This is a genomic window from Streptomyces sp. NPDC093089, assembly GCF_044754405.1.
GTDB lineage: Bacteria > Actinomycetota > Actinomycetes > Streptomycetales > Streptomycetaceae > Streptomyces.
On sequence record NZ_JBIVPA010000009.1, the window covers coordinates 227,606 to 340,590 of the forward strand.

100 protein-coding genes, 4 pseudogenes and 1 riboswitch (2 of these 105 running past the window's edge) are annotated in these 112,985 nt (G+C 72.1%); of the genes and pseudogenes, 63 read left to right on the plus strand and 41 right to left on the minus strand.

The window, feature by feature from the left end; genetic code table 11:
• The 6 genes from ACIQFX_RS22465 to ACIQFX_RS22490 all read left to right on the plus strand — a co-directional run.
• Positions 1-812 carry the 3' portion of a MurT ligase domain-containing protein gene (locus ACIQFX_RS22465; protein WP_402466110.1) on the plus strand. It extends 436 nt beyond the left edge of the window, so the window shows 812 of its 1,248 coding nt (coding positions 437-1,248); the start codon falls outside the window, past its left edge; it ends in the stop codon at positions 810-812.
• A 19-nt stretch (positions 813-831) separates the two neighbouring features.
• On the plus strand, positions 832-1,560 hold the full coding sequence (locus ACIQFX_RS22470) for a type 1 glutamine amidotransferase (RefSeq protein ID WP_402466113.1): 729 nt from the start codon (positions 832-834) through the stop codon (positions 1,558-1,560).
• A 181-nt stretch (positions 1,561-1,741) separates the two neighbouring features.
• Entirely contained in the window at positions 1,742-2,230 is a 489-nt protein-coding gene (locus ACIQFX_RS22475) for a DUF6882 domain-containing protein (protein ID WP_402466115.1), read from the plus strand.
• 229 nt (positions 2,231-2,459) lie between these two features.
• Positions 2,460-3,485: a 6-phosphofructokinase gene (locus ACIQFX_RS22480; RefSeq protein ID WP_376488169.1), complete on the plus strand. Its 1,026-nt coding sequence runs from the start codon at positions 2,460-2,462 to the stop codon at positions 3,483-3,485.
• A gap of 102 nt (positions 3,486-3,587) precedes the next feature.
• A complete protein-coding gene (locus ACIQFX_RS22485; RefSeq protein WP_402466118.1) occupies positions 3,588-4,532 on the plus strand; it encodes a cytochrome c oxidase assembly protein in 945 nt (314 codons plus the stop codon).
• A gap of 174 nt (positions 4,533-4,706) precedes the next feature.
• Positions 4,707-4,925 (plus strand): hypothetical protein, encoded by a 219-nt coding sequence (locus tag ACIQFX_RS22490; RefSeq protein ID WP_402466559.1) that lies wholly within the window; start codon positions 4,707-4,709, stop codon positions 4,923-4,925.
• Positions 4,926-4,960: 35 nt separating this feature from the next.
• On the opposite strand, the gene ACIQFX_RS22495 is transcribed toward ACIQFX_RS22490, so the two are convergent.
• Entirely contained in the window at positions 4,961-5,992 is a 1,032-nt protein-coding gene (locus ACIQFX_RS22495) for a DUF3048 domain-containing protein (RefSeq protein ID WP_402466120.1), read from the minus strand.
• Between the two features lie 79 nt (positions 5,993-6,071).
• On the opposite strand from ACIQFX_RS22495, the gene ACIQFX_RS22500 reads away from it, so the two are divergent.
• Both ACIQFX_RS22500 and ACIQFX_RS22505 read left to right on the plus strand, forming a co-directional pair.
• Positions 6,072-6,791 (plus strand): lysophospholipid acyltransferase family protein, encoded by a 720-nt coding sequence (locus ACIQFX_RS22500; protein ID WP_402466547.1) that lies wholly within the window; start codon positions 6,072-6,074, stop codon positions 6,789-6,791.
• A gap of 64 nt (positions 6,792-6,855) precedes the next feature.
• Complete coding sequence (locus ACIQFX_RS22505; RefSeq protein ID WP_402466123.1) at positions 6,856-7,893, plus strand: NAD-dependent epimerase/dehydratase family protein; 1,038 nt, start codon at positions 6,856-6,858, stop codon at positions 7,891-7,893.
• A 68-nt stretch (positions 7,894-7,961) separates the two neighbouring features.
• Here ACIQFX_RS22505 and ACIQFX_RS22510 read toward each other — a convergent pair whose 3' ends face one another.
• The 8 genes from ACIQFX_RS22510 to ACIQFX_RS22545 all read right to left on the minus strand — a co-directional run bounded on the left by ACIQFX_RS22510 (position 7,962) and on the right by ACIQFX_RS22545 (position 15,072).
• Positions 7,962-9,539, minus strand: coding sequence for an alpha/beta hydrolase (locus tag ACIQFX_RS22510; protein WP_402466125.1), 1,578 nt, complete (start codon positions 9,537-9,539; stop codon positions 7,962-7,964).
• A gap of 168 nt (positions 9,540-9,707) precedes the next feature.
• The gene (locus ACIQFX_RS22515) at positions 9,708-10,451 is read right to left on the minus strand and encodes an urease accessory protein UreD (RefSeq protein ID WP_402466550.1); all 744 of its coding nucleotides are present in this window, start codon (positions 10,449-10,451) and stop codon (positions 9,708-9,710) included.
• The gene (ureG, locus tag ACIQFX_RS22520; protein ID WP_402466128.1) at positions 10,448-11,125 is read right to left on the minus strand and encodes an urease accessory protein UreG; all 678 of its coding nucleotides are present in this window, start codon (positions 11,123-11,125) and stop codon (positions 10,448-10,450) included. Before ureG ends, ACIQFX_RS22515 begins: the two co-directional genes overlap by 4 nt.
• Positions 11,126-11,151: 26 nt before the next feature.
• A complete protein-coding gene (locus tag ACIQFX_RS22525; protein WP_402466131.1) occupies positions 11,152-11,817 on the minus strand; it encodes an urease accessory protein UreF in 666 nt (221 codons plus the stop codon).
• A 9-nt stretch (positions 11,818-11,826) separates the two neighbouring features.
• Positions 11,827-13,548: an urease subunit alpha gene (locus ACIQFX_RS22530; RefSeq protein WP_402466134.1), complete on the minus strand. Its 1,722-nt coding sequence runs from the start codon at positions 13,546-13,548 to the stop codon at positions 11,827-11,829.
• A complete protein-coding gene (locus ACIQFX_RS22535; RefSeq protein ID WP_402466137.1) occupies positions 13,541-13,882 on the minus strand; it encodes an urease subunit beta in 342 nt (113 codons plus the stop codon). The genes ACIQFX_RS22530 and ACIQFX_RS22535 overlap by 8 nt, the downstream gene beginning before the upstream one ends.
• 13 nt (positions 13,883-13,895) lie before the next feature.
• Positions 13,896-14,198: an urease subunit gamma gene (locus tag ACIQFX_RS22540; RefSeq protein WP_352022339.1), complete on the minus strand. Its 303-nt coding sequence runs from the start codon at positions 14,196-14,198 to the stop codon at positions 13,896-13,898.
• Between the two features lie 163 nt (positions 14,199-14,361).
• On the minus strand, positions 14,362-15,072 hold the full coding sequence (locus ACIQFX_RS22545; RefSeq protein WP_402466142.1) for a TetR/AcrR family transcriptional regulator: 711 nt from the start codon (positions 15,070-15,072) through the stop codon (positions 14,362-14,364).
• A 103-nt stretch (positions 15,073-15,175) separates the two neighbouring features.
• On the opposite strand from ACIQFX_RS22545, the gene ACIQFX_RS22550 reads away from it, so the two are divergent.
• Positions 15,176-16,177 (plus strand): ABC transporter permease, encoded by a 1,002-nt coding sequence (locus ACIQFX_RS22550; protein WP_402466145.1) that lies wholly within the window; start codon positions 15,176-15,178, stop codon positions 16,175-16,177.
• 101 nt (positions 16,178-16,278) lie between these two features.
• Here ACIQFX_RS22550 and ACIQFX_RS22555 read toward each other — a convergent pair whose 3' ends face one another.
• Positions 16,279-16,557: a type II toxin-antitoxin system Phd/YefM family antitoxin gene (locus tag ACIQFX_RS22555; RefSeq protein WP_367821744.1), complete on the minus strand. Its 279-nt coding sequence runs from the start codon at positions 16,555-16,557 to the stop codon at positions 16,279-16,281.
• A 43-nt stretch (positions 16,558-16,600) separates the two neighbouring features.
• Between ACIQFX_RS22555 and ACIQFX_RS22560 the strand changes: the two genes are divergently transcribed.
• The 3 genes from ACIQFX_RS22560 to ACIQFX_RS22570 all read left to right on the plus strand — a co-directional run bounded on the left by ACIQFX_RS22560 (position 16,601) and on the right by ACIQFX_RS22570 (position 18,553).
• Positions 16,601-17,239 carry a ClpP family protease gene (locus ACIQFX_RS22560; RefSeq protein ID WP_402466149.1) on the plus strand — a complete coding sequence of 213 codons (639 nt, stop codon included), beginning with the start codon at positions 16,601-16,603 and terminating at the stop codon, positions 17,237-17,239.
• Between the two features lie 7 nt (positions 17,240-17,246).
• Positions 17,247-17,552, plus strand: a complete 306-nt coding sequence (locus ACIQFX_RS22565) for a hypothetical protein (protein WP_402466151.1) — start codon at positions 17,247-17,249, stop codon at positions 17,550-17,552.
• Positions 17,553-17,866: 314 nt separating this feature from the next.
• A riboswitch (cyclic di-AMP (ydaO/yuaA leader) is annotated at positions 17,867-18,073 on the plus strand.
• 3 nt (positions 18,074-18,076) lie between these two features.
• Positions 18,077-18,553, plus strand: a complete 477-nt coding sequence (locus ACIQFX_RS22570) for a C40 family peptidase (RefSeq protein ID WP_402466153.1) — start codon at positions 18,077-18,079, stop codon at positions 18,551-18,553.
• 81 nt (positions 18,554-18,634) lie between these two features.
• Here the strand turns inward: ACIQFX_RS22570 and ACIQFX_RS22575 are convergent, their stop codons facing one another.
• Positions 18,635-19,069 (minus strand): ATP-binding protein, encoded by a 435-nt coding sequence (locus ACIQFX_RS22575; protein ID WP_402466156.1) that lies wholly within the window; start codon positions 19,067-19,069, stop codon positions 18,635-18,637.
• A 244-nt stretch (positions 19,070-19,313) separates the two neighbouring features.
• Positions 19,314-20,492: an 8-amino-7-oxononanoate synthase gene (locus ACIQFX_RS22580; RefSeq protein ID WP_402466159.1), complete on the minus strand. Its 1,179-nt coding sequence runs from the start codon at positions 20,490-20,492 to the stop codon at positions 19,314-19,316.
• A gap of 143 nt (positions 20,493-20,635) precedes the next feature.
• Here ACIQFX_RS22580 and bioB point away from each other — a divergent pair, with 143 nt between their 5' ends.
• From bioB to ACIQFX_RS22610, 6 genes are all read left to right on the plus strand, one after another.
• Positions 20,636-21,904: a biotin synthase BioB gene (bioB, locus tag ACIQFX_RS22585; RefSeq protein ID WP_402466161.1), complete on the plus strand. Its 1,269-nt coding sequence runs from the start codon at positions 20,636-20,638 to the stop codon at positions 21,902-21,904.
• Entirely contained in the window at positions 21,897-23,177 is a 1,281-nt protein-coding gene (locus ACIQFX_RS22590) for an adenosylmethionine--8-amino-7-oxononanoate transaminase (RefSeq protein WP_402466163.1), read from the plus strand. The genes bioB and ACIQFX_RS22590 overlap by 8 nt, the downstream gene beginning before the upstream one ends.
• A gap of 89 nt (positions 23,178-23,266) precedes the next feature.
• Positions 23,267-23,983: a dethiobiotin synthase gene (gene bioD, locus ACIQFX_RS22595; RefSeq protein WP_402466166.1), complete on the plus strand. Its 717-nt coding sequence runs from the start codon at positions 23,267-23,269 to the stop codon at positions 23,981-23,983.
• Positions 23,984-24,016: 33 nt separating this feature from the next.
• Positions 24,017-24,361, plus strand: coding sequence for a VOC family protein (locus ACIQFX_RS22600; protein WP_402466168.1), 345 nt, complete (start codon positions 24,017-24,019; stop codon positions 24,359-24,361).
• 10 nt (positions 24,362-24,371) lie between these two features.
• Complete coding sequence (locus ACIQFX_RS22605; RefSeq protein WP_402466171.1) at positions 24,372-25,046, plus strand: class I SAM-dependent methyltransferase; 675 nt, start codon at positions 24,372-24,374, stop codon at positions 25,044-25,046.
• A gap of 102 nt (positions 25,047-25,148) precedes the next feature.
• Positions 25,149-25,688: a GNAT family N-acetyltransferase gene (locus tag ACIQFX_RS22610; RefSeq protein ID WP_402466174.1), complete on the plus strand. Its 540-nt coding sequence runs from the start codon at positions 25,149-25,151 to the stop codon at positions 25,686-25,688.
• Between the two features lie 113 nt (positions 25,689-25,801).
• Here the strand turns inward: ACIQFX_RS22610 and ACIQFX_RS22615 are convergent, their stop codons facing one another.
• A complete protein-coding gene (locus ACIQFX_RS22615) occupies positions 25,802-26,452 on the minus strand; it encodes a response regulator (protein ID WP_402466177.1) in 651 nt (216 codons plus the stop codon).
• A 4-nt stretch (positions 26,453-26,456) separates the two neighbouring features.
• Positions 26,457-27,644 carry a sensor histidine kinase gene (locus ACIQFX_RS22620; protein ID WP_402466180.1) on the minus strand — a complete coding sequence of 396 codons (1,188 nt, stop codon included), beginning with the start codon at positions 27,642-27,644 and terminating at the stop codon, positions 26,457-26,459.
• A gap of 107 nt (positions 27,645-27,751) precedes the next feature.
• On the opposite strand from ACIQFX_RS22620, the gene ACIQFX_RS22625 reads away from it, so the two are divergent.
• The 5 genes from ACIQFX_RS22625 (at position 27,752) to ACIQFX_RS22645 (ending at position 32,516) form a co-directional block, all read left to right on the plus strand.
• Positions 27,752-28,663 carry an ABC transporter ATP-binding protein gene (locus tag ACIQFX_RS22625; RefSeq protein ID WP_402466182.1) on the plus strand — a complete coding sequence of 304 codons (912 nt, stop codon included), beginning with the start codon at positions 27,752-27,754 and terminating at the stop codon, positions 28,661-28,663.
• Between the two features lie 25 nt (positions 28,664-28,688).
• Positions 28,689-29,438, plus strand: a complete 750-nt coding sequence (locus ACIQFX_RS22630) for an ABC transporter permease (protein ID WP_402466185.1) — start codon at positions 28,689-28,691, stop codon at positions 29,436-29,438.
• Positions 29,439-29,498: 60 nt separating this feature from the next.
• On the plus strand, positions 29,499-29,924 hold the full coding sequence (locus ACIQFX_RS22635; protein WP_402466188.1) for a GNAT family N-acetyltransferase: 426 nt from the start codon (positions 29,499-29,501) through the stop codon (positions 29,922-29,924).
• Positions 29,925-30,147: 223 nt separating this feature from the next.
• Positions 30,148-31,500: a hemolysin family protein gene (locus ACIQFX_RS22640; protein WP_402466191.1), complete on the plus strand. Its 1,353-nt coding sequence runs from the start codon at positions 30,148-30,150 to the stop codon at positions 31,498-31,500.
• Positions 31,497-32,516: a hemolysin family protein gene (locus tag ACIQFX_RS22645; protein ID WP_402466193.1), complete on the plus strand. Its 1,020-nt coding sequence runs from the start codon at positions 31,497-31,499 to the stop codon at positions 32,514-32,516. The genes ACIQFX_RS22640 and ACIQFX_RS22645 overlap by 4 nt, the downstream gene beginning before the upstream one ends.
• Before the next feature lie 51 nt (positions 32,517-32,567).
• Here ACIQFX_RS22645 and ACIQFX_RS22650 read toward each other — a convergent pair whose 3' ends face one another.
• Positions 32,568-33,830, minus strand: a complete 1,263-nt coding sequence (locus ACIQFX_RS22650; protein WP_402466196.1) for a maleylpyruvate isomerase N-terminal domain-containing protein — start codon at positions 33,828-33,830, stop codon at positions 32,568-32,570.
• A gap of 64 nt (positions 33,831-33,894) precedes the next feature.
• Here ACIQFX_RS22650 and ACIQFX_RS22655 point away from each other — a divergent pair, with 64 nt between their 5' ends.
• Positions 33,895-34,731, plus strand: a complete 837-nt coding sequence (locus tag ACIQFX_RS22655) for an SGNH/GDSL hydrolase family protein (RefSeq protein WP_402466198.1) — start codon at positions 33,895-33,897, stop codon at positions 34,729-34,731.
• Positions 34,732-34,915: 184 nt separating this feature from the next.
• On the opposite strand, the gene ACIQFX_RS22660 is transcribed toward ACIQFX_RS22655, so the two are convergent.
• Positions 34,916-35,437 (minus strand): hypothetical protein, encoded by a 522-nt coding sequence (locus tag ACIQFX_RS22660; RefSeq protein ID WP_402466201.1) that lies wholly within the window; start codon positions 35,435-35,437, stop codon positions 34,916-34,918.
• Positions 35,438-35,678: 241 nt separating this feature from the next.
• Between ACIQFX_RS22660 and ACIQFX_RS22665 the strand changes: the two genes are divergently transcribed.
• From ACIQFX_RS22665 to ACIQFX_RS22680, 4 genes are all read left to right on the plus strand, one after another.
• Positions 35,679-36,859, plus strand: a protein-coding gene (locus tag ACIQFX_RS22665) for an IS3 family transposase (RefSeq protein ID WP_402466204.1) whose coding sequence is annotated in 2 segments (ribosomal slippage) — positions 35,679-35,963 and positions 35,966-36,859 — 1,179 coding nt in all. Because the reading frame shifts where the segments join, the coding sequence is not laid out codon by codon here.
• Between the two features lie 226 nt (positions 36,860-37,085).
• Complete coding sequence (locus ACIQFX_RS22670; protein WP_402466207.1) at positions 37,086-39,212, plus strand: hypothetical protein; 2,127 nt, start codon at positions 37,086-37,088, stop codon at positions 39,210-39,212.
• Positions 39,209-40,156 carry a hypothetical protein gene (locus ACIQFX_RS22675; RefSeq protein WP_402466209.1) on the plus strand — a complete coding sequence of 316 codons (948 nt, stop codon included), beginning with the start codon at positions 39,209-39,211 and terminating at the stop codon, positions 40,154-40,156. The genes ACIQFX_RS22670 and ACIQFX_RS22675 overlap by 4 nt, the downstream gene beginning before the upstream one ends.
• Positions 40,149-45,737 carry a DEAD/DEAH box helicase gene (locus ACIQFX_RS22680; protein WP_402466212.1) on the plus strand — a complete coding sequence of 1,863 codons (5,589 nt, stop codon included), beginning with the start codon at positions 40,149-40,151 and terminating at the stop codon, positions 45,735-45,737. The genes ACIQFX_RS22675 and ACIQFX_RS22680 overlap by 8 nt, the downstream gene beginning before the upstream one ends.
• Before the next feature lie 229 nt (positions 45,738-45,966).
• On the opposite strand, the gene ACIQFX_RS22685 is transcribed toward ACIQFX_RS22680, so the two are convergent.
• The gene (locus ACIQFX_RS22685) at positions 45,967-47,325 is read right to left on the minus strand and encodes a DNA cytosine methyltransferase (protein ID WP_402466214.1); all 1,359 of its coding nucleotides are present in this window, start codon (positions 47,323-47,325) and stop codon (positions 45,967-45,969) included.
• A gap of 235 nt (positions 47,326-47,560) precedes the next feature.
• Positions 47,561-48,298, minus strand: coding sequence for a hypothetical protein (locus tag ACIQFX_RS22690; RefSeq protein ID WP_402466217.1), 738 nt, complete (start codon positions 48,296-48,298; stop codon positions 47,561-47,563).
• A gap of 75 nt (positions 48,299-48,373) precedes the next feature.
• Here ACIQFX_RS22690 and ACIQFX_RS22695 point away from each other — a divergent pair, with 75 nt between their 5' ends.
• The 3 genes from ACIQFX_RS22695 to ACIQFX_RS22705 are packed head-to-tail and all read left to right on the plus strand — an operon-like array spanning position 48,374 to position 52,450.
• Entirely contained in the window at positions 48,374-49,786 is a 1,413-nt protein-coding gene (locus ACIQFX_RS22695) for a transcriptional regulator (protein ID WP_402466219.1), read from the plus strand.
• Entirely contained in the window at positions 49,786-51,612 is a 1,827-nt protein-coding gene (locus ACIQFX_RS22700) for a DEAD/DEAH box helicase (RefSeq protein WP_402466222.1), read from the plus strand. Before ACIQFX_RS22695 ends, ACIQFX_RS22700 begins: the two co-directional genes overlap by 1 nt.
• A gap of 19 nt (positions 51,613-51,631) precedes the next feature.
• A complete protein-coding gene (locus ACIQFX_RS22705) occupies positions 51,632-52,450 on the plus strand; it encodes a protein NO VEIN domain-containing protein (RefSeq protein WP_402466225.1) in 819 nt (272 codons plus the stop codon).
• 51 nt (positions 52,451-52,501) lie between these two features.
• On the opposite strand, the gene ACIQFX_RS22710 is transcribed toward ACIQFX_RS22705, so the two are convergent.
• Together ACIQFX_RS22710 and ACIQFX_RS22715 are read right to left on the minus strand one after the other, a co-directional pair.
• Complete coding sequence (locus ACIQFX_RS22710) at positions 52,502-54,526, minus strand: DUF262 domain-containing protein (RefSeq protein ID WP_402466227.1); 2,025 nt, start codon at positions 54,524-54,526, stop codon at positions 52,502-52,504.
• A gap of 137 nt (positions 54,527-54,663) precedes the next feature.
• Positions 54,664-55,164 (minus strand): very short patch repair endonuclease, encoded by a 501-nt coding sequence (locus ACIQFX_RS22715; RefSeq protein WP_402466230.1) that lies wholly within the window; start codon positions 55,162-55,164, stop codon positions 54,664-54,666.
• Positions 55,165-55,290: 126 nt separating this feature from the next.
• On the opposite strand from ACIQFX_RS22715, the gene ACIQFX_RS22720 reads away from it, so the two are divergent.
• Together ACIQFX_RS22720 and ACIQFX_RS22725 are read left to right on the plus strand one after the other, a co-directional pair.
• Positions 55,291-55,482: a hypothetical protein gene (locus ACIQFX_RS22720; protein WP_375886393.1), complete on the plus strand. Its 192-nt coding sequence runs from the start codon at positions 55,291-55,293 to the stop codon at positions 55,480-55,482.
• A gap of 57 nt (positions 55,483-55,539) precedes the next feature.
• Positions 55,540-55,812, plus strand: a pseudogene (locus ACIQFX_RS22725) (transposase family protein); the annotation flags it as partial.
• A 94-nt stretch (positions 55,813-55,906) separates the two neighbouring features.
• Here the strand turns inward: ACIQFX_RS22725 and ACIQFX_RS22730 are convergent.
• Positions 55,907-57,526 (minus strand): recombinase family protein, encoded by a 1,620-nt coding sequence (locus tag ACIQFX_RS22730; protein WP_402466234.1) that lies wholly within the window; start codon positions 57,524-57,526, stop codon positions 55,907-55,909.
• Between the two features lie 256 nt (positions 57,527-57,782).
• Here ACIQFX_RS22730 and purB point away from each other — a divergent pair, with 256 nt between their 5' ends.
• The 3 genes from purB (at position 57,783) to ACIQFX_RS22745 (ending at position 60,328) form a co-directional block, all read left to right on the plus strand.
• Entirely contained in the window at positions 57,783-59,225 is a 1,443-nt protein-coding gene (gene purB / locus ACIQFX_RS22735; protein WP_402466236.1) for an adenylosuccinate lyase, read from the plus strand.
• Between the two features lie 62 nt (positions 59,226-59,287).
• Entirely contained in the window at positions 59,288-59,785 is a 498-nt protein-coding gene (mug, locus tag ACIQFX_RS22740; protein WP_402466239.1) for a G/U mismatch-specific DNA glycosylase, read from the plus strand.
• A 12-nt stretch (positions 59,786-59,797) separates the two neighbouring features.
• The gene (locus tag ACIQFX_RS22745) at positions 59,798-60,328 is read left to right on the plus strand and encodes a hypothetical protein (protein WP_402466241.1); all 531 of its coding nucleotides are present in this window, start codon (positions 59,798-59,800) and stop codon (positions 60,326-60,328) included.
• Here the strand turns inward: ACIQFX_RS22745 and ACIQFX_RS22750 are convergent.
• A complete protein-coding gene (locus ACIQFX_RS22750; RefSeq protein WP_402466244.1) occupies positions 60,319-60,762 on the minus strand; it encodes a hypothetical protein in 444 nt (147 codons plus the stop codon). The two genes, ACIQFX_RS22745 and ACIQFX_RS22750, sit on opposite strands and share 10 nt — an antisense overlap.
• Positions 60,763-60,901: 139 nt before the next feature.
• Between ACIQFX_RS22750 and ACIQFX_RS22755 the strand changes: the two genes are divergently transcribed.
• Positions 60,902-62,059: an ROK family transcriptional regulator gene (locus ACIQFX_RS22755; protein ID WP_402466246.1), complete on the plus strand. Its 1,158-nt coding sequence runs from the start codon at positions 60,902-60,904 to the stop codon at positions 62,057-62,059.
• Positions 62,060-62,127: 68 nt separating this feature from the next.
• Here the strand turns inward: ACIQFX_RS22755 and ACIQFX_RS22760 are convergent, their stop codons facing one another.
• Complete coding sequence (locus tag ACIQFX_RS22760) at positions 62,128-62,868, minus strand: GntR family transcriptional regulator (protein ID WP_402466249.1); 741 nt, start codon at positions 62,866-62,868, stop codon at positions 62,128-62,130.
• 244 nt (positions 62,869-63,112) lie between these two features.
• Positions 63,113-64,009, minus strand: coding sequence for an RNA polymerase sigma-70 factor (locus ACIQFX_RS22765; RefSeq protein ID WP_402466252.1), 897 nt, complete (start codon positions 64,007-64,009; stop codon positions 63,113-63,115).
• 139 nt (positions 64,010-64,148) lie between these two features.
• Between ACIQFX_RS22765 and ACIQFX_RS22770 the strand changes: the two genes are divergently transcribed.
• A complete protein-coding gene (locus ACIQFX_RS22770; RefSeq protein ID WP_402466254.1) occupies positions 64,149-64,979 on the plus strand; it encodes an alpha/beta fold hydrolase in 831 nt (276 codons plus the stop codon).
• Positions 64,980-65,075: 96 nt separating this feature from the next.
• Here ACIQFX_RS22770 and ACIQFX_RS22775 read toward each other — a convergent pair.
• A pseudogene (locus ACIQFX_RS22775) lies at positions 65,076-65,921 on the minus strand (EamA family transporter); the annotation flags it as partial.
• Positions 65,922-65,961: 40 nt separating this feature from the next.
• Positions 65,962-66,347 (minus strand): annotated as a pseudogene (locus ACIQFX_RS22780) (PucR family transcriptional regulator); the annotation flags it as partial.
• Between the two features lie 105 nt (positions 66,348-66,452).
• Between ACIQFX_RS22780 and ACIQFX_RS22785 the strand changes: the two are divergent.
• The 5 genes from ACIQFX_RS22785 to ACIQFX_RS22805 all read left to right on the plus strand — a co-directional run bounded on the left by ACIQFX_RS22785 (position 66,453) and on the right by ACIQFX_RS22805 (position 75,676).
• A complete protein-coding gene (locus ACIQFX_RS22785) occupies positions 66,453-67,892 on the plus strand; it encodes a PLP-dependent aminotransferase family protein (RefSeq protein ID WP_402466257.1) in 1,440 nt (479 codons plus the stop codon).
• A 198-nt stretch (positions 67,893-68,090) separates the two neighbouring features.
• Entirely contained in the window at positions 68,091-69,680 is a 1,590-nt protein-coding gene (locus ACIQFX_RS22790) for an alkaline phosphatase D family protein (RefSeq protein WP_402466260.1), read from the plus strand.
• Positions 69,681-69,760: 80 nt separating this feature from the next.
• Complete coding sequence (locus ACIQFX_RS22795; RefSeq protein WP_402466263.1) at positions 69,761-71,155, plus strand: SWIM zinc finger family protein; 1,395 nt, start codon at positions 69,761-69,763, stop codon at positions 71,153-71,155.
• A gap of 275 nt (positions 71,156-71,430) precedes the next feature.
• The gene (locus ACIQFX_RS22800; protein ID WP_402466266.1) at positions 71,431-74,112 is read left to right on the plus strand and encodes a DUF6493 family protein; all 2,682 of its coding nucleotides are present in this window, start codon (positions 71,431-71,433) and stop codon (positions 74,110-74,112) included.
• Between the two features lie 88 nt (positions 74,113-74,200).
• A complete protein-coding gene (locus ACIQFX_RS22805) occupies positions 74,201-75,676 on the plus strand; it encodes a GNAT family N-acetyltransferase (protein WP_402466269.1) in 1,476 nt (491 codons plus the stop codon).
• Here the strand turns inward: ACIQFX_RS22805 and ACIQFX_RS22810 are convergent.
• The gene (locus ACIQFX_RS22810; RefSeq protein WP_402466273.1) at positions 75,594-76,820 is read right to left on the minus strand and encodes a trans-sulfuration enzyme family protein; all 1,227 of its coding nucleotides are present in this window, start codon (positions 76,818-76,820) and stop codon (positions 75,594-75,596) included. The genes ACIQFX_RS22805 and ACIQFX_RS22810 overlap by 83 nt on opposite strands.
• Before the next feature lie 59 nt (positions 76,821-76,879).
• Here ACIQFX_RS22810 and ACIQFX_RS22815 point away from each other — a divergent pair, with 59 nt between their 5' ends.
• From ACIQFX_RS22815 to ACIQFX_RS22825, 3 genes are all read left to right on the plus strand, one after another.
• Positions 76,880-77,377 (plus strand): Lrp/AsnC family transcriptional regulator, encoded by a 498-nt coding sequence (locus ACIQFX_RS22815; RefSeq protein ID WP_376486709.1) that lies wholly within the window; start codon positions 76,880-76,882, stop codon positions 77,375-77,377.
• Between the two features lie 49 nt (positions 77,378-77,426).
• Entirely contained in the window at positions 77,427-79,130 is a 1,704-nt protein-coding gene (locus ACIQFX_RS22820) for a DUF885 domain-containing protein (protein ID WP_402466276.1), read from the plus strand.
• 123 nt (positions 79,131-79,253) lie between these two features.
• Complete coding sequence (locus tag ACIQFX_RS22825) at positions 79,254-79,703, plus strand: Lrp/AsnC family transcriptional regulator (RefSeq protein WP_402466279.1); 450 nt, start codon at positions 79,254-79,256, stop codon at positions 79,701-79,703.
• Here ACIQFX_RS22825 and ACIQFX_RS22830 read toward each other — a convergent pair.
• From ACIQFX_RS22830 to ACIQFX_RS22840, 3 genes are all read right to left on the minus strand, one after another.
• Positions 79,693-82,776, minus strand: coding sequence for an AAA family ATPase (locus ACIQFX_RS22830; protein ID WP_402466281.1), 3,084 nt, complete (start codon positions 82,774-82,776; stop codon positions 79,693-79,695). The genes ACIQFX_RS22825 and ACIQFX_RS22830 overlap by 11 nt on opposite strands.
• Positions 82,773-83,942 (minus strand): exonuclease SbcCD subunit D, encoded by a 1,170-nt coding sequence (locus ACIQFX_RS22835; RefSeq protein ID WP_402466283.1) that lies wholly within the window; start codon positions 83,940-83,942, stop codon positions 82,773-82,775. Before ACIQFX_RS22835 ends, ACIQFX_RS22830 begins: the two co-directional genes overlap by 4 nt.
• A gap of 375 nt (positions 83,943-84,317) precedes the next feature.
• Complete coding sequence (locus ACIQFX_RS22840) at positions 84,318-85,166, minus strand: caspase family protein (RefSeq protein WP_402466286.1); 849 nt, start codon at positions 85,164-85,166, stop codon at positions 84,318-84,320.
• A 240-nt stretch (positions 85,167-85,406) separates the two neighbouring features.
• On the opposite strand from ACIQFX_RS22840, the gene ACIQFX_RS22845 reads away from it, so the two are divergent.
• The 3 genes and pseudogenes from ACIQFX_RS22845 (at position 85,407) to ACIQFX_RS22855 (ending at position 88,414) form a co-directional block, all read left to right on the plus strand.
• A complete protein-coding gene (locus ACIQFX_RS22845) occupies positions 85,407-86,270 on the plus strand; it encodes a DNA/RNA non-specific endonuclease (protein WP_402466289.1) in 864 nt (287 codons plus the stop codon).
• Positions 86,271-86,703: 433 nt separating this feature from the next.
• Positions 86,704-87,479, plus strand: a pseudogene (locus ACIQFX_RS22850) (transposase family protein).
• Entirely contained in the window at positions 87,476-88,414 is a 939-nt protein-coding gene (locus ACIQFX_RS22855) for a trypsin-like peptidase domain-containing protein (protein ID WP_402466292.1), read from the plus strand. Before ACIQFX_RS22850 ends, ACIQFX_RS22855 begins: the two are co-directional and overlap by 4 nt.
• Positions 88,415-88,502: 88 nt before the next feature.
• Here ACIQFX_RS22855 and ACIQFX_RS22860 read toward each other — a convergent pair whose 3' ends face one another.
• Together ACIQFX_RS22860 and ACIQFX_RS22865 are read right to left on the minus strand one after the other, a co-directional pair.
• Positions 88,503-89,129 carry a YigZ family protein gene (locus ACIQFX_RS22860; RefSeq protein ID WP_402466295.1) on the minus strand — a complete coding sequence of 209 codons (627 nt, stop codon included), beginning with the start codon at positions 89,127-89,129 and terminating at the stop codon, positions 88,503-88,505.
• A 9-nt stretch (positions 89,130-89,138) separates the two neighbouring features.
• The gene (locus ACIQFX_RS22865; RefSeq protein ID WP_402466298.1) at positions 89,139-90,494 is read right to left on the minus strand and encodes a PucR family transcriptional regulator; all 1,356 of its coding nucleotides are present in this window, start codon (positions 90,492-90,494) and stop codon (positions 89,139-89,141) included.
• 224 nt (positions 90,495-90,718) lie between these two features.
• Here ACIQFX_RS22865 and ACIQFX_RS22870 point away from each other — a divergent pair, with 224 nt between their 5' ends.
• The 3 genes from ACIQFX_RS22870 (at position 90,719) to ACIQFX_RS22880 (ending at position 94,298) form a co-directional block, all read left to right on the plus strand.
• Positions 90,719-92,290, plus strand: a complete 1,572-nt coding sequence (locus tag ACIQFX_RS22870) for a long-chain fatty acid--CoA ligase (protein ID WP_402466300.1) — start codon at positions 90,719-90,721, stop codon at positions 92,288-92,290.
• A gap of 15 nt (positions 92,291-92,305) precedes the next feature.
• A complete protein-coding gene (locus ACIQFX_RS22875) occupies positions 92,306-93,778 on the plus strand; it encodes a carboxylesterase/lipase family protein (RefSeq protein ID WP_402466303.1) in 1,473 nt (490 codons plus the stop codon).
• Between the two features lie 79 nt (positions 93,779-93,857).
• Positions 93,858-94,298, plus strand: a complete 441-nt coding sequence (locus tag ACIQFX_RS22880; RefSeq protein ID WP_402466306.1) for a CoA-binding protein — start codon at positions 93,858-93,860, stop codon at positions 94,296-94,298.
• A 93-nt stretch (positions 94,299-94,391) separates the two neighbouring features.
• On the opposite strand, the gene ACIQFX_RS22885 is transcribed toward ACIQFX_RS22880, so the two are convergent.
• A complete protein-coding gene (locus ACIQFX_RS22885) occupies positions 94,392-94,955 on the minus strand; it encodes a YbaK/EbsC family protein (RefSeq protein WP_402466308.1) in 564 nt (187 codons plus the stop codon).
• Positions 94,956-94,998: 43 nt separating this feature from the next.
• Positions 94,999-95,571 carry a helix-turn-helix domain-containing protein gene (locus ACIQFX_RS22890; RefSeq protein WP_402466310.1) on the minus strand — a complete coding sequence of 191 codons (573 nt, stop codon included), beginning with the start codon at positions 95,569-95,571 and terminating at the stop codon, positions 94,999-95,001.
• 112 nt (positions 95,572-95,683) lie between these two features.
• Here ACIQFX_RS22890 and ACIQFX_RS22895 point away from each other — a divergent pair, with 112 nt between their 5' ends.
• The 4 genes from ACIQFX_RS22895 to ACIQFX_RS22910 all read left to right on the plus strand — a co-directional run bounded on the left by ACIQFX_RS22895 (position 95,684) and on the right by ACIQFX_RS22910 (position 100,652).
• Positions 95,684-96,547 carry a DMT family transporter gene (locus ACIQFX_RS22895; RefSeq protein WP_402466313.1) on the plus strand — a complete coding sequence of 288 codons (864 nt, stop codon included), beginning with the start codon at positions 95,684-95,686 and terminating at the stop codon, positions 96,545-96,547.
• A 442-nt stretch (positions 96,548-96,989) separates the two neighbouring features.
• A complete protein-coding gene (locus ACIQFX_RS22900) occupies positions 96,990-99,464 on the plus strand; it encodes a glycoside hydrolase domain-containing protein (protein ID WP_402466316.1) in 2,475 nt (824 codons plus the stop codon).
• 82 nt (positions 99,465-99,546) lie between these two features.
• Complete coding sequence (locus tag ACIQFX_RS22905; protein WP_402466318.1) at positions 99,547-99,969, plus strand: hypothetical protein; 423 nt, start codon at positions 99,547-99,549, stop codon at positions 99,967-99,969.
• On the plus strand, positions 99,966-100,652 hold the full coding sequence (locus ACIQFX_RS22910) for a hypothetical protein (RefSeq protein ID WP_402466321.1): 687 nt from the start codon (positions 99,966-99,968) through the stop codon (positions 100,650-100,652). The genes ACIQFX_RS22905 and ACIQFX_RS22910 overlap by 4 nt, the downstream gene beginning before the upstream one ends.
• A gap of 16 nt (positions 100,653-100,668) precedes the next feature.
• On the opposite strand, the gene ACIQFX_RS22915 is transcribed toward ACIQFX_RS22910, so the two are convergent.
• Complete coding sequence (locus ACIQFX_RS22915) at positions 100,669-101,430, minus strand: acyltransferase (RefSeq protein WP_402466324.1); 762 nt, start codon at positions 101,428-101,430, stop codon at positions 100,669-100,671.
• Positions 101,431-101,561: 131 nt separating this feature from the next.
• Between ACIQFX_RS22915 and ACIQFX_RS22920 the strand changes: the two genes are divergently transcribed.
• Entirely contained in the window at positions 101,562-102,089 is a 528-nt protein-coding gene (locus ACIQFX_RS22920) for a gamma carbonic anhydrase family protein (protein ID WP_402466326.1), read from the plus strand.
• A 64-nt stretch (positions 102,090-102,153) separates the two neighbouring features.
• On the opposite strand, the gene ACIQFX_RS22925 is transcribed toward ACIQFX_RS22920, so the two are convergent.
• Entirely contained in the window at positions 102,154-102,807 is a 654-nt protein-coding gene (locus ACIQFX_RS22925) for a DedA family protein (RefSeq protein WP_402466328.1), read from the minus strand.
• Between the two features lie 243 nt (positions 102,808-103,050).
• On the minus strand, positions 103,051-103,488 hold the full coding sequence (locus tag ACIQFX_RS22930) for a DUF4442 domain-containing protein (protein ID WP_030214413.1): 438 nt from the start codon (positions 103,486-103,488) through the stop codon (positions 103,051-103,053).
• 98 nt (positions 103,489-103,586) lie between these two features.
• Here ACIQFX_RS22930 and ACIQFX_RS22935 point away from each other — a divergent pair, with 98 nt between their 5' ends.
• Positions 103,587-104,693, plus strand: a complete 1,107-nt coding sequence (locus ACIQFX_RS22935) for a hypothetical protein (RefSeq protein ID WP_402466330.1) — start codon at positions 103,587-103,589, stop codon at positions 104,691-104,693.
• Positions 104,694-104,813: 120 nt separating this feature from the next.
• The gene (locus ACIQFX_RS22940) at positions 104,814-106,166 is read left to right on the plus strand and encodes an MFS transporter (protein ID WP_402466332.1); all 1,353 of its coding nucleotides are present in this window, start codon (positions 104,814-104,816) and stop codon (positions 106,164-106,166) included.
• Positions 106,167-106,320: 154 nt separating this feature from the next.
• On the opposite strand, the gene ACIQFX_RS22945 is transcribed toward ACIQFX_RS22940, so the two are convergent.
• Positions 106,321-107,166 carry a spermidine synthase gene (locus ACIQFX_RS22945; RefSeq protein ID WP_402466334.1) on the minus strand — a complete coding sequence of 282 codons (846 nt, stop codon included), beginning with the start codon at positions 107,164-107,166 and terminating at the stop codon, positions 106,321-106,323.
• 62 nt (positions 107,167-107,228) lie between these two features.
• Positions 107,229-107,984: a DNA alkylation repair protein gene (locus ACIQFX_RS22950; RefSeq protein WP_402466337.1), complete on the minus strand. Its 756-nt coding sequence runs from the start codon at positions 107,982-107,984 to the stop codon at positions 107,229-107,231.
• A 97-nt stretch (positions 107,985-108,081) separates the two neighbouring features.
• Here ACIQFX_RS22950 and ACIQFX_RS22955 point away from each other — a divergent pair, with 97 nt between their 5' ends.
• The gene (locus tag ACIQFX_RS22955) at positions 108,082-108,843 is read left to right on the plus strand and encodes a TVP38/TMEM64 family protein (RefSeq protein ID WP_402466340.1); all 762 of its coding nucleotides are present in this window, start codon (positions 108,082-108,084) and stop codon (positions 108,841-108,843) included.
• A 143-nt stretch (positions 108,844-108,986) separates the two neighbouring features.
• Positions 108,987-109,859: an undecaprenyl-diphosphate phosphatase gene (locus tag ACIQFX_RS22960; protein ID WP_402466342.1), complete on the plus strand. Its 873-nt coding sequence runs from the start codon at positions 108,987-108,989 to the stop codon at positions 109,857-109,859.
• 14 nt (positions 109,860-109,873) lie between these two features.
• Here ACIQFX_RS22960 and ACIQFX_RS22965 read toward each other — a convergent pair whose 3' ends face one another.
• Positions 109,874-110,467 carry a flavin reductase family protein gene (locus ACIQFX_RS22965; protein ID WP_033201839.1) on the minus strand — a complete coding sequence of 198 codons (594 nt, stop codon included), beginning with the start codon at positions 110,465-110,467 and terminating at the stop codon, positions 109,874-109,876.
• A gap of 81 nt (positions 110,468-110,548) precedes the next feature.
• Here ACIQFX_RS22965 and ACIQFX_RS22970 point away from each other — a divergent pair, with 81 nt between their 5' ends.
• Entirely contained in the window at positions 110,549-110,995 is a 447-nt protein-coding gene (locus tag ACIQFX_RS22970) for a nuclear transport factor 2 family protein (RefSeq protein WP_402466345.1), read from the plus strand.
• 119 nt (positions 110,996-111,114) lie between these two features.
• On the plus strand, positions 111,115-112,749 hold the full coding sequence (gene lnt / locus ACIQFX_RS22975) for an apolipoprotein N-acyltransferase (RefSeq protein ID WP_402466347.1): 1,635 nt from the start codon (positions 111,115-111,117) through the stop codon (positions 112,747-112,749).
• On the opposite strand, the gene ACIQFX_RS22980 is transcribed toward lnt, so the two are convergent.
• Positions 112,721-112,985 carry the 3' portion of a Gfo/Idh/MocA family protein gene (locus ACIQFX_RS22980; protein WP_402466350.1) on the minus strand. 641 nt of this gene lie beyond the right edge of the window, so the window shows 265 of its 906 coding nt (coding positions 642-906); its start codon lies beyond the right edge, outside the window — the gene reads right to left on this strand; its stop codon occupies positions 112,721-112,723. The two genes, lnt and ACIQFX_RS22980, sit on opposite strands and share 29 nt — an antisense overlap.

Below are 112,985 nucleotides of genomic sequence, written 5' to 3' on the forward strand. Positions count from 1 at the left end.
ACCGCGCCGCCGAGACCCGGATGCTCGCCGAGAAGTGGCGCGAGGGCCTCAACGGCACCAAGGCCGTGGTCGTCGCCAACGCCGACGACCCGCTGATCGTGTGGGCCGCCTCCTCCTCCCCCAACGTGGTGTGGGTCGCCGCCGGCCAGGAGTGGAAGGACGACGCCTGGTCGTGCCCCGCCTGCGGCGGTGTGATGCAGCGCCCGGGCGACGACTGGTTCTGCGGCGAGTGCGGCTTCCGCCGCCCCGCGCCGAGCTGGGCGCTCAGCGGCGACCACGTGCTCGACCCGCACGGTTCGGCCTGGCCGATCCGCCTCCAGCTGCCCGGCCGCGCCAACAAGGCGAACGCCACCACCTCGGCCGCCGTCGCCGCCGTCTTCGGCGTGCCGCCGCAGGTCGCCCTGGAGCGGATGTACCAGGTGCAGGCCGTCGCCGGACGCTACGACGTGGTCTCCTTCCAGGGCCGCGACCTGCGTCTGCTGCTCGCGAAGAACCCGGCGGGCTGGCTCGAAACGTTTTCCCTCATCGACGGGCCGCCCGCCCCGGTGATCCTCTCCGTCAACGCGCGCGGCGCCGACGGCACGGACACCTCGTGGCTGTGGGACGTGGACTACGGCCGGCTCGCCGGCCACCCGATCATGGTGATCGGCGACCGCCGGCTCGACCTGGCGGTCCGGCTGGAGGTCGCGGGCGTCGACTTCCGCGTCTGCGACACGCTGGACGAGGCCGTCACGATGGCCCCGCCCGGGCAGATCGAGCTGATCGCCAACTACACCGCGTTCCAGGACGTCCGCCGCCGCGTCGGCAACTGACCCGAAGAGGACTTGCAGCATGAGTGACAGCAGCCTGCGCCTGGTCTGGGTCTACCCGGACCTGCTCAGCACCTACGGCGACCAGGGCAACGTGCTCGTCGTCCAGCGCCGCGCCGAGCAGCGCGGCCTCAGCGTCGAGCGCGTCGACGTCCGCAGCGACCAGCCCGTCCCGACCTCCGGCGACATCTACCTGATCGGCGGCGGCGAGGACCGTCCGCAGCGGCTCGCGGCCGAGCGGCTGCTCCGGGACGGCGGCCTGTCCCGGGCCGCCTCCAACGGCGCGATCATCTTCTCGGTCTGCGCCGGCTACCAGATCCTGGGGCACGAGTTCATCAACGACGTCGGCGAGCGCCAGCCGGGCCTCGGCCTGCTCGACGTCACCACGACCCGCGGCGAGGGCGCCCGCTGCGTCGGCGACGTCCTGGCGGACATCGACCCGCGCCTCGGCCTCCCCCAGCTGACCGGTTTCGAGAACCACCAGGGCATCACCCATCTCGGCCCGACGGCCCGGCCGTTCGCCCGGACCGTCTTCGGCAACGGCAACGGCACCGGCGACGGCACCGAGGGCGCGTACAGCGACACCGTCTTCGGTACGTACATGCACGGCCCCGTCATGGCGCGGAACCCGCAGATCGCGGACCTGCTCCTGAAGCTGGCCCTCGACGTGAACGCGCTGCCGCCGACGGACGACCGGTGGTACGAGGCGCTGCGCGCCGAGCGCATCGCGTCGGCCTCCCAGCCCGCCTGAGTCACCCCGGGGGCCTCCCCCGGCCCGTGCGGTCGCCCTTGACCTCGCACGCCGACGGCAGACGCCGGAAGAGCTCAGGACCAGGACGGTCCTGAGCTCTCGGCACGAGGATCGCCCCCTGCAACGCTCGGCCCGAAGGGGATGGGACGATCTTGCCGACGGTTCTACGCGAGGAGGCAAGGTGGGGGACGGCTCGCCGCACGACCATTCCGACTGGGACGAGGTCGTGCTCGCCGCTCGTGAGCGGGCCCGCTCGCGGCAGGCGCTCATGGTCGAGCGCCACGGCCTGTCGGGCGATGTCCAGTACCACTGGTCGCTCGACGACGCGCGGATCACGTGGTCCCGCGGCGGGCGGGTGTTCCTCACGGGACGACTCACGATGATCGGCAGCGTGAGCCTGCCCCAGCAGACCTGGCTGTGGGCCTGGGCCAATGGATCACTGCCGTCCGCAGCCCTGGGCGGCATCGAGCAGGTGCGCCGTTTCGGAGAGGCGAACGGCTTTCCGGTGCTGCCGTGGCCGGGCTTCGAGTACGACCCCGAACTCGTCGCCGAAGCACGAATGGTCGCGGCCTCCGTGCTCGACGCGGAGGGCCTGTGGGCGGATTCCACGGACGACACGCAGCTGCACTTCGCGATCCACGACCTGAAGCAGGTCACGGAAGCGCCGTGACGGCGGTCCCGACGCGACGACCGCCTCCTGATCGCACGTGGGCGGTCCCGGCTGCGGCGGGCCGGAAGGGGACGCAACCGCACGGGCCTCCCGGCCCCTCGTACGAAGGTACGTTGTCCACTGTGCGGACATCCGGTTCGGTCCCGCCACCCCGCGGCGATAGGGTGGCGGGGATCCAGCCGGACGACGGGGTCCGGGAGTCGGCCCACGTTGCAAAGGTTTTTGGGCTATGCGCATTGGCGTGCTCACCTCCGGCGGAGACTGCCCCGGTCTGAACGCTGTCATCCGTTCCGTCGTGCACCGCGCCGTCGTCGACCACGGCGACGAGGTCATCGGCTTCCACGACGGGTGGAGGGGCCTCCTGGAGTGCGACTACCGGAAGCTCGACCTCGACGCGGTCGGCGGCATCCTGGCCCGGGGCGGCACCATCCTCGGTTCCTCGCGGGTCCAGCCCGCGCACCTGGTCGGCGGTGTCGAGCGGGCCAAGGGCCACGTCGCCGACCTGGGGCTCGACGCGATCATCCCGATCGGCGGCGAGGGCACGCTGAAGGCGGCGAACCTGCTCTCCGAGGCCGGTCTCCCGATCGTCGGCGTCCCGAAGACGATCGACAACGACATCGCCTCCACCGACGTCACGTTCGGCTTCGACACCGCCGTCACCGTGGCCACCGAGGCCCTCGACCGGCTGAAGACCACCGCCGAGTCGCACCAGCGGGTCCTCGTCGTCGAGGTCATGGGCCGTCACACCGGCTGGATAGCGCTGCACTCCGGCATGGCCGCCGGTGCGCACGCCGTGGTCGTCCCGGAGCGCCCCTTCGACATCGACGAGCTGACCGCCCGCGTCGGCGAGCGCTTCGAGGCCGGCAAGCGGTTCGCGATCGTGGTCGTCGCCGAGGGCGCGAAGCCGGCCGAGGGCTCGATGGACTTCAAGACCGCCGGCACCGACATCTACGGCCACGAGCGCTTCACCGGCATCGCCAACCAGCTCTCCGTGGAGCTGGAGCGGCGCCTCGGCAAGGAGGCCCGGCCGGTCATCCTGGGCCACGTCCAGCGCGGCGGCACCCCCACCGCGTACGACCGCGTCCTCGCGACCCGCTTCGGCTGGCACGCGGTCGAGGCGGCGCACCGCGGCGAGTTCGGCATGCTGACCGCGCTGCGCGGCACCGAGATCACGATGGTCCCGCTGGCGCAGGCCGTGGAGACCCTCAAGACGGTCCCGGCCGACCGCTACGCCGAGGCGGAGTGCGTGCTCTGACGGCTCCCGTGCGTGACATCCGCCCCCGGTCGAGGTCCCGACCGGGGGCGGTTCTAGTCTGGTGCGGACAACAAGCGCGAATCGGGCTCCAGGAGTGTACGGATGGATCACAGCGGGCACGGCATGACCACGGATCTGCCGCCGTTCACGCTGGGCCGGGGACTGGAGTTCTCTCCCGACCTCTTCTTCCTGATCGGCTGCCTCACGGCACTCGGTCTGTACGGGTGGGGCGTGGTGCGGCTGCGGCGGCGCGGGGACGCCTGGCCGGTGAGCCGGACGGTGTTCTTCACCGTCGGCGTGCTGTCCGTCGCCCTGATGATGTGCACCAAGCTCAACGACTACGGCATGGTCATGTTCAGCGTGCACATGGTGCAGCACATGGTGATCTCCATGCTGTCGCCGATCCTGCTGCTGCTCGGCGCGCCGGTGACGCTCGCGCTGCGGGCGCTCCCGGTGGCCGGCCGGGGCTCGCTCGGGCCGCGCGAGCTGCTCCTGAAGCTGCTGCACAGCCGGTACATGAAGGTGATCACGCACCCGGCGTTCACGATCTCGATGTTCATCGCGAGCCTCTACGGGCTGTACTTCTCGCCGCTCTTCGACTTCCTGATGGGCTCGAAGGCGGGGCACATCGGGATGATGGTGCACTTCCTGATGGTGGGCCTGGTGTTCTTCTGGCCGATCATGGGCGTCGACCCGGGCCCGCACCGGCCGGGGTACGTGATGCGGATGCTGGAGCTGTTCGCGGGCATGCCGTTCCACGCCTTCTTCGGCATCGCGATGATGATGGCGAGCCAGCCGCTGGTGGACGCGTACCGGAACCCGCCGGCCTCGCTCGGGATCGACGCGCTCGCCGACCAGAACGCGGCGGGCGGCATCGCCTGGGCGTTCAGCGAGATCCCGTCGGTGATCGTCCTGATCGCGCTGGTCTACCAGTGGTACCACTCCGAGCAGCGGCAGGCGATCCGCAAGGACCGGGCCGCCGACCGCGACGGGGACAAGGAGCTGGAGGCGTACAACGCGTACCTGGCCTCGCTCCGGAGTCGCTGACCGCTTCGCCGCCTCCCCGCGGACCGTTTCCGGGTCCGGTGCCGTCCACGGCGCCGGACCCGTTTCGCATACCGGCGCACGCCGGAGCGTCCGGGGAGTAGCGCGCGCCCCTCTCCCGGGGTCACGATGGCAGGAACGGCTTCCACGGCCCCTGGTCGGGAGGAGGGCGGACGCGTGTCCGGTCCCACGAAGACGATGACGGTGCTCACCTGCGCCGCGCTGGTGCTCACGACGGCCTACACGGTGGCGCTCGGCAGCAGCGGCTGGCTCTGGTTCGGCCTGGTGCTGCTGATCGTGGCCACGATCGGCATGGCCGCGGCGGACAGTTCGGAACCTCCCGCCCCCGCGCCGCGCCCCCGCCCACCGGGGCGCCCCGGCCCGACGCGGCCCTGAACGCCGCCGGGCGGCTCCGACCCGCCGGACGGGCCTCAGGCGCGCGGTGCGAGGACCACCCAGACCTGGCCGGGGGCGAAGGCGAGCGGCGCTCCGGCCGGGGTCGTGAAGGTGGTGCCGGAGGAGGCCGCGGGGCGGGACCAGCGGGCCTCGTGGGCGCGGCCGTCGCGCAGGACGAGCGCGGTGCCGCTGCCGACGGTCTCGCTGTACGGGGAGACCGAGCCGAACCGGTCGTGGAACCGGGACGGCCGGATGGTGACGCGCTGGACGACCACCGTGGCGGGCCCGAGGGGTCCCGTGTCGGTGGCGCGGGCCTCGCGGCCGTCCATGGCCACCCGCCAGGCGCGGTCGGCGGCGGACCAGGTGAAGGTGTAGCGCGCCGCCGGGAAGCGGACGGTCGAGGTCTCGACCGGGGTGCCGCCGACCGGCGCGGGCCCGAAGCGGAAGCCGATGTCCCGGGCGTCGTCGGCGCCGGGCGCGGTGGCGAGCGCGCGGGCGGGGCGCAGGTAGAGGTTGTGCGGGGCGGGCCGGTCGGGCGAGCGCCGGAAGGCCCTCGGCGCGGTGGTCTCCGTGACGAGGTCGAGGGGCGCGGCCCGCAGCAGGGGGGTCAGGGCGGACTGCGCGCCGGAGTAGGCGAGGACGGGCCGCCCGAAGTCGCCGAGCAGCGCGATGTCGGACTCGCGGGCGCTGCGGACCGGCCCGGTGAGCTCGGGGAGGTGGGAGGAGTAGACGGCCAGGAGGCGGGTGACCCCGCCCTCGACCTGTTCGACGTAGACGAGGTCGGCCTCGCCGAGCCCGGTGTGGGGGCGGGCCGCGGGCACGTTGTCGAGCTTCACGGCCAGGACGGGGGCGGGGCGCGCGGGCAGCCCGGTGAACGGCGACCGGCCGGTGGACGCCGGTGGCGGGGTGGTGGGCGCCGCGGACGTGGTGGCGGGCGCGGGCGTCGGCACGGGGCTCGGCTCCGGCGGGCCCGAGTCGGAGCAGCCGTACAGCCCGGCCGCCGTCACCGCGCACAACAGCGCCGTGAGGACGCGGCCGGGGCGCCTGGCTCCGCGCTCGCCCGTCATGTGACGCTCCCCCACCAGTGGACCACGGGGCCGCGCACGGATACAACGGGGCGTGACGGACGACGAACGGGGGTCGCGGGTGTTCTACCACCTGATGAAGCACGTACTGCTCGGACCGCTCCTGAGGCTGCTGTTCAGGCCGCGGATCGAGGGGCTCGAACACGTCCCGGAGGAGGGCGCGGCGATCGTCGCGGGCAACCACCTCTCCTTCTCCGACCACTTCCTGATGCCGGCGGTGCTCGACCGCCGGATCACCTTCCTCGCCAAGCAGGAGTACTTCACCGGTCCCGGTCTCAAGGGGCGGCTGACGGCCGCGTTCTTCCGGGCCGCCGGGCAGATCCCGGTGGACCGCTCCGGGAAGGAGGCCGGGCAGGCGGCGATCCGCGAGGGGCTCGGCGTGCTGGCGAAGGGCGAGCTGCTCGGCATCTACCCGGAGGGGACCCGCTCGCACGACGGGCGCCTCTACAAGGGCAAGGTGGGGGTGGCCGTGATGGCGCTGACCGCGGGGGTGCCGGTGGTGCCGTGCGCGATGGTCGGCACGTTCGAGATCCAGCCGCCGGGGAAGGTCGTGCCGAGGATCCGCCGCGTCACCATCCGGTTCGGCGCGCCGCTGGACTTCTCCCGGTTCGCGGGTTCGGCGGACGAGCGGGCCGTGGTGCGCGCGGTGACCGACGAGATCATGTACGAGATCCTGCGGCTGTCCGGGCAGGAGTACGTCGACGACTACGCGGCGGTGGTCAAGGCCGCGGAGGCGGCGGACGGCGGAGCCCCGCGGAAGTTCCCGCGCCGGGAACGCTGAGGGCGGATCCGCGCACGGCGCAATCGCCCGGTCCGCCCGTCCCGGCTCCTCTAGCGTCGCGGTCATGACCAAGGGAAACGCGTTCGTGCTGGGTGCGTCGGGGCAGGTGGGGCGGGCGGCCGTACGGGCCCTCGCCGCGGACGGCTGGGAGGTGACGGCCGCCTCGCGGGGCGGCGGCAGGGACGGGCGGTGGCCCGACGGGGTCCGTACGGTGCGGCTCGACCGCACCGAGGAGGGGGCGCTCGCGGCGGCGCTCGGCGACGGCTGCGACGTGCTCGTCGACATCGTCGCCTACGACGGCGCGCACGGGCGGCAGTTGACCGGGCTCGCCGACCGGATCGGTTCGGCGGTCGTGGTGTCGAGCGGCGCGGTCTACGAGGACGGCGAGGGCCGCAGCTTCGACACCCAGGACCGGCCGGACGGCTTCCCCGCCTTCCCGGTGCCGGTCGCGGAGGACTGGCGGACGGTCGCGCCCGGCGACTCCACGTACAGCACGCGGAAGGTGGCGCTGGAGCGGGAGCTGCTCGCGGCGGGCGACGCGCTGCCGACGACGCTGCTGCGGGCCGGTGCGATCCACGGGCCGTACTGCCCCGGTCCGCGCGAGCTGTGGTTCGTGAAGCGGGCGCTCGACGGGCGTCCGGTCCGTCCGCTCGCGTACGGCGGTGCGTCGCGGTTCCACCCGGCGCACGTGGACAACCTCGCGGAGCTCGTCCGGCTCTCGGCGGCGCGGCCGGGCAGCCGGGTCCTGAACGGCGCCGACCCCGAGGCGCCGACGGTGGCGGAGATCGGGGCCGCGATCGACGCGGTCCTGGGGGTGGAGAGCGAGACGGTGCCGATCGAGGGGCCGCCGGAGGGGGTCGTGGGGCTCACCCCGTGGACGGCGGAGCACCCGGTCGTCTACGACATGGCGGCGGCCGGACGGGAGTTGGGGTACCGGCCGGTGGTGTCGTACGCGGCGTCGCTGCCGGAGACGGTGGCGTGGCTCACCGGGCACCTGGCGGACCGTGACTGGCGGGAGGCGTTCCCCGGCCTCGCGAAGTACGGGGTGGACTTCTTCGACTACGCGGCGGAGGACGCCTGGATGGCCTCCTCGGCGCGGTAGCCGGGACGACGGCAGGAGGGGCGGGCCGTCGGACGGCCCGCCCCTCCCTCAGGTCGCTGTGCCGGGTGCTACGGCTGCGGAGTGGCGTGCGGGGCGCACGTCTGGTCCGTGGCGTCGAGCTTGCCGGTCAGCAGGTAGTCCTCGACCTTGGGGTTGAGGCACGGGTTCACGAGGCTGGTGATGCCGTGCGAGCCGGCGTCCTTCTCCGTGATCAGGCGCGAGCCCTTGAAGCGCTTGTGCAGCTCGACGGCGCCCTCGTACGGGGTGGCGGCGTCACGCTCGGACTGGGTGATGAGCACGGGCGGCAGGCCCTTGTTGGTCTTCACCACGACCGGGCGCCGGCTCGGGACGGACCAGGTCGCGCAGGGCAGGTTCATCCACGCGTTGGACCAGGTCATGAAGGGGTACTGCTCGTGGAGGCGGGAGTTGTCCCGGTCCCACTTCTTCCAGCTGGTCGGCCAGGGGGCGTCGGCGCACTCGACCGCGGTGTAGACGGCGTTGCCGTTCTCCGCGGAGATGTTGCCGGCGGTGTCCGTGAGGTCCGCGGCGGCGTTGTCGATCAGCGGCTGCGGGTCGCCCGCGGCGTACGCGCTCCAGGCCTCGGCCACGGGGGCCCACATGGAGTCGTAGTACGGGGCGTTCTGGAAGAAGCCGATGAGCTCGGCCGGGCCGACCTTGCCGCCGAGGGGCGCCTTCTTGGCGTCGGCGCGCAGGGTGTTCCACTGCGCGCGGACCTCTTCGAGGGTGTCTCCGAGGTGGTAGGTGGCGTCGTGCTGGGCGACCCAGGTCATCCAGTCGGTGAGCCGGCCCTCGAAGGCGATGTCCTGGCCGAGGTTGGCCTCGTACCAGATGGAACGGGTCGAGGGGTTCACGACGCTGTCCAGGACCATGCGGCGGACGTGCGTCGGGAACAGGGTGCCGTAGACCGCGCCGAGGTAGGTGCCGTACGAGACGCCGACGAAGTTCAGCTTCTTCTCGCCGAGCGCGGCGCGGACGACGTCGAGGTCGCGGGCCGTGTTGGGCGTGGTCATGAAGGGCAGCATGTCGCCGCTCTTCTCGGCGCAGCCCTTGGCGTACTCGGCGGCGAGCTTGCGCTGCGCCTGCTTGTCGGCCTCGCTGTCCGGGACCGGGTCGGGCTTGGGGCCCTTGACGAACTCGGTCGGGTCGACGCAGGAGATGGGGGCCGAGTGGCCGACGCCGCGCGGGTCGAAGCCCACGAAGTCGTAGGCCTTGGCGGCGCCCGCCCAGATCTTGTTCTTGGTGGTGACCCGGCGCGGGAAGCGCATGCCGGAGCCGCCGGGGCCGCCCGGGTTGTAGAGCAGGGCGCCCTGGCGCTCGGCGGGGGTGCCGGTGGCGTTGATGCGGTCGACCGCGATCTTGATCTTCTTGCCGTTGGGCTTGGCGTAGTCGACCGGGACGGTGACCCAGCCGCACTGGATCGGCTTCTCCAGGCCCCAGTCGGCGGGGCAGTCCTGCCAGTCGATGCCCGCCTGGGCGGCGCGCGCGGCGGCGACGGCGACGCCGATCGACTCCGCGTCACGCAGGTGCCGGCTGTCGGCGTTCGCCACCGGCGCGGCGATGGCGCCGGCGACCAGCGTGCCGGCTATCAGCGTGCCGGCCGAGCCGAGCATGGCTGTACGTCTCAATGGTCCTCCCCCAGGGTGGGCGCCGCCCCCGTGGCGGCGCCGCGTATCGGGTTGTCCGGGGGATCCTTTCGTCCCTGGGGCACACGATGAAAGAGCGAACGTGTGTTTCTTTGCCGAACCAATAACCGGAGAGGTGTGTACCGCTGAGCGGTGACCTGTCGGAGCCGGTCAGAAGGGGGCGAGCTCGGCCAGGGCCGCGTCGAGGACCCCGCGGAGCGCGAGGGCGTCCGGGGCGACGGCCGTCACGAGGGCGGCGGGCCCGGAGAGCGGGGCGACGACGGCGTGTTCCCCGATCGACCGGGACTCCACCGGCTTCGCGGTGAACGCGGGCTCGACGACGAGTAGTTGGCCGACGGCCCGGTGGCCGCCGAGGACCGCGCCGCCGTCCCAGCCGCCGGGCGCGCCCGGGCCGAAGGCCAGCTCCTGGTCGAGCAGCGGGCGGCCGGCCCGGCGGACGGTGAGCCGGGTGACGAGGGTGCCGGGCGGTTCGCCGTGCCGGCCGAGGATCTGCTCCTCGCGCAGCACGAGCCGGGCCGTGGGGGCGAGTTCGACCGTGGTCCGCATCCGCAGATCCGAGCCGTGCACGGAGACCAGCTGCTCGGGCAGCCAGCGCAGCACACCCTCCTCGCCGACGGAGATCCGGACGTCGTACGCGGCCGGCTCGCTGCTCCGGCCCGGCAGGGCGAGGGTGGCGGCGGCCGCGTCGACCAGGAGCCGGGCCCCGTCGCGCACTTCGGTCTCGATCGCGAGCCGGTCGCCGCCGAGCGGAGCGCTCATCGCCCCGACGACGGTGACCCGGGTGTACGGTCCCGCCGCCCGGGTGCGGCGCAGGGCGAGGGGCCCGTCGCTCACCAGGAGCGGCAGCCCTCCGTCGGCGGTGGCGGCGATCCGCGCGGTGGCGCTCAGGCTCACGCGGTCCATGCCCCGAGTCGGGCCCGGACCCAGTCGGCGACGGGGCCGACGCCGTTCTCGGCGCGCAGCGAGGTGAAGGCGACGGGCAGTTCGCCGCGCTGCTCCTCGGCGTCACGGGCCATCCGCGCCAGGTCGGAACCGACATGAGGGGCGAGGTCGGTCTTGTTGATCACGAGGAGGTCGGCGGTGGTGACGCCGGGACCGCCCTTGCGCGGGATGTCGTCGCCGCCGGCCACGTCGATGACGAAGATCTGGGCGTCGACGAGCCCCTTGGAGAAGGTGGCGGTGAGGTTGTCGCCTCCGGACTCGACGAGGATCAGGTCGAGCGGGCCGACGGCGTCCTCCAGCTCCTCGACGGCTTCGAGGTTGGCGGAGATGTCGTCGCGGATCGCCGTGTGCGGGCAGGCGCCGGTCTCCACCGCCCGGATCCGCTCGGGCGGCAGGACGGCGTTGCGGAGCAGGAACTCGGCGTCCTCGCGGGTGTAGATGTCGTTGGTGACGACGGCGAGGGAGAACGTGTCGCGCAGCACCCGGCAGAGCGCGGCGACGGTCGCGGTCTTGCCGGAGCCGACGGGTCCGCCGAGCCCGATGCGCAGGGCGCGGCGGGTGCCGTCGGGGCGGTGGGCGTCGGCGGAGACGGCGCCGTGGTGGGTGTGGCCGTGGTCGAGGTGCATGGAGCGGCTCCGTGGGGTCGGGCTGGTCAGGACGCGAAGAGGCGGACGGGCCAGGCCGCGTGCTGTTCGGCGGTGAGGTCGAGGAGGGGCGCGGAGGCGGCGGGCAGCGCGTCGACGCCCTGCCGGGCCGCGGCGACCGCGCGCCCGGCGACCTCGTCCATCTCGGGCGCGAGGCGGGCCAGGACGGCGGTGGCCTGGTAGGGGTCGAGGCCGAGGAGGCGCACGACGGCGGTCGCGGGACCGCCGACCGTCTCGTACGCGACGCAGTGCGCGGCGTCCTCGGGGCCGATTCCGGCGGCCCTGGCGGTGGCGCCGAGGACGACGGGCTGGTGCGCGCCGCGCGGGAAGGCGGCGGCCAGCGCGTCGAGTTCGGGACTCGGCCAGGTCGCACGGGCGGCCCGCATGAGCTGGCGGCCGAGCCTGCGGGCGGCGGCACGGAGGGCGGGCGAGGGGGTGCGGGCATCGGCGGCAGCGTCGAGCTCGTGCGGGTCGAGGCCGTGCGCCGCCCCGGCGGCGAGGGCGGCGGAGGTGAGGCCCGTGGTGTGCAGCCGGCCGCGGCAGAACGCCTCCAGGCCGGCGGCGTCCGTGACGCGGCCGGCCCGGACGGCGGCCTCGGCCCCGCCGGAGTGGGCGTGCCCGCCGGCGGGGAACCGCCCGTCGGCGAGCACGAGGAGGGCCGATCGTGACGTCATGGGAGCCCCTCAGAAGAGGAAGTAACGCTGGGCCATGGGCAGTTCGGCGGCGGGGGCGGGTTCGACCGGCTCTCCGTCGATGGTCACCGAGAAGGTGTCGGCGTCGACCTCGACCCGGGGCAGGGCGTCGTTCTCGCGCATGTCCGCCTTGGTGATCCGCCGGGTGGAGCCGATGGCGGTGAACTCCTTGTGCAGCCCGAGCTTCCGGGGCAGGTCGTCCTCGATCGCCGCCTGCGCGACGAAGTTGACCGATCCGGCCGCGGCGGCGCGGCCGAGGGCGCCGAACATCGGGCGGGGCAGCACCGGCTGGGGCGTCGGGATGGAGGCGTTGGCATCGCCCATCTGCGCGTACGCGATCTGACCGCCCTTGACGACGACGAGCGGCTTCACCCCGAAGAAGGCCGGCTCCCACAGGACCAGGTCGGCGAGCTTGCCGGGCTCGACCGAGCCGATGAGGTGGTCCATGCCCTGGGCGACGGCCGGGTTGATCGTGTACTTGGCGACGTAGCGGCGGGCCCGGTGGTTGTCGGCACGGCCGTCGCCGGGCAGCGCGCCGCGCCGCTTCTTCATGACGTGGGCGGTCTGCCAGGTGCGCAGGACCACCTCGCCGATCCGGCCCATGGCCTGGGAGTCGGAGGAGATGATCGAGATGGCTCCCAGGTCGTGGAGGATGTCCTCGGCGGCGATGGTCGAGGGCCGGATGCGGGACTCCGCGAAGGCGAGGTCCTCGGGGACGGCCGGGTTGAGGTGGTGGCAGACCATCAGCATGTCGAGGTGTTCCTCGATGGTGTTGACGGTGTGCGGCCGGGTCGGGTTGGTCGAGCTGGGCAGCACGTACGGCTCGCCGACGACGGAGATGATGTCCGGGGCGTGCCCTCCGCCGGCGCCCTCCGTGTGGTACGCGTGGACGGTGCGGCCGGCGATGGCGGCGAGGGTGTCCCCGACGAATCCGGCTTCGTTCAGGGTGTCGGTGTGGATGGCGAGCTGGGCGCCGGTCTCCTCGCAGACGCCCAGGCAGGCGTCGATGACGGCGGGCGTGGCACCCCAGTCCTCGTGGATCTTGAAACCGAGCGCGCCGCCGCGCAGTTGGGAGTGCATCGCCTCCCGGGACATCGTGTTGCCCTTGCCGAGCAGGCCGATGTTGACGGGGAAGGTGTCCAGGGCCTCGAACATCCGGGCCATGTGCCAGGGGCCCGGCGTGATCGTGGTCGCCTTGGTGCCCTCGGCCGGTCCGGTACCGCCGCCGACGAGGGTGGTGACGCCGGTGGCGAGGGCCTGCTCGACGACGGTCGGCGAGATGAAGTGGACGTGGGCGTCGACGGCGCCCGCGGTCACGATCCGGCCGTTGCCGACGATGACCTCGGTCTCGGGGCCGATCACGAGGTCGGGGTGGACGCCGTCCATGGTGTCGGGGTTGCCGGCCTTGCCCAGCGCGGTGATCCGGCCGTCCCGGATCCCGATGTCGGCCTTGACGACGCCCCAGTGGTCGATCACCACGGCTCCGGTGATCACCGTGTCGGGGGCTCCCTCGGCGCGGGTGGTCCGCGCCTGGCCCATCGACTCGCGGACGACCTTGCCGCCGCCGAAGACGGCCTCCTCGCCGGCGCGCCCCGGGCCGCCGCAGCGGTCCTCCTCGATCTCGACGAGGAGGTCGGTGTCGGCGAGGCGGATGCGGTCGCCGGTCGTGGGGCCGAACAGGTCGGCGTACACGGCACGGTGGAGGTCAGGCACGGTCGCCGTCCTTGTGCTCGTCGGTGGCGTCGAGGGGGCCCGCGGTCTCGCCGCGCAGGCCGGGTACGACCCGGCGGCCCGCCAGGGGGACGAGCTCGACCTCGACGGGGATGCCGGGCTCGAAGCGGACGGCGGTCCCGGCCGCGATGTGCAGGCGCCGCCCGTGCGCGGCGGCGCGGTCGAACGCGAGGCCGGGGTTGACCTCGGCGAAGTGGTAGTGGGAGCCGACCTGGACGGGGCGGTCGGCGGCGTTGAGCACGGTGAGGCGGGTGACGGGGCGGCCCTCGTTGAGGGTGACGGGGCCGTCCCCGTACAGGATCTCTCCGGGGATCATCTGCGGCCGCCCGTCAGACGATGGGGTCGTGGACGGTGACGAGCTTGGTGCCGTCCGGGAAGGTGGCCTCGACCTGGACGTCGTGGATCATCTCCGGGATGCCCTCCATGACCTCGTCGCGGGTGAGCACCTTGCGCCCGGAGGCCATCAGCTCCGCGACGGTCCGCCCGTCCCTGGCGCCTTCCAGGATGTGGGAGGTCAGCAGCGCGACGGCTTCGGGGTGGTTGAGGCGGACCCCGCGGGCCCTGCGTTTCTCGGCCACGTCGGCCGCCACATGGATGAGCAGGCGCTCCTGCTCGTGCGGGCTCAGTTGCACTCTTCCACCTCACAGTCGTCGACCGGGACGGAACCCGGACAGCTGCGGACCCTACCGACCGTCAACACCCTGTTGAACTGAGGAGATGCGGTGAGCGGCCGGAGATTGCACGTTAGGGCGGAAGTTTTTCCGGCTCGTTAACTGCGCCTTTGCATTTACATGATCATCCGACCGGATCGACACCGCGGGACGCGCCCGCCGCCGAGGGCGCGGTCGGGGTCGGCGTCGCGTCCACGCCCGAGGGCGCGGCCGGGATCGCGTCCGACGGCACGGACATCGACATCAGCCCGCGCAGGCCGTCCTCCAGGACCTCGACGGCCACGTCGCCGAAGAGCGCCTGCTGGGCGATGAAGCCCTGCGCGGTGGCGATGAGGGTGCGGGCCACGTGGTCGGCGGGGACATCGGCGTGGAGGAGACCGCTCTCGCGGTAGGCGTTCACCAGCGCGGTCCAGGCGGCCCGCATGCCGTCGTAGCCGTCCGCGAGGGTCTCGGCCAGCTGCTCGTTGCGCAGGGTCTCCGTCCACACCTGGATGATCAGGCGCGCGAAGGCCTGCCGGTCTGCGCCCTTGATCCGCTCTTCCAGGAAGAGGCGGAGCACCGCGCCGAGGAGGACGTCGGGCGTGGGCGGCGGGGTGGCACGGGAGGCCTCCTCGAAGGCGCCGCGGATCGCCGTGAAGGCCTCGGTCGCGATGGCCGCGATCAGCTCCTCCTTGCCGCGGAAGTAGCGGTAGACCGCGCCGGCGGACAGGCCGACCTCGGCGAGCACGTCCTGCATGGACGTGGCGTGGAAGCCGGTGCGGGCGAAGCAGCGCGCGGCGCCGTCGAGGATCTGCCGCCGCCGGGCGTCGAGGTGTTCCTGGGAGACACGTGCCATGCCCCGAAATCTAAAACGAATATTCATTCTTGACAACCGTCGAGGGGCGGCGCACAGTGACCGACGCAAAACGAACGATCCTTCTCTTTGAATCGAGGCAGCGATGCCCACCGCCACCACCCCCTCGCCCTCAGCAGGGCGCAAGACCCTCGCGGTGCTCCTCCTCATACCGGTCGTGGCCGCCCTCGCCCTGTGGGTCTTCGCCTGGCCGGCCGCCCGGATCGCCCCCCGCGACCTGCCGATCGGCGTGGCCGGACCCGCCACCGCGGCCGACGCCGTGGAACGCGGCCTCGACCGGCACGAAGGGGCCTTCGAGATCCACCGCTACGCCGACGAGGCCGCCGCCCGGTCCGCCGTCGAGGCCCGCGACGTATACGGCGCCGTGGTCGTCACCCCCGGCGGTACGCGGCTCCTGACCGCGTCCGCGGGGAGCCCCGTCGTCGCCGGGCTGCTGCGCGAGGCGGTGGCCGCGCAGGCACCGGCGGGGTCGCCGGTCCAGGTCACGGACGTGGTGGCGGCACCGGCGGGCGACCCCCGTGGCGCCGCCTTCGGCGCGAGCCTGCTGCCCCTCGCCCTCGTCGGGGCGGCCACCGGGGCCGCCACCGTCCTGCTCGGGCTGCGCGGGTCCAGGGCCGTCGCCACGCTGGTCGGTGCCGCGGCGCTCGCCGGGATCGTGGGCGCGGCGCTCGCCGACAGCTGGCTCGGCGTGCTGGCCGGCGCCTGGTGGGCCGAGGCCGGGGTCCTCGGCCTGACCGTCCTGGCGATCGGCGCGACCTTCGCGGGGCTCGCCACCCTGCTCGGCAAGCCCGGCTTCGGCCTGTCGGCCGTGCTGACGATCCTGCTCGGCAACGCCTTCTCGGGCATGTCGAGCGCGCCGGAGATGCTGCCCGCCGGCATCGGCGCCCTCGGCCAGTGGCTGCCGCCGGGCGCCGGCGGCTCGGCACTCCGCTCGGTGTCCGCCTTCGACGGGGCGGCGGCCGGCGGGCCGCTCCTCGTCCTCTCCCTCTGGACTGCGGCGGGCCTGACCGCGACCCTGCTCGGCGCCCGCCGGAGCGGGGCGACGGCAACCCCGACGCCCGCACCCGCTCCGGCACTCGCGGGCTGAGCCCCTCCCCCGGAAGGACCGCGTGCCCCCGACCGTGACGGTCGGGGGCACGCGGTCCTTCGCGGCTTCCGCTCAGGAAGCGCCCGGGTCCACGGCGCCGTTCAGGAAGCGCCCGGGTCGCGGTGGTGGGCGGCGATGCCGAAGCGGCGCTGTTCGCCGGGAGCGGAGTCGACCGCGTGGAGCCCGGAGACCGAACTGACCACCTGCTCGTCGGCGGGCTTCTCCGCGGCCTCGAGTTCCTCCAGGTCAGCGGCGGAGACGAGGGCGACGAGCGGCTTCCCGTGGCGGGTGACGACGACGCGCTCACCGCCGTACACGACGCGGTTGATGAGGTCGGCGAGCTCGGCCCGGGCTTGCGTCACCGGGATCTCGTAGGTCATGCTCCACATCTTACGGTCTGTACGTCCTGTACATTTTTTACAGATGGAGGTGCCCGCCATGGACGCGCGCTACGTCCTGCCCGAGTTCACGGAGCGGACCGGCTTCGGAACCCGCACCCTCGACCCGTACTCCAAGCTGCTCGAATCCCGGATCGTCTTCCTCGGCACGCCGATCGACGAGACCTCGTCCAACGACGTCATCGCCCAACTGCTGCACCTCGACTACGCGATGCCGGGACGGGACGTCTCGCTGTACATCAACTCCCCCGGCGGCTCGATCAGCTCCATGACCGCGATCTACGACACGATGCGGACGCTCTCCTGCGACGTGGAGACGACCTGTCTCGGGCAGGCCGGCTTCACCGCCGCCGTCCTGCTCGCCGCCGGCACCCCGGGCAAGCGCATGATGCTGCCGGGCGCCCGGGTCACGCTCGAACAGCCCACCCTGGACGAGCCGCTGCGAGGGCAGCCGAGCGACCTCGACCTCCAGGCGCGTGAACTGCTCCGACTGCGGGGCGTGGTGGCCGGCATCCTCACCGAACACACCGGCCGGAGCCGGGAGCGGATCGACGCCGACATCGACCGCCTCACGGTCCTGGACGCCCCGGCGGCGGTCGCGTACGGCCTGGTCGACCACGTGCTCACCAGCCGGCGGGGCTCCGCCGGCGGCGCGGCGCGGTGAGCCGGCCATGGTTCCCGAACTGCCGCCCCTGCCCGCCCTGACGCGGGCCGAGGGCGAGTTCGTCGACGCGTACCTCGAAGTCGTCGACCTCCTGGGGAAGATCAATCCATCCAGGGGATCGCATACTTATGGGGCACTCCGTGCGGCACAAGCCCTGGTCGGACGCGCCGAGGCACTGCGCGAGGCCCTGACACTCATGCACATGCGGGGCGAGAGCGAGGTGCACTCCGACACATTGGCGCGCGCCCTGCGGGTGTTGGACGGCGAGCGCCGCGCCGACCGGGTCACCGTCCCCCGCACCCGCGCGAGTTGACATTCCGGCGTGTCGTGTCGAGGTCCGGTCGGCCGACACGCGCCGCAGATTCCCTCCCCCGTTCGGCGTAGTCGATGAGTCGACACAGCACGCGGGCAAGTTGCGCAACAGGTGTACGCATTTGGCGGAATCGAACGCTCCATCGCAGGTGCGGGGCTCGTTGGCCAAACCTCCGAAGATCACAAAGGCTCCCTGTCCACCTGAATGGATCAGTCGTGAGGAGCCTCACATATCGCCGTTTCAGCTCGGTTTTCGCCCATGTCGTGAGTCAAGATCCCTGACGACGACAAGCCCCCGCCACCGCGGCGGGGCGGTCCGGGCGGACGCCGAGTCCTGCCGCTGTCCCGGACGTCTGGTCGACAGGATTGGATCGGCAGGAGTGGAGGACCCGATTTTTACGGGACGAACGCGCTGTTCCGGCAGCGAGGCCGTTCCTTGGGGTGAAGCCGCAACCGCGGCCGGGCATCTTCGCCAGCCCGAACCCGACAGGTCATCCTTCGCAGGCGGCTGACGAAGGGTTGCGCATGACTGCGCAGATGCACGTCCCGTCCCTGCTGTCCCGGGCCGGAGCCGTCTCGGCTCTCACCCTCGCCGCCGTCGGCGGCACGCTGCTCGCACCAGGAGCGGCGCCGGAGGCCCAGGCAGCCACCGCACACGCGAACACGGCACTGAGCGTCGCCGCCTCGAAGAAGGGATCGCCGTACCGGTACGGAGCCAGCGGACCCACCCGGTTCGACTGCTCCGGTCTGACGCTCTACGCGTACAAGAAGGCGGGCAAGTGGCTGCCTCGCACCGCGCAGCAGCAGTACAACAACACCCGGCACATCTCCGCGTCCAGCAGACAACAGGGGGACCTGGTCTTCTTCCACTCCGGTGGAAGGGTCTACCACGTGGGGATCTACGCCGGCGGCGGCAAGATCTGGCACTCGCCCAAGACGGGGTCCTGGGTGAAGCTCGACAGGATCTGGTCGTCGAAGGTCTACTACGGCCGCGTCCGCTGACGGCCCCCGGCCACTGAGCCGGACCCGCGGACCGCGAAGAGGAGCGGGGTGGCGCCGCCCCGCTCCTCCTCCCCCGGTCCGCTAGATCGCCACCCGGGCGGCCGTCCACGGGAGCGTGATCGCGACCGTCTTGCCGCCCTCCTCGGTCGGCGTGACGGACAGGCGGCCACCGGCCTCGGCCGCGAGCGAGCGGATGATGACGAGGCCGCGGCCGTTGTCCTGCTGGACCGCGGCCGGAAGGCGGCGGGGCCGGCGGGGATGGCTGTCGGTCACGCCGACGTGGAGGACCTCCTCGCGCACCAGCCGTACGTCGACGGTGAACGTCGGCGACTGGCCGAAGGTGTGGAGGACCGCGTTGGTGGCCAGCTCCGAGACGATCAGACGGATCGCGTCGGCGGTCTCGCCGTCGTCGTCGAGGCCCCAGCCGGCGAGCACCTCCGCGACGTAGCGCCGGGCCGTGGGGACCGAGGCGGGTTCGCTCGGCAGAGTGACGGATGCTTCCTGGTGATCTGCCATGGCGACGCTGTCCCTTTCCCGCCGGGAGCACTGCCCCGGATTGCGCTTCGCGTCAGAGTGCCACCGATCGTGCCGCCCCGGGCGGGGTTCCACCAAGATATGTCCCCATCTGTCGCCCGAAGCGGTGAACTCTGCGGCCCGTGAACGCGCTGGGGGTGTGGTTGGGGGGGGGGGGGGGGGGGCGGGCCCCCCCCCCCCCCCCCCCCCCCCCCCCCCCCCCCCCCCACCCCCGAGGGCCGCCGGCTCAGACGACGGGCGCCGTCCGCAGGATCGTCGCCACCGCACGCTCGATCTGCGCGTCCGTCAGGTCGGCGCGGGCCGTGAGCCGCAGCCGCGAGATGCCGTCGGGCACCGACGGCGGCCGGAAGCAGCCGACGAGGAGGCCCTGCTCGCGGCAGTCCGCCGCCCAGGCCAACGCCGCCTCCGGGGAGGGCGCGCGGACCGAGACGACCGCCGCGTCGGGCCTCGCCGAGACGAGGCCGGCGTCGGTGAGCAGCCGGTGCAGGGTGGTCGCGACCGTACGGGCCCGCTCGGCGAGGCCCGGCTCGGCGGCGATCAGGCGCAGGCTCGCGAGCGCCCCGCCGGCGGCGGCCGGGGCGAGTCCGGTGTCGAAGATGAAGGTGCGGGCGGCGTTGACCAGGTGCTCGATCACCCGGGCGGGGCCGAGGACGGCACCGCCCTGGCTGCCCAGGGACTTGGAGAGGGTGAGGGTGGCGACGGCGTCCTCGTCGCCGGCGAGCCCGGCCTCGTGCAGGGCGCCCCTGCCCCCCGTACCGAGGACGCCGAAGCCGTGGGCGTCGTCCACGACGAGCCCGGCACCGTGCGCGCGGCAGGCCCCGGCGAGTGCGGACAGCGGGGCCTTGTCCCCGTCGACGGAGAAGACGGAGTCGCTGACGACCAGGGCACGCCTGCCGGGGTGCGCCTCCAGCGTCTTGCGTACGGCCTCGGGGTCGGTGTGCGGGACGACGGACGTCTCGGCGCGGGCCAGGCGGCAGCCGTCCACGATCGAGGCGTGGTTGGCGGCGTCGGACACGATCAGCGCGTCCCGGCCGCCGAGCGCGGTGAGCGCCGCCAGGTTGGCGGTGTAGCCGGAGGAGAAGACCAGGGCCGCCTCGAAGCCGCAGAAGTCGGCGAGTTCGCGCTCCAGGCGGGTGTGCAGCCGGGTGGTGCCGGTGACGAGCCGCGAGCCGGTGGAGCCGGCGCCCCAGCGCCGTGCCGCCTCGGCCGCCGCCTCGGTGACCTCCGGGCGGCGGGTCAGTCCGAGGTAGTCGTTGCTCGCCAGGTCGAGGAGGTCCGACTCGGCCGCGCGGGGCCGCAGCGTCCGGACGAGACCGGCCTCCGCCCGGCGGCGCGCCTCGGCGTCGGTCCAGTCGAACGCGGTCCGGCGCGGGCCCGCGGCCCGTGCGTCGTCGGCCTGTGGCATGCGGCGATCCTTTTGTAGGCAGCGCACAGACCCTAACCGGAGTATGCCGAGGTCGTGATGTGGTCATCCACACACCTCAATCGGAGGCGTTTGTTCGGTTCCTCCTTGGCCCGGGGGCGGGCGGTAGGCAAGGATCTGCGGTTATGGACCTGCTGAACACGCTGGTGGAAAAGGGGCTGCGGCGCGAGCTGCCGACCCGTGAAGAAGCGCTCGCCGTCCTGGCGACCTCCGACGACGAACTGCTCGATGTGGTGGCGGCGGCCGGCAAGGTGCGCCGCCAGTGGTTCGGGCGTCGGGTGAAGCTCAACTACCTCGTCAACCTGAAGTCGGGGCTGTGCCCCGAGGACTGCTCGTACTGCTCCCAGCGGCTCGGCTCCAAGGCCGAGATCCTCAAGTACACGTGGCTGAAGCCGGACGAGGCGTCCCAGGCCGCCGCGGCGGGCGTCGCGGGCGGTGCCAAGCGGGTCTGCCTGGTGGCCAGCGGGCGCGGTCCGACGGACCGCGACGTCGAGCGGGTCGGCAAGACCATCGAGGCGATCAAGGAGCAGAACGAGGGCGTCGAGGTGTGCGCCTGCCTCGGTCTGCTCTCGGACGGCCAGGCGGAGCGGCTGCGCGAGGCCGGCGCCGACGCGTACAACCACAACCTCAACACGTCCGAGGCGACGTACGGCGGCATCACCAAGACCCACACCTACGCGGACCGCGTGGACACCGTGCAGAAGGCGCACGCCGCCGGTCTGTCGGCGTGCTCGGGCCTCATCGCGGGCATGGGCGAGAGCGACGAGGACCTGGTCGACGTCGTGTACGCGCTGCGCGAGCTGGACTCGGACTCGGTGCCGGTCAACTTCCTCATCCCCTTCGAGGGGACCCCGCTCGCCAAGGAGTGGAACCTCACCCCGCAGCGCTGCCTGCGGATCCTGGCGATGGTCCGGTTCGTCTGCCCCGACGTCGAGGTGCGGATCGCGGGCGGCCGCGAGGTGCACCTGCGCTCGATGCAGCCGCTCGCGCTGAACATCGCGAACTCGATCTTCCTCGGCGACTACCTGACCAGCGAGGGCCAGGCCGGCCAGGCCGACCTGGACATGATCGCGGACGCTGGCTTCGAGGTGGAGGGCGCCGGGACGACCACGCTGCCGAAGCACCGCGCCGACGCGCTCGCCGCGGCGGGCGGCGGCTGCGGTTCGCACGGCTCCGCCGAGGGCGCCGGCTGCGGCTCGCAGGCGTCCACGTCCGCGGAGGGCGCGGGCTGCGGCTCGCACGCCGGTGGCGGCTGCGGCCCGTGCGGCGGTCACGCGGAGGCTCCGGCGGAGGCGCCGGTCGCCGAGGCCGAGGCCGCGCCGAACGGGGCCCGGACCGACCTGGTGGCGGTGCGCCGGCGGGGTGCCGGCACGGACCTGGCGCCGAATGCGTAACGACGAACTCCTCGCCCTGGACCGGGCGCACGTCTGGCACCCGTACGGCCCCATGCCGGGCCGGGCGGAGCCGCTGGTCGTCGCGTCCGCGTCCGGGGTGCGCCTCCGCCTCGCAGAGCCGGTGGAGGGTCGGGACGAGCTGGTCGACGGCATGTCCTCGTGGTGGTCGGCGATCCACGGCTACAACCACCCCGTGCTCAACGAGGCGGTGCGCGGCCAGCTGGAGAAGATGAGCCACGTCATGTTCGGCGGGCTCACCCACGAGCCGGCCGTCCTGCTCGCCGCCCGGCTCGTCGAGATCACCCCCGAGCCGCTGCGGCACGTCTTCCTCAGCGACTCGGGCTCCGTCTCCGTCGAGGTCGCGGCCAAGATGTGCCTGCAGTACTGGCGCTCCCTCGGCCGGCCCGAGAAGCAGCGGCTCTTCACCTGGCGCGGCGGCTACCACGGCGACACCTGGCAGCCGATGTCGGTGTGCGACCCGCAGGGCGGGATGCACGAGCTGTGGTCGGGCGTGCTCCAGCGGCAGGTGTTCGTGGACGCCCCGCCGGTCGCGTACGAGGAGTCCTACGCCGAACTGCTGCGGACGGAGATCGGGCGCCACGCGCACGAGCTGGCCGCCGTGGTCGTGGAACCCGTGGTCCAGGGCGCCGGCGGCATGCGCTTCCACGACCCCGGCTACCTCCGGGTGCTCCGCGAGGCGTGCGACGCGCACGACGTACTGCTCGTCTTCGACGAGATCGCGACCGGGTTCGGCCGGACGGGCAAGCTGTTCGCCGCCGACCAGGCGGGCGTCTCCCCCGACGTGATGTGCGTGGGCAAGGCGTTGACCGGCGGCTACCTGTCGATGGCCGCGACGCTCTGCACGGGCCGGGTCGCCGACGGGATCTCGCAGGGCGAGGTGCCGATCCTGGCCCACGGGCCGACCTTCATGGGGAACCCGCTCGCCTCGGCCGTCGCCCTCGCCTCGCTCGACCTGCTGCTCTCCCAGGACTGGGAGGTCGAGGTCAAGCGGATCGAGACCGGCCTGCGCGAAGGGCTCGCCCCGGCGGCCGTCCTCCCGGGCGTGCGCGAAGTGCGGGTGCTCGGCGCGATCGGCGTCGTCCAGCTCGACCACGCGGTCGACATGGAGGCGGCCACGCGCGCGGCCGTCCGCGAGGGCGTGTGGCTGCGCCCGTTCCGGGACCTGATCTACACCATGCCGCCGTACGTGACCGGTGACGAGGACCTGGCCCGCATCTGCGCGGCCGTCCGCGCCGCCGCGGCGGCGGGCTGAACCGACCGGACGGGCCCAGGGGTCCGGCGGGCTCGAAGGGCTCGACGGAACCCCGGGCCCGACGGGCTCAACGGAAGGACTGGGCAGCAGTGGGAATCATCGTCGTCAGCGGTACGGGGACGGAGATCGGCAAGACGGTCGTGACCGCCGCGGTGGCCGCCGCGGCCACCGCGGCGGGCCGGTCGGTCGCCGTCCTCAAGCCGGCGCAGACGGGAGTCGGACCGGACGAGCGGGGCGACGCCGACGAGGTCGTCCGGCTCTCCGGCGCCGTCACCTCCGCCGAGCTGGGTCGTTTCCCGGAGCCGCTGGCCCCGGGCACGGCCGCGCGGCGGGCCGGGCTCGCCCCGGTCGGGCCCCGGGAGGTCGCCGAGGCCGCCCGGAAGCTCGCCGCCGACCACGACCTGGTGCTCGTCGAAGGGGCGGGCGGGCTCCTCGTGCGCTTCGACGAGGAGGGCGGAACCCTCGCCGACGTGGCCGCGCTCCTCGACGCGCCCGTCCTCGTGGTCGTCCCGGCCGGCCTCGGGACCCTCAACACGACGGCCCTGACGGGCGAGGCGCTCCGCGCCCGCGGCATCGAGCAGCTCGGTGTCGTGGTCGGCAGCTGGCCCGCCGAGCCGGACCTCGCGGCCCGCTGCAACCTCGCCGACCTGCCGGAATCGGCGGGCGCGCCTCTGCTCGGCGCGGTACCGGAGCGCTCCGGGTCGCTCACCCCCGCCGAGTTCCGGACGGCGGCGGCCGGCTGGCTCGCGCCGGCGCTCGGCGGCACCTGGGACGCGGCTGCCTTCGCGGAGGCGGCCGGAGCCTGAGGCGACGGCCGTGGACTCCGTAGGCTGGGGTCCATGCGCGCTCACGTTCAGGAGATCGTCTTCGACTGTGCCGGTCCGGCCGCACTCGTCCGCTTCTGGTCCGGGCTCCTCGGCGGTGACCCGGTCGACCGGGGCGACGACTGGTCGTACGTCGACCCGCCGGACTTCGTCCGACTCGCCTTCCAGCGCGTGCCCGAGGACAAGTCGGCGAAGAACCGGGTCCATCTCGACCTGGAGGTCCCCGACCCGTCCCGGGCCGCCGACGAGGCGCTACGCTCCGGCGCGGTCCGGGTCGGCGGCCTCGTGACGGACGAGCAGGGCTCCTTCCAGGTCATGCGGGACCCGGAGGGCAACGAGTTCTGCTTCGTGACCGGATGAGGTGCGCACGATGACCCCCACCCCGCCCCCTCGGGGGTCCACCGCCCCCGGGCCCCACGTCCATCACCCCCTGTTCGCCCGCTTCTACGCCCGGGTGAGCGTGTCGGCCGACGCCCACGGCGGGCTCGGTGCCCTGCGCGCCGAGCTCCTCTCCGGCCTCACCGGCCGCGTCGTCGAGATCGGCGCCGGAAACGGCCTGAACTTCGCCCACTACCCCGCCGGGGTCACCGAGGTCGTGGCCGTCGAGCCCGAACCCCACCTGCGGCGCCTCGCCGAGGAGGCCGCGCGCCGGGCTCCGGTCCCGGTGACCGTGCTCCCGGGGACGGCCGAGGCGCTGCCGGCGGGGACCGGTTCCTTCGACGCGGCCGTCGCCTCCCTCGTCCTGTGCACCGTACGGAACGTCCCCCAGGCCCTCTCCGAGCTGCGCCGCGTCCTCCGCCCGGAGGGCGAGCTCCGCTTCCTCGAGCACGGTGCGGCCGACTCCCCCGCACTGGCCCGCCTGCAACGCGCGCTCGACCGCACGGTCTGGCCCCTTCTCTTCGGCGGCTGCCACACCTCCCGCACCCCCCTCTCCGCAATCACGTCCGCCGGCTTCACCCTCCTCTCCCACCGCTCCTTCAACCTCCCCGAACAAGGCCCCCGCCTGCCCTCCTCCCCTTGCGTCCTCGGCACGGCCCGGCGCTAGGCGCCCCCCGTCCTCGACCAGGCCGGGCCCACCACGCCCGGCCCACGCACCCCCGGGGAAAACGAGTTGCCCCGGGGTACCGGCTCGCGTTGGCTGGACGACATGACCGAACTCCTCACCGAACGCCTCGTCCTGCGCCGCTGGCGTGACTCCGACCTGGAACCGTGGGCGGCGATGAACGCCGATCCGGAAGTCCGGGAACACCTGGGCGACCTCCTCTCCCGCGAGCAGAGCGATGCTTCCGTCGCCCGCTTCGAGTCCGACTTCGACCGGCGCGGCTACGGATGGTCGGCGGTCGAGGTTCGGGACACCGGCACGTTCGTCGGCTTCGCGGGCCTGGACGAGGTGGACGACGACCTGCCGTTCACGGGCGTGGAGATCGGCTGGCGGCTCGCCCGCACGGCCTGGGGCCACGGCTACGCCACCGAGGCCGCGCGGGCAGTCCTGTCCCACGGCTTCGAGACGCTCGGCCTTCCCGAGATCCTCGCCGTGACGACGGCCACCAACCTCCGCTCCCAGGCGGTGATGCGCCGGATCGGCATGACCCGGTCCCCACAGGACGACTTCGACGACCCCACCGCGCCCGAGGGCCCCCTGCGCCCGAACGTGTTGTACCGGCTCGCGCGCACCTCCCAGATCTAGGCCTAGGAAGCCCTCGTCGGTCATAGAGCGAGCCAGTAGCCCTTGTTGTCACCCACATGGGGGGGAGCGGATGCCTGGTCCTGGTCCGCCCGCTCGTGAGGGTGGGCCGGGGGTCAGGCGGGGGTGACGAAGCCCGACTCGTAGGCGGTGATGACAGCCTGCGTCCGGTCTCGCGCACCCAGCTTGGCCAGGACCGCGCTCACATGGGTCTTCACCGTCTCCACTCCGACGATCAGCTCTCGGGCGATCTCGATGTTGGTCATCCCCTTCGCCATCAGACGCAGGACGTCCTCCTCACGTTGCGTCAGGGCAGCCCGCTCCAGTGTCTTGCGGGCCTGCGGGTTCCCGTACTCGGAGGCGAGCGCCCGGACAGCGGCGGGGTAGAGCAGTGTTTCCCCCTCCGCCACCAGCCGCACCGCGTGCACGATCTCCGCCGGACGGGCTCGCTTCAGCAGGAATCCGTCCGCGCCGGCCCGCAGTGCCTGATAGACGTACTCGTCGTTCTCGAAGGTGGTGACCACGAGGATCTTCGGTGGCGAGTCGACGGTCCGCAGGACTGCCTTGGTGGCCTCGATCCCGTCGAGGAGCGGCATCCGGACGTCCATCGCGACCACGTCCGGGCGAAGTTGCCGCACGAGCGGGACGACCGCGGCACCGTCGGCGGCCTCACCGACCACCTCGATGTCGGGCTGGACCTCCAGGACGGCGCGCAGACCCGCGCGCACCAGGGGCTCGTCGTCGACGAGCAGCACGGTCACTGACATCCGGTCAGCGTATGCGCTCCAGCGGCAGCCTCGCGTGCACTCTCCAGTCCCCTCTGTGCGGTCCCGTATCGACCTCCCCGCCGAGCAAGGCGGCCCGCTCCCGCATTCCGCGCAACCCACTGCCACTCCTCCCGACGCCGCCTCCCGTCACGGAAGGCTTGTCCGGCAGCGGATTGGTGACCTCCAGGTCCAGCCGGTCGGCCACCATGCCGATCCTGACGCGCACCGGCACCGGTCCGCAGTGCCGCAGCACATTGGTGAGCGCTTCCTGGAGGATCCGGTACCCCTCTTGGGTGACCGGCCCCGTCAACTGCGCAAGGGGTCCTCTCAGTTCCGCGTCGACGATGGCCCCCGACGCTCTCGCCGAGGCGAGCAGCCGATCGGCCTCGGCCAGCGTCGGCCGCTGGGACGACCGTTGCCCCGACTCCCGCAGGACGAGGAGAACCCGCTCCAGGTCGTCCAGTGCCGCCCGGCCCGTCTCCTCGATCGCGCTCAACGCGCGGTCGGTGAACTCCGGATCGCCGGCCGCCCGCGCGGCTCCGGCCTGCACGACCGCCACGGTCAGTGCGTGACCGATCGAGTCGTGCAGCTCCCGCGCGATACGGGTGCGCTCCAGGAGCTGCTCGGTGCGGGCTTCGAGCGCCGTGAGCCGTTCCGCCGACGAAGGTCCCAGCAGCTGCCGGGCGATGGAGGTGACCAACCTGCCCAGCAGGATCACGATGCCGATCAGCAGGAGCAGGGGCACGGGTGCCAACAGCCACGCCGCCCAGGGAGGCGGAGTGAAGGGCAGGGCGCTGTCGTCGCCGAGCGGGCCGCCGACGCCGACGCGGATCAGGTCGACGGTCGCGACGGGGAGCAGCACGCTCGCGCCCACGGTCAGCACCGAGAGGAGGAGCCGTATCTCCAGCCACAGCAGGGTCCGCCAGCGGTCGCCCCAGCGCTTGGACGCCACCGTGCTGAAACGGCCGCCGTCGGCGTCCCGGTCGTGCGGCGCGAGGAGGAACTGCGCTTGGAGCCCCTCAGCCAGCCGCATCCAGGGCAGCAGGCCCAGCGGTATGACGAGGAGCAGGGGCATCCACGGCGTGTCGCGCTCTATGAACATCCACACGGCCAACAGGAGCACGGGCACGGACAGGTGCACCCAGCGTGAGTAGGTGACGGGTCGGACAGCTGCACGGAAAAGTCGCTGCATGTCCTCATCGTGGCAGTTCACAGCCCTGGGCGACTCCCCTGCACGGGGGAGACGGAACCCTCGCTCGGGGGAGGTCGAAGGGTGGGGCCGGTGGCGAACCTTGAGGCATGAACAGCATCGCGATCCGAGAACTGACCAAGGAGTTCGGCCGCGCCCGGGCCGTGGACCGACTCACCTTCGATGTCGTGCCCGGCCGGGTGACCGGGTTCCTGGGACCCAACGGTGCGGGGAAGTCCACCACGATGCGGCTGCTCCTGGGACTCGACCGGATCACGTCCGGGACGGCCACGATCGGCGGCCGCCGCTTCGGTGAACTCCCCGACCCCCTGCGCCGGGTGGGTGCCCTCCTCGACGCGCAGTCGGCGCACGGCGGACGCACGGCGAGGGACCACCTCCGCTTCCTCGCGGCCGCCGGCCGTGTTCCACCGACCCGCGTGGAGGAGGTCCTGGAGCAGACGGGGATAGCCGCGGCGGCCCGGCGAAGGATCAAGACCTTCTCCCTGGGCATGCGCCAGCGCCTCGGCATAGCGGCCGCGCTGCTCGGCGACCCCGGTGTGCTGCTCCTGGACGAGCCGACCAACGGTCTCGACCCCGAGGGCATCATCTGGATCCGGGAGCTGATGCGGTCGCTGGCCGCCGAGGGGCGCACGGTCCTCGTCTCCAGTCATCTGATGACCGAGACCGCCGCCCTCGCCGACCACCTGATCGTCCTGGGGCAGGGCAGGCTGCTGGCCGACACCTCGATGCGGGACTTCATCGACGCCCGCAGCGCACCGAGGGCGCGCCTGCGCACGACCGACCCGGGCCGGCTGCGGGAGGCCCTCGCCCGGGACGGCCTCACCCTGGTCACCGCGGAGGGCGGGCGGTGGACCGTGGACGGCATACGCGCCGGAAAACTCGGCACCATGGCCGCCCGCGAAGGCATCCCGCTGCTGGAACTGGTCGACGAGCGGGCGTCGCTGGAACAGGCCTACCTGGATCTGACCGCCGAGCACGCCCCCTTCGCAGCCACCCGCTGACACGAACCGTCAAGGAGGATTCGTCATGAGCACCCCGCTGCCCACCGTCCCCGTCCTGCACTCGGAATGGATCAAGATACGGTCCCTGCGCGGCGCCCTCGGGGCACTGCTGGCCGTTTGTGCCGCCACCGCGGGTACCCAGATGCTGACGGCGGCCCTGACCCGTGGGGCGGAGTCCGGCGCAATAGGGGACGATCCGCTTCTCGCAGCCTTCTACGGAATCAACTTCGGCACGATCGCGGCCTTCGCCTTCGGTGCGACGGCGATGGCCTCCGAATTCCACAACGGGGCCGTGCGCACGTCGTTGACCGCGGTGCCGAGCCGCACGCGCTTCTACCTGTCGAAGATGGCAGTGGTGGGTGGACTCGCCTTCCTGGCCGGCCAGTCCGCCGGGCTCGCGGCCTTCATCGGAGGGCAGGCGTTCATGGGGCGCCGCGCCCTCGAACTGGGTGACGAGGGGACCTACAGGGCGATCTTCGGGTGCGGCCTGTACCTGACGCTGATGGCCTTGCTGGCCGCCGGGCTCGCGGCGGTGCTGCGCAGCGTGACGGTCGTCCTGAGCCTGCTCATACCCTTCGTGCTGCTCGTTCCGTTCGTGCTCGGCTCGGCCTCCGAGGGCGCCGCCCGGTTCCTGCCGGACCGGGCCGGTCAGACGATCATGCGGATGGAGTCGTCCGACGGCCTCGGTCCTTGGACCGGGATCGGGGTCCTGGCCCTGTGGGCGCTCGCCTCGATGGTCGGCGGGTGGCTGGAGGTGCGGCGCCGGGACGCCTGAAGCGTCCCACCCCGCGGAATTCCGTGGCAGGGCCTCAGCTCGCCGTGGTGGGATCCGGCCATGGTCGATCTGCAGATACGTGCCGCTGTGCCCACCGACGCCGATGACGTCCTGGCCTTCTGGAAGGAGTCGGCCAAGGGGACCTCCGTCTCGGACGACGTGAACGGGGTGACACGACTGATCGAGCGCGACCCCGAAGCCCTCGTCCTCGCCATGGCCGACGGCCGGATCGTGGGGTCGGTGATCGCGGGCTGGGACGGCTGGCGTGCCTCGCTGTACCGGCTCGCCGTCCTGCCGTCGTATCGGAGGCGGGGCATCTCCACGGCTCTGCTGCGTGCGGCGGAGGAGCGGTTCGCCGCGCTCGGCGGACGGCGTGTGGACGCGATGGTCCTGGAGGCGAACGAGACGGGGCGGCTGCTGTGGGCGGCTGCCGGGTACGAGCGTGAGGAGCACTGGCGCCGCTGGGTGAAGCCGCTCGGGGGGTGAGAAGGGGTGCCGGGGGGCGGGAGAGGTCATCGGGAGGGGAGACCGGGCCACCGCCCTGCTTTGCCCATCCTTTACCATGGCGTCTCATCCCGACGACCGAAAGGTGTGAGCGTCCGCCCATGGGCGAGCCTCCCAGTAGCACTGGTTCCGACAGCTCCGGCTTCGACGGCCGACACCGAGCGATCCTTCTCCCCCTGGCTGATCATGGGACGGAGGTGAACCGATGACCGAAGTGCTTCTGCTCCTCCTTGCGCTCCTCCTTTCCCTCGCGTGCGGTGCGTTCGTCGCGGCGGAGTTCTCGTTGACGACCGTCGAGCGCGGCGAGCTCGAAGCCGCCGCGGAGCGTGGCGAGCGCGGGGCGGCGAGCGCCCTGAAGGCCGTACGGTCGCTCACCTTCCAGCTCTCCGGCGCGCAGCTGGGCATCACCGTCACCAACCTCGTGGTCGGCATGCTCGCCGAGCCCTCGGTGGCCAAACTGATCCGTGGCCCGGTCGAGGCGCTCGGCCTCTCCCCCTCGGTCGCGTCCTCCGTGGCGCTGGTGCTGGGTACGGCCCTGTCGACCGTCGTCCTGATGGTCGTCGGCGAGCTGGTCCCGAAGAACTGGGCGATCTCCTCGCCCCTCGCGGTCGCGAAGGCGGTGGCCACGCCCCAGCGGGTGTTCACCGCCGCCTTCAAGCCCCTGATCAGCCACCTCAACAACACCGCGAACCGCCTGCTGCGCCGGATCGGCATGGAGCCGACCGAGGAGCTGGCCTCCGCGCGCTCCCCGCAGGAGCTGGTGGCGCTCGCACGGCACTCCGCGAAGGAGGGGGCGCTCGAAGCGGACACGGCGGAGCTGTTCGTCCGCACGCTCAACCTGGCCGAGCTGACGGCCGAGAACGTGATGACGCCCCGCGTGCAGGTCACCGCACTGGAGGTGCAGGCCACCGCCGAGGACGTGGCGAACGCGACCCGCGCCACGGGCCTCTCCCGCTTCCCGGTCTACCGCGGCAACCTCGACTCGGTCGTGGGCATCGCGCACATCAAGGACGTGCTCGCCATACCGGCGGCCGAGCGGCCGCGCCGCCGCATCGGCGAGATGGTGCGCGAGCCGCTGCTCGTGCCCGAGACCCTGACCGTGGACCGGCTCCTGGACCGGCTCTCCGGCAAGCAGACGATGGCCGTCGTCATCGACGAGTACGGCGGCACGGCCGGCGTCGTCACCCTGGAGGACATCGTCGAGGAGGTCGTGGGCGAGGTCCGCGACGAGCACGACCCGCACGAGACGCCGGACCTGGCGCGGGCGGGCGAGGACGCGGACGGGCGCGAGCTGTGGTCCGCGGACGGCGCCGCCCGTACGGACCAGGTGGGCGCGATCGGCCTCCGCGTGCCGGACGGCCCGTACGAGACGCTCGCGGGTGTCATGGCAACCGAGCTGGGCCGCATCCCGGCCGTCGGCGACAGCGTGGAGCTGGCCGGCTGGCGGCTGGACGTCGTGGACGCCTCCGGTCGGCGTGCCGCGCGCGTGCTGATGCACGCTCCCGCGCACGACGCCACGGGCGAGACCGGCGACGAGACCGGGGAGGCCCGCCGATGATCGTGGTCCAGTTGTTGATCGGCCTGCTCACGCTGGTGGTCAACGCGTTCTTCGTCGGGGCCGAGTTCGCCCTGATCTCGGTCCGCCGCAGCCAGATCGAGCCGATGGCCGAGACGGGGAACCGGCGGGCGCGCAGCGTCATCTGGGGCCTCGAGCACGTCTCCGCGATGCTCGCCGCGGCCCAGCTCGGCATCACGCTGTGCACCCTGGTCCTCGGCATCGTCGCCGAGCCGGCCATCGCGCACCTGCTCGAGCCGGTCTTCGACGCGGTCGGCGTCCCGCACGGCCTCGTCCACCCGATCTCGTTCGTGATCGCCCTGTCGGTCGCGACCTACCTGCACATGCTGCTGGGCGAGATGGTCCCGAAGAACATCGCGCTCGCCGAGCCGACGCGCTCCGCGCTGCTGCTCGGTCCGCCGCTGGTGACGCTCGCGCGGGCACTGCGCCCGGTGATCTTCGCAATCAACGCCTTCGCCAACGCGCTGCTCAAGTTGCTCCGCGTGGAGGTCAAGGACGAGGTCTCGGCGACCTTCTCGGACGACGAGCTGGCCCGGATGGTCACCGACGCAGGTGACGCCGGACTCCTCGACGACCGGGCGGCCGAGCGCCTGCACGACGCCCTGGAGCTGGGACGGCGTCCCGTGCGGGACGTCGTGATGCCGGCGGAGAAGGTCGTGTACGCGCAGGTCGGCACAACCCCCGAGGAGCTGGAGGCGCTGTCGGCGCGGACGGGCTTCTCCCGTTTCCCCGTCGTCGACGCGGAGCGCCGGATCCTCGGCTACCTGCACGTCAAGGACGCCCTGGACGTGTCGCCGCGCGACCTGCCGTTCCCGGTGTCGGCGCTGCGGCCGATCGCCCGGGTCCGGGCGGCCACGCCCCTGGACGACGTCCTCACGGCGATGCGCCGCAGCCGGACGCACCTGGCGGCCGTCCTCGACGAGGACGGCAAGCCGGCCGGCCTCGTCGCGATGGAGGACGTGCTGCGCGAGCTGGTGGGGCGCCCCACGGCGCCGTGACGGCCATGATCGACGGGCGCCCGGAGCACCGCTCCGGGCGCCCTCGCCGTGTCAGAGCGCGGTGGCGGACAGCCAGTCGTCGAGGAGGTCCCGGTCGCCGGTGTGCGTGAACCGGCGGTCGTCGGCCCCGTACCTGCGGTGCAGGAGCAGCAGCAGTTCACCGGCGTCCGCCTCGACACCGGCGGTCGCCTCCGTGCCGCCGTTCCCCCGGATCCAGGTGAAGCCGCCCCCACCGAAGGTCAGTGTCCGGACGTCTCCGGTGTCGCGGGCGGTGAGCCGGAGGACGGCGCCGTCGCGGTCGAGGTGGGCGACCGGCTCCGCGATCCAGGGGATGTACGGGGCGTCGCCGAGGAAGTGGTCCATCGCGTCGACGGCGGTGCGCGGATCGATCGGATCCGCGGCGCCGCCGAGCGCGAGCTCGGCGTCCGCGAGGTGCACGACCACCTCGGAGAGCAGCCGCCGGGCGTAGTACCGGGCGTGCGGGTCCGCCCCCGGCGACCAGACCGGAAGGTCCGGGTCCGCGGCGCGCAGCACCGCCAGTGCCTCCTTGGCACCCGCCATCAGCCAGCCGCCGTACGCGGCCGGATCGCCCGGCAGGTCGAGCGGAAGGTCCCCCGCCCGCACCCGGACGGCGGCCCGGGTGCCTATCACGTGCTCGGTCCAGCCGTGGAGCGCACCGAGGTGCCGGGTCAGGTCCGCGAGGGTCCAGCCGGGACACGTGGGCACCTCGGTGGCGGGGTCCGCGTCCCATACGAGGTCGGCGAAGCGCAGCACGCGCTCGGCAACGGCGTCGCAGACGGCGACATGGGCGGCTTCGGACGAGACGGCGAAGCCGGCGAAGCAGGCGGCAGCCGGGACGGCGTGGGCGGTGCCGGGCGAGGCGGTGGCGAGCGAGCCAGCAGCAGGCGATACGGCGGTCGTCGCCGCCGCCGTCGGTCGCACCGCTGCGGGCTTGCTCCGGGAGGCGGTCGCAGGCCCGGAATCGGCCGCAAGGTGGGAATCAGTCGCGGGCCTGAAGTCGGTCGCAGCCCGGAAGGCGGGCGTCGGCCGGTCCGACGTGGTGGCGCCGAGGTGGCGGGGGACGCGGAGCAGGGCGTCGCGCCGGGGGCCCTCGGGGCGGCGGAGGGCCGCCTGGCGGACGAGGCCGTCGAGGACGTGCCGGTCGGCCGGTGAGAGGCCGGAGAGGGTGTGTGAGGCGCCTTCCAACCAGGACACCGCGGTGTCGGGGTCGAGCACCTCGTCGTCCGAGGTGTCGACCGTGGCCACCAGCTCGGCCAGGGCGTCGGCCAGGGCGCTCAGCAGCGCGTCGCTCATCGGGTTTCCCCTCCCGGGTTCTCCACGGCATCCCGCGCATACCGCGCGGTATGATCACTCCGCCATGGAGATCAATGCCACGTACAACAGTCTCGTCGCCATCGGCGACAGCTTCACCGAGGGTATGTCGGACCTGAAGCCCGACGGCTCCTATCAGGGGTGGGCCGACGTCCTCGCGGGCCGGCTCGCGGCCCGGGCGCCCGGCTTCCGCTACGCCAATCTCGCCGTCCGCGGGAAGCTGATCGGACAGATCGTCGAGGAGCAAGTCGACCTGGCCGCAGCCATGAAGGCCGATGTGGTGACCCTCGTCGGGGGGCTCAACGACACCCTCCGCCCCAAGGTCGACATGGTCCGCGTGAGGGACCTGCTGACCGAGGCAGTGGAACGCCTCACACCGTCCTGCGGGCAGCTGGTCCTCATGCGCAGCCCCGGCCGCAACGGGCCGGTCATGGAGCACTTCCGACCCCGTATGGAAGAGCTGTTCGCCCACATCGACGGGCTCGCCTCCCTGCACGGCGCGCTGGTCGTCGACCTGTACGGGGCCGAGTCGCTGGGCGACCCCCGACTGTGGGACGTGGACCGGCTGCACCTGACCTCCGAGGGGCACCGGCGGGTGGCCGAGGCCGTGTGGCAGACCCTCGGCCTGGCGCCCGAGGAGGACTGGCGGACCCCGCTGCTGTCGGCCGAGCGGCCCGGCTGGGCGAGCCGCCGGGTCGCGGACGCCCGGTTCGCCAAGGAGCACCTGGGGCCGTGGATCGGACGCCGTCTGACCGGCCGCTCCTCCGGCGACGGCCGGACAGGCGCCCATGTTAGCGCTGAGCTGGGCAAAGCCTTCTGGGTTACCCCCGCGGACCACGAAAACCCCGGCTCTGTGACGGACTGGCTGCGGCTGGAGCCCTGACCCGGAGTCCGGACCGGCCGCCGTGCACCGATGGAACGCGTGACCTTATTCGCACCGCACCCGTGGCCGACGGACCGACGTCACGCCGCGAGTCGTACGGCGTCCTGTGCGAGGACCTGCCTCCCGCCGACCTCGACCATCGGCCGCCTGTAGCTCACGGCGAGCCCGGAGCGTGTGGTGAACTTCACCAGTTCACATCGCAGCACTCCCAAGGTCGGACCAGGCGCCACGTCCAGAACCGCAGCCAGCGCGGGTAGCTCGGCAGCGAGGTCGAAACGAAGGAGAAAACGCCCAAATCGGAAAGGCCCGCCAGCCGGAAGCCGATTCGGACTTCCGGCACCGGCCCGCGACCTGTCCGGGCCGCCGCCTTGCGGTCGGCCAGGCTCGTCGGACACCCGCACAGCGATCCGCGGGCGCCCGCCGACTCCAGCAACCTGGTTCCGTCGCAGACATGGAGGGCCTCACCAGATCCGCGCGTCACCATCCGAAGCGACACGGCCTCCCTGCCATCCAGCAAGACGGGAACGTGATCGCAGCGAGTCAGGACCTCGGCGACACGTCCGCCCCCGCTGCCCGACGGCTGCGGCACACCTCCATAGACCTCACCCAGTGCGTCAGCGATCGCGTGGTCCTCCGTCGTGATGCGCCACGCCGACACCGCGACGGGCCTTCCACCTCGTTGTCGCACCACATGGAAGCGGCCCACGGGGTCGGTTACGGATACACACGGCAGATCCGCCCCATCGCCGTCGAGCTTCTGATCCCTGCTGGGGCTGCGGTGCGGGTGGGGAGCCTGATCTTCCTCCGGCGGTGCGATGTTCAGGGGATCCGAGGATCCAAAGGACTCGCCGCTTGGCCCAACCGGAATTCACGTGTAGAGGGGACTGCTGCACGGACAAGTGACACCTGACCTGGCTTGCTGAGAGGCGGCCTGGAAGGATGTTGCAGTGCCCAAGCCGTATCCGAAGGAGTTTCGCGAGGACGTCGTGCGGGTCGCGCGCAACCGTGAGCCCGGCGTCACGCTGGAACAGATCGCCGCCGACTTCGGCGTCCACCCGATCACGCTGTCGAAGTGGCTGCGCCGTGCCGACACCGATGAGGGCGCCAGGCCCGCGACAGCGTCGGGTGAGTCGGCCGAGCTGCGCGAGGCCCGCAAGCGCATCCGGCTGCTGGAGCAGGAGAACGAGGTTCTGCGGAGGGCTGCGGCGTATCTGTCGCAGGCGAACCTGCCGTCAAAATGATGTACCCGCTCGTCCGCGAGCTGGCCGCCGCCGCTGCCCCTCACCGGGTGCCGGTGGCGGTGACGTGTCGGGTGCTCGGGCTGGCCCGCCAGCCCTACTACCGGTGGCTGGCCTCACCGGTCACCGGTTCCGAGCTCGCCGAGGCATACCGGGCCAACGCCCTGTTCGACGCCCATCGCGACGATCCCGAGTTCGGTCACCGCTTCCTTCTCGACGAGGCCCGGGCCGCCGGTGAGTCGATGGCTGAGCGGACCGCCTGGCGGATCTGCAGGGACAACGGCTGGTGGAGTGCCTTCGGCAAGCGCAGGGGCCGTGGGAAGAACGCCAAGGCCGGGCCGCCTGTCCATGATGATCTGGTGCGGCGGGACTTCACCGCCGACGGGCCGAACCGGTTGTGGCTGACGGACATCACCGAGCACGCAACTGGCGAGGGCAAGCTGTATCTGTGTGCCGTCAAGGACGTGTACTCCAGCCGCATCGTGGGCTATTCCATCGACGCCCGGATGAAGTCCAGCCTCGCGGTGCGAGCCCTTGAACCCGCGGTGGCCCGTCGCGGCCAGGTCGCCGGATGCACTGTTCATTCCGATCGCGGGTCGCAGTTCCGCTCACGGAAGTTCGTGTCCGTTCTCGCACGTCACGACCTGGTCGGCTCCATGGGCCGGGTCGGTGCGGCCGGCGACAACGCGGCGATGGAGAGCTTCTTCGCGCTGCTGCAGAACAACGTCCTCGACCGCCGTACCTGGGGCACCCGCCAGGAGCTGCGGATCGCGATCGTCACCTGGATCGAGCGCACATACCACCGACGCCGGCGTCAGAGACGCCTGGCCCGATTGACCCCCGTCGAGTACGAGACCATCATGACCCCAGCCGCAGCCCTGGCTGCATAAACCCCGCTGTCACCCAACCCTGCAGCAGTCCTGTGCCCTGCCTGCTGACATGGGGCACCACTTGCCCGTACTGTTTGCCAGGTAAGTGTGTGCACCACGCGCGTTCCATTCTGCATGCCCCACGCTGCGCCCGCTCGGCATCCGTGCCTGACGGGGAACCGAGCGCAAAGAGCACGTCCCCCCACAAGATCCAGCCGCTAGCGGCACTGTGGGCAGAGGTAGGCAGATGAAGCGAGCGTATGACCAGTGGCACGAAGTGCTGTCCGAGGAGTTCTTCGGCCCCGACCATGCGCTGCAGAGCACCGTTCTGTATGTCGATGACGAAGTCGAGCGGGAAATCGCTGAACGGAACGGGATCGATACCCCCTTGGCCCAGGCGGTCTCGGACGAGATGTACTGGGAAGGATCGGACAGGCCTCTTCTCTGGCGAGTGCTGAGCCAGTGCCGGACGTGGGCGGCCAAGGGGAGCGTCGGTGCCCCGCCGAGCCTCCCGGTGCTCGCCGTGTCCGTGCTGGCGGCCACCCGCATGGCGACCTCGGACGGGATGCTCCGTACGAACTTCCGCGGACGCTGGTACCAGGTGTTCCGTGTTCCGCAGGAGAGCCGCAAGGTCAACCGCCTCGATAGGGCGCTGGACGATGTGGCAGCCATGTGGGAGGAGCTGGACTCCTGGCTCGAGGACGCCGGCGGACTGTACGGCGCGAGCACAGTGAGTACTGACGAGCACTACTGGCGTATCGGGTACCCGATCTCGCAGGCACTCGTCCGCAGGGCGGACCGCCAGGTCCTCACCCGCTTCTTCGCCACGACGAGGCTCCGCCCCCGCAACTCGACGGATGTTCCGGGCCGAGAACTCCTCCGGCGCCTGACCGCATGGAGCGCTGGGCGCGACCGGCATCTCTCACCGCGGTTGATGGAGGAGCTTCAGTTCGCCTCCGAGAGCGGGAACTTCGGGAAAGGCGATCCGCTCATCGTCTCGCTCTTGGAGCGGCTCGCTTACGACTGGGACGGGACTCTCCACGAGCCCGACCGGAAGCAGCGGCGCAGGGCGCTCGGCCTCCGCCTCGCCGTGACGGACCGCGGGCGGCGCCTGGAATGGCTCGCTGATGCGGCAGAGGGCGTCGAGCAGACCACGGTCCGAATCCATGACGGCCGATCCTTCACCCTGCGCACCGACTACGGCAATGTGTACTCCGGGCTGGAGACGCTGCACCCGTCAGAGCCTCAGCTCCGCCTCGGTGTGCGCCTTGAAAGCGACGACCTCGTTATCGAGTGGGTTCCGCAGGAGGTCGTACTACTCCGCATGCACTCCGACCTCGGCGAATGGGTCAGCACTGAATACTTCGAGCCGGGTGAGCAGCACTGGATCCTCGCCTCCTCAGCCGCAGCAGGCCAGGTCGGTTCCATGCTCAGTTCAATCGGTACCCATACGATCCGGGAGGTGCCCCTGCCCGGCATCCCAGGATGGCGGATCTTCAAAGGCGTCCGGGCCGTCGACAGCACTGCGTTCACACGGGCCCTAGACTCCGGCGGCGAGCACGTCCATGTCCTGCAGCCGCAGGTACGGCAGCACGCAAAGCTCATAGGCGGGCTGCGTATCGCCCGCGAGTACCGTGCCGGATCCAGCGTTGCAGGGCACTACCTCCGCGGGGGCGAGCCAGACCTCCTCCTGCCTGCCGCGCACTCTCCCGACGGTACGGTCGAGGTCGCGCTCGACGGGAAGACGTCGAAACTGCGGGCCGACCCCCGGATGCCTTTCCCGCTCAACTGCCTTCGGCTCGAGGAGGGGCAGCACGAGGTGGGCACCTCGTCGAGCAGCCGGGTCTTCACCGTGTACGACGGGTTTCATGAAGGGCTGCCGGAGGGGACCGGGAGTCTCGGCTACAAGTGCGACAAGACCGCCGCTCCCCGTGTCAGCAGCGCGGAGAGCGAGGACGCCTGGATCAGAGGCGCTGCCGCCCCGGCTCGCACGGAGCTGCCTCGCACCGTCATCGTGAGGCGTGAAATCCTGGAGGCGTTCTTCCTCGACCCGTACGGCGGCGTCGTTCCCGTGCACATCCAGCAGACCCCTCCCTGGGTTGTAAAACGGCTGCCTGAAGCAGCCGTGAACCGCGGACTGGAGGTTGCGGTCCCGGAGGGAGCCGTGTGGTTCGTCTACCGGACCCCGTCGCGCTGGTGGGTTCGGCTGGTGTCGCCAAACGCTGTCGTTCCAGCACCCGCGCCCTCAGGGGACAACTACCGCTGGGCGTATGCCGTCCTCAGCGCCGGAGATAAATGCAGCGAAGCCGGCTGGTCTGCTTACGTGCAGGCTGCCGAAGCCGTCATCAGGTCGCACGATCGGAGCGCAGAATGAACAATCCTGGCGACCTGCTGCTCCGATGGCTCAGCGAAGAAGGGGCAGGCGACCTCGGCGAGGTCAAGCAGGGTCTGTGGTGGCTCGGGACCAAGTCGTGCCCGGAGATCGGACCAGGTGCTCCTGGCAGATGGCTGCGCGACGCCGTGTCCTTGGCGTATCTCGACATCGACTGGAGCGGAAGGCGGTGGTCAGCCGCCCCGCCTGTCATCACTCCTCTGCCCCAAGCGCAGGGGCTCGCCGTCCTCACCGGCAGCCGCACCGCTGCCTTCGAGCGGCGTTTGGAGGAACTGGTGCAGGATGAATGCGTCGAGCTGTACCGCTCCTCAGCCGAACGGCCTGCCCGCGACATCCCGCTCCCCGACTCACTGGTCGTCCGGTTCGGCGAGGAGGGCGAGCTTGCGGAGCTCGCAGCAGACCTGGGCGCGGTCCTCGCTCCGTGCTTCGCCTACCAGGGGGCATCCCTGCTCCCGCCCTCAGCTCTCGTGGAGCAGACATCGGAACCGGAGTACGGGGCCCCTCTGGAGCAGTATGACTTCGGGGAGTCCCGGTATCTGCCCGTCCGCCGGCCGCAGCACGACGGCCTCTACCGGCTGAAGCGAAGGGACAGCAAGCGGGTCTGCCAGGTCCTACGCGCCGGAAGCTGGTTCGAGACCACACACGAGCACGGCGTCTACGCAGTACTTGCCGACCAGAACGGCACTGCCGACGTGCTGCGATGGCTTCCGGAAGAGTCCTGCGGACGCGAGCGCATCGGCACCCTCTTCGTGGATTGGGGCTACCCGCTCCCCGACTTGCACAGGCGGGTCGCCTCGATGTGCTCAGGGCTTGCTCCGCGCATTAACGAGGGGGCCATGAACCTTGCATATGACAACGTCCCTGAGGCTGTAGCGGTGAAGATCGCGCACTCGCTCGGACAGGCACTCGGAGACAGCAGTGAATGACGCAACGGCCGTGCCGTCTGCAGCAGGGGCTCCCGAACTGGACGTCATCGGGTCCTTCGAGCACCTCAAGGACGCGCTCTTCCGCTATTACGACACGCCCTTCGGGCTCGCTGACGACCAGCTGCAGGAGGAACGGCGGCAGCTCTTCGACCGCGATGGCGGGGCGTGGCGCCGCCCGCTGATCGAAGTCCGGCCCCAGTACGTCTCCGCGGGGGTCAGCATCCCGGAATCGGTCCGTGAGGCAGGGGCGCATCCCCATCTCGCCGAACTAGCGGAACTGGGCCTACTCAAGGGCGCCCCTTCCTTGTACGAGCACCAGCACCAGGCTCTCATCGCTGCCGTCCGGGATCAGCGCAACGTGGTCGTCACGGCCGGGACGGGGTCCGGCAAAACAGAGTCGTTCATCCTTCCCATCCTCGCCGATCTCGTACACGAATCCGAGGCATGGTCGGCCTCTTCCCTTCCCTCCAACCGCTGGTGGAGTTCCCCCAGCGGCGACTTCCAGCCCCAGCGTGCAGGCGAGCGGGGCCGCCATGCCGCGGTGCGCGCCCTTGTCCTCTACCCCATGAACGCACTCGTCGACGACCAGATGATGCGCCTTCGCAAGGCCCTGGACAGCGACGACGTCCGCGGATGGCTTGCTCAACGCCGCCCCGGCCACCGCTTCTACTTCGGCCGCTACACCGGCGCGACCCCGGTGCCGGGCGACATCGGCTCAGCGGCAGGCGTCCGAACCCTTCGGCGGGAGTTCGCTGCGACCGAGGAGAGATCCCGGCAGGCGCATGCCTCCGAGGGGGACGGCCAGTACTTCATCCCCCGGCTCGATGGCGCAGAAATGCGTTCCCGCTGGGACATGCTCCAGGCTCCGCCCGACATCATGATCACCAACTACAGCATGCTGAACGTCATGCTGATGCGGTCCCGCGAAGCCTCCATCTTCGAGAAGACCCGCCGCTGGCTCGAAGAGGTCCCCGATGCTCGCTTCACACTGGTCGTGGACGAACTCCACATGTACCGCGGCACTGCGGGGACGGAGATCGCTTACCTGCTGAGGAACCTCCGGCACCGGTTGGGACTCGAAAACAGGCCAGACAAGTTCCGCATCATGGCAGCTTCCGCCTCTCTGGAAGCCCCCCGGGACCTCGACTTCCTCCAAGAGTTCTTCGGCATCGGACGCGATCGCTTCGAAGTCCTCGGGGGCCGACTACTCCTTCCCGCGGACACCACTGCCGATATCTCAGTCCATGCAGCCTCCTTCAAGCAGCTCGGAGTGGATCCCGATCCTGCTGCGGTAGACGACCTACTCATCCGGTCGGGCGCTGGCAATGCCCTCACCAACGCGCTGCGGGACGGCGACCGCCTGACTTCTGATTTCGACACCGCAGTGGCTGCCCGGCTCTTCCCTGCTGCCCCGAGCGGCGATCAGGAAGCAGCCATGGCCGGCGTCCTGACCGCACTGCGTCGTACTGAGCTTCCCGGAATGCCGAGACTTCGCGGGCACCTGTTCTTCCGCAATATCCCTGGCGTCTGGGCCTGCTCGGATCCTGACTGCTCCGAAATCGCAGACCGGGCCGAGAGCGACAGGACAGTCGGAAAGCTGTACTCCCGCCCGACTCCCCGCTGCGACTGCGGCTCCAGAGTCCTCGAACTGCTCTACTGCCAGAACTGCGGCGACGTCCTCCTGGGCGGCTACGCTCCTGAGTCCGCCTTCAAAAAGCGCCGGGGCAAAGCGTTCGAGGCCGGCCTCCTCGCCGACCTCCCTGATCTCGACTCCCTCCCTGACAGCGCGTCCCACGGTCCCAGCGCCGCGAACTACCTCGTCTACTGGCCTCGGAAGCAGGATCCCGCCACGGACAGGCTGGATTGGGAGTCCAGCTCCGACAAGGGCACCATGAGCGCCGGGTTCGAGTTCAAACGTAGTTCCTACGACCCCCGCACCGGCATACTGCGCAACCACCGGAACCACACCGGGTGGTCCTTCCACGTCAACGTGCCGGAGCCGAAACGCGGACAGGCCCGGCTCAAGCTCGAAGACCTCCCTGCCGCGCCGACCCAGTGCCCGGGATGCGGAGACAACTGGGAGGTTCGGCAGCTCGGTCACGAAAGCCTCAGCCTGAGCGACCCTCGACGCCTCCGCACTCCCGTACGGTCCATGCGCACCGGCTTCGAGAAGGTCAACCAGGTACTCACGACCGGCGTCCTCTCTCAACTGCCCGTGCCCCAGGCCGTCGTCTTCTCCGACAGCCGCCAGGACGCCGCCAAACTCGCCGCGGGTCTCGGGCTGCGCCATTACCAGGACCTCCTGCGCCTCCTGCTCGCCGAAGAACTCGCCGAGCAGGGCCATCCAGCGGCCGACCTCGCCTCTATCCAAAAGTTCTTCCACCGGACCTCGCAGGCGTCTGCTGACAGATCCGCCGCTCAGGCAGCACGCAGGCGCCTCCGCGCCCGCGATCCTGAGACATACGACGCCTGGGAGAGACTCCAGAAGTCGGGCAGCGCCGATAGCCTGGACGACCTCGCCGACGATCCCGGCCCCGAAGCCGAAGCGGAGTTGTACGCGCTACTCAACCGCGTCCCCAGCTTGGACAGCCACACTGCCACCATCGCCGAGCGGCTCCTGCACCTCGGTGTCAATCCCGGCGGGCCGAGTGCTTCCCTGCAGAAGACCCGCTACCAGACGGGCTCTCCCGCACTGCCCTGGTCATCGCTGTATCGGTGGCCCGACGACGCTGACGGCAGAGTGCGCGATGAATCTGTCAGCATTCTCAGCGAACGGCAGCGGGAGCTCCGCGAGGAGATCCGGGAGTCCCTCAGCAGAGAGCTTCTCATGGGCTTGTTCGGCAGCGCCGGAAGGGACTTCGAATCCCTTGGCCTCGGCTGGCTCACCCTGTCGACGGACCAGGCTCCCCTTGAAATCCCCCGCGGCTCAGACACCGCTCTCGTCCGCGGCAGCCTGCGGGTGCTCGGCCACATGCGCCGGTTCGCCGGCCTCCGCACCCCTTCTGACACGCCTCCCCGTCCTCTGCGTGACTACTGGCGCAAAGTCGCTGATGCCTCAGGGCTGTCCGAGCAAGACGTGCAGCGGCGCGCGGAGCAGGCGTGGGGACAGGCTGTGATCAAGTACGTCATCCAGCCCGCGCAAGTCTCCCTCCGCCATGGCGAAGACCTGTCCTGGACGTGCGGCAAGTGCCATCGCCGCCACCTCCATCCCGGCACCAGTACGTGCACGAAGTGCGGAAGGCAGCTGTCAGCGGAGGCTTCTTCCTCCACCCCGCTGGACGACGACTACTACGCGTGGATGGCCAAGCACAAGGTCGGCAGGTTCCGCCTCAACACCGCGGAACTCACCGGCCAGACGGACCGCATCGAAGCCCAGGGCCGTCAGGCCCGCTTCCAGGGGGTGTTCCTCAACGGCACGGAAAACTCCCGGCCTGACACCCTCGACGTCCTCTCCGTGACCACGACCATGGAAGCAGGCGTCGATATCGGTCCGCTCTCCGTCGTGCTGATGGCCAACATGCCCCCTACCCGGTTCAACTACCAGCAGCGGGTGGGCCGGGCCGGCCGCCGCGACGCCCCCGTGGCCCTGGCCCTGACGGTGTGCCGCGGCCGAAGCCACGACGAGCACTACTTCCAAGACCCCAGACGCATCACCGACGCGCCCACCCCGCCTCCTTACCTCTCCACCGAAATGAGGGATATCTACCAACGCGTCCTTGCTGCCGAGGTCCTGCGCCGGGCCTTCGAATCCGTACGGGCTTCCGCATCGGACGATTCCGCCCTCGACCCCACACGCAACGTCCACGGCCAGTTCGGGCTAGCTCGGGACTGGTCGGCCGTGAGCCACGAGGTCGAGACATGGATTGCCGCCGAGCCAGAGCAGATCCGCGACCTCGCCGACTCCCTGGCTCGTCTCACACACGGCGCGGACTCCAAGAACTCCTCCCTCCAATGGATCTCAAAGGGCCTCGTACAGGACGTCACCGCCATCGCCGAAGCATCTCGAGGACATCACGACCTCAGCCAGCGGTTGGCCGAGGCCGGGGTCCTGCCGATGTTCGGCTTCCCGACTTCAGTCCGCTACCTCTACACGAAGAGGCCGACCGACTCGTACCCCTGGCCGCCTTCCGGAGTGGTCGACCGGTCCCTCGACATCGCCATCGCCCAGTTCGCTCCCGGCGCGGAAACGGTGAAGGACGGGAAGGTCCATACTGCCGTGGGCGTCGTCGCCTACGAACCCGGCGGCAGGACGCCGAGAGCCGCAGCCGAACCCCTGGGAGGGGCGCAGCAGATCGGTATCTGCCGCGCCTGCGGGCACCTGGCCGAGGACGTGAAGCCGTCACCAGAAGTCGACGGCGAGGAGCAGAACCTGCCTTGCAGCGCATGCGGCGCAGCTGACGGCTCGTATCGAGAGGTGTCGCTCCATGAACCCGCCGGCTTCTTCACAGGCGGGAAGGCACGCGACTTCGACGGAAACTTTGCTTGGCGAGCCCGGTCGCTCGCTCCTCGGACGGCCGCCGACATGGAGTCCGGAGCCCCCCGGCGGATTATCACTGGCGGCATGGTCGTCCATGCTGGCAAGGGCCGCCGCTACGCCGTGAACGACAATGGCGGACGACTCTTCCACTTCTCTCCGACCAAAGCGACCAGTCAGTGGTCCGGAGCCCTCGTCGAGGCAGAGGCCACCGCCTATGCCCCCTGGCTGGCAGCGGACACGGGGTCGGCAGATGGAAATACCCTCAGCACAGCCATCGGCGCTGTCCAGCACACCGACCTCTTCCTGCTCGGCCCTACCGCAGGCGAGCTCCCCGACCACGGCCTGCGCCTCAATCTCGCTTCCGTGCCGCAGGCGACGGGCTTCCCTGACAACCGGTCGGGCCGCCGCGCAGCCTGGTACTCGCTCGCTGCCCTCCTCCGCGTCGCGGCCGGCGACATCCTGCAGGTCCAGCCGAACGAGATCGCGGCAGGTATTCACGGAGCTGGATCGGCGCACAGCCGGTCCCGGACATTCGCCTTCCTCTCCGACACCCTTGACAACGGTGCCGGCTACTGCACTCATCTCGCCGAACCTGCGGTATTCCAGCAGCTGCTGGATTCCGCCAACCGCATGCTCGGAAAGTTCCGCACAGGCAGCCATGGAAGCGAATGCCGCGGGTCTTGCTATGAATGCCTCCGAGACTACACCAACATGGCTTACCACTCACTTCTCGACTGGCGCCTCGCCTCTGACCTCCTCGGAATCCTCTCCGGAAGGGGCCTCGATAGCAGCATTCAGCCGCGCCGAGCCGGGATACTCCTGGAAAACTGGTCCAGCGACTTCCCAGAGGGCGACGCGGAATTCGTACCGGACCTCGATGGAACGGGCCCTGCCGTCCTCTTCGAGGAGCGGTTCTGGGTCGCGGCCAAGAGCCCGTTCGAAGCAACCGGAGAAGAAATGGAATCTCCGCGGATCGCCTCAGTCAAGGCGGCCGCTTCCGCGAGCAGCCGAGGCACATCAGAAGTGGTCTTCATCGACGATTTCCTCCTCGACAAAGCACCTGCCCAGGCCACAGCCCTGATCACTGGATTCGACGGCATCTGAGGTCCGGCGCCCCTTTCTTCGCAGGAGCGCCGCCCTGGGCTTTCCCAGCCCGCCTGATCCGGGCCTCAAGAGACGCCCACAAAACGGGGTAAGCCCCATTGCTGGTGCCGCCTTCAGGGATGTCGGCACCAGCAATGGGGCTTACCAGGCTGCCCGGAAAGCCAGGCAGCCGACCTGACAGGTATACGACTCTCTTGGCAGATGGGACCGCGGGCCCCGATCTGCGGGATCAGCTGATCTTGGAGCGGTGCTGGCTGAAGAGGTCGTGGCGCTGGTGGTCGTCCTGGCCTACGAACGCCTTGAACTCGCCGATGCTGTAGGCGACGACTCCGTTGGAACGTGCCACCGCGGTCATCTCGAAGTCATGCTTCAGGTGGTTGATGTGCCGCTCGACCGTCGGCTGGTCCATGGTCGTTCCCGATGCCTCAAGTTTGGCGATGATCTGCTCGACCGACAGCGCTCGCGTGCTGCTGCGCAGCAATTTGTACACAGGGTCGGTAACGGCGTCAGCGGTCTCGACAAGCTCGCGGGGCTCGCCGACCTTGTTCAGCGCGTTCCTGATCGATACACCGAGGGCCTTGGCCACGGGCGGCGGGAATGCGTTTCCGATCTGGCGGTACACGCTGGTCTTCCGGCCGTGGAATCTCCAGCGGAAGTCGTCCTCGCCTCCATCGCCCTCGCTGTCCGCGTCCTGCCAGCCCTGGATACGGGCGACCATGGCCGTGGTCAGCTTTGGGAACGGCCGACCGTCGACGACAGGCGGCCCGTCGGCCGAAGGTGCCTCATTGGCAACACCCATGGCGTCCACGCCCTTCTCTGCCCATGCGCGCTTAGCGCGCGTTGGGCCGAGGTCGGCACCACCGTGCTTCTTCGACCCGCCGACGATAGTGGGCGCGATGCCTGTAGCCGATTCAGCCCATTCCTGGGCGCCCTTCCAGCCCTTCTCCGCCATGAGGTCCGCCAGGAGCTCGCCCACAGACTTGGCGCTCCCCGGCTGGCGCTCTGGCCACTCAAAGTACGGGGCGAACTCCCGCTGGAGCGCGACCAGGACGAAGCGCGGGCGCAACTGGGAGACCCCGAAGTCGTCCGCCTGGAGGAGCTGCCACTCGGCGATGTATCCGTGCTCCTTGAGCCGGTCGAGCACATGCTGGCGGTATCCCGCAAAGCGGTTGGCGCTGAGTCCGCGCACATTCTCCAGAAGCAGCGCCTTCGGCTGCACCTTGCCACAGAGTTCGATGGCCCAAGCGAACAGATCGCGCTCATCGTTCGTGCCCAGCTGCTTCCCTGCCACGCTGAAGGGAGGGCACGGAACTCCGCCGGCAAGGAGATCAAGCTGTTCCGCGTCAACGGCCGGATTCCAGACAGTGGGGTCAGCGACGTCACCGACCTTGACGGATTCCTCCGCCTCTTCCTCGCTGTAACCGAGGAACTCCACAAGGTTGCAGCGCAGGGTCTCGGCAGCATGGGGATCCAGCTCGACAGCAAGGCGGTGGCGGAAACCTGCCCGCTCCAGTCCGAGGGACTGACCACCCGCACCCGCGCAGATCTCGACGACCTCAAGCGGTTTTGCAGGCTCGATGGCCGACATACCGATCTCCCTCCGGGGACGCCAGGATCCCTAGCGCAGAACTGGCGGTACGCTGCAGCCGCCTCAGTGGACACACGGGCATCCGGCAGCGCAGGCTCCGCGACAGCACCATAACCGCAGGTAGTGGTAGAGCGGTGGCTATTCACCACTGCATGCCGGACAAGGATGCGCAGTCTACGCGGCAGAACCGACAGCTTCCATTTGAACTTCCCGGATGGAAGCGCTCCAGCGCTGGTCAGATATCCAGCGCCTCGCGGACCTCCTGCCGGGCCTCCCCGGGAAGGCAGCGGTAGGCGTTCCACGCCCTCTCAAGCGGCGTCGAGCCCCGGCGCCCCCGCTCTGCCCAGCGCGCCAGTCGCTGCCGGTCAGCCGGATCCAGGTTCTTGATCTCAGCGACAACCTCGTCAGCCCGCGCAGGCTGCCCGTCACTGCCGGCGCGGCATCGCTTGCACTCCGTGACAAGCAGTGCCTCTTCCCTGCCGTCAGGAAGGACCGTGGCCCGCTGGACGACTGACAGCACTGCCGTCTGGTTCGAGTCGTCGACGTACGGCTCCGCACCGCCGATACCGCACACCGTGCACATGTGGCCGTCTCGCTCATACGCTTCCCGCGTCTGCTTAGCGGTGGCTCTCTTCCGCGGCGCGGCTGCTCTGCGCGCAGCAGGATCCCAGACGGGCACTCCCGCCTTCACGAACCGCTGGTCCTCGGCCATGAGCGAGGCGTCTTCAGTGTTCGTGAGAATGACCCACTTGAAGTTCCGGAGGTCGCGGAGGCGGCGGTCGGCCTGGGAGATGCCGGGGAACGCGTCGCGGAGCTGCTCCTTGGTGAAGGTGTTGCCTTCGCCGATCTCCTGGACAAGCCACAGCGCGCCCCTGATCATGGTTCCGCCCTTGAGCTCCGGGTCGTTCCAAGCGGGGAGGGTCACCTCTGCTCCGTTCTTGTGGTCCTCAGATGTCCAAGTCTGGGTGATCACCAGTCCGCTTGTCAGCGGTTCCTGTCATTATTCCTGACGAGTGAGTGCGACTGATGCTGAGGAGAGGGTCTGTCTATGACTGTGAAGTTCGGTGTCCCGCCCGAGGGTGAGCGGATCCGGTCCATGGTCGAAGAGCGGCTCAAGCAGGCCATGGCCGACAACGGCGCCAAGGTCACGGTGGACTGGCGCGGCGAGCAGAAGCACCTGAGCGTGATCTCCATGCCGGTGGACCTTCTCTACTTCAACCCCGACACCCACCGCATCCGCGCGCAGCGCACTCTGGACCCCGAGCAGAACCGGGTACTGGAAGAGCAGCCCTGGAGTGAGTCCGCCCAGGACTACCTCGCCACCCTCCTCAGCCGTAGTCCGTCGAATCCGAGCCAGACCGACCCGGACTTCACCGCGTTGCGGGACGAGCTCGATGACTTCGGACAGAAGGAACCCGGCATCATCAGCCCCGACGGCATCCTGGTCGACGGCAACACCCGCTGCGCGGCCCTCCGCAAACTCGGCATCAAGGACATCCGTGTGGGTGTGCTGCCTTCCGACACCTCTCGGCGCGACATCAACAGTGTCGAACTCGCGCTCCAGCTGCGGCGGGACAAGCGGCGCGAGTACTCCTACATCAACCGCCTGATCGCGATCGAGGAGGAGCTGGCGAACGGGCGCCGGGTCGAAGACGTCGCGCGGGACTTCAACATCAAGGCCACCACACTCCACCAGGACCGATGGGTCTACCAGTTGGTTATCGACGCCATCGATCGCAGCAAGGGCCCTGTCAGCGGCGTCGAGCTGCGGCTGGTGGACTTCGAGGACCACCAGGAGAAGCTCCGCGAACTGCAGCGCGACTACACGAAGCTCGCGAAGACGGATCCGGATGCGGCCGAGCAGCTGAAGGAGTCCCGGCTCGCGATGGTCGTCCTGAACTACCCGAAGACATCGGTCCGGCTCGCTGAGGCCGATTTCCACGCCCGCTACGTCGACGAGCGGCTGCCGGACGACCTGCGCCCTGTCGCACAGGCTGCCGCCGCAGTATCCATCCCTGGTCTGCCGGGGGTCGCGGTCCCTGACGCTACCGCTACCGTGAAGACGATCCGAGCCCTCACCGACAGCCTGCTGCGTGCCAAGGCCGCGTCTCTTGCCGGGGACAAGCTCACGCCCTCTGACGTCACCCAGGCCGCCGCAAAGATCAAGGCGGCCCGCAGTACGTTCGACGTCGCTGTGAAGATGGCCGGCCAGAACGCCCAGTTGCAGAAGCGGAAGATCGCGGTACCAGAGCGTCTGACGGACGCGGCCGACTATGTGAACCAGTGTGCGGCGGAGTTCGCCGAGGCCAAGGCGAAGCGCGCACTCGACGAGGACGCTTTCGACGACGCCCTGCTTACCCTCCGTGCGAGCCTCGCACGCTTGGCCAAGCAGGCAGGCCGCACGTTCAGTTCGCCGGGGGACGGCGTCGAGTGGCTGCTCAACGCCGTCCGGGAGAACTGATGACCGCAACTGCACCGAGCTTGGAGATCGGGTTCGGGGACAGCGTGACGAAAGCCCGGTTGCGGGCCGGCGCCGGACACGAGGGTGACCTGCGCCGCCTTGCCCTGCGCTTCCGGAGCAGTGTGCAGCGCTCCCCTGGGAGCATGGACGTAGACATCGACGACCTGCTTACGAACCTCGTAGCGCTGACAACGTGGCCTGCGCAGTCGAGCGTTTCATGGGACAACCAGCTGGCGGCCCTCGCAACGGACTCCGCTGTGGATGCCCAGACCGTGGCCGACCGCCTCGACCCTGTATCCAAAGGTGTCAGCGAAGTACTGGACGATGAGGTCGACGGGCTGCTCGGGCCCTCCTGGACCGCCGACCTCACACCTTTCCAGCGCCGGGACATCGCCAAGCTTCTCTCGCTGCGCCACGGTGCGAACTTCTCCGTCCCCGGCGCCGGCAAGACACGCGTCGGCCTCGCTGTGTTCCACGCGCTGCGCCGTGCCAAGGGCATCGAGCGCCTGCTGATCGTCGGACCGAAGTCCTGCTACGAGTCGTGGCAGTACGAGAACAGGCAATGCCTCGATGAGCCGCTGCGCATGGAGGTCCTGTCCCGGAACGTCGACCCGGCCGCAGAAGTACTCATCGTGAACTACGAGCGCCTCAGCCCGTCGGTCGACGAGCTCGGCCAGTGGCTCACGGCCCGCCCCTCCATGATCCTCCTCGATGAGGCGCACAGGATGAAGCTCGGCGCCGAGGGGACGTACGGGGCGGCCTGCCTCGCTCTGGGCCCGCGGGCCCGCCATCGGCTGATCCTGACCGGTACTCCGGCGCCGAACGGCGTCAAGGACATCGAGAACCTCTTCGGTTTCGTGTGGCCTGGGCACGGCCGCCAGAAGGTGACGCAGGCTGTGGCCGGCGGCGACCTCGCCAAGGCGAGTCAGGTCCTGCGCCCGCTGTTCACCCGCACCACCAAGGGCGAGCTGGGCCTGCCTCCGGTGACGACAACCCTCCGGACGCTTCCGATGCCCCCGCTGCACCAGGAGGTGTACGAAGCCCTGATCGGCCGGTTCTCGGCCCGGGCTGCCGGAGCCGAAGGCGACTTCCAGGCCCTCGGCAAGATCATCGTCTACATGCTGATGGCGGCTACCAGTCCTGCCCTGCTCGCTGTCGGTACGACGCGGTACGAGCCTCTGATGTACCAGGTCCCGCCCCTGGCCGTCCCTGAAGGGAGCCCTCTTTTCGACCTCATGCGGGACCTCCCGAGTTACGAGATGTCGCCGAAGTACCGCGAGGTCCTGGCCATCGTCGCGGAGAACGCGGCCAAGGGCCGCAAGACCTTGGTGTGGTCCACGTTCATCCGCAGTCTGAACACGCTGGAGAGGATGCTCAAGGAGTTCCGTCCGGCGATGGTCCACGGAGGCACGGAAGACCGCGAAGCAGAGATCGAGCGCTTCCGGAAGGATCCGGACTGCATGGTGCTGCTCTCCAACCCGGCTACACTCGGCGAAGGCATCAGCCTGCACCATGACTGCCACGACGCGGTGTACGTCGACCGCGACTTCGCGGCCGGGCGCTTCCTGCAGAGCCTCGACCGGATCCACCGTCTCGGTCTCGCACCCGAAACCGAGACCCGGGTCACCGTGCTCGCTTCCGAGGGAAGTATCGACGAGGTCGTCGACCAGCGGCTGGGCGACAAGCTGCTCTTCATGGGGCGGATCCTTGATGACCCCGCCGTCCAGGAACTCGCGGATCTTGACGATGAGCCTGCCGTCGGCGGCGGCCTCGACCAGCGGGACCTCCAGTCGCTGATGGGCCATCTCCGTGCCCGTTCCGCCTAGCCCTATCCTGCGTGCCGCTGTGCGGTGGCTGGAGTTGCTTCCGGACTCCAGCGCCGCACGGTGCCGCGCGTTCTTCACCAACCATGCCGATTTCAGCGATCTCACCCCCACGCAGTACGAGGCGGCGTACTCGTGGCTCGGAGAGAACGGTCTGCTCCTGGACCTGCGCAGCAGCACCGCAGTGGGCGAACGCGTCTTCCGCGCCGCACTCGCTTCCAGCGGCGCGGCGTGGCTCCCAGATGCGGATGTCCTCGTACGCGGCCCGGAGGAGCTCCCAGACGACGCCCTACGGGCCGCAGAGGCGCTAGGTATCCCTGAGAGCGAGGCATACGAGCAGGTCAGTGCAGTCTGGGGCAAGGTGGACACAGAGGCGCGGGCTCTCATCGGCAGCGCCGGCGAGTCGGCTCTCGTCCGCCTCATCTCTGAGGCTACGGATGCCCGGGTCGAGCACGTCGCCGCGTACTCCGACAGCTTCGGGTACGACATCGCTGTACATGCACGGCGGCACCCACTGCACATCGAGGCGAAGAGCACGGTGCGGCGCGGAAGGGTCACCTTCTACCTGTCCCGGCACGAGTACGAGACGATGCGCCGCGACCCGGCATGGCAGCTCGTAGTTGTCCAGCTCACCCAAGACCTTGATGTCACCGCAGTCGCTTCCGTCTCGACGGCATGGATCAGTCTCCAGGTGCCGCAGGACAGGGGCTCCTTCGGACGCTGGGAGGCGTGCCGACTCGACGTCTCGCCAGACGCACTCGTCTCGGGCATCCCGCGTCTGGCCCCCGTGCTCAGCCCGGGGACGACCGGGCTGCTGCTACCAGACGCAGTGAACGGCTGAAGGCGGGAGCACGAGCGCAGCATCAGCGCTCCCGCCTCGGGCAGGGCGGATTTATGCCCTCTGGATACCGATGTCCGCCAGCAGGAACTCTTCGGTCTCGCCAGCCCATGCCGGCGACTCGGCTTCAGGGCAGTCTGCCGCAGGCAGCGCGTCCGAGAGGGCATCCTTCAACGCCACCCGCCACTGGTCTGCGGTGCCACGGAGCTTGAAGGGACCGACCAGCAGGGTCACACCGTCCTCGTCGACCTTCAGCGGCGCGGCTTCTCCGGCCACGGTGACGTCGCTGTCGAGGCCGCTGGCAGCCGCATCAAGTGCGGCATCCAGCTCAGCCGTGTCGATCCGTCCGACCCAGTGCTGCGCCCCGACCTGAGCCTCCGCAAGCAACAGAGTGCGGCTTCCTGCCGCGTACCCCGTGAGTACGAGGGACTTGCGGGGCGCTTCGGACCGCGGGCTTCTGGTGCCACCTGCGTCGATGAAGGCCGGGCGGAAACGCTCGAGGAGAGCAGAGATCCGCTCTGCGAGGAGCATACGGCGGGCTACAAGGAACTCCCGGAACCCGTCGGCTTCAAGGACCTGAGGATCAGTCGGAACAGCATGAGCCGCCAGATCGCCTGCCTGGACTTCCCTGATGTACTCAGCAGGAGACCGGTTGCCGATCATGTTCTTGGCCGTCTGCTGCGAGACGAAGACGATATTCGCCAGCTCGTTGATCTCCGCAGACGAGTACTTGTTCCGGTGGTTCCGCAGCTGCACAGCCGGGTGCAGCATGCTGTACTGCAGCTTGTCCGCTCCCTCAGAGGCGACGGAGATCGGCCCGCCAGCCCACCAGTCCTCTGCCCCGGAGTGGGCAGCAGCCAGGTAGGAGAGCATGATGTACGGGCTCTGAATGTTGCGCCCGGACAGATCTCGGGCGGTCACGTTGAAGCCCTTCTCGTCCAAGCGCAGGTTGGCGAGGAGCGCGCGGACGGGCTCGTCCGAGTCGAGGGCGTTGACGTCCTGGGTCAATGCGCTGTCGGTAGCACCGCCGTAGCGGTTGCTCCCGCTCGCAGCCAGGAACCAGTAAAGCAGCCCCTTTTCCACCTCAGCATCTACAAGGGCGCTTTCAGGCAGGCGGCCGTAGAAGACAATCAGCGGGTGCAAGGCCGTGACGGACGGGATGAGCGCTGTGGTCGGAACGAGCAGATGCTCGCAGAGCAGCGGAACGACGCGCTCAAGCCCGTGGCGCACCCGCTTCCAGCCTTCCCTGACGGACTCCGGACTGGCGGTGGTCAGCCTGGAGACGGACGAGGTCCGCTTGCCCGAGATAGACAGGCTGAGTGTGATCGCCTTGATGAGGAAGTTGACATCGACAGCCCGGTAGCCGCGCTCTGCCCACCGCGCCGCCTCCTCCTCAAGCTCTCCGAGGAACCCTGGTGAGCGAGCGGAGAGCGTCGCCATCGCAAGGTCGGTCGTCTTCAGCGGACGGCCGCCGCTGTTGACCCGCACGAAGATCTGGGTGACCTCTTCGTAGCTGAAGCCGTGGAGGACCTCCATATGGAAGTCGCGCTGCGAGATCGCTTCAAGTGCCTTGAGGCGGCGCCCGATCTCTGCGCCGTCGATCGACAGCCCGGCCGAACGGAGCTGCATCTGAAGCGCGAACGAATCAGCGTCCGGCCCGACGACGTCGTAGACCTTGATCCACTTCGGGCTCCTGAGCGTGGCGTTGCTCTGATTCTGGAACGCCTCAGTCTCGATATTGAAGACGACCTGCGCTGTCGGATGATCGTTGAAGACGCGGTACAGCGAGGTGAGCCGCTGCTGGCCGTCGAGGAGGTACAGCGGCATAACACTGGGAAGCCCCTGTCCGGCCCCGATCGCCGCAGCGCGGGTTTCAGCCCCCTCGTCCGTCTTCCACAGCAGGAGTGTTCCCGCCGGATATCCGAGGTACATCGACTCCACAAGCTTCGCGACTTGCGACGCCTTCCAGACATAGCCGCGCTGGATCTCCGGGAGCATGATCTCCCCGTCAGCGATCTGGCTGATGAGCGTCCTGATGTCCCGGTTCGTACGTTCGACTGCCATGTCCTGCTGCCCCACCCCTGCCGTTCTGGATCAGGCCGCATTCAGCCTGGACCAGCACAATTACCACTGCGCTGATCGATACGGTAGACGAGGCAAGAGCAACTACGCGCCTGGGCCGTTGAACTCGGCACGCCCCCATGCCAGCTTCAGCGCTACGCCTCCGGCTCTGCCCGAACCGCTGCCTTGCGCCGACGTGACTCAACTGCGGCGCAGACGACCGCAGAACTCGCTTCCGGAGGTTCGTGCTCCCAGAACCTCAGGACGAGCCAGCCGGCTTCCGCGAGACGCGCATCCGTGTCCCTATCACGCTGTACGTTCCTCCCGATCTTCTCGCGCCAGTAGTCGGGGTTCGTCTTCGGCGGTACGAAGTGCTCAGGGCAGCCATGCCAGAAACAGCCATCGACGAAGACCGCAACGCGGGTCGGGCGAAAGACGAGGTCGGCCGTCCGACGCATCCCTGGAAGGGGCTTGGCCGCGACCCGGTAGCGAAGCCCAGCCGCGTGGACAAGTGAGCGCAGCGCACGCTCTGGAGCCGTATCCCGGTTCCGGTTTCCGAGCATGCTGCGGCGGTTCGCAGCAGAGGACGCCCACGATCCCTCCGGCGGGGACCAATCACTAGCGGTCGGCTCTTGAGGCAGCTCGTTCATCGCCATACGAGTATATGGCTGGCGTTACCCGGCCTCGAGAAGCCAGCCGGAAGCCGCAGCTGACGCACATGGCCACGGAGTAGCCGCCCCTTCAGCAGCAGCCACTCCAGGCTCCTATGGAAGACTGTCACCATGCTGCGCGAACCGGCTGAACTGAAGATCGGCGAGGACGGCCGAATCGAACTCCCCATGGGAGTACTCGTCGAAGCCGGGCTGCATCCCGGGGCCCGCATCGTCGCGTACAGCACCGGAGACGGCAGGATCATGCTCCGCCGGGCAGACGACGCCATCGCGGAACTGGTGACCACCGGCTCCTTGACCTGACCGCGATTCGCTCGCGGAAGCGCGGTCGTCGGCCGACCCAGCAGTCCGCCCGCATGGCTCGTCGAAGCACTCACCGAAGCCGGCCTCAAGTGCTGCGCCGACAAGGCGTACCAGGGCGCCGACGGCTCCATCCGGGGCCCTTTCCGAGGGCGCCGCCTCAAACGGCGGCAGCATCGGCACAACAGCACACACGCCAAGATCCGCTGCCTCGGCGAGCAGGCCATGGCCACGCTGAAGGGTCGGCGACTCCTACGGAAACTCCGCTGCAGCACCAACCGCATCACAGCGATCTTCCAGGCCGTTGCCGTCCTTCACCACGCCTCAGCCTAAGGTTGGAAAAGGCATTGCTCGACGAATTCATCCAAGTCCAGCAGAGTACGGGCGACGATCGCCGATCGCCCTCCCAGAGCTTCACCCGCCGCAGTCATACGACCTCGGACTCACCCACACGACGACAGGCAGTCTGGGGTGCCCGTGGAGAACACTTCGACGCCGACAACTCTTCGTCCGTCGGAATCGCCAACCCCTCGCCCGCAGCCCACTCCACCACCACACGGGATTCCCCGTTCCAGCGTGCACCCTGGTACGGGGCTTTACATACGGTCACGCGGTCGATGGCAAGGCGCAGGAGGCTTCGCCGCATCTCCAGCCCTGCCGCTTCCCAGGTTTCCCGCAGCACTCGGCCGTCGTCCACGATGCTCGTGTCGACGACAGCACGCAGAGCCACGGCATCCAGGTGCTTCTGCGCGGCCTCGACGGCGTCGATCGCGTCACGATGCAGCGGAGCGAAGTACCGAGCGGCCGGACCGTCGTACAGCCCTGCTTGCCTGTCCGCCATGAGGCGTCCCAGGGACGATTCCGCAGCATCGAGGGCTTCCCGTGCTCCCCTCACCTCTTCGGTCTCCTCGGGGAGTGTCAGAGCCGTCCAGCGCTCCGCGATTTTGACCGCCAGGGCGTCGGTCGGTTCCAGCGCCATGACGACGTCGAGCCAGCGGCCGACGACCTCCCGTTCGAGTGCGTCGGCGTACGCCCACGCCGGGGCCGGGCAGATGCCGCGCGCCCGCTCCTTCTCACACTTGTACGAGAGCCCGCGGAAGGTCATCGCGAGTTTGCACCCGTCACAGCGCAGCAGGTCCGTGAGGAGGTGAAACGCCTTCCCGGGGCTCGGGGGTCCGTCGCCGCCCGACGGACGGACCTTGCCGGCCGCCACGCCCTGGGCACGCCGCTGGCCGGCCTCGTCCACCAGCTCCGCGCCCAGGCTGACGCGCTCCCCCGCCTCGTTCCGGTAGGCGACGAGCCGCCGCCCTTCCTTGATCACCTGCCACCCCGCGTAGGCAGGGTGCGAGACGGTCCGGCTGATCGCCGCGTGCCGCCACGCACCCCCGGACGGCCCCGGAACGCCTCGCTCGTTCAGGTCCTTGGAGATCCTCCGCGCGGATTCGCCGGCGCCCACCCGATGGAAGATCTCCTGCACGATTTCGGCCGGGCCGGGGTCGCGCACGAGCTGACGACGCCTGTCGATTATCTCTACGCGGTAGCCGTACGGCGGCTGAGCCGTGACCCACTGCCCGTCTTCCCGCTGTTGCCGCTTGGTGTCCCTCGTACGCGCGGAGAGCTGATCACTGTATTCCTTGGCGTCCATCGCCCGGTTCAGGATCCAGCGCTTGTCCCTCTCGTTCGCGGAGTCGAGGTTGTCGTACTCGAAGATCAGGCGGCCGGGCTCGGTGCTGTCTGCCGGGTCGATCACGTCGAGGACGGCACGGGCGCCCTGGCGAGAAAACCGGTCCACCATGTAGCACCACAGTGCCGAGGTGTCACGGTTCCGCAGCGCTGCCAGCGCCTTGTCGAAGTCGGGACGCTTGGCGTCCGCCTTGTAGCCGGAGGCCAGGTCCACCCACACATGACGGACGGTGTAGCCGTTGCGGTCGGCCCAGCGACGCCCGGAGGCCTCCTGCGTGTCGGTGGACCGCTCTCGGCGGTGGTCGTCCTCCCGCAAGTTCTTGCTCTTGCGCAGGTAGAGGTCTATGAGAGGCTTGACGGCCATCGGGGGGGGCTCCTTGGTGCTCGGATTGCGCCGCCCCCTTGCCGTACGCGCCCTCCACCTTACGTGCAGGGAACCTGGGCGGGTGTCGCACCGTCCGGCGACGGCCGCTCGCCCAAGCGCCCGGAGCTGCTGCCGTACGAGGCCCCGGCCGGTCCGTGAACGGACGGCGGGTCGCGTCCGTGACGTGCGTCTCGTAGCAAGCTCCACATCAGACGGTGGCGCTGGCCTGCAGAAACCGCCAGTAGACTCTCTCCACGTGACTGCTGTGACTGCGAAGCCCCGCATCCCCAACGTTCTGGCCGGCCGCTACGCCTCCGCGGAGCTCGCCGTCCTCTGGTCCCCCGAGCAGAAGGTGAAGCTGGAGCGTCAGCTGTGGCTCGCCGTGCTCCGTGCGCAGAAGGACCTCGGGATCGAGGTTCCGGACGCCGCCCTCGCCGACTACGAGCGCGTTCTCGACCAGGTCGACCTCGGTTCCATCGCCGAGCGCGAGAAGGTCACCCGGCACGACGTGAAGGCCCGGATCGAGGAGTTCAACGACCTCGCCGGCCACGAGCACGTCCACAAGGGCATGACCTCGCGCGACCTCACCGAGAACGTCGAGCAGCTCCAGATCCGCCTCTCCCTGGAGCTGATGCGGGACCGCACGGTCGCCGTCCTCGCCCGCCTCGGCAAGCTGTCCGCGGAGTACGCGGAGCTGGTCATGGCCGGCCGCTCGCACAACGTCGCCGCGCAGGCGACCACCCTCGGCAAGCGCTTCGCGACCGCCGCGGACGAGCTGCTCGTGGCCTACGGGCGCCTTGAGGAGCTCCTCGGCCGCTACCCGCTCCGCGGCATCAAGGGCCCGGTCGGCACCGCGCAGGACATGCTGGACCTGCTCGGCGGCGACGCCGGCAAGCTGGCCGACCTGGAGCAGCGGATCGCCGGCCACCTCGGCTTCGCGCACGCCTTCACCTCGGTCGGCCAGGTCTACCCGCGCTCGCTCGACTACGACGTGGTGACCTCGCTGGTCCAGCTGGCGGCCGCCCCGTCGTCGATCGCCAAGACGATCCGCCTGATGGCCGGCCACGAGCTGGTGACCGAGGGCTTCAAGCCCGGCCAGGTCGGCTCCTCGGCGATGCCGCACAAGATGAACACCCGCTCCTGCGAGCGCGTGAACGGCCTCATGGTCATCCTGCGCGGCTACGCGTCCATGACCGGCGAGCTGGCCGGCGACCAGTGGAACGAGGGCGACGTGTCCTGCTCCGTGGTCCGCCGGGTCGCGCTGCCCGACGCGTTCTTCGCACTGGACGGCCTCCTGGAGACCTTCCTGACCGTGCTCGACGAGTTCGGCGCCTTCCCGGCCGTCGTCGCCCGCGAGCTCGACCGCTACCTGCCCTTCCTGGCGACCACCAAGGTCCTCATGGGCGCCGTGCGCGCCGGGGTGGGCCGCGAGGTCGCCCACGAGGCCATCAAGGAGAACGCGGTCGCCTCGGCCCTCGCCATGCGCGAGCAGGGCGCCGAGCGCAACGAGCTCCTCGACAAGCTGGCCGCCGACGACCGCATCCCGCTGGACCGGGCGCAGCTCGACGAGCTGATGGCGGACAAGCTGTCCTTCACGGGCGCCGCCGCCGACCAGGTCGCGGTCGTCGTCTCCCGGATCGAGGAGATCCTCAAGCAGCACCCGGAGGCCGCCGCCTACACCCCCGGGGCGATCCTCTGACCCGGACTCCCCGGTTCACCCCGCAGGAGCTGGAGGCCGCCCGCGACCGCGTCGTTCCCGACGTGGCCGCGGGCGGCCTTTCCGTGCTGTTCTGCGGGATCAACCCGGGTCTGATGACGGCGGCGACGGGCCACCACTTCGCCCGGCCGGGCAACAGGTTCTGGCCGGTCCTGCACCTGTCCGGGTTCACGCCGAGGCAGTTGCGGCCGGACGAGCAGGAGGAGCTCCTGGCGTACGGTCTCGGGATCACGAACGTGGTGGCGCGGGCGACCGCGCGGGCCGACGAGCTGAGCCGGGAGGAGTACGTCGAGGGCGGGCGGGTCCTGACGGCGAAGGTGGAGCGGCTCGCCCCGCGCTGGCTCGCGGTGGTCGGTGTCACCGCGTACCGCACCGCGTTCGGCGAGCCGAAGGCGGCGATCGGGCCGCAGCGGCGCATGATCGGATCCACCCGGGTCTGGGCGCTGCCCAATCCGAGCGGCCTCAACGCGCACTGGACCGCGGCGACGATGGCCGAGGAGTACGCCCGTCTCCGGGAAGCCGCCGAGGCACCCGGAGCCTAGGAAGGAGCCCTCGTGGAGTGGGGTGACTACCGGCCGTTCCAGCCGCTGGAGGACGGGCCGATGGGCGACATGCCCCTGATGGCCGCGCGCCGGGAGTACGAGCACCGGATGGCGACGAAGGACGAGCGGCTCGCGGTCCTGGCCGCGCTGGTCGGGGGGAACGGGCTACGGCTCGGGACCTCGGACGAGGACCTCGACGCGCTGGAGGGGTGGTACCTCGCGGAGGTCGAGCCGGACCCGGAGGGGGCGGCCCGGCCGCGACCGCTGTGGATCGCCGTCGCCTACGACCTGGGGCTCCACATCGGGGACACGATCGTCGCCCGGGCGCCGGGGCTGTCCTGGACCTTCTACCGGTCCCGGGCGGGGGCGCGGGACGTCTCCCACCAGCATCCGGTGATCATGGGGTTCACGCGGCTCAGGAACAAGCGCTACAACGTGGACCCCTTCCTGTTCGCGGTCGGCACGGGCGGCAGCCGGCTCGGCGGTAGTGACGCGCGCGGGAGCTTCCGCACTTTCGTCGACTCGGCGGTCGGTTACGCCTGAGGAGGGCCTCCCCGGTACGTCCGTACGGGCGGGTCGACGGTCGTGACGACGGCGAGGAGCTGGAACGGCAGCTCCTTGTCCCACTGCGAGACGCCCAGGCCGATCCAGGCGCCGTCGGCCGTCCACAGGCAGAGGTTCGGGGTGTGGCAGCTGAGCGTGGACCACGGCTCCGGTATCGGCTCGCCCTCCATGGACCGCTCCAGTACGGGTCCGAGGACGAGTCGTCGGGGCGGGCCCCAACGCCGGGTGAGCAGGAGGGCGAGCCCGTCACGTTCCGCTTCGTACTGCTCCTCGACGGCCTCCCGGCGCGAGCCGTCGTCCTCCCAGAACTCCTCGCTGGTCGCCAGTTCGGCCAGGTGGAAGCCCTGGCTACCGTCGAAGCCGCGGGCGCGGAGCAGGTCGATCGTCGCCAGGTGGCGGGCCGTGGTGGTCATGGAGCCAGTAAAGCCCTCGGCACTGACAGTTGGCGTCGCGTCAGGTGCCCGGAGGGGCGGCGGCGGGGGCGGCGCTCGCCGCGGGCGGGCCCATTGAGTACCATCCGCCGAAGAGCTGTACGAGCTGGGAGGACACACTGTGGGGCGGCTGACCGGCGGAGATCCGTCCCTGCTGAGGCGGATCAACTCCGCGGTGGTACTCCATGCGCTGCGCGGTGCCGACGCGCCCACGCTCACGGATCTGACCCGGATCACGGGCCTGTCGCGGCCCACGGTCGAGGGCGTCGTCGAGGGGCTCATGGAGGGCGGTCTCGTCGTCGAGTCGGCACCCGAGGAGGGCGAGGCCCGGCGGCAGGGGCGTCCGGCCCGGAGGTTCCGCTTCCGCGCGGAGGCCGGCCATCTGCTCGGCATCGAGATCGGACCGCACCGGGTGGCCGCACTGCTCTCCGGTCTGGACGGTCGGATCATCGGCGCCGGGTCCCGCGAGGTGTCGGAGACGGCGCCGGAGGACGAGCGCCTGGACAAGGTGCGTGCGGTCGTGGCCGACGTGCTGCGCAGGGCCGGGGTCGCCCGGTCCAATCTGCGGGCCGTCGGCGTCGGCACCCCGGGCATCGTGGAGGCCGACGGAACGGTGCGCCTGGGCACGGCGCTGCCGGGCTGGACGGGCCTCGCGCTCGGCGAGCGGCTGCGGCGTTCGTTCCGCTGCCCGGTGATCGTGGAGAACGACGCGAACGCGGCGGCGGTCGCCGAGCACTGGAAGGGTGCGGCGACCGACTCCGACGACATCGTGTTCGTGCTCGCCGGGCTGAGTCCGGGTGCAGGGTCGCTGATCGGCGGCCGACTGCACCGCGGTTACGGCGGGGCGGCCGGGGAGATCGGCGCCCTGCACCTGCTCGGCCGCGGGGTGACCCCCGAGCACCTGCTCTCGACGACCGACGAGCCGTTGCACCCGCTGGACGAGCAGGCGGTCGCCGAGGTGTTCGCGCTGGCCCGCAAGGGCGACGCGCGCGCGGAGGCGGCGGTGGAGCGGTTCATCCAGCGCCTGGTGCACGACGTGGCGGCGCTGGTCCTGGCGATCGACCCCGAGCTGGTGGTGGTCGGGGGCTGGGCGGCCGGTCTCGACGGCGTGCTCCCGCCGCTGCGCGAGGAACTGGCCCGGTTCTGTCTGCGGCCGCCGCGGGTGGTGCTGTCGCTGCTGGGCGAGGCCGCGGTGGGCACGGGTGCGCTGCGGCTCGCGCTCGACCACGTCGAGGAGCAGCTCTTCGCCGTCGACGGAACGGTGACGGCCCGCCGCTGAACCGCCGGTGGGCGGTCCCGCGGCGGGCCGGTGCCCGCTGCTGTGGGTTCTCTCGGCGGCGCCGGTCCTTACGAGGCCATGACCAGGTCGCCGGAGTCGCCGAAGGTGAGGCGGCAGGTGTCGGCGCGGTAGGTGGCCACGGAGACGGCGGCGGTGCGCCCTCCGGAGAGGTAGCGGGTCGTCACGACGAGGACGGGGGCGCCGGGCAGCCGGTCGAGCTCCTTGGCGTCGTCGGCGCGGGCGGAACCGAGTTCCACGGAGCGGTCCTGGCCGTCGAGGGCGAGGTGCTGGAGCTCGCGGAGGACGGCGCGGGCGCGGGCCGGTCCGGCGGGCGCGTCGATGGCGCTGAGGCCGGGGACGGAGCCCGCGGGCACGTAGAGGAGTTCGGCGGCGACCGGCTGGCCCTGGGAGACGCGGAGGCGGCGGACGACGTGCACACGGTCCTCCGCGCCGGTCTCCAGGACGCGCGCGACGGCGGCGGGGGCCACGTCGGAGGCGGAGTCCAGGGACTGCCAGGCGTCGTCGCCGACGCCGGGCCAGGTGTGCTGGGTGGTGGAGACGTCCACGCCGACGCGCGGCGGGGCGACCGTGGTGCCGACGCCGCGGCGGCGCTGGAGCCTGCCTTCCAGCTCCAGCTGCTCCAGTGCCTGGCGCAGGGTCGCGCGGGCGACGCCGAAGCGTGCCGCGAGCTCTCGCTCGTTGGGAAGGATCTCCCCGACGGCGAAGTCCGTGTCGAGCGCTTCGCCGATCACCGTCTTGAGGTGCTGGTACTTCGGTTCCGGCACCGATGCCAGCTGCGTGGTCCCCACCCTGATCCTCCGCAATTCGCCGTGTCCCGCGGCGTTTTTCCGCGCCCTTGTTTATTAAAGGTTCTTGCACTAACTCTGCGACCATAAGGCGAGCCAACCCCTTGGTCAAGACCAATCCTCCGTCGAACGTCCCCGAATGTGACCCTCTGGCCTAGATCGTTCACAGGACGTTCGCGCGCGCGTGTGCCGTGCGCAGCACTGTGCCCCGCCTCCCGGGGACGGGGGCGGGGCACGGGCGGTGCGGTCAGAGGCCGGCGAGGCCCTGGAGCTTGTCGGGGTTGCGGAGGATGTAGACGCACTGGACGCGTCCGTCGCGGACCTCGATCTGGAAGACGGAGTCGGGACGTCCGTCGACGAGGGAGATCAGGGCGGGGCCGCCGTTGATCTCGGCGAAGCGGAACTCGTACAGCTCCTCCGCGCCGTCGGCCACGGCGGCGAGGAAGCGGCCGACCTTGTCGGCGCCGTCCATGATCCGCAGCGGCGCCTTGGACTTGCCACCGCTGTCGCCGACCAGGCGCGCGTCCGGGGCGAGCAGGGCGAGGAGCTCGCCGAGGTCGCCGCCCGCCGCGGCGGCGAGGAAGCGTTCGGTGAGGTCGCGGCGTTCGGTGGGGTCGACGTCGTAGCGGGGCTTGCCCTCGTCGACGTGACGGCGGGCCCGTCCGGCGAGCTGGCGCACGGCGGCCTCGGAGCGGTCGAGGGCGTCGGCGATCTCGCCGTACGGGAAGCCGAAGGCCTCGCGCAGCACGAAGACGGCCCGCTCCAGGGGGGAGAGGGACTCGAGGACGACGAGGACGGCGAAGGAGACGGTGTCGGCGAGCAGTGCGCGCTCGGCGGTGTCGGGGGCGGCCGGGCCGAAGTCGGTGACGACGGGTTCGGGCAGCCAGGGGCCGACGTAGGACTCGCGGCGGCTCTGGACGTGGCGGAGCCGGTCGATGGCGAGCCGGGTGGTGATCCGGACGAGGAAGGCGCGGGGCTCGCGGACGGCCGCCCGGTCCTCGGCGGCCCAGCGCAGCCAGGCCTCCTGGACGACGTCCTCGGCGTCGGCCACGCGGCCGAGCATCCGGTAGGCGACGCCGAGGAGCGTCGGGCGGTGCTCCTCGAAGAGATCGGTCAGGGTGTCGATCGGAGTGTCGGTGGGCACGTGGCCATCCCAGCCGACGGCCACCCTCCTGTCCAGTTTCGGGCACGGTCTTGAACTCCCGGCTACCGAACGGTAATGCTCTTGCTGACAAGCCGTCTAAGGGGCCTGGCGCGCCAGGTGTTCAGGACAGGGAGCCGGTATGCCCGCACGGATCGCGTTCACGATCGAGACCCCCACGGGTCCCCGCACGACGTCGATGACGTACGAGCGGAGGGGCGCGGGGGAACCGCTGCTGCTGCTCCACGGCATCGGGCACCACTGGCAGGCGTGGGAGCCCGTGCTGGACGTGCTGGCCGCCGAGCGGGACGTGATCGCCGTCGACCTGCCGGGATTCGGCGCCTCGGACGCGCTGCCGGACGGTGCTCCGTACGACCTGTCCACCGTCGTCCCGGTGCTGGGCGCCTTCTGCGAGGCCGTCGGCGCCGAGCGCCCGCACGTGGCGGGGAACTCGCTCGGCGGGCTGCTCGCCCTGGAACTCGGCCGGGAGAAGCGGGTGCGCTCGGTGACCGCCCTCTCCCCCGCCGGCTTCTGGTCCGAGGCCGAGCGCCGGTACGCCTTCGGGACGCTGCGGGCCATGCGCGGCGCGGCCCGGTCGCTGCCGGTGCCGGTGATCGAGCGCCTCTCCCGTACTCCCGCCGGGCGCACCGCGCTCACCAGCACCATCTACGCGCGCCCCGGCCGCCGGTCACCCGAGGCGGTCGTCGCCGAGACGCTCGCGCTGCGCGAGGCGACCGGCTTCCACCAGACCCTGGCCGCGGGCCGGACCGTGCTCTTCCGCAAGGATGTGCCAGCGGTGCCCGTCACGGTCGCGTGGGGCACCCGCGACCGGCTGCTCCTGCGCCGCCAGGGCGTCCGGGCCAAGCACACCCTGCCGGGCGCGCGACTCGTCCAGCTGCCCGGATGCGGTCACGTGCCGATGAACGACGACCCGGCTCTCGTCGCACGCGTGATCCTGGACGGCAGCCGCTGACTCCGGCCGGGCCCGCCGCGTGAACAGGCCGGTGCCCAGGGCGGCACCGGCCCCCACCAGCAGGCCACCGGCCGCCTGCGGGAGGCCGAAGGAGGCGTGCCCGACGAGGGCGGCGCTCAGCGCGGCGGCGACCGGGATCGCACCCGTGTAGAGAGTGGCCCTCTCCATGCCGACCCGCTGGACACCCATGTAGAAGAGGACGAACCCGACGACCGTGGCCAGCGCCGCCTGCCAGACCAGCGCGCCCGCCTCCACGCCGGTCGGCGTCCGGACGAAGCCGGCCCCGTCCACGACGAGACCGACGAGCGCCGCCTCCACCGCGCCCACCCCGCACACGACCGCCGTCAGCAGCTTCGGGCCGAGCAGCCGCAGGACGGGCACGGCGAGCACCGTGAAGCCGACCTCGCCGACGAGCGCCGCCACCGACCAGCCGATCCCGGCCAGGTCCGTCCGCCCCCAGCCCTGCACGGTGAAGGCCCCCGCCGCCACGAGCAGCGCCCCGTACAGCACGGCGGGGGCGGGCCTGCGGCCCTCGGTCAGCGGGACCAGGACGGCGACGACGACCGGGGCGCAGCCCACCAGGACACCGGGGACGGCCGGTTCGGCGGTCCGCTCGGCGGCAAGCACCGCGAGGTTGAAGCCCACCATGCCGACGGCCGCGAGGGCGGTGAGTCGCAGCCAGTGGCGTGCGGTCAGGAGCCGCAGCGGAGCCGCTCCGCCCCGGCCGAGCAGCGGGATCAGGAGCAGACAGGCGGCTCCGTAGCGGAGCGCCTGCCCACCCGCGTACGGATAGGCGCCGAGCAGGCTGTTCGCGGTGAAGGAGGCACCGACGAGGGCGTAGGCGAGGGTCACGAGCAGGACCCCGCGCAGGGAGTTCGCGTTCATGGCTCCGACGCTAGGAAGCCGCGCGGCCCTCGTTAAGGTCCACTTCCACCGCTCCATCGGGGACCACTTCGCCGGAGCGCCGGAGGGATCACACCTCGCGCTCGGGCCCGAAGCGGGCCACGGGGGGGGAGGACTCGACGCTCCGCATCACGAGGTCGCCGTCGTCGTACGGCCGCCGGCCCTGCGCCACGGCCACCGCGTGGGCCTGGGCGAGGAGCAGGCCGAAGCGCTCGGCGAGCCGGCCCAGGTCGCTGCGCCCGTGGAGCAGGTCGTCGACGAACTCGCGGCGGGCGGCCTCTTCCTGACGGACCGCCGGTCGCCGCGCCTGCTCGTTCCCCTCGGCGAAGGCGTCGACGGACTGCTCCACCGAGGCGAGGAGGTGTTCGGCGGCCGCGCGGTCAGGCCCGGACCGAGCGCCCGCGCGGTGGCGAGGTGCGCCCTGACCAGGGCCCGCGGCCCGATGCCGGCCTCGGCGGCCCGCTCAAGGCCGCCGGCCGGATGCGTCCCGCGCGGTCCCGCCACGGCATACTCGGGGCAACGGACCGCAGGGGGCGACGAGATGGTGCGGCGGAAGGGCCACGGCCCCGGATGACGCAGTCACGAGAGGACACCGTTCCGGGTGCGGGCTCGCCCGGGCAGCCCGCCTGGGAGCTGCTGCTCCCGGCGGTGGGCGCACCGGCGCGCAAGCGCGGCCGGGCCCTCCAGGAGGCGCTGCGGGAGGCGGTGCGGGCGGGTCGGCTGGCATCCGGGACGAGGCTGCCGTCGACCCGTGAGCTCGCCGCCGACCTGGGCGTCTCGCGCGGCCTGGTGACCGAGGCGTACGAGCAGCTCACCGCCGAGGGGTACCTGCGCAGCGACCGGGGTGCGGGCACCTGGGTGGGCGGGGCGGCCAGGTCGGCCGTGCGCGGCACCCGGGACACGGCCGGGGGCGCGCCGGGGGCGCGGGTGGACTTCCGCCCCGGAACCCCGGACCTCTCGCTGTTCCCCAGGGCCGCCTGGGCGGCTGCCCAGCGGTCCGTCCTGGCACAGCTGCCCCATCCGGCGCTCGGCTACCCCGATCCCCGGGGGCTGCCCGAGCTGCGCGAGGCGCTGGCCGCGATGCTGGCGCGGCGGCGGGGCGTGGTGGCCGACCCGGAGCGGCTCGTGGTCTGCTCGGGAGTGGCGCAGGCGTCGACCCTGCTGGGATTCGTGCTGCGGGCCCGGGGGCTGGACGCGATCGGCGTGGAGGATCCGGGCAGCCCCGAGCACGGGCGGCTGTTCGCCTCGACCGGCATGGACACGGTCTGGCTGCCGCTGGACGACGAGGGGCTGCGCCCGGAGGAACTCACGGGGTCAGGGGTACGGGCGGTCGTGGTGACGCCCTCGCACCAGTTCCCGTCCGGGATCGGCTGGTCGGCCGCACGGCGCGCCGCCCTCCTCGACTGGGCGCGGGCCGTGGACGGTTACGTCCTGGAGGACGACTACGACGGCGACTTCCGGTACGACCGCGCGCCGGTCGGTGCGCTCCAGGGGCTCGACCCGGAGCGGGTCGTGTACACGAGCTCGGTCAGCAAGTCGCTCGCCCCCGGACTGCGGCTCGGCTGGATGCTGGTCCCCGCGGAGCTGCTCGACGAGGTCGTCGAACGCAAGCGGACGATGGACCTCGGCAACCCCGTGCTCGATCAGGCGGTGCTCGCCGAGTTCGTGGCCCGCGGCGGGTACGACCGGCAGCTGCGCCGCTGCCAACGCGCCTACCGGGAGCGGCGCGACGCCCTGCTCGCCGCCCTCGCGGAGCACCTGCCGGGCACCCGGGTGAGCGGCATCGCCGCCGGCCTCCACGTCATCGCGCGCGTGCCGGGGCGCTTCGGACCCCCCGAGCGGTTCCTGGCCCGGACGGCGGAGGCCGGGGTGGCGCTGCGGCACCTGGAGGAGTACGGCACGGCGCGGCCCGCGGACGGGGACGTGCGGCTCGTGATCGGGTACGCCCACCTGTCGCCGTCGTCGATCGCGACCGGGGTACGACTGGCGGCGGAGGCGGTCGGGGCGTGACGCGCGGGAGGCGACGGGGGAAAACCGTGGCCGACGTGACGGGGCGTGGGACGGTCGGGGCGCGGCCGTCGGGCGCTGGGTGGATCGCGCGCGTGGCGGGTGATCTGTTCACGCGGGGTTCGTGTGGGCGCCGTTCCCGGCCGTTAGGCATGGGGCGGCGCACCACGACCGCCCGGCAACGACCTCGGAGGCCCTCCCATGTCCCATCCCGTGCCCGGTTTCCCCTCACCCGACCGCCGCGGTCTGCTGCGGGGCTCGCTGGCCGCCTCGGCCGCGCTCACGCTCGGCGGTACCGGCCTGGCGGCGCCGGCGTTCGCGCTGTCGGGCCGGCCCCGGGCCGGCTGGGGCGTGCAGGCGGGCGACGTCACGGCCTCCTCCGGTCTGGTGTGGGTGCGGTCGGACCGGCCGGCGCGCATGGTCGTGGAGACCTCGGCGACCGAGTCCTTCCGGCGGGTAAGACGGCACCACGGTCCGCTGATCGGCGCGGGCACCGACTTCACCGGCACCACGGCCCTGCGCGGCCTGCCCGCCGGCGAACGGATCCACTACCGGGTCACGCTCGCCGACCCCGACGATCCGCGCCGGACCTCCGAGCCGGTCCTCGGCACGTTCCGTACGGCACCGGACCGGCGGCGGGACGGAGTCCGCTTCCTGTGGTCGGGGGACATCGCGGGCCAGGGCTGGGGCATCAACCCGGACATCGGCGGCTTCCGCGCGTACGAGGAGATGCGCCGGCTCGCCCCGGACTTCTTCCTGTGCAGCGGTGACTCGGTCTACGCGGACGGGGTGATCCAGCCGAGCGTGACCCTGCCCGACGGCCGGATCTGGCGGAACGTCACCACCCCGGAGAAGTCGAAGGTCGCGGAGACGCTCGACGAGTACCGGGGCAACTTCCGCTACAACCTCCTCGACCACAACGTCCGGGCCTTCAACGCGCAGGTGCCGTCGGTGGTGCAGTGGGACGACCACGAGGTGCGCAACAACTGGTACCCGGGGCAGATCCTGGACGACGCGCGCTACACGGAGAAGGACGTCGACGTGCTCGCCGCGCGCGCCCTGCGCGCCTTCGGCGAGTACACCCCGGTGTCCACGCTCCACGCGCGCGGTGGCGGGCGTGAGCGGCGGATGCACCGGGTGGTGCGGTACGGGCCGCTGCTCGACGTGTTCGTCCTCGACATGCGCTCGTACCGGAACGCCAACTCCCCCGGCCGGCAGGCCGACGACACCACCGGCATCCTCGGCGCCGAGCAGCTGGCCTGGCTGAAGCGGGAACTGGCCGCGTCCACCGCCGTGTGGAAGGTGCTCGCCGCCGACATGCCGCTCGGCCTGGTGGTGCCCGACGGCGCGGCGAACTTCGAGGCGGTCGCGCAGGGCGACCCGGGCGCGCCGCTGGGCCGCGAACTGCAGATCGCGGAGCTGCTGCGGTTCGTGAAGCACCGGCGGATCACCGGCACGCTGTGGCTGACGGCGGACGTGCACTACACCTCGGCCCAGCACTACGCGCCGGAGCGCGCGGCGTTCCAGGACTTCGCCCCCTTCTGGGAGTTCGTGTCCGGGCCGCTCGCGGCCGGCGGGTTCCCCGCGAACGCCCTGGACGGCACCTTCGGGCCCGAGCGGGTGTTCGTCCGGGCGCCGGAGCGGGCGAACCTGTCGCCGATGGAGAGCCCGCAGTACTTCGGCGAGGTGGACATCGACGGCCACAGCGGCGAGTTGACGGTGCGCCTGCGGGCCGAGGGCGGCGCGGTGCTGTTCGCCAAGACCCTGCGGCCGGGGCTCGTGGGCCAGTAGCCGGGGCCCGTGGGCCGGTAGCCGGGGGGCAGAGGGCCCGGCACGGGTGACTGTCAGTGCCGGGCCCTACCGTTTTTCCCATGACGCGATCCGTACAGGCGCTCGCCTACGCACGCCCTTCCGCGCTGGAGTCCTCGGGCTCCGGCCGGCGGCTCGGCCTGGAGACGGCGGGGGGCCTCACTCCCCGCGGAGCCGAGGCGCACCCCCGCTTCTTCTCCGGCTTCCTGGCCGCGCCGCAGGTCGCCGCGCGGGGTCTGCTCGCGGTCGCCGACGTGGCCGCGGCCCGCTACCACCACCGGACGCGGCCGGGGTCGCTGGACCCGGTGGTGACGGGGAACGGGGACCGGCTGCGGTTCGAGTCCTTCTCCGGCTGCGGCGGGGTGTACGCGCGCCTGGACGTCCTCGACGAGGGGCTCGGCGGCGCGGAGACCGGTCACGGCACCACCAACGTCGACGTCAACGACCCGCTGCGCGAGGCGCTGTCGCGCATGACCGGGGACGATCCCCTGTACCTGCGGGTCGGTCCCGAGGAGATGGCGGTGACCACCCTCGCGGGGGCGGTCGTGGAGAAGAAGGTGCCGCTGCCCGACCGCTGGTTGCGGGGCTTCGCCGAGGCGCAGGTCGCCTCGGCCCGGTTCGACCTGCGTGCGGAGTCGACCGGGCCGGAGGCGGTCCGCTTCCTGCGGTCACTGCCCCGCACGCAGGCACGGGGGCGCGGTCCGCTGTGGATGGTGCCGTCGGGCCGGTCCCTGCGTCCGACGACGCGGCCGGGCCCGGACGCGGTGTGCCTGGCGGGGCCGCACCGGCTCGACTCCCTGGAGCGGGTCCTGCGGCACGCGACTGGGCTGCGGGTGTACGGGCCGGTGCCGGACGGCGCGGCCGCGGCGAGCGCCTGGGAGGTGACCCTGCCGGGCACGCGGCTCACCCTGACGCTGTCGCCCGACCCGGCGCGGGGCTTCTCCGGCGAGGGCGGGGTCCTGGAGGCGCTGGCGACGGAGGAGTCGGGTCGGGACGCGGAGCTGGTCGCGGTGCTGCTGGCGTGGGAGCCCCGGATCGACCCGGGGGATCTCGCGACGCGGGCGGGGCTCCCCGTCGAGCGGGTGCGTACGGCTCTGACGCGGCTCGGCACGGCTGGCCGGGTGGGGTACGACGTGGCCGACGCGTCCTGGTTCCACCGCGAGCTGCCCTACGACGCCGACCACGCCGAGCGGCACAACCCTCGCCTCCTGGAAGCCCGTCGGCTGATCGCCGAGGACGCGGTGGCCCTCGACGGCGACCTGGCGACCGTGGCATCGGGCGACCGGCTCTACCGGGTCCGGCACGCGGACGGCGTCCTGAGCTGCACCTGCCGCTGGTGGTCCGACCACCAGGGGCGGCGCGGACCGTGCAAGCACGCGCTCGCGGTGCGGATGGTCCGCCGGGGCGCGACGGCCGCCGGGGCGGCGCGGGGAGCGGTGCGAGGAGCGGTGCGATGACAGGGCTCGAGAGGCGGAGGCCGGAGACCCTGGAGGGGTCGGGCGCGGCGGGGGCGGGGAGCGCCGCGCGTGCGGGGGAGGCCGAGGCGCCGACGAGGGGCAGGAGGAGCGACGAGGCCGTGGAGAGCGAGAAAACCGTCGAGAACGAGAGAGCCGTGGGGGGCGAGAAGGCCGTGGAGACCGAAAGGGCCGTGGGGGGCGAGAAGTCCGTGGAAACCGTGATCGAGGTCGGGAGGACCGTGGGGGGCACGAAGGCTGTGAGGGGTGGAGAAGGCATGGACTCCGGGACGGCCGAGGCGATCGACAAGCTGGTCGAGGCGGTACGGGCGGGGAGCGCCAAGGAGGTGCCCGGCCTGCTCGAACCGCTGGACGCGGCCGGGCGGAAGACGGCGCTCGTCCGGCTGAAGGCGCTGCGCACGGAGGTACGGGGCTGGGCGGACGCGCGGGAGCGGGAGGCGGCCCGTGTGCGGCGCGCGCTCTACGTCGCGGGGGCCGGCTGCCACCCCGGGGCCGCGGGGGCGGCGACCTGGCTGGGCGGGCGTGATCTGCTGGCCTGGCGGTCGCAGGACGGGGGCCTCGTGCTGCGCGTGGTGGCCGGACGGAGCGCGGAGTGGCAGGCGGAGTTGGCGGGCCGGCTCGCCGCCCGGCCGGCCGTGGCGGAGCACAGCTACGGGCTGATCCGCCGCCTGGTGGAGCGCTCCGGCTGCGCGCTGCCCGCGTCGGACGGGTACGTGCGGGCCTGGGCGCGTGAGGTCACCCCCGGCGGGCGCTGGGTCCACCGGGTGGACGAGGCTCCGCCGCTCCTGCAGCGGCTGCGGGTGGATCCGCAGACGCCGTTCCTCGTGGTGCACGCCCTGTCGATGCCGGAGCCCCCGGAGGAGGTGACCTGGGCGGTCGAGGCCGACTCGCCGAGGCACTGGCCCACGGCGGTCGCGACGCTCGTCGGGGAGGGCGTGGTGGACCGGACGGAGGTCGTGGACGCCGCCGTCTCCCGGCTGCTGCGCGGTGGCCGCCTGCACGACCTGCGGTTCCCGCTGGAGGTGCTGCGGCTGCTCGGACCGACCGCGGCGGAGTTCGCCGAACGGGTTCCCGACCTGATCGGGATCGCGGCGGACGCTCCGTCACCGGTCGCCGGGTACGCGCAGGAGTCGCTCGCCGCGATGGCGGTGGACGGGACGCTGTCGACGGCGGCGCTGGCCGACATGACGGGCGCGGTGCTCTTCCGCACCGAGAAGAAGCTGGTGCAGGCGCAACTGGTCCTGGTCGGCAAGGTGCTGGCGCGCGATCCGGGCGCCGCAAACATGCTGCTGCCCGCCGTGGCCGAGCTGTTCGGGCACGAGGACACCGCGCTCCAGGAGCGGGCCCTGAAGCTGGTGGGCCGGTATCTGTCCGCCGTGGGGGCCTCCGTGCGGAGGGAGCTGGCCGACCAGGCCGGACGGCTGGGGCCGGTGCACGGGCAGGCCTCGGCGGAGCTCTTCGGGACGGCGCTGGTCGCGCGACGCCTTGAGCCGTACGAGGAGATCCTGCCGCCGGTGTCCGGGCCCCGGCGGGTCGAGCCGCCGGCGACGACGGTAGAGGCGCTGGTGGAGGAGTTGCTGGCGAAGGGGGTCTCCGACGACCCCGTCCGCTTCGAGCGGGCCTTCGACGGGCTGGTGCGGCACGCCCACCGGGACCGGGAGGGCCTGACGCGCGCGGTGCGGGAGGCGTTCACCACCACCGACTGGGAGCAGCCGCACCATTTCACGCACCACTCCCACGGGCTGCACGCGGTCCTCGCGGGGCTGCTCGGCATCGCGGAGCGGGCATGGATCGACGCCCGGCTCGCGCGGGGCGGGGCGGCGCCGGACTGCCTCCACCAGGGACTGACGGAGATCACGGACACCCGGTTGTGGGAGGCCGCGGGGCTCGTCGGGACGGACGCGCTGCCCTTCCTGCTCGCGACGCCGACCCTGGACGGCGGCGGCATCGCCCCGACGGTGCTGGTGGAGCGGTTGCGCGCCCTTCGGGACGCGGGCGTCGAGCCCGCTCCGGCCGATCTGGCGCAGGCGCTGCTCAGGGTCCTGCGGGGCGACCCTGAGGCCGGAGAGGCCGCCGTCGAGGCGGCGGCGCTGGAGACCGAGGCGGGCCGGCGGCTGGCGGCGTGGCTGCGGGCGGACGAGCCGATGGCCGCGAGCGTGCGCTTCCTCCGGCGGGAGGGGCAGCGGTCGCTGCTGAGGTGGTCGGTGCAGGACCGGCTGGTCGTCGACATCGCCGACCGGGCCTTCCTGCGGGAGGAGTTCCCGGCGGCCTTCCGCTGGCTGGGCGGCACCCTGGAGGCGACGCCCCGCCGCTGTCACCACTGGGTCCGGGGCCTGGAGCACTGGGCGGCGGTCCTGCCGGCGGACCGCGAGGTGCTCGCGGCCTGCGTGCTGCCGTCGCTGACGCGGACCCTCGACAGCACGCGGGAGTCGACGGAGCCGCTGGCCCCGCTGGCCGAGGCCGAGGGCCCGGTCGGCCGGGCCGTCGCCCTCGCGCTGGCGCTGGGTCTGGGCACGGGGGACGCGGACGACCGGCTGCGGGCGGTGGACGCGCTGCTCGTGCTCGCCGCCCGGGGTGATCTGGACGCCCCCGGGGTGGGTGCGGAGCTGGGGTGGCTGGTCGCCGAGGGCACGGTCAAGCCGAACCGGCTGGCGGACGCGGCCCGGACGGCAGCGGGCACCGGGGCGTACGGGACGGTGTGGGCCGTCCTCGCGGCCGCGCTGCCGGAGCCGCTGGCGGTGGAGAAGCCGGTCCGTGGGCTCGGGGAGCTGCTGGCGGTGGCGGCCGACTGCGTCGAGCGGTGCGGGGCCGGTGGCGTGCCGGCGGGTCTGGAGGCGACGGCGGCGCGGGGTGGTTCCACGCAGCTGGCCACCCAGGCGAAGCGGCTGCTGGGCGCACTCCGCCACGGGGCCGATCGGACCTGGACGGAAATGGACTGAATCGGTCGTTAAGGCGCCAGATCGCCGCTTAACCCGTCAGTCACAAAGCGTTCGTGATCACGCAACACCACTGGGTCACAGTGAAGTCATGACCGATGTGACGTCCTCGAAGAGCACCCGCCGCCCGCACCACTGGCGGCACGACCTGATCGAACTGGCCGCGCTGTTCACCGCCGTGGTGGTGGCCGACACGATCGCCAAGACCATCGTCAAGGGCCCCGACGGCCCCTACCTGCTGGTGTTCTCAGCGATCGCGCTGGCCGCCACCGCCACGTTCCACACCTGGTGGGCGCGGCGGCACGGCCATGCCAGTCATGCTCCGCCCGCCGATGACACAGGTGGTGCCACCGGCGGGCACTCCACAAGCTCCACGGGCTCCCCGGCGGCCGGCCACCGCGACGCCGCGGGCAGGGCGGGCGAAGGCGAAGCGCCGGAGGGTTCCCCGACGCCCGCCGAGACGGTGCTGTGGCGGATGCGGACCACCGTCGCGGACACCCCGGGCAGCCTCGCCTCCCTGTGCACGGTCCTCGCCCGCCTGGGCGTGGACATCCTCACCCTCCAGACCCACCCGCTCGCCGACGGCACGGTCGACGAGTTCCTGCTGCGCGCCCCCGCCGGAATCTCGGCCCAGGACCTCGCCCGCGAGACCTCGGCCGCCGGCGGCCGCGACACCTGGACGGAGCGGGCCGACGCCCACGACCTGGTGGACACGCCCACCCGGGTCCTCGGCCTGGCGACCCGGACCGCCCTCGACGCGGCCGAACTGCCGCTCGCCCTGCGCCAGCTGCTCGGCCGCTGCACGCTCCACTCCGTGCCCGCCGTCTCGCTCACCGGCCGGCCCATCGGCGAACAGGCCCCGGTCGAAGGGGTCCTGGAGGAGACCGTGATGCGGCTGCGCGACCCGCACGGCGGGTCGATCATCGTCGAGCGCCCGTACCTCCCCTTCACGCCGACCGAGTTCGCCCGCGCCCGCGCCCTCGTCGAGCTCGACGCGCGGCTCGGCCCGCGCGTCCCTCGCAGCCAGGACGTGCTGACGCTGCCCGAGGGCAACGAGATCACCGTCCGCCGCGCCGACCAGCGCGACCTGCCCGCCGCGCGCGCCATGCACGACCGCTGCTCGGCCCGCACCCTCGGCCTGCGCTACCACGGCCCGGTCGGCGACGCCGACCGGTACCTGGACCACCTGCTCAGCCCCCGCTTCGGGCGCACCCTCGCCGTGCAGACGACCTCCGGCCGCCTCGTCGCCCTCGGTCACCTGCTGTGGGACGGCGACGAGACGGAGGTCGCGCTCATGGTCGAGGACGACTGGCAGCGCCGCGGCATCGGCTCCGAGCTCCTCGGCCGGCTCGTGGCGATGGCCGAGGAGGCCGGCTGCGCCAGCGTGTACGCCCTGACGCAGTCCTCCAACACGGGGATGGTGGCCGCGATGCGGGCGCTGAACCTCCCCCTCGACTACCAGATCGAGGAGGGCACCCTGGTGATCACCGCGCGGCTGGCGTCGGCCCCGCGTCCGGCAGCCCGGCCCCCGCAGGAGCAGTGGCACGGGGAAGTGCGGCGGGCGTAGCGCTGAGGGCCTGGGTCAGGTCGCGCCACAGGTCCTCGACGTCCTCGAGGCCGACCGACATCCGCAGCAGGCGGTCGCTGACGCCCGCCGAGCGCCGGTCTCCCTCGGCCACGATCCGGTGGCTGATGGAGGCCGGGTGCTGGATGAGGGTGTCGACGCTGCCGAGGCTGACCGCCGGGGTGATGAGGCGGACGCCGGCGATGACGTCGTGGGGGTCGCCGTACACCTCGAAGGCGATCATCGCGCCGCCGATCCGCGGGTAGTGGACGCGGGCGATCCGGGGGTCGGTGGCGAGCCGGCGGACGAGTTCCGCGGCCGAGGCGGACGCCGCCCTCACCCGGACCGGCAGGGTCGAGAGGCCGCGCAGCAGCAGGTAGCCGGCGAGCGGGTGCAGCACCCCGCCGGTGGCGAAGCGGATCTGACGGAGGGTCCGGGCGAACTCCTCGTCGCAGGCCACGATCCCGCCCATGACGTCCCCGTGGCCGCCGAGGTACTTGGTGGCGCTGTGCAGCACGACGCGGGCGCCCTGGGTGACGGGCCGCTGGAGGACCGGGGTGGCGAAGGTGTTGTCGACCAGGAGCGGCACGGAGCCGCAGGAGTGGGCGAGGGCCCGTATGTCCGCCTCGGCGAGGGTCGGGTTGGCGGGCGTCTCGACCATGACGAGGCCGGTGTCGGGACGGATCGCGTCCGCGACGCCCGCCGGGTCGGTCCAGGTCACCTCGGTGCCGAGCAGGCCGGTGTCGAGGAGGTGGTCGCTGCACCCGTAGAGCGGGCGGACCGCGACCACGTGGCGCAGGCCCTGGGTGGCCCGGGCGAGGAGGACTGCGGTGAGGGCCGCCATGCCGCTGGCGAAGGCGACGGCGGCCTCGGCGCCCTCCAGTCGGGCGAGGGCCTCCTCGAAGCGGGCGACGGTGGGGTTGTCGAGCCGGGCGTAGACCGGCGGCCCGTCGAGGCGGGCGCCGGTGGTGGCGAACTCGTCGATCCGGGCGGCCTCGGCCCGGGCGTCGTACGAGGGGTAGGTGGTGGACAGGTCGAGCGGCGGGGCGTGCAGCCCGAGTCCGGCGAGGTCCTCGCGGCCGGCGTGCACGGCTTCGGTGGCAAGAGCCCTCGGGGTGGCCGAGGGTCCGCGGTCCATGGCGTCCATGGCGGCACTGTGAACGGATACCGGGAAGTAGCGGAAAATCGGCGTGCTACGTTCGGCAGATGGCCGATTCTGTCGTACTGGACGCGGTCGATCTGCACATACTTCGCCTCCTGCAGAACGACGCACGGACCACCTACCGCGAACTCGCCGCCGAAGTCGGCGTGGCGCCCTCGACCTGCCTGGACCGGGTGGCCCGACTGCGCCGCACGGGCGTGATCCTCGGACACCAGCTACGACTGGATCCGGCCAAACTCGGCCGGGGGCTCGAAGCGCTGCTTCTCGTCCAGGTCCGCCCCCACCGGCGGGAATTGATCGGTCCGTTCGTCGACCGGATCCGGGCCCTCCCGGAGTCCCGGGCGCTCTTCCACCTGACCGGCCCGGACGACTATCTGGTCCATGTGGCCGTGGCGGACCCCGCCGACCTGCAACGACTCGTGCTCGACGAGTTCACCTCGCGCCGCGAGGTCGCCCGCGTGGAGACCCGGCTGATCTTCCAGCAGTGGGAGTGCGGCCCCCTCCTGCCGCCGGGACCGAGCCCCTCCTTGTCAGCCGACTGAGGTCGGACGAGGGTGACGCGAGCATGCCGGAGGCCTCAGGATGACCCCCATGCCAGAGACTTCCAGCAGCCCGCTGCCCCGCCAGGTCGCCGACGCCCATGTCGACGCACTCATCGCCCTCGACCCGATCACCGGAACGTACCTGGGCGTCCCCGAGAGCGCCGGACTGCTGCCGGACTTCTCGCCCGCCGGACAGCGCGCCGTCGCCGACCTCGCCCGCCGCACCCTGGCCCGGCTCGACGAGGCGGAGCGCGTACCGGGCGCGGACGACGACGCCGAGCGCCGGTGCGCCCGTCTGCTGCGCGAGCGCCTGACGGCGGAACTCGCCGTCCACGAGGCCGACGAGGGCCTCTGCGCGGTCAGCAACATGCGGTCCCCCGCGCACAGCGTCCGCATCGTCTTCACCGTGATGCACACCGAGACCGAGCAGGACTGGACGGCGGTCGCCACCCGGCTGCGCGCGGTCCCGGACGCCCTGGAGGGGTACCGGTCCTCGCTCGAACTCGGCCTGGAGCGCAAGCTCTTCGGCGGCCCCCGCCCCACCGCCACCTTCATCGACCAGCTCACCGAGTGGTCGGGCGGGCCGGACGGAGGCACGGGCTGGTTCGAGGAGTTCGCCACCTCCGGCCCCGACGCGCTGCCCGACGCGCTGCGCGCCGAGCTCGCGGAGGCCGGCCGGGGGGCCACCGCGGCCGTGGTGGCGCTGCGGGACTGGATGCGGGACGTGTACGCCCCCGCCGTCGCCGGCGCGCCGGACACGGTGGGCCGCGAGCGCTACCAGCGCTGGACGCGCTTCTTCAACGGCACCGACCTGGACCTCGACCAGGCGTACGCGTACGGCTGGGCCGAGTACCACCGGCTGCTCGCCGAGATGCGGACCGAGGCCGAGCGGATCCTGCCCGGCGCGGGCCCTTGGGAGGCGCTCGCCCACCTCGACGAGCACGGCACGCACATCGAGGGCACGGAAGAGGTCCGCGTCTGGCTCCAGGAGCTGATGGACGAGGCCATCGAGGCGCTGGACGGCACCCACTTCGAACTCGCCGAGCGGGTGCGCCGGGTGGAGTCCCGGATCGCCCCGCCGGGCGGCGCCGCCGCGCCGTACTACACCGGCCCGTCCGAGGACTTCTCCCGCCCCGGCCGCACCTGGTTGCCCGTCGACGGCACCACCCGCTTCCCGGTGTACGACCTGGTGTCGACCTGGTACCACGAGGGCGTGCCCGGCCACCACCTCCAGATCGCGCAGTGGGCGCACGTGGCCGACCAGCTGTCCCGGTACCAGGCGACCCTCGGCAAGGTCAGCGCCAACGCGGAGGGCTGGGCGCTGTACGCGGAACGCCTGATGGACGAACTCGGCTTCCTGCCGGACGCGGAGCGCCGACTCGGCTACCTGGACGGCCAGATGATGCGCGCCTGCCGGGTCATCGTCGACATCGGCATGCACCTGGGCCTGGAGATCCCCGCGGAGTCGCCGTTCCACCCGGGCGAGACGTGGACCCCCGAGCTCGCCCAGGAGTTCTTCCAGCTGCACAGCAGCCGTCCGCCGGCCTTCGTGGAGAGCGAGATGACCCGCTACCTCTCGATGCCGGGCCAGGCGATCGGCTACAAGCTGGGCGAGCGCGCCTGGCTGCTCGGCCGCGCCAACGCGCGGGCGGCGCACGGCGACGCGTTCGACGCGAAGGCCTGGCACATGGCCGCCCTGTCGCAGGGCCCGCTGGGGCTCGACGACCTCGTCGACGAACTGTCCCGCCTCTGAGCGACCGCTTCCGAGCGACCGCCTCCAGCGACCGGACGAGGGCCCCGGCGACCGCCCTCCGCATGACGGGATTCCCCGGCCGTTCACTTGATCGGCCGGGGAATCCCCTGCACTGTCTCCTCCATGAGTACCGATTACACGCCGGACGCCACCGACTGGCGCATTCTCGAAGCACTGCAGTCGGAAGGCCGCGCCAGCTTCGCCGAGCTCGCCCGCGCCGTGTCGATGTCGCCGTCCGCGGTGACCGAGCGGGTGCGGCGCCTGGAGGAGGCCGGGGTGATCGCCGGATACACCGCCATCGTCGACCAGGACAGGCTGGGCCTGCCCATCCTCGCGTTCGTTCGGCTGCGCTACCCGCACGGCAACTACAAGCCGTTCCACGACCTGCTCGACACCACGCCGGAGGTCCTGGAGGCCCACCACGTCACCGGCGACGACTGCTTCGTGCTGAAGGTCGCCGCCCGCTCCATGCGGCACCTGGAGGAGATCTCCGGGAAGATCGCCGCGCTCGGCTCGGTGACGACGAGCGTCGTCTACTCCTCGCCGCTGCCCCGGCGTGCCATCAGCCGCTGAGGGCCTCGCCTCCGGTGCGCAGCCTGACCGCCGAGCCGTGGCGCGCCTTGACGACCTCCAGCTGGGCCGGGATCCGGCGGCGCAGGTCGCCGACGTGGCTGACGATGCCGACGCTGCGGTCGCGTTCGCGCAGCGAGTCGAGGACGTCGAGGACCTCGTCGAGGGTCTGCTCGTCGAGGCTGCCGAAGCCCTCGTCGATGAAGAGGGTGTCGAGCCGGACGCCGCCGGCCTCGTCCGTGACGACGTCGGCGAGGCCGAGCGCGAGGGCGAGCGAGGCGAAGAACGTCTCGCCGCCGGAGAGCGTGGCGGTGTCGCGTTCGCTGCCGGTCCACGCGTCCACGACGTGCAGCCCGAGGCCGGCCCGCTTGCCGCCCGAGCGGGCGTCGGAGTGGACGAGCGTGTAGCGGCCGGAGGACATGCGCTGGAGGCGGGCGGTCGCGGCGGCGGCGACCTGTTCGAGCCGGGCCGCCAGGACGTACGACTCCAGGCGCATCCGGCGCTCGTTCTCGGCGGAGGTGCCGGCGGTGAGGGCCGCGAGCCGGGCCACCCGGTCGTACTCCTCGCGGAGCGGCCCCAGGCGGCGGACCTCGGCGGCGGCCCGTCCGGACAGCGCGGTCAGCCCGTCGGCCCGCTCCCGCGCGGCGGACAGGTCGGACGCGGCCTCGCGCAGGGCGCGTTCCGCCGCCGTGTGGGCCGCCTCGGCCTCGCCGGGATCCGCCGGCGGGAGGGTGGCGGCGGCCGCGGTGCCGGGCTCGGCGAGCCGGTCGGCGACGGCGGCGGCCTCGGCCCGCCAGGCGTCCACGCGCTGCTGGAGGGAGCGGCGTTCGCCCTCGCCGAGGAGTGCGGCCGCGGCCTCCTCCGGGGTGGTGAACCCGGCGCGGTAGGCCGCGTCGGCGAGCCGGTCGTCGGCCTCCTTGAGGCGCTGCGCCGCGAGTTCGGCGGTGCGTACGCTGCCGGCGGCGTCGACCAGGAGGGCGATCCGCCGCTCCAGCCGGGTGGCGTGTTCGGCCACGCTGGCGAACGCGCCGCGCCCGCGCGCGAGTTCCTCGTCGAGCGAGGACTGCTCCCGGTCCAGCGCCTCCCGCCGCGAGGTGCGCGCGGCGACCCGCCGCTCGGCCTCGCGCCGGGCGTCCGCCCGCTCCTCGTACTCCCGCTCGGCACGCGCGAGGGCCTCCCGCGCTCCGTGGATCCGCCCGGCCAGGGCGTGCGCCTCGGCGTGCAGCCGGGTCAGTTCCTCGACCTCGCGGGCGAGTTCGCCGACACTGGGCTCGTCGACACCGTCGGGGGTGGACGGGGAGACGGCCCCGGTGAGCGGCGCGGGCGTGCCGTCGGGTCCGGCCAGGACCTCCGCGCGGGCCGCCGACCAGGCCTCCCGGGTACCGGCCAGGTCGCGTTCGGCCGTGGTGCGGGTCTCCTCGGCTTCGGTGTAGGCCGCGTAGGCGGCGTCCTCCGTGGCGCGGTCGACGTGGCTGGCGGTGGTGCGGGCGGGGGCGGGGTGCGCGGTGGAGCCGCAGACCTGGCAGGGGTCGCCGGGGGCGAGGGTGACCGCCAGTTCGGCGGCGATGCCTTCCAGGCGGCGGGACTTGACGTCGAGCCAGGTCTCGTGGGCGGTGTTCCGGCGCTCGCGGGCGTCCGCGAGGCGTGCCTCGGCGGTCCGGGTGGAGTCGGCGAGGGCGTCCCTGCGGCGGGCCGCGGCGAGTCGCCTGCGGGCGGGTTCGAGGCGGCCGGCGAGGTGTTCGGCGCGGGCGGCGGCGTCCGTCGCGGCCTCGACGCGCTCGATGAGGGCGGCGCGGCGCGGCTCCCAGCCGGCGAGCCAGCCCGCCGCGTCCTGGAGGGCGTCCTCGTCGGCGCGGGCCTCCCGGGCCAGGCCGGCGCGTTCCTCGGCGAGCACGGCGGCGCGGCGCTCGGCGCGGCGGGCCGCTTCGAGGCCGCCGAGCTCGTCGCGCAGCCGGTGTTCTCGGGCCGCGAGGTGCTCGGCGCCGGCGTCGGCGAGGTCGGGGGGCAGCAGGGCGCGGGAGCGGTCGCGGGCGGCGTGCGCGGTGGCGTGCTCGCGCTCGGCGTCCCGCCGCAGCCCGAGGGCGGGCGCCACCCGGTCGGCCTTCAGGCTCCGGTCGAGCGCGGCCTGGTGCTCGTCGCACTGCGGGGCCTGGGCGGTGAGCCGCTCGCGGCGGCGGAGCGCGTCGGCGTGCCGGGCCTGGCGGGCCGCGAGGTCGTGCGCGGCGTCGAGGGCGGCGCGCGCGGCGGCCTGGGCGGTCTCGGCCGCGCCGAGGCGGACGCCGGCGATGTCGAGGGCCTCGCGGGCCTCGGTGCGGGCGAGGGCGGCCCAGGCGAGCGCGGCTTCGGCGAGGCCGGGTTCGCCGGGGCGTCCCTCGACGGGGGTGCGGGCCGCGTCGAGGCCGCTCGCGGCCTGTGTCATGCGGTGGGTGAGGGTGAGCAGCCGCGTGTCCCCCTCCTCCACCTGCTGGAGCGCGGCGCGCCGCAGTTCGGCGAGCCGCTCCTCGACGGCGGCGAACCGGCGGGTGTCGAAGAGGCGCCCGAGGAGCCGGCCGCGGGCCTCGGCGTCGGCGCGGAGGAACTTCGCGAAGTCGCCCTGCGGGAGGAGGACGACCTGGCAGAACTGCTCGCGGCTCATGCCGACGAGCTGGGTGATCTCCTCGCCGATCTCCTGGTGGGACCGGCTGAGGCCGGCCCATTCCCCGGTGGCGGAGTCGTACTCGCGCAGCCAGGTCTGGGCCTTCTCGGTGGTGAAGCCGCCGCCGCGCTTCTTGGGGCGCTGCTGGGCGGGGCGCCGGGTGATCTCCAGGCGCCGCTCCCCCACGGTGAGTTCGAGGAGGACCTCGGTGGAGGTGCCGACGGGGGCGTGGTCGCTGCGCAGGGTGGTGCCGGGGGTCTGGCGGACGCCGGGCACGCTTCCGTAGAGGGCGAAGCAGACGGCGTCGAGGACGGAGGTCTTGCCGGCGCCGGTGGGTCCGTGGAGGAGGAAGAGGCCGGCCGACGAGAGGGCGTCGAAGTCGACGGACTGCGTGGTGCCGAACGGGCCGAACGCGGTGATCTCCAGGCGGTGCAGCCTCATCGGCCGACCTCCCGCTCGGCCGTGTCGATCCGTACGTCGTCGAACGCGCCGTACAGGACGGTCCGTTCCGCGCAGTCGAGGGCGGCGCCGCCGCGCACGTGGGCCACGAAGTCCTCCGCGATCTGCTGGTCGCTGCGGTCGCGGAGCCGCTGGGCGTAGGAGGCGCCGGTGTCGTCGGCGGTCCGCTCGGGGTCGAAGACGAGGTGGAGGGTGTGCGGGAACCGTTCGGTGAGCCGGTTCATGGGCTCGGCGGGCCGTACCGGGTCGGTGAGGGTGGCCTCCACCCACGCCTGTTCGTGGGGCGTGAGCGCGGGGTCGGCGAGGAGGTCGTCGAGCCGCCCCCGGATCCGGGCGAGGGGGCGCGGGACGGGGCAGTCGAGGCGTACGGCGTCGGTGACGGCCCCGTCCGCGCCGAGGTCGATCAGCCACGTCGTCTTGCGGTGGTCGGTCTCGGAGAAGGAGTACGCGAGGGGGGAGCCCGAGTACCGCACGCGGGGGGTGAGGGTCTGGCTGCCGTGGAGGTGGCCGAGGGCGACGTAGTCGACGCCGTCGAAGATCCCGGCGGGTACGGCGGCGACGCCGCCGACGGTGATGTCCCGCTCGCTGTCGCTGGGTTCGCCGCCGGCGACGAAGGCGTGGGCCAGGACGACCGAGCGGGTGCCGGCGGGCCGGGTCGCGAGGTCGGCGCGGACCCGGTCCATGGCCGCCGCGAGCACGGCCTCGTGGCCGGCCTTGGCGGCGCCGAGCCGTTCGCGCACGAGGGCGGGTTCGAGGTAGGGCAGGCCGTAGAGGGCGACGTCGCCGTGTGCGTCGGTGAGGACGACGGGGGTGCCGATGCCGGCCGGGTCGGTACGGAGGTGGACGCCGGCCAGCCCGATGAGTCCGGCGCCGACGCCGAGGCGGCGGGCCGAGTCGTGGTTGCCGGAGATCATGACGGTGGGGATGCCGGCCTCGGCGAGGCGGTGCAGCGCGGTGTCGAAGAGCTCGACGGCGGGCAGCGGGGGCACGGCCCGGTCGTACACGTCCCCGGCGACGAGGACGGCGTCGACCTCGTGGGCCCGGGCGGTCGCCACGAGGTGGTCGAGGAAGGCGGCCTGGGCCTCGAGCAGGCCGACCCGGTGGAAGGACCGGCCGAGGTGCCAGTCCGAGGTGTGCAGAAGCTTCACTCGACCCGCCCCGAAGCTCCGACCTGCACTTTTCCCGCTCCTCCAGCTCCGAAACCAGCACGGAACCAGTACGGGCCCCGTGGTCGGCACCCACCACGCCAACGCCAGTCGGCACCTGATCCGTCACAGGCCTTCAGTCTGCCACCGGGTCCGGGGTCGGGTGACCACGAATGTCAGCGGTGATCCGGATCGTGGCGTGTCCCCGTTCCCGTCCCGTGCCTCACCGCCGTGAAGAGCGTTGCATGAGACAGCCGTCACACCGAGGCCGTACCCAGATCCCCTGCGGCGTTGCCGTACCCATGACCTCGATGTCTCGGGCTCACCGGTTACGGTCTCGCGCCGGACGACCTGGGCCGGTCCCGGATGTCCGCCCGCTCAGACCGTGAAGGGCTTCTGATCGAGGAAACTCGCCGCCGGCTCCCCTGTCACGTAGAAGTTGGGGCTCTGGATGGCGGGCATGCGGCGCTGGATCGCGCGGTGGAAGGAGCGGTAGCCGCCCTCGAACGCTCCGTCGTTCCAGACCTTGAGCAGGCGCGCGGTGAACAGGCCGTTGACGTCTCCGTCCGAGGCGAGCTGATTGTCCTGACAGGCCGAGATGAGGAGGGCGTCGGGCTCACCCGCCCCGTTCTGCGCGTTCTTCAGCTCGCGCTGCAGCCCGGCGTAGAACTCCCGGTCACGGGCGAAGACCTGCTGCTGCTTGAAGATCGGCATCAGCCGGGAGGCGGCCTCCACCTTGGCCGGGTCCCTGGTCTGGAACTGCGATTCGAGCGCCTCCGGGGTGAGCAGGTCCTGGAGGGACTCGATACCGCTGCCGCTGTTGCAGCAATCGAGCAGCGCGACGATGCGCACCCCCTCGGGCATCCGGCGGAACTCCGCGTAGAGCTCGTCGTCGAGGAACATGCGGTCGTAGAACACCAGGGTCTCGTCGAGCATGTCCGGTTCGTCCCCGGTGGTGTCGTCCACCTGGGCGCCGTGGCCCGAGTACGTGAAGAGCAGGATGTCTCCCGCGGTCAGCCGGCCGGCCGCGTCGCGCAGGGCGGTGGTGATGTTCTCGACGGTTCCTTCGGGGGTCAGGATCACCGTCTCGCCGAAACCGTTGGCGCGGGCGATGGCCGCCATGTCTCGCGCGTCGTTCTCGCAGGCGTTCAGCCGGCCGTCCCAGCCGTCGTACTTGGCGGGGTCGACCGAGTTGAGTCCGATGTGGATGGACAGGCCAGTGGGCATGACGGGGTCTCCTTGGGCGCGGCGGCGCAGGGCGCCGGGTCACGGATGTCACGGGGAGTCACCTCAAGCGTTCCGTGGCCGGGTCCCGGCTGAACCATGAGTGCGCCTGCGCCCCCCGTTCGGGCGCCCTCCGGCGGCCTTGAGGGGCTCCCCCGAGGGGCTCCCCCGAGCACAGCCTCTGTTCGAGTGGCTTGGCGGCCGACACCGTGAGTGATCGCCGCAGCGCGGTACTTCCATCCTATGAACACTTCATCCGAGACCGCGGCTTCGCGCGGTCCGCTGGACGATCGCACCGGCTACGACGAGGCCTTCCTCGGTGAGGTCGTGCCCTTGCCCGTGCCCGCCAACGGCATCCCGACGGTCGTTCTGCCGTACACCCACTTCACCGTGGTCCACCGCCCCGACCGCCGGTTCGCGGCCTCCACCGCCGTCTGCATCGACGGCTCGAAGCTGGTGGAGAACGTGGACCGGCAGGACGACTGGAACCTCGACCCGCGAATCCCGGCGAACCAGCAGGCCGGGCAGGCGATCTACGCCGACAACGACCTGGACAGGGGACATCTGGTACGCCGGCTGGACCCTGTGTGGGGCACGGTCGACAAGGCCAACAAGGCCAACGCCGACACCTTCCACTTCACCAACGCGGCTCCGCAGCAGAACACGTTCAACCAGGGCAAGAAGCTGTGGCTGGGGCTGGAGAACTTCCTCCTCGACCACGCGGCCAAGTTCGACCGGAAGCTGAGCGTGTTCACCGGCCCGGTGCTGCACGACTCCGACCCGCCCTACCGCGGTATCCAGGTACCGCTGCGGTTCTGGAAGGTGGCGGCCTTCATGCAGGACGGCAAACTCGCGTCCACGGCGTACATCCTCGACCAGAGCCCCGACCTCAGCCGGGCCCGCGAGCAGGCCATGGCGGGGGCCAAGGGCGGCCCGCCGCCGCTGGGCCCCTTCCGCACCTTCCAGGTGCCGGTGGCGGACATCGCCGAGGTGACCGGCCTCGACCTCGGCCCGCTTCCCGACGTGGACCTGATGCCTCCTGTCCGCGCCCCCGGCGACCGCTGGCACCGTCTGGAGAGCTACGACGACATCATGATGCGGAACTGACGTCGGAGCCCGCGGTCGTCCACGGTCGCGTCCACGTCCACGCGCGACCCCGCGGAGCGCCCGACGGAGGGCGGGCCGGGCGGCGTCGAAGGCCGCCCGGCCCCGGGCACAGGCCCCTTCGGGGGAGCTCCCCACCACATCCGGCGTACCGAGGTGCTGCGCGAGGAGCAGCGCCCGGTGCCGGTCCGGCAGGGACTGGTTCGAGCCTTGTTCAGCCGCCTTGCGACGGAACAGACCGAGTGATTCCATGAAATGCGCCTTTTCCGACCTGCTGGCGTGGCTGGCAGGTTGGGGTACCGTGCGCGAGGTGAACGACGAAGCTCCTGGTAGACGGGTTCACGACCAAGATCACCTGTGCCGACCAGAAGCTTCGCGTGCTTGTCTACCCTTCCCCAAGCTCTCGGCTTCGCTCGAGCAGGGGAGACCCCATTCGATCGATCTGTCCAGCGCACACCTTCGTCACCTCGCCCGGTGCCTGGCCGCTCACCGTCGCAAGATCGGCACCCGATGGTGTCGCATCACGCCGAGCCGGCAGGCGCTTCTGGTCCTGGCTCACCTGCGCTGCGGCGACACCTACGCTCAGCCGGCCGCCGCGTTCGGCATCGGGATCGCGACCGTCTACCGTTACGTCAGCGAAGCGATACAGGTCCTGGCCGCACTCGCTCCCAGCCTGGCCGAGGCGATGCGGACCGCATGCCGGCTGGCCTTCGTAATCCTCGACGGGACGCTCCTGCCGATCGACCGGATCGCCGCCGACACCCCGTACTACTCCGTCAAGCGCAAGCGCCACGGCATGAGCGTCCAAGTCCTCACCGACCCATTCGGACGGCTGCTGTGGGCTTCGCCCGCGCTCCCCGGCTCCACTCACGACCTGACCGCCGCCCGTACCCACGGCATCGTCGACGCACTTGCCGAGGCCGGGCTGAAGTGCTGGGCCGAGTCGACGCACTTGCCGAGGCCGGACTGAAGTGCTGGGCCGACAAGGCTTATCAGGGCGCCGGCGGTTCCATCCGGGTGCCCTTTCGCGGCCGTCGCCTCAAGCGGTGGCAGCGCAGGCACAACAGTAGCCACGCCAAGATCCGCTGCCTCGGCGAGCAGGCCATGGCCACCCTCAAAGGCTGGCGACTCCTGCGGAAGCTCCGCTGCAGCACCAACCGCATCACCGACCTGGTGAAGGCCGTCCTCGTCCTTCACCACGCATCAGCGTGAGGTGGGAAAAGGCTCAGCGGCTGGAGAACGCCCGCAGGCTGACCCGGGCGGCGACCGTGCTCGCCGTCTTCGACCACGCCCTGGACATGGTGGTCCGAAAGGCGACGGGTGAGCCGGATGTCGCCCCCGTGGTCTTCACCGGAGAGACCAAGGAGGAGATCATCTTCCGCGACGACACGGTTCCGTTCCTCTTCGTGCAGGGCGGCGCGGCGGCCGGCAGCGCCGTGGCGCGGATCAAGGTCCCCCCGTACCAGGGAGGCACCCCGCAACCCCAGGCCCATCCACACGCGGGCACCGGCTGGCTGATCGCCCCGGGACTGCTTGTCACCAACCACCACGTGGTGACCGCCCGGTCCCGCACCGGCCCGGAGCGGATCGTGGTGGACCCCGCCGACTTGCAGCTGCAGGCACAGAACTCCACGTGCCGCTTCGACTACCTGGACGACGGATCCGGGACCGAGGAGGTGTCCGGCGGGGCCCTGGTCGCCTCGGACGAGGTGCTCGACTACGCGGTCCTGCGGCTGGCGGACGGCCAGGCCTCTCCCGAGACCGTCCTGCGGGTGGCCGACGATCCCCTGAAGGTGGCCAAGGACCAGCCGGTGGCGGTCAACGTCATCCAGCACCCGGGCGGCGCGCCCAAACGCATCGCCCTGCGCAACAACCTCGTCCACGAAGCGGACGGCCGGGACCTGCGCTACTTCACCGACACCCGCGCCGGCTCCTCAGGCTCCCCCGTCCTCACCGACGACTGGACCGTGGTCGCGCTGCACCGCGGCGCCCGCCGGGTCGAGGACGTCAGCTTCCGGGGCAAGAACACGGCGTTCGTGGACGTCGGCACCCAGGTGAGCAGCGTCCTGCGCCATCTGCAGCAGAACAGCCCCGAGGTGCACGCGGAGATCACGGCGGCACAGGCGGCGCTCGCCGGACAGGGATGACCGGCCCGTCACCCGCGGCGAACGACGCGGCGCGGGTCTTCGCCGCCAGGGGGGTCCGATCAGGCCTCCGCCCGTCACGCTCCACGCGTCACGCGTCGCCGTAGGCCTCTCCGCCGAGTTCGAAGGCGGCCGTGCCCGCCGTCGCGTCGGCGAGCCAGGCGCGGAAGGCGGGGACGTCCGAGTCGGGCAGGCCGATCTCGATGGTGACGGCGTCGGCGTAGCGGACGTCGCGGACGGCGCGCCCGGTGGCGCGCAGGTCGTTCTCCAGCTTGCCGGCCCGCTGGTGGTCGACGGTGACGGTGGCGAGCCGGAAGCGCTGCCGGGTGACGGTGCCGAGGGCGTCGAGCGCCTCGCCGACGACGCCGCCGTACGCGCGGATGAGGCCGCCGGCGCCGAGTTTCACGCCGCCGTAGTAGCGGGTGACGACGGCGGCGACGTACCGCATCTCGCGGCGCAGCAGCATCTGGAGCATGGGGACGCCGGCCGTGCCGCCCGGCTCGCCGTCGTCGCTGGCCTTCTGGACGGAGGCGTCGGCGCCGAGGACGTAGGCGAAGCAGTTGTGGGTGGCGGTCGGGTGCTCCTTGCGGATGCGGGCGACGAACTCCTGGGCCTCCCGTTCGTCGGCGACGGGCGCCAGCGCGCAGAGGAAGCGCGAGCGGTTGATCTCGGTCTCGTGCACGCCCTCGTGGGCCAGCGTGCGGTACTGCTCCTGCATCCGGCCAGCCTACGTTCCGTCGGCGTCCCGTTCTCCGGCGGCCGGTGCGGGGGCGGCCGCGGGGCCCGCGTACGGCAGGGCGCGCAGGGCCAGCGCCCAGCCGAGCCTGGCCTCGCCCGACTCGCTGGAGCGGCCGGTGAGCTCGGCGACGCGGCCGATGCGGTTGAGGACGGTGTTGCGGTGGCAGTAGAGCTGCTCGGCGGCCCGGGACGCCGAGCAGCCGTGGTCGAGCCAGGCCCTGAGGGTGGTGAGGAGCGCGGCCCGCTCACCACCGGTGGCGAGGACGGGGCCGAGGTGGACGGTGACGATCCGCTCGGCGATGTCGGTGCGGCCGCTGAGGAGGACCTCGGCGAGCCGGGCGTCGAAGCCCGCGACCTCGCCGCTGCCCGCCCGGAGGGTGCGCAGGGTCTGCTCGGCGAGCCGCAGGGCGCGGCCCGCCTGGGAGAGCCGCTCGAACTCCGGGGAGACGCCGGCGGTCGCGCCGGTCCGCTCGCGCAGGGCCGCGAGGAGCGTCCGGACCGCCGGGTCGGCGGCGGGTCCGGTCGCGGTCCGGTCGGCGGGCGTGACGCGGCGGGGCAGCCGGACGATGCCGGCGTACCGTCCCGAGCGGGGCCGCCAGAAGGACCACAGGCCCTGGGCCTCCAGGGCGGGCGCGAGGTGCGGCGGTGCGGCCGGGTCCTGGGCGGCGACCACGGCGACGTACCGGTCGACCGCGGGGACGCCGAGCGCGGCCGCGGCGGCCGAGGCCACGGCCGGGTCGTCGGCGCGGCCGTCGAGCAGGGCCTCGAAGAGGGCGACGCGCCGGGTGTCCTGGCGGCTCTGCAGTTCCAGCTGGGCGACCCGGTAGGCGTCGGCCATGGCGACCGAGTAGCGGTCGATGGTCTCCCAGACGCCGCTCGCCATGTCGAGCTCGATGTCGCGGCTGTCGGAGGCCCGTCCGGCCCGGACCCGCAGGTGCTCGGCCATGACCTGCCAGAGGACCCGGCCGCCGCGCCGGTAGGCCTGGAGCACGGTGTCGAGCGGCACGCCCTGCTCGGCGCGGCGGCGGCCGGTCTCGCGCGCCGCCCACTCGAAGTCGCCGCCGGTCGCGTCAAGGCCGCCGAAGTCCTCCAGGGCGCGCAGCAGGTTGTCCCGGCAGATCTCCCAGAGGTCCTCCCGGGTGACGGGGGTGCCGGAGGCGTACGTGCCGGAGTGGGCGCGGATGTCGGCGACGGCGCGGTCGGTGAGCCGGTCGACGTCGGCGAGCATCGTCGTGGCGAGGGCGCGGCGGAGCGCCCCGGAGCCTCCGGCGCCGCCCAGGGGCGTGTGGCTTCCGCCGGAGCGCACCCCCACGGGTTCGCCGGGCGCGGCCGAGCTGTGCGTCATGCGAGGCACCGTAGCCGCGGGATTTGGCGAATGCCACGGGTCGGGTCCGACGGTGGGGCCGTTGCCCAGCTCGCGCCGTCACATGGTGGGCGTCTGCACATGGTGTGCGGGCGGGATCGCGGCGGATTCTGTGCGGTGTCAGCCGATGGCCGACGGCGCCGTCGCCTCCGCGTCCTCCCGAGCGGTGCCGGGGCGTCGTCCACTCCGTGCCCCTGGAGCGTGTCATGTCACTGAGCGTCGCCGGTGTGCTGGGCGAGTCCGCCCGCCACTTCCCCGACCGGATCGCGGTGGTCGAGGGAACGACCCGGCTCGCCTACGGGGAGCTGTGGACGGAGGCGCTGCGCTGCGCCGCGGGGCTGCGGGAGGCCGGGGTGGAGCCGGGCGACCGGCTGGCCGTGCTGCTGCCGAACACGACCGAGTTCCTGCGCGTCTACTACGGGGCCCTCGCCGCCGGCGCGACGGTGGTGCCGGTGCACGCGCTGCTCGTCGCCGACGAGGTGCGGTACGTCCTCGAACACAGCGGCGCGGTCGGCATCGTGAGCGGGGGGCCGCTCTGGGCGGTGGCCGACGAGGCGGCGCGGGCCGCCGGGGTGCGCGCCTTCCAGGGGGCGCCGGCGGCCGCGGAGCCGCTGGCCGCGCCGGAGCCGGCCGGGCCGTCCGACATCGCCGTGGTCCTCTACACCAGCGGCACGACGGGCCGCCCCAAGGGCGCCCTGCTCACGCACCTCAACATCGTCATGAACGCCTCCGTGACCTCGCAGGACCTGCTCGGCCTGGGCGTCGGCGACGTGGTCCTCGGCTGTCTGCCGCTGTTCCACAGCTACGGCCAGACCTGCGCGATGAACGGCACGTTCCGGCAGGGCGCGACGCTGGTGCTCATGCCCCGGTTCAGCGGTCCCGCGGCACTCCGGGTGCTCGCCGACGAGGGCGTGACGGTCTTCATGGGCGTGCCCACGATGTACCACGCCCTGGTGGAGGCCGCGGCGGCCTCGGAGCTGCGGCCCGCGGCCCTGCGCGCCGCCGTGTCGGGCGGTGCGGCGCTTCCGGTGGCCGTCCTGGAACGCTTCGAGGAAGCCTTCCGCACCCAGGTCCTGGAGGGGTACGGCCTGACGGAGACCTCGCCGGTCGCCACCTTCAACCAGCCGCACCTGGGCCGCCGGCCGGGGACGGTCGGGCATCCGGTGTGGGGCGTCGAGGTGGGCGTCGCGGACGCGGCCGTCGACGGGGAGGTCCGGCTGCTCGCGGACGGCGAGGTCGGCGAGGTCGTGGTGCGCGGGCACAACGTGTTCGCCGGGTACCTCGACGACCCGGAGGCGACGGCCGCGGCGGTCGTCGACGGCTGGTTCCGCACGGGCGACCTCGGCGCCCGCGACGAGGACGGCTTCCTGCGGATCGTGGACCGCAAGAAGGACCTGGTGATCCGCGGCGGCTTCAACATCTACCCGCGCGAGGTCGAGGAGGTGCTCGTCCGCCATCCGTCGGTCGCGGAGGTCGCGGTGATCGGCGTCCCCGACGAGGCGAAGGGCGAGGAGGTGTGCGCGGTGGTGGTGCGCCGGGAGAACGCCGCCCCGCTCTCCGAGGACGAGCTCGTCGACTGGTCCCGCGAGCGGCTCGGCCGCCACAAGTACCCCCGGATCGTGCGCTTCGTCGACGCGTTGCCGCTCGGCCCGACGGGCAAGGTCCTCAAGCGCGCACTGGTGGCGCGGGGCCGGGCCCTGCCCGGAGGGTCCGGCGACGCGCCGCCTTCCGGACGGGGCCCTGGCCCCGTCGTCCCTTCGCGTCACCGTCGACCGTGAGAAGGGCCTGAATCGATGTCGGAGTACGGTCCCGAGGCCCGCACGCGCGGCGGGGTGCTGCGCGGTTCCCTGAAGGACGGGGTGGCCGCCTTCCTCGGCGTCCCCTACGCCCGGCCGCCCGTGGGCGGGTTGCGTTTCCGGGCCCCGGAGCCGATCGGGCCCTGGGACGGGGTGCGGGAGGCCACGGCGTTCGGGCCGACGGCGCCCAAGCGCCCGTACGCCCCGCCGCTGGACGCGCTGCTGCCCGACCCCGCGGTCGCGGGCGACGGCTGCCTGAACCTCAACGTGTGGGCTCCGTGGGAGGTTTCGACACCGGCCGCACCGGAGGGCGGGCGGCCGGTGATGGTCTGGATCCACGGCGGGTCCCTGATCCACGGCTCCTCGTCGGTCCCCGTCTACGACGGCACCGCGTTCGCCCGCGACGGCGTGGTGCTCGTCTCGCTCAACTACCGGCTCGGCGTGGAGGGGTTCGGGGTGTTCCCCGACGCGCCCGCCGATCTGGGCCTGCGCGACCAGATCGCCGCGCTCGCCTGGGTGCGGGAGAACATCGCGGCCTTCGGCGGCGATCCGGAGCGGGTGACGGTGTTCGGCGAGTCGGCGGGCGCGATCTCGATCGCCGCGCTGCTCGCGTCGCCGCTCGCCGAGGGCCTGTTCCGGCGGGCGGTGCTGCAGAGCGGCGCCCCGATGGCGCTGCCGCTCGACCGGGCGCGCCGGACCACGGAGGCGGTGGCCGCCCGGCTGAAGGTGCCGGCGACGGCGGAGGCACTCGCGCGCGTGGACCTGGAGCGCCTGCTCGCGGCGCAGACGGAGGTGACCGGCAAGGGCTCGCCGCTGGCGGGCGGGCACTCCTTCCAGATCGCCGTGGACGGCGAGGTCCTGCCGCGCGATCCGGCGGAGGCACTCGCGGCCGGGGCCTCGGCCGGGGTGGACGTCCTCATGGGCACGACCACCGAGGAGTACCGGCTCTGGTTCGTGCCGGGCGGGGTCGTCGACCGGGTGGGGCCCCTCGCGCAGCGGCTCGTGCTGTGGAGGACGGGGGTGCCGTCGCGCACGGCCCGGGTGTACCGGGCGGGCCGTGCGCGGGAGAAGCCCGGCGAGGTGCTCGGCGCGCTCGCGACGGACAAGCTGCTGCGGATCCCGCTGAACCGGCTCGCGGACGCCCGGCTGCGCTCCGGCGCGCCCGGGGGCACGCACCTGTACGAGTTCGGCTGGCGCTCCCCGGTCCTCGGCCTCGGCGCCTGTCACGCGCTGGAGCTCGGCTTCGTCTTCGACACGCTCGACCTGCCGGAGACGCGCGCGCTGACGGGCCCGGACGCTCCCCAGGCTCTGGCGACCGCGATGCACGCCGCCTGGGTGGCCTTCGCCGCGACCGGAGACCCCGGCTGGCGCGCCTGGGATCCCGCCCGGCCGGTCATGGCCTTCGGCCCGGGCGCTCCGTCCCTGGTCGAGGCACCGCGCGAGGCCGAACGGCGCGCCTGGGACGCCTGAAGGTCCCGGCGGGAATCACCGCGCGGCGCGGCTCGTTCACCTCGGGGACGGGCCGCACCGAGGAAAGGGAGCAGGAGCGATGAGTGTCGACACAGCGACCGCGGAACCGAGCGGGTACTCCGCGGCGGAGACGGTACGGCGGATCCTGACGTCCACCGGCGACACCTGGGCGGTGGTGGGGCTCTCCTCCAACCGGGCGCGGGCCGCGTACGGCGTGGCGGCGGTCCTCCAGCGCTTCGGCAAGCGGATCGTCCCGGTCCATCCGAAGGCGGAGACGGTCCACGGCGAGCAGGGCTACGCCTCCCTCGCCGACATCCCGTTCCCGGTGGACGTCGTCGACGTGTTCGTGAACAGCGACCAGGCGGGCGGGATCGCCGACGAGGCGGTGGCGATCGGCGCCAAGGCGGTCTGGTTCCAGCTGGACGTCATCGACGACGAGGCCTTCGCCCGCACCCGCGCGGCGGGCCTCGACATGGTCATGGACCGCTGCCCCGCGATCGAGATCCCGCGCCTCGGCTGACCGGTGGTGGACGGCCCCGCCCGCGCCCGACCGGCGCTCGGCGGGGCCGTCGCCGTGCCGTCCCCCGTACGACCCCGCGGAGCGCCTTCCGGGTCAGCCGACGGGGACGCCGAGTCCCTCCAGGACGATCGCGCCGGGCAGTTGGGCGAGCGCCTTGCCCGGCAGGATGAGCTTGCCGCGGCGGCGGCCGCTGCCGACGAGGACCCACGGGGTGTCGACGACGGCGGCGTCCACGAGGAGGGGCCAGGCGGCCGGGAGGCCGACGGGGGTGATGCCCCCGTACTCCATGCCGGTCTCGCCGGTCGCGGTGTCCGCCGGGGCGAAGGAGGCCTTGCGGGCGCCGAGGTGCCTGCGGACGACGCCGTTCACGTCGACCCTCGTCGCCGACTTCACCACGCACGCGGCGAGCGTGGTCGTCTCGCCCCGCTTGCCCGCGACGACCACGCAGTTGGCGGACGCGTCGAGCAGGTCGGGGCCGTGGTGCTCCACGAAGACGGCGGTGTCGGCGATGGCCGGGTCGGTGTCCACGTACAGCAGTCGCTCGGCCGGGACGGGGCCCGTCCAGGCGCGGACGGCGGCGGCGACGGGGTCGGCCAGCAGGTCGAGGACGTCGGGGGCGGGCCGGGCGTCGGTGAAGTCTCCGATGGGTGCGCGCATGCGCGCCACGCTAACGGCCCGGGGCGGGCGGCGGGCGGGCGTCTCAGCGTACGGGCGGGATGGAGACGGCCATCGTCATCTCGGCGGGTTCGTCGCCGTCGTTGCGGTAGACGTGCGCCACGTTCGCCTCGAAGACGGCGGAGGTGCCGGTCGGCAGCGTGTGCTCCTCGCCGTCCACGACGAGGGTGAGGACCCCGGCGGTGACGTGCAGGAGTTCGGTCGTGCCGTCCGGGTGCGGGTCGGAGGCGCTGCCGTCGCCGGGCATGAGGGTCCAGGACCAGAGTTCCAGCGGGCCGCGGGCCTCGGTGCCGACGAGCAGGGTGGTGTGGCTGCCCGTGGAGGTGGACCACATGCGGACGGCCTGGCCGGGCGGGACGAGCCGGACCTGGGGGCCCTGCTCGTAGTCGAGGAGGGTCGTGATGGAGACGCCGAGCGCGTCGGCCAGCTTGACCGTGGTGCCCACGCTGGGGTTCGTCCGGGCCTGCTCGATCTGGATGATCATGCCCCGGCTGACGCCCGCCCGTGCGGCGAGCGCGTCCAGGGTGAAGCCCCGCTCCTTGCGCCAGCGCTTCAGGTTCCGGGCGAGCGACTGCGTGAGCTGGTCGAGGTCCGACACATTCCCGTCCAATATTTTGGATGACAGAGTTCAATAGACTGAACTACGGTGGGCTGCACCCCATTGTTCACTGCACTGTACTGCGTCCCGCCGTACGCGACTGCGAGGATCCATGACCGCCCTGTTCGCCCTGGCCACCAGCCTGCTCTGGGGCCTCGCCGACTTCGGCGGCGGACTGCTCACGCGCCGGATCCCCGCCCTCACGGTGGTCGTCGCCTCCCAGGTCCTCGCGGTCCTCGTCCTCGGCGCGATCGTCCTCGCCACCGGCGCCTGGACCGAGGCCGGACCGCGACTCTGGTACGCCGTCGGGGCCGGCATCGTCGGCCCGGCGGCCATGCTCGCCTTCTACAAGGCGCTCGCACTCGGCCCCATGGGCGTCGTCTCACCGCTCGGCTCGCTCGGCGTGGCCGTCCCGGTCTCCGCGGGCCTCCTCCTCGGCGACCGGCCGGGGGCGCTCCAGTTCGCCGGCATCGGCGTGGCCGTCCTCGGCGTCGTGCTCGCCGGCGGCCCCGAACTGCGCGGGGCGCCCGTCCAGCGCCGGGCGGTCCTGCTGACCCTGGTAGCGGCCTTCGGCTTCGGCTCGGTCATGGCGCTCATCGCCGAGGCCTCCACGACCCTGACCGGCCTCTTCCTCGCCCTGTTCGTCCAGCGCGTCACCAACGTCCTGGTCGGCGGCGGCGCCCTGTACGCGTCGGTGAGGCGCGGCGGCCGGACCCTGCCCGAGGGCGGCCCCGGGGTCGTCCGCGCGGCCCTGCCGGCCCTCGCGTTCGTCGGCCTCGCCGACGTCGCCGCCAACGGCACGTACGCCGTCGCCGCCCAGCAGGGCCCGGTCGCCCTCGCCGCCGTCCTCGCCAGCCTCTACCCCGTCGTCACGGCCTTCGCGGCCTTCGCGGTCCTCAAGGAGCGCCTCCGCTCGATCCAGGCCGTCGGTGCGCTCCTCGCCCTGGGCGGCACGGTCCTGCTGGTCGCGGCCTGAGCGGCCGCCCCCACTCCACGATCCCCCCTCCACGATCCCGGCGTGACCAACGTCACACCGCACAGAACTGGCACTTCTCGTTCTCTTCTCCCGCTCTCGCGCTCCGCCGGGGTGTGGCCTGAACCCTGCCCGCACCCGGCGCCGTGACGCGTGCGCGGCACCCGCCCGCACCCCCACCCCCGACGACATCGGGGCGCCCCCGGGCCTCGGAGGCCGGACGTCCCGGCCGCGCTCGGCGGCTGGCCGAACAGCCCCCCTTCCGGTCCCGGTCGGTCCTCAACTCCTCGGCGGAAAAAGAGAGCTGAAAGAGCGCCACGGCGGCCGAATCCCCTTTGCAGCCGCGCGGCAACCGGCTTAGGTTCACCTGGCTCTTTCCAGTACTGCCGACCGAGGTCGCGACGCATGGCGACCGGGCACCGGCAGAGAACAGTGGGGGAATGCAGTGGCGGACGAGAAGGTGCTTGACGCCCAGAAATGGGTCAACGCGACGTACGGCGCGGTGGCCGGCTACGTACGGTGCCCCGAGGACGGCAGAACCGGCTGGTCGACCATGAACTCCCTGATCATGGGCCTCCAGCACGAGCTGGGCATCACTCCGGTGGTGGCGAGCTTCGGCCCCACCACGATGTCCAAGCTCACGGCCCTCGGCGACATCGGGTTCGGCTGGAACAAGAACTCCAACATCGTGCGGATCATCCAGCACGGCCTGTTCTGCAAGGGTTACTGGGGCGCCAACGGCTTCGGCGAGTTCGGCGCCGTCACCACCGAGGCGGTCAAGTCCCTCCGTGTCAACATGGGCCTCCCGGACGGCGGCACGGGCACCGCGGGCGGCACCGTCACGCCGAAGATCTTCAAGTGCATCCTCAACATGGACGCGTACGTCGTCGTGGCCGGCGGCACCGAGAAGATCCGGAGCATCCAGCAGTGGCTCAACAGCCGCTACTGGCAGCGCGACGCCTACTCGATCGGCCCGTGCGACGGCATCTACTCCCGGGACGTGCAGAAGTCCCTGGTGATCGCCATCCAGTACGAACTGGGCCTCACCCCCAACGGCAACTTCGGCCCCGGCACGCAGGCCGGACTGAAGTCCCGCACCGTGCGCGAGGGCAGCACCGGCATCTTCGTCGAGCTCTTCACCGCCGCCTGCGTCTTCAACGAGCCGGTGATCCTGCGCGGCCTCGACGACCAGGAGGTCCGGACCACCTTCAAGAGCACCTTCGACTCGAAGACGAAGGAGTTCGTCCAGATCTTCCAGGTGTTCTCCCAGCTGTACAAGCAGGGCGACGCCAACTACGGCGTGGGCGAGTTCGACACCTGGTCCCAGCTGCTGGTGTCCATGGGCAACGCGGACCGCGCGGCGACCGCTTCGGACACCCGGTTCGAGATCACCGCCTCCCGGGCCCGCTGGCTGTTCGACAACGGCTACCGCATGGTCGGCCGCTACCTGTACGACCCGCCGGGCTCCACTCTCGACAAGGAGATCAAGCCCGGTGAGCTGAACACCATCTTCAGCGCCGGCCTGCGGGTCTTCCCGATCTACCAGGACAACGCCCGCCAGCTCGCCGACTTCACCTACACCCAGGGCTACCAGCACGCCCTCAACGCGCACGACCTGGCCTCCGGGTACGGCTTCAACCGGGGCACGACGATCTACTTCGCCGTCGACTACGACGCCCAGCAGTGGGAGATCGACGGCCAGCCGCAGGGCATCGTGGCCTACTTCAACGGCGTGGTGGCCGGCCTCGCGAGCCGGGGCAAGAAGTACTTCCACGGCGTCTACGGCTCCCGCAACGTCTGTATCAACGTCACCGCCAAGACCGGGGCGCGCTTCTCCTTCGTGTCCGGCATGTCCTGGGGCTTCTCCGGCAACCTCGGCTACCCCCTGCCCTCCAACTGGGCCATCAACCAGATCAAGGAGTTCCAGGTCACCAACGGGTCCGACGTCTTCGACCTGGACCGGGACGTCTGGCGGACCGGGGCCGAGCCCGGCGTCTCCTCGGTCAACAACACGGGCGGTCCCGCCGACGCGTACATCGCCTACGTGCAGCGGCTCCTCAACCACGCCAACGCCTACAAGACGGCGAACAACGTCGGCACCAACGCGAGCCGCCTGGTGATGGAGTACATCCGTCACGAGAAGTACCAGGGCATCCAGTGGTGGTGGCTGGCCGACAGCTACGACGAGGGCTTCGTGTCGTACTGCAACGCCCGCGGCGAGTCGGTGCAGAACTCCTTCACGGACCCCATCACGGGCTACGAGCTCGACGCCACCCACCTGATGGCCACGGCGAACGGCTTCCTGGAGAACTCCGACCCCTCCGAGAAGAAGGAGTCCACCGGCGGCGACATCGCCGGCTGGGGCGGCGACATCATGACCTTCTGGGCGGACTGGCGGAACTCGGTGAACGAGTACGCCTCGCCGCTCACGTTCACCCAGGCCAAACTCGCGGTGCCCGGCAAGGTGTCCAGCTTCGGCTACACGGACATGATCGAGGACGTCGACGGCTACCTGCTGGCCAAGTACGTCGCCGGCGGCGGCGACATCGTCTCCTGGATGAACGCGCACTACAACGGCGGCGGCGGCCTGACCCGCTTCCGCAGCCACTTCGACAAGCGCTGGGTGACCGCCACCGACTGCCGCGCCTGCTGCTGGGACGTCCTCGCCGGTCCCTCCGACGTCACCGTCAACGCGGCCCGGCTCGCGCTCATCACCGGCGCCGGCGCCGCCCTCCCGGCGGACTACGTCCTGCTGCCGGGCGGCACGGAGAAACTGGCCGAGTTCTGCCAGGGCTTCACCGACCGCCAGCTCTCCCTGATCGGCCTGGAGAACAGCTTCGCCCCCCAGTTCAAGGAGAACCTCGCCACCTACCGCAAGCAGGCGGCGCAGCGAGCGGCACAACGGGGGGCCGCCCGATAGACACGCACCTCACGAGGGCCGCGGCGGCCGGCAGGTGGCGCGATAGCGCCGGGCCGCCGCGGGGGACGTGCAGGCTTGCCCCATGGTGATCCTTCTCGTTCCGATCCTCATCCCCCTCCTCGTCGCGTTCGTGTTCTGGCTCCGTCCGCTGTTCGCCGGAACCTGGCGCCGCAGCCCCGGCTGGTTCGTCTGGAGCGCGCTGCTCCTGCTGGTGACGACCGGAGTCACGTACCTCGTCGGCTCCCTGGCCGGGGCGTCGCTCGACCCGGAGGAGGCCTGCCACAACGCGGGGCAGACCTACGACCGGGCCTACCGCAGGGCGAACTTCGACGAGTACACGCAGTGGTTCCCGCTGCACGACAAGTGCAACGCGGGGTACGACCTGGTCCCGGCCTGGGTGAACCCGACCCTGGTCGTGCTTCCCGCCCTGGCGCTCCTCTGCCTGGGCTACGCGATACGACTGGCCGTCACCCGAAGCCGTACCGAGAAGAAGGGCACGTCATGAACGATCTGAGCCGACGCCGTGTGCTCGGCGCCGCCGGAAGTGTGGCCGGCGCGGCCGCACTCGGATTCCTGGACCTGACCCCGGCGGCGGCCGCCGTACCGGGCGCGCAGGCCGGCCCGGAACCGACGCCGACCACCTGGCGCGGCAGCCGTTCGGCCAACGGCTGGAAGATCCTCGAAGAGGCCGCCCCGCACCCCATCGAGGGCAGCGGTCTCACCGTCCGCCTGGCCGGCGGAGACGCGGCGACGATCCTGCTCCACGTCGCCCGCCGCTTCCACTACGAGATCGACGCACTGCGCACGGGGGACGTGACGGGCCACACCACGTCCCGCTCCGTCCGCCGGCCGCACGAGTCGAACTACCTGTCGGGCTCGGCGATCGCCATCCGCTCGTACGCCTACCCGCTGGGCGCACGGGGCGGGCTGTACCCGCACGAGCAGGTCGTGGTGCGGGACATCCTGGCCGAGCTGGACGGCGTCGTCGCCTGGGGCGGCGACCTGGCCTCGCCCCAGGAGTCGCACTTCGAGCTGGCCCTCGCGCCGACCCACCCCAAGGTGCGCGGCGTGGCCCGCAAGCTGCGGGCCTGGCGGGACACCCCCGGTCAGGGGGCCGGGGCGATCGACGCGTTCGCCCCGGAGCGGTTGGCGAGCGCCCAGGCGTTCGCCGGTCGCACCGCCCGGTAGGAGCGATCCTCCCGCGTCACCCCTGGGAGGACGTGGCCGTCTGTTCGGCTTCCCACGCCGCGAGCGCGGCGAGCTGTTCCGGCGTCACGTCCTCCGGGATCGGCCTGGGGGTCGGGGTCCGCAGCGGCGGCTGCCACCCCTTCTCGGGGTCCCAGCTGCGGACCACCCGGGCCGGGGCGCCCGCCACGACCGAGTGGTCCGGCACCTCGCCGCGGACGACCGCGCCGGCCGCGACGACCACGTTGCGGCCGATCCGCGCGCCCGGCAGGATCACCGCTCCGGTGCCGAGCCAGCAGCCGGGGCCGATCGAGACCGGCTCCGAGCGCGGCCACTGGCGGCCGATGGGCTCGTCGGGGTCGTCGTAGCTGTGGTTGGTCGACGTGATGTAGACGTACGGGCCGCAGTACGTGTTCGAGCCGATGGTCACCGTCGTGTCGGCGATGACGTGGCTGCCGCGACCGAGGACCACCCCGTCGCCGAGGGTCAGGACGGTCTCCGTGCCCAGGTCGAGGTCGGGCAGCATGCCCGCCGTCAGCGTGACCTGCTCGGCGATGATGCAGCACTCGCCGATCTCGATCCACCGCTCGCCGAAGACCGTGCCCTGCGGGAAGGCCAGCCGGGTGCCCGCGCCGAGCCGGCGGAAGCGCAGCCGCCCCGGGTGCTCGGCGGTGACGGAGCCGGCCTGCTGCGCCCAGCGCCAGCCGCCCTGCACGGCACGGGCGACGACCCGGCGCCGCCAGGCGGCGAGGGATGAGAACGTGTTTCTGTTCCTGGGCACCCGGCCACCGTAGTCGGCGCCGTCGTGCCTGATCAGTGCGGTGCGCTGTGATGTCCGTCATGAGCACCGCATAGGCTGCGGCCGGGGGTGTCCCCGGGCGCGACACGACGGCTGACGATCAGGAGCGAACCATGACAGAGGCGTTGATCAAGGGTGTGGGCGGCAAGGAACCGCTGATCGACCCGACCGCGTTCACCGCCCCGACCTCCGTGGTGCTCGGCGAGGTCACGCTCGGCGCCCGCGCCAGCGTCTGGTACCACACCGTGCTGCGCGCGGACTGCGGTCCCATCGCGATCGGCGAGGACTCCAACATCCAGGACAACAGCACCGTGCACGTCGACCCGGGCTTCCCCGTCTCCATCGGCGACCGGGTGACCGTCGGCCACAACGCCACCGTGCACGGCTGCGTCATCGAGGACGACGTGCTCGTCGGCATGGGCGCGACGGTCCTCAACGGCGCCCGGATCGGCGCCGGCTCCCTGGTCGCCGCCCAGGCGCTGGTCCCGCAGGGGATGGAGATCCCGCCGGGCTCGCTGGTGGCGGGCGTACCGGCGAAGGTGCGCCGCCCGCTCACCGACGAGGAGAAGGAGGGCATCAAGCTGAACGCCGAGATGTACCTGCTGCTCGCCAAGGGCCACGCCGAGGCCTTCGACGCCTGAGCCCCGGTACGGCGGAGGGCGGCACCCGCACCGGGTGCCGCCCTCCGCCGCGTGGGTTCCTGGGTCAGTCCGCGACCGGGACCGGCTCCGCCTCGGGGGTGGCGGTCCGCTGCGCCGCCGCCTTCTTGGCGCGGTTCTTGACGACCAGCATCGAGGCGATGCCGATCAGCACGGCGAGCACCAGGCCGAGCCAGGAGAAGCGCTTGAGCCAGGCCTCGGCGACGACGCCGACCGAGTAGATGACGGCCGTGGTGCCGCCGGCCCACAGGATGCCGCCGAAGACGTTGGCGATGAGGAACTTCCAGTACGGCATGTGCAGGACGCCGGCGAGCGGTCCGGCGAAGATGCGCAGCAGGGCGACGAAGCGGCCGAAGAAGACCGCCCACATGCCCCACTTCTGGAAGGACTGCTCGGCGAGCCCGATGTTGGCCTCGCTGAAGTGCTTGGGGAACTTCTTCCCGAGCCAGGCGAGGAGCGGCCGGCCGCCCTTGCGGCCGATGGCGTAGCCGATCGAGTCGCCGATGATCGCGCCGGCGGTGGCGCAGGCGCCGAGGACGTAGGGGTTGATCTCGCCGTGCTGCGAGGCGAGCAGCGCCGAGCTCACGAGCACGATCTCGCCGGGCAGCGGGATGCCCAGGCTCTCCAGGCCGATCACCACGCCCACCAGTGCGTAGATCGCGACCGCAGGGATCGTCTCCAGCCATTCCTGCACGTGCAACGCGGTTCCTCCCGTGTCGGCCCGGCGTGCACCGCGTCGGGCACGCCACAGCAGCCTAGCCGGTCGGGACGGACCGGCCTCGACGCCCGGGGTGAGGGCTGGGTCACCCGGGGAGGCGCCGCCGGCGCGGGGCCGCCGCCGGCCGGTGCCGAGGACGTGACGGGAGGTCTTCCGGGGCGGTGGCCCGGAACGCGGCCGCCCCCGCACCCGACGGGGTGCGGGGGCGGCGCGCGGTGTGCCGGGTCAGGCGTTCGGGCGCAGGGTCCACACGACGGTCATCTCGCCGGTGACGGCGCCGTCCTCGCGGGTGATGTCGATCCGCACGGGGAACTCCGGGCGCTGTCCTGCGTCGAGCTCGGCGACCACCTCGGCGGCGGGGCGGCCGAGGGTGGCGGTGGCCGTGACGACGCCCATGGCCAGCTTCTTGTAGCCGATCTCGGCCTTGACGGCGAGCGGGACGGCACGGCTCAGCTGGTCGCCGAAGGCGGCGAGCACGATGGCGCCGCTGGCGGACTCGGCCAGGGTGAACATCGCTCCGGCGTGCGGGCCGCCGACGTGGTTGTGGTAGGCGGGCTGGTCCGGCAGGCGCACGACGGCGCGCTCGGCGGTGGTCTCCAGGAACTCCAGGTTGAGGGTTCCGGCCATGGGAACCGTCGCGGCGAGCATCTCGCCGACGGTCATCTGGTCTGCGCTCATGACCGGTGATGTTACCCACGAGTAGCAGCCTTGGCCATCCCTCTCGTGGTCCGGCCGCCCCCGCACCTCTATGGTTACTGGCCATGTGGCCAGGACAGCAGCCGCCCGGGGGCGAGCAGAACCCGCAGGACCAGAGTCAGAACCCCTACCAGCAGTCGGGGTACCAGCAGCCCAACCCGTACCAGCAGCCGCCGACGCAGCCCGGCTACCCGCAGCAGCCGCCGACGCAGCCGGGCTACGGGCAGCAGCAGCCGGGATACCCGCAGCAGGGGTACGCCCAGCAGCCCGGCTACGGACAGCCGAACCCGTACCAGCAGCCGACGGCGCCGCATCAGTACGCGGTACCGGGTCCGGGGCAGCCCGGCGGCCCCGGTGACGGGAAGAAGAAGCAGACGACGATCGTGGCGATCGTCGCCGCGACGGCGGTGGTCGTCGCCGCCGGCGTCACCGGCTACCTGGTGCTCGGCAAGGACGACGACGGGAAGCCGAACGCCGGCGACCCGAAGCCGCCCGTGACGACCAGCGCCCCGACGGACCCGACGGCCGATCCCAGCACCTCGCCGTCGATCGAGAACCCGCGCGACGGCGCCGCCCAGCAGCCGACGATCCCGGGCTGGAAGGTCGTCTACAACCCCAAGTACGGCACCCTCTTCGACGTACCGCCCGAGTGGGAGGTGATGAAGCCGGGGTCGATCACGTACTTCGACGACGAGAAGAAGCACGACGGCACCCCGCTCGTCACCATGTCCAGCCCCACGCGCTACAAGAGCAAGTGGTGCACCTACGACACCGACAAGAACGGCAGCGAGGAGACCTGGGGCCTCAGCACCGCCGGCACCAAGGGCGGCCAGGGCGCGAAGAGCACCGCCGACGCGGCGCGCAGCGAGGCGGGGACGTGGGTGTGGGGCGGTTACGCGCAGCACATGCCGCAGAGCACCATCAAGATCACCAAGCCCGTGGCGTACACCACCGAGTCCGGCCTCACCGGGCACGTGGCGACGGCGGTGGCACCGAACGTCAAGAAGCGCAACAAGTGCGAGTCGGACGGCAAGTCGATCGCCTTCACGTTCAAGAACGCGGCGGGCGACTTCAGCACCTGGGTCCTCTACGCGGCGGACGGCGTCAAGGACGAACTTCCCGACGCCACCATCCAGAAGATCCTCTCCACGGTCCGGCTCGCCGGTTCCTGACGGTCGCGTCGGGTTCACGGCGGTTCGCCCCCGGGTTCCCGGCGGTCCCGTACGGCCCGCCACCGGATCCGTCCGGTTATCGGTTTGGCAGGAGGGGGAGGCGACAGGGATAGTCCCGGGGTGACCAATCCCGCCGACTCCCCCGCCTCCCCCGGCCGCGCCCGCGCCCGGCGCCCCGAATGGGCGGGCCGCAACTACGTCCTGCTGACCGCCGCCACGATCGTGACCAACCTCGGCGCGAACGGCGCGCTGATCGCCACGACCTGGGCGGTCTTCGACGCCGGCGGCGACCCGGGCGACGTGGGCCTCGTGGCGATGGCCCGCTTCCTCCCGCTCGTCCTCTTCCTCCTCATCGGCGGCGCCGTGGCGGACCGGATCCCCCGGCACCGGGTGATGGTCGCCGCCAACGCCGTCAACTGCGTCTCCCAGGCCGCCTTCGCGGCGCTCGTCCTCTCCGGCCAGGCGCAGATCTGGCAGATGATGGCGCTCACCGCGCTCTGCGGCACCGGCCAGGCCTTCTTCAACCCGGCGGCCGAGGGCATGCTCATGGCCAGCGTCACCGGGGAGCAGGCGAGCCGCGCCTTCGCCGTCTACCGGATGGCCATGCACGGCGCGAGCATCGGCGGGGCCGCCCTCGGCGGCGCGCTCGTCGCGTTCGTCGGCCCCGGCTGGGTCCTCGCGATCGACGCGCTCGCGTTCGCCGTGGCGGGCGGCCTCCGCGCCTTCCTCGACGTGAAGGGCATTCCGGAACGCGCCCCGAGCGGCGGCCTCTTCGCCGATCTGCGGGAAGGCTGGCAGGAGTTCATCGGCCGGCCCTGGCTCTGGTCGATCGTCGCCCAGTTCTCGGTGGTGGTCGCCCTGATCGGCGCGGTCGACTCGGTGTTCGGGCCGCTGGTCGCCCGGGACCACCTGGGCGGCTCGCAGCCCTGGGGCCTCGCCCTCGCCGCGTACGGCGTCGGGACCGTCGCGGGCGCCGTCCTGATGACCCGGTGGAAGCCCCGCCGGCTCCTGTTCGTCGGCACGCTGTGCGTCTTCCCGATCGCGCTGCCCTCGGCGGCGCTCGCCGTGCCCCTGGACGCGGCGGGGCTGACGGTCGCGATGTTCGTCAGCGGCATGGCCATCGAGGTCTTCGGCGTCTCGTGGATGACGACCATGCACCAGGAGATCCCGGAGGACAAGCTGTCCCGCGTCTCCGCCTACGACTGGTTCGGCTCGACGGCCCTCCTCCCGCTGTCCACCGCGCTCGCGGGGCCCGCGGAGACCGCCTTCGGCCGCAGCCAGGCCCTGTGGGGCGCGGCGGCCCTCATGGTGCTCGTCACCGCGCTCGTCCTCCTGGTGCCGGACGTCCGCAACCTGACCCGCCGTCCGCACGCGAAGGAGGTCACCGGCGCGCCGCTGGAGCCCGCCGCCGAGACCACCGGCGCGCCGCTGAAGGCTTCGGCCGAGACCACCGGCGCCCGGCAGGGCACCTGAGCCGGGGCTCTCCCCGGGGTTCCTCCGGGGTTCCTCCGGGGAGACCCCGGGGAGGCCGGGAGGCCGGGAGGCCGGGAGGCCGGGAGCCCGGGAGGCCGGGAGCCCGGGAGGCCGGGAGCCCGGGAGCCCGGGAGCCCGGGAGCCCGGGAGAGCCTCAGTCGATGCCGAACGCGCCGTCCGGCGGGACGGGTGACGGTACGGCCCCGGCGTCCCTGACCGGTTCCGCGCCCCTGCTGAACCGGTCCAGGGTCGCGCCGTGCTCCACGCGCGCGGGGAAGGCGTCCGCCGCCACCCTGCGGGAGAGGTGCGCGAGGTCGATCTCCCGGCCCGAGGCGACCAGGACGGCGTTCCCGAAGCGGCGGCCGCGCAGCACGGCCGGCTCGGCGACCAGCGCCAGCTCGGGGAAGACGGCCGCGAAGGTGGCGACCTGCGAGCGGAGGAAAGCGAACGGCGCCCCGTCGGCCAGATTGGCCGCGTAGACGCCCTCCGGCCGCAGGACCCGCCGCACCTCGCGCGCGTACTCCACGGACGTGAGGTGCGCGGGCACCCGCGAACCCCCGAAGACGTCGCCCACGATCACGTCGGCCGAGGCCGCGGGCGCCGCCTCCAGCCAGCCCCGGGCGTCCGCCCCGTGCACGGTGATCCCCGACCCAGCCGCCAGCGGCAGGTGCTCGGCGACCAGGTCGAGCAGGCCCCGGTCCGCCTCGACCACGTCCTGGCACGAGCCGGGCCGCGTGACGGCGACGTACCGCGGCAGGGACAGGCCCCCGCCCCCCAGGTGCAGGACGTCCAGGGGTTCGCCCTCGCCCGCCGCACCGTCGACGACATGGGCGAGTCGCCGCGCGTACTCGAACTCCAGGTACGCCGGGTCGTCCAGGTCCACGTACGACTGCGGAGCGCCGTCGACCGTCAGCAACCAGGCCCGCTCCCGGTCCACGTCGGGCATGAGGCGCGCGGTCCCGTGGTCGACCTCGCGGATGACGGGAATCTGCTCGTTCACGTCCTCATTGTGCCGCTGCCCGCCTCCGCGCCCGCCCCCGGGGAGTCGCCGCGATGAGCCGGTCAGAGGTTCTTGAGGGCCTCACGGACGGAGAGCGGGGAGAGCCGGGCCTCGTGGGCGGCGACGAACGCGCGGACTTCGGCGGGGGCGGTCTTCGCGTACTCGCGCAGGCTCCAGCCGATGGCCTTGCGGAGGAAGAAGTCCGTGTCGGCGGAGCGGCGCAGGCAGTGGGAGAAGAGCCGGTCGGCGTCGGTGTCCTCCTTGAAGCGGAGCTGGTGCAGGAGCGCGGTGCGGGCGACCCAGAGGTCGTCGTCCCCGATCCACTCGTCCATGCGGTCCGCGAGGGACGGGTCGGCGGCGACGAGGGGGCCGACGACGTGGGCGGCGAGGTGGTCGACGGTGTCCCACCAGGACACGGTGGTGACGAGCCGGTGGGCGACGGGGAGGAAGCCCGACGAGCAGCGCTTCACGTGGCGGCGCAGGTAGTCGACGGCGAAGTAGTGGTACTCGCGCTCGGGCAGGGCGAAGCAGCGCAGGGCGACGGCGGCGCAGTCGCGCTCGTCGGGGCGCGGGGTGCCGTCGAGGACCGTACGGGACAGGGCGCGGCGCTCGGGCGTGCGCACCCCGAGGAAGGGGGCCACGCCCTTCATGTACGCGACCATCTCCTGCGCCCGGAAGGGGTTCCCGGCGGCGGGGTAGACCTCGGTGAGCCGCTCCAGGACGGTGTCGGCGAGGGCGCTGTCGGGCGGGGTGACGTCCTCGGGCGGCGCCGGGGCGCCGGGGGCGCCGACGGGGTCGACGGCGGCGTGGTCGGTCATGGGGCCCTCTCGGTCAGGGCGCGGGCTCCGGGCGCGGCCCGGACGGACATGACGCACATTACGGCGATCATACGGACGCGTCCGTTACTCTCCCCGAATGCTCGCCCCCGTCCCCCGGCCGCCGGGCTCCCTCGCCGTCCGCTGCTCCCGGGCCCTGCTCTCGCCCCGCTCGCGGCTCTCCCTGCTCGCGCTGCTGCTGCTCACGGCGGCGGCCCTCGTGGTGCTGTACGAACCGCAGCGGCTGCTCTCCTCGGGCTGGCCGGCCCGGACGGACGGCGCCGGGGCGGTGCTGCTCTTCGGCCTCGCGTACGGGGTGTGCACGGCGGCCCTGGTGCCGCGGCCGGTGCTGAACCTGGCGGCGGGCGCCCTCTTCGGCTCCGCGTTCGGCCTGACGGCCGCCGTCGCGGGGACGGTGCTCGGCGCGGGCATCTCCTTCACGCTCGGACGGTACCTCGGCCAGGACGCGCTGCGGCCGCTGCTGCGCGGCCGCTGGCTGACGGCGGCGGACGGGCAGCTGAGCCGGCACGGCTTCCGGTCGATGCTGGCGATCCGGCTGTTCCCCGGCGTGCCGTTCGCGGCGGCCAACTACTGCGCGGCGGTCTCCCGCATGGGGTACGTGCCGTTCCTGCTCGCGACGGCGCTGGGCTCGGTGCCGAACACCACCGCGTACGTGGTCGCCGGCGCCCAGGCCGGCTCGCCCGGCTCGCCCGCCTTCCTCTTCTCGGCCGGATTCATCGTCCTCTCCGTTCTCGCCGGGGCGGTCGTGGCCTGGCGCAAGCGGCACGGCCTGCGCGCCCCGGCCCCCGTTCCGGCTCCGGCCGCTGAACCGGAACCGGAGCCGGTGGGCAGCGCCCGCTGAGGTCCCCCGGCCGGACCACGACGGGCCCCGGGGAGACCGGAACGGGCGGGGAGGAAGGGTGATCACCGGCGCGTCATCTTGGGAAGGTACGCTGCGCACGACCTTCTGACCGCACACGTACATAACGGGACGGCCCTAGCCCCATGAGTTGGTTCGAATCGTTCATCCTCGGGCTCGTCCAGGGGCTGACGGAGTTCCTTCCCATCTCCTCCAGCGCGCACCTCCGCCTCACCGCCGCGTTCGCCGGCTGGGAGGACCCGGGGGCGGCCTTCACCGCGATCACCCAGATCGGCACGGAGACCGCTGTCCTCATCTACTTCCGCAAGGACATCGCCCGGATCGTGTCGGCCTGGTTCCGCTCGCTGACCGACAAGGCGATGCGCTCCGACCACGACGCCCAGATGGGCTGGCTCGTGATCGTCGGCTCGATCCCGATCGGCGTCCTCGGCGTCACCTTCAAGGACCAGATCGAGGGCCCGTTCCGCGACCTGCGGCTGATCGCCACCACCCTGATCGTCATGGGCATCGTCCTCGGCGTCGCCGACCGCCTGGCCGCCCGCGACGAGATCGGCGGCCGCCACCGCGTGGTCCGCGAGCGCAAGACGCTCAAGGACCTCGGCGTCAGGGACGGCCTCATCTACGGCTTCTGCCAGGCCATGGCCCTCATCCCCGGCGTCTCCCGCTCCGGCGCCACGATCTCCGGCGGCCTCCTCATGGGCTACACCCGCGAGGCCGCCGCCCGCTACTCGTTCCTTCTGGCGATCCCGGCGGTCCTCGCCTCCGGCGTCTTCGAACTGAAGGACGCCGGCGAAGGACACGTCTCCTGGGGACCGACGATCTTCGCCACCTTCATCGCCTTCGGCGTCGGCTACGCCGTCATCGCCTGGTTCATGAAGTTCATCACCACCAAGTCCTTCATGCCCTTCGTGATCTACCGCATCCTCCTCGGCATCCTCCTCTTCATCCTCGTCGGCACCGACACCCTCAGCCCCCACGCGGGCGAGTCCGCGGGCTGACGCCTGAACGCCCTCTACGCCCGGTAGGGCACCCTGGCGATCTCCTCGATGCCGCCGAGGGTGCCCCACTCGTTCTTGCCGAGGCGGGAGAGCGGCCGCATCAGCGCCATCTCGGGGTGGCCGTCGACGAGGACCGACTCGTCGACGGCCGCGTGGACGACGCGGCCGAAGACGACCGTCGAGTCGCCGATGCGCAGGGTGCTGTGGAGTTCGCATTCGAGCGCGACGGGCGACTGGGCGACGCGCGCCGGCTTCACTCGCAGGCTGGGCTCGCGTTCGACCCCGCACGCGTCGAACTCGCTCATGCCGCGCGGGAAGTCCGTCGCCGTCGCGTTGATCTGCTCGAAGAGGGCCTGGGGGGCGAGGTTCACGACGAACTCACCCGTCTCCTCGACGTTGCGCAGCGAGTCCTTGCGGCCGACGGAGGTGAACTGCACGACCGGGGGGTTGACCGAGGCGATGGTGAAGAAGGAGTGGGGGGCGAGGTTGTCCGTGCCATCGGCGGACGTCGTGGAGACCCAGGCGATGGGCCGGGGTACGACGGTGGCGGTGAGCAGCCGGTAGAAGGAGGGGCCGTCGCTCAGGTCGGGATCGATGTTCACGCGCATGTCGGACAGTATGACCGCGCGCCGGAACTCGTCCCGCGCACGCCCCTTGGCCCCGGGCCCCCGCTGCCGGACACTGAGCCGATGACGCAGCGCGTGGACCTCACGACCGTGATGGACCGGCTCGCCGTCGACGACCTGGTATCCGGGTACGCGGCAGCCGTGGACGACGCCGACTGGACCGCCTACCGGGCGTTGTTCGCCCCGGACGGCCGGGCCGACTACCGGGGCTCGGGCGGCATCGAGGGCCCTGTCGACGCGGTGGCCGACTGGCTCGCCGAGACGATGCCCCTCTTCCCCGTACGCCAACACCTCATCGTGAACCGGCGGGTCGTCTTCCGGGAACCGGACGGCTATCCCCAGCCGGGCGACGAGGCGGACGTCCGCGCCGACTACGTCAACCCGATGCGCTTCGCCTCCGGCGAGGACTTCGTCTGCGGCGGGCGCTACGCCTTCACGGCGCGGCGCACCGCCGACGGCTGGCGCCTCCACTCGGTCGTCGTCGACGAACGGTGGCGCCACCACCGCTGACGCCCGGACGCCCCGACGCACGACGCCGGCGTTCCACGGCTCGCGGGCCGCGGGCCGCTCCGCGCAGGCCCCTGGAGTGCCGGAGCGCGGACACTGGAGGAAGCGACGGGAGGCACGTCATGTGTGGTCCGTTCGGGAGCCACCGCGGAGGCCGGGGCGCGGGCCGGGCCGGGGGCGCGGGCCAGGCCGCGGGCCGCGACCGAGGAGGTGCCGAGGGCCTCGGCAGCGGCCCGAGCGCGCGCCGCGCCGCGGGCCGTTCCGTACTCGCCGTCGGCTGCGGCGCCCTGCCCGCGCTCGCCTTCCCCGCTCCCGGACTCTGGTGGTGGGCGTACCTGGCGCTCGTGCCGTGGCTGCTGCTGATCCGTACGGCACCGGGGGCCCGCCGCGCCGGTCTCGACGGCTGGTTCGGCGGCATCGGCTTCGTGCTGGCCCTGCACCACTGGCTGCTGCCGAGCCTGCACGTGTTCCTCCTGCCGGTCGCCGCACTGCTCGGCCTGCTGTGGCTGCCCTGGGGGTGGCTCGTACGGGCGCTGCTCAGCAACACCCCGTCGGCGCTCCGGGCGGCCGTGGCGCTGCTCGCGGTGCCTTCGGGCTGGCTGCTGGTCGAGCTGGTCCGGTCCTGGGAGGGTCTCGGCGGACCGTGGGGGCTCCTCGGCGCGAGCCAGTGGCAGGTCCCGGCGGCGCTGCGGCTCGCCTCGGTCGGCGGGGTGTGGCTGGTGAGCCTCCTGGTGGTGGCCGTGAACACGGCGGTGGTCCTCCTGGTGGCGGTGCCTGGACCGCGTTCCGTCGGGGTCGCGGGGCTCGCGGCCTGCGCGCTGGTGGCGGGGACGGCGTTCTGGGGCGTGCCGGTCCCGCGCGAGACCGGGACGGTACGGGTCGCCCTCGTGCAGCCGGGGGTGTTCGGCGGATCCGACGGGCCCGAGCTGCGGCTCGCGCGGGCCGAGGTGCTCACCCGTTCCCTCGCGGGGCAGCCGCTCGACCTGGTCGTGTGGGGCGAGAGCGGAGTGGGCGCCGATCCGACGGGCGACCCGGTGCTCGCGGCCCGGCTCACCGCTCTGTCGCGCGCGGTGGACGCGCCGCTCCTGGTGAACGTGGACGCCCGGGGTGCCGACCGTCCCGGCATCCACAAGAGCGCCGTCCTGGTCGGCCCGGCGGGGCTCACCGGCGACCGCTACGACAAGATGCGGCTCGTCCCCTTCGGCGAATACCTCCCCGCACGCGGTCTCCTCGGCTGGGTGACGTCCGTCGGCCGCGCCGCCGACGAGGACCGGCGGCGAGGGACCGAGCCGGTGGTGATGTCCCTGCCGGCCCGGGCCGCGGGCGCCGCCCGGCTCCGGGTCGGACCGCTGGTCTGCTTCGAGTCGGCCTTCCCGGACATGAGCCGCCGACTGGCCCGCGACGGCGCCGACCTCCTGGCCGTGCAGTCGGCGACCAGTACTTTCCAGGACAGCTGGGCGCCTGCCCAGCACGCCTCGCTCGCGGCCCTGCGGGCGGCCGAGACGGGCCGGCCCGTCGTCCACGCGACGCTCACCGGGATCAGTGCCGCGTACGGTCCCGACGGGCGCCGGATCGGCTCGGCGCTCGGCACCGAGGCGAGTGCCGTCGTCGTGCGCGAACTGCCGCTGTCGGGGACGACGACGGCCTATGTCCGCTGGGGCGACTGGCCCTTGTACGGTGCGCTCGCGGTGGTCGGTGCGGTGTCCGCCGCCGGGGTCTCCTGCGTGTTCAGGACGCCTGGGCCAGGGCCTCGGTGACGACGCGCTCGCACAGTTCGTGGGTGAGGAGGGCGTCGCGGGCGCTGAGGAGCCGCCCTTCGCGCACGGCGTCGAGGAAGGCGAGGACGGCCTGCTCGATGCCGCGCTGGCGGGCCACGGGGACCCAGTCGCCGCGGCGGCGCACGGTCGGCTGGCCCTTGTGGTCGACGACGTCGGCGATGTTGAGGACCTGGCGCTTGGTGTCCTGGCCGGACACCTCGAGGACCTCCTCGGTG

Bases quoted from the DNA above. Each gene is read 5' to 3' on its own strand.
- ACIQFX_RS22865 (WP_402466298.1), bottom strand. From the start codon at position 90,494: ATGACGCACAGCTCGGCCGCGCCCGGCGAACCCGTGGGGGTGCGCTCC.
- ACIQFX_RS22955 (WP_402466340.1), top strand. From the start codon at position 108,082: ATGCTCGCCCCCGTCCCCCGGCCGCCGGGCTCCCTCGCCGTCCGCTGC.
- ACIQFX_RS22635 (WP_402466188.1), top strand. From the start codon at position 29,499: ATGGTCGATCTGCAGATACGTGCCGCTGTGCCCACCGACGCCGATGAC.
- ACIQFX_RS22590 (WP_402466163.1), top strand. From the start codon at position 21,897: ATGCGTAACGACGAACTCCTCGCCCTGGACCGGGCGCACGTCTGGCAC.
- ACIQFX_RS22860 (WP_402466295.1), bottom strand. From the start codon at position 89,129: ATGCAGGAGCAGTACCGCACGCTGGCCCACGAGGGCGTGCACGAGACC.
- ACIQFX_RS22650 (WP_402466196.1), bottom strand. From the start codon at position 33,830: ATGAGCGACGCGCTGCTGAGCGCCCTGGCCGACGCCCTGGCCGAGCTG.
- ACIQFX_RS22965 (WP_033201839.1), bottom strand. From the start codon at position 110,467: ATGCGCGTGAACATCGATCCCGACCTGAGCGACGGCCCCTCCTTCTAC.
- ACIQFX_RS22470 (WP_402466113.1), top strand. From the start codon at position 832: ATGAGTGACAGCAGCCTGCGCCTGGTCTGGGTCTACCCGGACCTGCTC.
- ACIQFX_RS22645 (WP_402466193.1), top strand. From the start codon at position 31,497: ATGATCGTGGTCCAGTTGTTGATCGGCCTGCTCACGCTGGTGGTCAAC.
- ACIQFX_RS22670 (WP_402466207.1), top strand. From the start codon at position 37,086: ATGAAGCGAGCGTATGACCAGTGGCACGAAGTGCTGTCCGAGGAGTTC.
- ACIQFX_RS22525 (WP_402466131.1), bottom strand. From the start codon at position 11,817: ATGACGTCACGATCGGCCCTCCTCGTGCTCGCCGACGGGCGGTTCCCC.
- ACIQFX_RS22820 (WP_402466276.1), top strand. From the start codon at position 77,427: ATGCCAGAGACTTCCAGCAGCCCGCTGCCCCGCCAGGTCGCCGACGCC.
- ACIQFX_RS22605 (WP_402466171.1), top strand. From the start codon at position 24,372: ATGACCCCCACCCCGCCCCCTCGGGGGTCCACCGCCCCCGGGCCCCAC.
- ACIQFX_RS22580 (WP_402466159.1), bottom strand. From the start codon at position 20,492: ATGCCACAGGCCGACGACGCACGGGCCGCGGGCCCGCGCCGGACCGCG.
- ACIQFX_RS22895 (WP_402466313.1), top strand. From the start codon at position 95,684: ATGACCGCCCTGTTCGCCCTGGCCACCAGCCTGCTCTGGGGCCTCGCC.
- ACIQFX_RS22730 (WP_402466234.1), bottom strand. From the start codon at position 57,526: ATGGCCGTCAAGCCTCTCATAGACCTCTACCTGCGCAAGAGCAAGAAC.
- ACIQFX_RS22700 (WP_402466222.1), top strand. From the start codon at position 49,786: ATGACCGCAACTGCACCGAGCTTGGAGATCGGGTTCGGGGACAGCGTG.
- ACIQFX_RS22570 (WP_402466153.1), top strand. From the start codon at position 18,077: ATGACTGCGCAGATGCACGTCCCGTCCCTGCTGTCCCGGGCCGGAGCC.
- ACIQFX_RS22815 (WP_376486709.1), top strand. From the start codon at position 76,880: ATGGCCGATTCTGTCGTACTGGACGCGGTCGATCTGCACATACTTCGC.
- ACIQFX_RS22805 (WP_402466269.1), top strand. From the start codon at position 74,201: ATGACCGATGTGACGTCCTCGAAGAGCACCCGCCGCCCGCACCACTGG.
- bioB (WP_402466161.1), top strand. From the start codon at position 20,636: ATGGACCTGCTGAACACGCTGGTGGAAAAGGGGCTGCGGCGCGAGCTG.
- ACIQFX_RS22875 (WP_402466303.1), top strand. From the start codon at position 92,306: ATGTCGGAGTACGGTCCCGAGGCCCGCACGCGCGGCGGGGTGCTGCGC.
- ACIQFX_RS22790 (WP_402466260.1), top strand. From the start codon at position 68,091: ATGTCCCATCCCGTGCCCGGTTTCCCCTCACCCGACCGCCGCGGTCTG.
- lnt (WP_402466347.1), top strand. From the start codon at position 111,115: ATGTGTGGTCCGTTCGGGAGCCACCGCGGAGGCCGGGGCGCGGGCCGG.
- ACIQFX_RS22845 (WP_402466289.1), top strand. From the start codon at position 85,407: ATGAACACTTCATCCGAGACCGCGGCTTCGCGCGGTCCGCTGGACGAT.
- ACIQFX_RS22800 (WP_402466266.1), top strand. From the start codon at position 71,431: ATGGACTCCGGGACGGCCGAGGCGATCGACAAGCTGGTCGAGGCGGTA.
- ACIQFX_RS22885 (WP_402466308.1), bottom strand. From the start codon at position 94,955: ATGCGCGCACCCATCGGAGACTTCACCGACGCCCGGCCCGCCCCCGAC.
- ACIQFX_RS22675 (WP_402466209.1), top strand. From the start codon at position 39,209: ATGAACAATCCTGGCGACCTGCTGCTCCGATGGCTCAGCGAAGAAGGG.
- ACIQFX_RS22480 (WP_376488169.1), top strand. From the start codon at position 2,460: ATGCGCATTGGCGTGCTCACCTCCGGCGGAGACTGCCCCGGTCTGAAC.
- ACIQFX_RS22840 (WP_402466286.1), bottom strand. From the start codon at position 85,166: ATGCCCACTGGCCTGTCCATCCACATCGGACTCAACTCGGTCGACCCC.
- ureG (WP_402466128.1), bottom strand. From the start codon at position 11,125: ATGCACCTCGACCACGGCCACACCCACCACGGCGCCGTCTCCGCCGAC.
- ACIQFX_RS22610 (WP_402466174.1), top strand. From the start codon at position 25,149: ATGACCGAACTCCTCACCGAACGCCTCGTCCTGCGCCGCTGGCGTGAC.
- ACIQFX_RS22550 (WP_402466145.1), top strand. From the start codon at position 15,176: ATGCCCACCGCCACCACCCCCTCGCCCTCAGCAGGGCGCAAGACCCTC.
- ACIQFX_RS22950 (WP_402466337.1), bottom strand. From the start codon at position 107,984: ATGACCGACCACGCCGCCGTCGACCCCGTCGGCGCCCCCGGCGCCCCG.
- ACIQFX_RS22930 (WP_030214413.1), bottom strand. From the start codon at position 103,488: ATGACCGTCGGCGAGATGCTCGCCGCGACGGTTCCCATGGCCGGAACC.
- ACIQFX_RS22695 (WP_402466219.1), top strand. From the start codon at position 48,374: ATGACTGTGAAGTTCGGTGTCCCGCCCGAGGGTGAGCGGATCCGGTCC.
- ACIQFX_RS22920 (WP_402466326.1), top strand. From the start codon at position 101,562: ATGACAGAGGCGTTGATCAAGGGTGTGGGCGGCAAGGAACCGCTGATC.
- ACIQFX_RS22485 (WP_402466118.1), top strand. From the start codon at position 3,588: ATGGATCACAGCGGGCACGGCATGACCACGGATCTGCCGCCGTTCACG.
- ACIQFX_RS22960 (WP_402466342.1), top strand. From the start codon at position 108,987: ATGAGTTGGTTCGAATCGTTCATCCTCGGGCTCGTCCAGGGGCTGACG.
- ACIQFX_RS22495 (WP_402466120.1), bottom strand. From the start codon at position 5,992: ATGACGGGCGAGCGCGGAGCCAGGCGCCCCGGCCGCGTCCTCACGGCG.
- ACIQFX_RS22905 (WP_402466318.1), top strand. From the start codon at position 99,547: ATGGTGATCCTTCTCGTTCCGATCCTCATCCCCCTCCTCGTCGCGTTC.
- ACIQFX_RS22795 (WP_402466263.1), top strand. From the start codon at position 69,761: ATGACGCGATCCGTACAGGCGCTCGCCTACGCACGCCCTTCCGCGCTG.
- ACIQFX_RS22625 (WP_402466182.1), top strand. From the start codon at position 27,752: ATGAACAGCATCGCGATCCGAGAACTGACCAAGGAGTTCGGCCGCGCC.
- ACIQFX_RS22910 (WP_402466321.1), top strand. From the start codon at position 99,966: ATGAACGATCTGAGCCGACGCCGTGTGCTCGGCGCCGCCGGAAGTGTG.
- ACIQFX_RS22970 (WP_402466345.1), top strand. From the start codon at position 110,549: ATGACGCAGCGCGTGGACCTCACGACCGTGATGGACCGGCTCGCCGTC.
- ACIQFX_RS22535 (WP_402466137.1), bottom strand. From the start codon at position 13,882: ATGATCCCCGGAGAGATCCTGTACGGGGACGGCCCCGTCACCCTCAAC.
- ACIQFX_RS22620 (WP_402466180.1), bottom strand. From the start codon at position 27,644: ATGCAGCGACTTTTCCGTGCAGCTGTCCGACCCGTCACCTACTCACGC.
- ACIQFX_RS22685 (WP_402466214.1), bottom strand. From the start codon at position 47,325: ATGTCGGCCATCGAGCCTGCAAAACCGCTTGAGGTCGTCGAGATCTGC.
- ACIQFX_RS22830 (WP_402466281.1), bottom strand. From the start codon at position 82,776: ATGAGGCTGCACCGCCTGGAGATCACCGCGTTCGGCCCGTTCGGCACC.
- ACIQFX_RS22870 (WP_402466300.1), top strand. From the start codon at position 90,719: ATGTCACTGAGCGTCGCCGGTGTGCTGGGCGAGTCCGCCCGCCACTTC.
- ACIQFX_RS22720 (WP_375886393.1), top strand. From the start codon at position 55,291: ATGCTGCGCGAACCGGCTGAACTGAAGATCGGCGAGGACGGCCGAATC.
- ACIQFX_RS22750 (WP_402466244.1), bottom strand. From the start codon at position 60,762: ATGACCACCACGGCCCGCCACCTGGCGACGATCGACCTGCTCCGCGCC.
- ACIQFX_RS22560 (WP_402466149.1), top strand. From the start codon at position 16,601: ATGGAGGTGCCCGCCATGGACGCGCGCTACGTCCTGCCCGAGTTCACG.
- ACIQFX_RS22640 (WP_402466191.1), top strand. From the start codon at position 30,148: ATGACCGAAGTGCTTCTGCTCCTCCTTGCGCTCCTCCTTTCCCTCGCG.
- ACIQFX_RS22770 (WP_402466254.1), top strand. From the start codon at position 64,149: ATGCCCGCACGGATCGCGTTCACGATCGAGACCCCCACGGGTCCCCGC.
- ACIQFX_RS22505 (WP_402466123.1), top strand. From the start codon at position 6,856: ATGACCAAGGGAAACGCGTTCGTGCTGGGTGCGTCGGGGCAGGTGGGG.
- ACIQFX_RS22630 (WP_402466185.1), top strand. From the start codon at position 28,689: ATGAGCACCCCGCTGCCCACCGTCCCCGTCCTGCACTCGGAATGGATC.
- ACIQFX_RS22565 (WP_402466151.1), top strand. From the start codon at position 17,247: ATGGTTCCCGAACTGCCGCCCCTGCCCGCCCTGACGCGGGCCGAGGGC.
- ACIQFX_RS22655 (WP_402466198.1), top strand. From the start codon at position 33,895: ATGGAGATCAATGCCACGTACAACAGTCTCGTCGCCATCGGCGACAGC.
- ACIQFX_RS22555 (WP_367821744.1), bottom strand. From the start codon at position 16,557: ATGACCTACGAGATCCCGGTGACGCAAGCCCGGGCCGAGCTCGCCGAC.
- ACIQFX_RS22615 (WP_402466177.1), bottom strand. From the start codon at position 26,452: ATGTCAGTGACCGTGCTGCTCGTCGACGACGAGCCCCTGGTGCGCGCG.
- ACIQFX_RS22810 (WP_402466273.1), bottom strand. From the start codon at position 76,820: ATGGACGCCATGGACCGCGGACCCTCGGCCACCCCGAGGGCTCTTGCC.
- ACIQFX_RS22785 (WP_402466257.1), top strand. From the start codon at position 66,453: ATGACGCAGTCACGAGAGGACACCGTTCCGGGTGCGGGCTCGCCCGGG.
- ACIQFX_RS22825 (WP_402466279.1), top strand. From the start codon at position 79,254: ATGAGTACCGATTACACGCCGGACGCCACCGACTGGCGCATTCTCGAA.
- ACIQFX_RS22575 (WP_402466156.1), bottom strand. From the start codon at position 19,069: ATGGCAGATCACCAGGAAGCATCCGTCACTCTGCCGAGCGAACCCGCC.
- ACIQFX_RS22935 (WP_402466330.1), top strand. From the start codon at position 103,587: ATGTGGCCAGGACAGCAGCCGCCCGGGGGCGAGCAGAACCCGCAGGAC.
- ACIQFX_RS22715 (WP_402466230.1), bottom strand. From the start codon at position 55,164: ATGGCGATGAACGAGCTGCCTCAAGAGCCGACCGCTAGTGATTGGTCC.
- ACIQFX_RS22545 (WP_402466142.1), bottom strand. From the start codon at position 15,072: ATGGCACGTGTCTCCCAGGAACACCTCGACGCCCGGCGGCGGCAGATC.
- ACIQFX_RS22600 (WP_402466168.1), top strand. From the start codon at position 24,017: ATGCGCGCTCACGTTCAGGAGATCGTCTTCGACTGTGCCGGTCCGGCC.
- ACIQFX_RS22880 (WP_402466306.1), top strand. From the start codon at position 93,858: ATGAGTGTCGACACAGCGACCGCGGAACCGAGCGGGTACTCCGCGGCG.